Source organism: Methanohalophilus portucalensis (assembly GCF_002761295.1).
GTDB lineage: Archaea > Halobacteriota > Methanosarcinia > Methanosarcinales > Methanosarcinaceae > Methanohalophilus > Methanohalophilus portucalensis.
Map to the genome: position 1 here is coordinate 800780 of NZ_CP017881.1, position 115343 is coordinate 916122.

Annotated in this window: 110 protein-coding genes, 1 tRNA gene and 4 pseudogenes (1 of these 115 cut by a window edge); 59 read left to right on the forward strand and 56 right to left on the reverse strand. The window is 40.0% G+C overall.

All coding sequences use genetic code 11. The features are described from left to right. Positions 1-99: 99 nt before the first annotated feature. Genes BKM01_RS04270 through BKM01_RS04285 form a run of 4 tightly spaced genes read right to left on the reverse strand, consistent with a single transcriptional unit; the run spans position 100 to position 8064 of the window. Positions 100-930, reverse strand: coding sequence for a DUF262 domain-containing protein (locus BKM01_RS04270; protein ID WP_085503746.1), 831 nt, complete (start codon positions 928-930; stop codon positions 100-102). Positions 931-952: 22 nt separating this feature from the next. Beyond that, the gene (locus BKM01_RS04275) at positions 953-2488 is read right to left on the reverse strand and encodes a restriction endonuclease subunit S (RefSeq protein WP_085503745.1); all 1536 of its coding nucleotides are present in this window, start codon (positions 2486-2488) and stop codon (positions 953-955) included. After that, the gene (locus tag BKM01_RS04280) at positions 2488-5286 is read right to left on the reverse strand and encodes a TrlF family AAA-like ATPase (RefSeq protein ID WP_085503744.1); all 2799 of its coding nucleotides are present in this window, start codon (positions 5284-5286) and stop codon (positions 2488-2490) included. The genes BKM01_RS04275 and BKM01_RS04280 overlap by 1 nt, the downstream gene beginning before the upstream one ends. Before the next feature lie 21 nt (positions 5287-5307). After that, positions 5308-8064: a type I restriction endonuclease subunit R gene (locus BKM01_RS04285; RefSeq protein WP_085503743.1), complete on the reverse strand. Its 2757-nt coding sequence runs from the start codon at positions 8062-8064 to the stop codon at positions 5308-5310. Positions 8065-8314: 250 nt separating this feature from the next. Between BKM01_RS04285 and BKM01_RS04290 the strand changes: the two genes are divergently transcribed. Next, on the forward strand, positions 8315-9157 hold the full coding sequence (locus BKM01_RS04290) for a DUF5655 domain-containing protein (protein ID WP_200807991.1): 843 nt from the start codon (positions 8315-8317) through the stop codon (positions 9155-9157). Positions 9158-9220: 63 nt separating this feature from the next. Here BKM01_RS04290 and BKM01_RS04295 read toward each other — a convergent pair whose 3' ends face one another. From BKM01_RS04295 to BKM01_RS11205, 3 genes and pseudogenes are all read right to left on the reverse strand, one after another. After that, a complete protein-coding gene (locus BKM01_RS04295) occupies positions 9221-9727 on the reverse strand; it encodes a gamma carbonic anhydrase family protein (RefSeq protein ID WP_085503742.1) in 507 nt (168 codons plus the stop codon). Next, positions 9727-10080, reverse strand: a complete 354-nt coding sequence (locus BKM01_RS11135) for a sensor histidine kinase (protein ID WP_257790290.1) — start codon at positions 10078-10080, stop codon at positions 9727-9729. The genes BKM01_RS04295 and BKM01_RS11135 overlap by 1 nt, the downstream gene beginning before the upstream one ends. Before the next feature lie 147 nt (positions 10081-10227). Continuing rightward, a pseudogene (locus tag BKM01_RS11205) lies at positions 10228-11364 on the reverse strand (histidine kinase dimerization/phospho-acceptor domain-containing protein); the annotation flags it as partial. Between the two features lie 468 nt (positions 11365-11832). On the opposite strand from BKM01_RS11205, the gene BKM01_RS04315 reads away from it, so the two are divergent. After that, a complete protein-coding gene (locus BKM01_RS04315; RefSeq protein ID WP_394334659.1) occupies positions 11833-12396 on the forward strand; it encodes a c-type cytochrome in 564 nt (187 codons plus the stop codon). 38 nt (positions 12397-12434) lie between these two features. Here the strand turns inward: BKM01_RS04315 and BKM01_RS04320 are convergent, their stop codons facing one another. Together BKM01_RS04320 and BKM01_RS04325 are read right to left on the reverse strand one after the other, a co-directional pair. After that, positions 12435-12734, reverse strand: a complete 300-nt coding sequence (locus BKM01_RS04320) for a carboxymuconolactone decarboxylase family protein (RefSeq protein WP_085503738.1) — start codon at positions 12732-12734, stop codon at positions 12435-12437. Between the two features lie 67 nt (positions 12735-12801). Further along, positions 12802-13011 carry a DUF1059 domain-containing protein gene (locus BKM01_RS04325; protein ID WP_085503737.1) on the reverse strand — a complete coding sequence of 70 codons (210 nt, stop codon included), beginning with the start codon at positions 13009-13011 and terminating at the stop codon, positions 12802-12804. 247 nt (positions 13012-13258) lie between these two features. On the opposite strand from BKM01_RS04325, the gene BKM01_RS04330 reads away from it, so the two are divergent. The 11 genes and pseudogenes from BKM01_RS04330 (at position 13259) to BKM01_RS04380 (ending at position 28731) form a co-directional block, all read left to right on the forward strand. Further along, positions 13259-13810 (forward strand): hypothetical protein, encoded by a 552-nt coding sequence (locus tag BKM01_RS04330; RefSeq protein WP_085503736.1) that lies wholly within the window; start codon positions 13259-13261, stop codon positions 13808-13810. Between the two features lie 208 nt (positions 13811-14018). Beyond that, a complete protein-coding gene (locus BKM01_RS04335) occupies positions 14019-14459 on the forward strand; it encodes a pyridoxamine 5'-phosphate oxidase family protein (RefSeq protein ID WP_085503735.1) in 441 nt (146 codons plus the stop codon). Further along, positions 14456-16594 carry a PEP/pyruvate-binding domain-containing protein gene (locus tag BKM01_RS11035; RefSeq protein ID WP_085503734.1) on the forward strand — a complete coding sequence of 713 codons (2139 nt, stop codon included), beginning with the start codon at positions 14456-14458 and terminating at the stop codon, positions 16592-16594. Before BKM01_RS04335 ends, BKM01_RS11035 begins: the two co-directional genes overlap by 4 nt. 263 nt (positions 16595-16857) lie before the next feature. Next, entirely contained in the window at positions 16858-17310 is a 453-nt protein-coding gene (locus BKM01_RS04345) for a VTT domain-containing protein (RefSeq protein ID WP_234993683.1), read from the forward strand. Between the two features lie 470 nt (positions 17311-17780). Then, on the forward strand, positions 17781-18836 hold the full coding sequence (rtcA, locus tag BKM01_RS04350) for an RNA 3'-terminal phosphate cyclase (protein ID WP_085503732.1): 1056 nt from the start codon (positions 17781-17783) through the stop codon (positions 18834-18836). Between the two features lie 60 nt (positions 18837-18896). Next, the gene (cysS, locus tag BKM01_RS04355; protein ID WP_085503731.1) at positions 18897-20315 is read left to right on the forward strand and encodes a cysteine--tRNA ligase; all 1419 of its coding nucleotides are present in this window, start codon (positions 18897-18899) and stop codon (positions 20313-20315) included. A gap of 1049 nt (positions 20316-21364) precedes the next feature. After that, positions 21365-21550: pseudogene (locus tag BKM01_RS04360) on the forward strand (IS5 family transposase); the annotation flags it as partial. 91 nt (positions 21551-21641) lie between these two features. Continuing rightward, positions 21642-22877, forward strand: a complete 1236-nt coding sequence (locus tag BKM01_RS04365) for a PGF-pre-PGF domain-containing protein (RefSeq protein ID WP_157769609.1) — start codon at positions 21642-21644, stop codon at positions 22875-22877. 194 nt (positions 22878-23071) lie between these two features. Next, complete coding sequence (locus BKM01_RS04370) at positions 23072-27976, forward strand: TIGR04279 domain-containing protein (RefSeq protein ID WP_159446109.1); 4905 nt, start codon at positions 23072-23074, stop codon at positions 27974-27976. A 105-nt stretch (positions 27977-28081) separates the two neighbouring features. Further along, complete coding sequence (locus BKM01_RS04375) at positions 28082-28339, forward strand: hypothetical protein (RefSeq protein WP_013036596.1); 258 nt, start codon at positions 28082-28084, stop codon at positions 28337-28339. Positions 28340-28473: 134 nt separating this feature from the next. Then, complete coding sequence (locus BKM01_RS04380) at positions 28474-28731, forward strand: hypothetical protein (protein ID WP_013036595.1); 258 nt, start codon at positions 28474-28476, stop codon at positions 28729-28731. 120 nt (positions 28732-28851) lie between these two features. On the opposite strand, the gene BKM01_RS04385 is transcribed toward BKM01_RS04380, so the two are convergent. From BKM01_RS04385 to BKM01_RS04400, 4 genes are all read right to left on the reverse strand, one after another. Next, a complete protein-coding gene (locus BKM01_RS04385) occupies positions 28852-29688 on the reverse strand; it encodes a CPBP family intramembrane glutamic endopeptidase (protein ID WP_085503728.1) in 837 nt (278 codons plus the stop codon). Beyond that, positions 29681-30568 (reverse strand): DUF1616 domain-containing protein, encoded by an 888-nt coding sequence (locus BKM01_RS04390; protein ID WP_085503727.1) that lies wholly within the window; start codon positions 30566-30568, stop codon positions 29681-29683. Before BKM01_RS04390 ends, BKM01_RS04385 begins: the two co-directional genes overlap by 8 nt. 144 nt (positions 30569-30712) lie before the next feature. Next, a complete protein-coding gene (locus tag BKM01_RS04395; RefSeq protein WP_099816291.1) occupies positions 30713-33712 on the reverse strand; it encodes a lectin like domain-containing protein in 3000 nt (999 codons plus the stop codon). A gap of 290 nt (positions 33713-34002) precedes the next feature. Beyond that, the gene (locus tag BKM01_RS04400) at positions 34003-37716 is read right to left on the reverse strand and encodes a lectin like domain-containing protein (protein WP_085503726.1); all 3714 of its coding nucleotides are present in this window, start codon (positions 37714-37716) and stop codon (positions 34003-34005) included. A 187-nt stretch (positions 37717-37903) separates the two neighbouring features. On the opposite strand from BKM01_RS04400, the gene BKM01_RS04405 reads away from it, so the two are divergent. The 5 genes from BKM01_RS04405 to BKM01_RS04425 all read left to right on the forward strand — a co-directional run bounded on the left by BKM01_RS04405 (position 37904) and on the right by BKM01_RS04425 (position 40013). Next, positions 37904-38428: a metal-dependent hydrolase gene (locus BKM01_RS04405; protein ID WP_085503725.1), complete on the forward strand. Its 525-nt coding sequence runs from the start codon at positions 37904-37906 to the stop codon at positions 38426-38428. A gap of 93 nt (positions 38429-38521) precedes the next feature. Further along, positions 38522-38743, forward strand: a complete 222-nt coding sequence (locus BKM01_RS10755; protein WP_157769610.1) for a hypothetical protein — start codon at positions 38522-38524, stop codon at positions 38741-38743. Between the two features lie 135 nt (positions 38744-38878). Then, positions 38879-39154, forward strand: a complete 276-nt coding sequence (locus BKM01_RS04415; RefSeq protein WP_099816293.1) for a hypothetical protein — start codon at positions 38879-38881, stop codon at positions 39152-39154. A gap of 208 nt (positions 39155-39362) precedes the next feature. Continuing rightward, positions 39363-39665 carry a nucleotidyltransferase family protein gene (locus tag BKM01_RS04420; protein ID WP_085503724.1) on the forward strand — a complete coding sequence of 101 codons (303 nt, stop codon included), beginning with the start codon at positions 39363-39365 and terminating at the stop codon, positions 39663-39665. Positions 39666-39668: 3 nt separating this feature from the next. Beyond that, a complete protein-coding gene (locus BKM01_RS04425) occupies positions 39669-40013 on the forward strand; it encodes a HepT-like ribonuclease domain-containing protein (RefSeq protein ID WP_157769611.1) in 345 nt (114 codons plus the stop codon). Between the two features lie 97 nt (positions 40014-40110). Here BKM01_RS04425 and BKM01_RS04430 read toward each other — a convergent pair whose 3' ends face one another. Continuing rightward, positions 40111-41019 carry an NAD-dependent epimerase/dehydratase family protein gene (locus tag BKM01_RS04430; RefSeq protein ID WP_085503751.1) on the reverse strand — a complete coding sequence of 303 codons (909 nt, stop codon included), beginning with the start codon at positions 41017-41019 and terminating at the stop codon, positions 40111-40113. 315 nt (positions 41020-41334) lie between these two features. Between BKM01_RS04430 and BKM01_RS04435 the strand changes: the two genes are divergently transcribed. From BKM01_RS04435 to BKM01_RS04460, 7 genes and pseudogenes are all read left to right on the forward strand, one after another. After that, the gene (locus BKM01_RS04435; RefSeq protein WP_085503723.1) at positions 41335-42336 is read left to right on the forward strand and encodes a sulfotransferase; all 1002 of its coding nucleotides are present in this window, start codon (positions 41335-41337) and stop codon (positions 42334-42336) included. 224 nt (positions 42337-42560) lie between these two features. Next, complete coding sequence (locus BKM01_RS11145) at positions 42561-42695, forward strand: glycosyltransferase (protein ID WP_257790283.1); 135 nt, start codon at positions 42561-42563, stop codon at positions 42693-42695. A gap of 18 nt (positions 42696-42713) precedes the next feature. Continuing rightward, a pseudogene (locus BKM01_RS04440) lies at positions 42714-43430 on the forward strand (glycosyltransferase family 2 protein); the annotation flags it as partial. Between the two features lie 19 nt (positions 43431-43449). Beyond that, positions 43450-44556: a glycosyltransferase family 4 protein gene (locus BKM01_RS04445; protein ID WP_085503722.1), complete on the forward strand. Its 1107-nt coding sequence runs from the start codon at positions 43450-43452 to the stop codon at positions 44554-44556. Between the two features lie 4 nt (positions 44557-44560). Beyond that, positions 44561-45130, forward strand: a complete 570-nt coding sequence (locus tag BKM01_RS04450; RefSeq protein ID WP_085503721.1) for a class I SAM-dependent methyltransferase — start codon at positions 44561-44563, stop codon at positions 45128-45130. Between the two features lie 95 nt (positions 45131-45225). Next, entirely contained in the window at positions 45226-46179 is a 954-nt protein-coding gene (locus BKM01_RS04455; protein WP_085503720.1) for an SDR family oxidoreductase, read from the forward strand. A 4-nt stretch (positions 46180-46183) separates the two neighbouring features. Next, on the forward strand, positions 46184-47296 hold the full coding sequence (locus BKM01_RS04460; RefSeq protein WP_085503719.1) for a glycosyltransferase family 4 protein: 1113 nt from the start codon (positions 46184-46186) through the stop codon (positions 47294-47296). Positions 47297-47330: 34 nt separating this feature from the next. On the opposite strand, the gene BKM01_RS10900 is transcribed toward BKM01_RS04460, so the two are convergent. Then, positions 47331-49220, reverse strand: coding sequence for a hypothetical protein (locus BKM01_RS10900; protein ID WP_085503718.1), 1890 nt, complete (start codon positions 49218-49220; stop codon positions 47331-47333). 514 nt (positions 49221-49734) lie between these two features. Between BKM01_RS10900 and BKM01_RS04470 the strand changes: the two genes are divergently transcribed. The 4 genes from BKM01_RS04470 to BKM01_RS04485 all read left to right on the forward strand — a co-directional run bounded on the left by BKM01_RS04470 (position 49735) and on the right by BKM01_RS04485 (position 54616). Beyond that, positions 49735-50688, forward strand: coding sequence for a sulfotransferase (locus BKM01_RS04470; RefSeq protein WP_085503717.1), 954 nt, complete (start codon positions 49735-49737; stop codon positions 50686-50688). Between the two features lie 598 nt (positions 50689-51286). Continuing rightward, positions 51287-52438, forward strand: a complete 1152-nt coding sequence (locus BKM01_RS04475; protein ID WP_085503716.1) for a glycosyltransferase family 4 protein — start codon at positions 51287-51289, stop codon at positions 52436-52438. Positions 52439-52477: 39 nt separating this feature from the next. Next, complete coding sequence (locus BKM01_RS04480; RefSeq protein WP_257790284.1) at positions 52478-53050, forward strand: UDP-N-acetyl glucosamine 2-epimerase; 573 nt, start codon at positions 52478-52480, stop codon at positions 53048-53050. A gap of 81 nt (positions 53051-53131) precedes the next feature. After that, complete coding sequence (locus BKM01_RS04485) at positions 53132-54616, forward strand: oligosaccharide flippase family protein (protein WP_085503714.1); 1485 nt, start codon at positions 53132-53134, stop codon at positions 54614-54616. Positions 54617-54640: 24 nt separating this feature from the next. Here BKM01_RS04485 and BKM01_RS04490 read toward each other — a convergent pair whose 3' ends face one another. The 9 genes from BKM01_RS04490 to BKM01_RS10905 form a co-directional block, all read right to left on the reverse strand. Then, positions 54641-56368 carry an ATP-dependent nuclease gene (locus tag BKM01_RS04490; RefSeq protein ID WP_085503713.1) on the reverse strand — a complete coding sequence of 576 codons (1728 nt, stop codon included), beginning with the start codon at positions 56366-56368 and terminating at the stop codon, positions 54641-54643. A 204-nt stretch (positions 56369-56572) separates the two neighbouring features. Continuing rightward, positions 56573-56713, reverse strand: coding sequence for a hypothetical protein (locus tag BKM01_RS10940; protein ID WP_200807990.1), 141 nt, complete (start codon positions 56711-56713; stop codon positions 56573-56575). 299 nt (positions 56714-57012) lie between these two features. After that, positions 57013-58440 (reverse strand): nucleotide sugar dehydrogenase, encoded by a 1428-nt coding sequence (locus BKM01_RS04500; protein ID WP_085503712.1) that lies wholly within the window; start codon positions 58438-58440, stop codon positions 57013-57015. Between the two features lie 55 nt (positions 58441-58495). Beyond that, entirely contained in the window at positions 58496-58750 is a 255-nt protein-coding gene (locus tag BKM01_RS04505; protein ID WP_085503711.1) for a type II toxin-antitoxin system MqsA family antitoxin, read from the reverse strand. Then, complete coding sequence (locus BKM01_RS04510; RefSeq protein WP_085503710.1) at positions 58747-59061, reverse strand: DUF4258 domain-containing protein; 315 nt, start codon at positions 59059-59061, stop codon at positions 58747-58749. Before BKM01_RS04510 ends, BKM01_RS04505 begins: the two co-directional genes overlap by 4 nt. Before the next feature lie 27 nt (positions 59062-59088). Continuing rightward, positions 59089-60027, reverse strand: coding sequence for a UDP-N-acetylglucosamine 3-dehydrogenase (locus BKM01_RS04515; protein ID WP_085503709.1), 939 nt, complete (start codon positions 60025-60027; stop codon positions 59089-59091). 4 nt (positions 60028-60031) lie between these two features. Next, the gene (locus BKM01_RS04520) at positions 60032-61105 is read right to left on the reverse strand and encodes a DegT/DnrJ/EryC1/StrS family aminotransferase (protein ID WP_085503708.1); all 1074 of its coding nucleotides are present in this window, start codon (positions 61103-61105) and stop codon (positions 60032-60034) included. A 53-nt stretch (positions 61106-61158) separates the two neighbouring features. Further along, the gene (locus BKM01_RS04525) at positions 61159-61824 is read right to left on the reverse strand and encodes an acyltransferase (protein ID WP_085503750.1); all 666 of its coding nucleotides are present in this window, start codon (positions 61822-61824) and stop codon (positions 61159-61161) included. A gap of 119 nt (positions 61825-61943) precedes the next feature. Continuing rightward, the gene (locus BKM01_RS10905) at positions 61944-62090 is read right to left on the reverse strand and encodes a hypothetical protein (RefSeq protein WP_169922777.1); all 147 of its coding nucleotides are present in this window, start codon (positions 62088-62090) and stop codon (positions 61944-61946) included. Positions 62091-62684: 594 nt separating this feature from the next. Between BKM01_RS10905 and BKM01_RS04530 the strand changes: the two genes are divergently transcribed. Both BKM01_RS04530 and BKM01_RS11245 read left to right on the forward strand, forming a co-directional pair. Further along, entirely contained in the window at positions 62685-62867 is a 183-nt protein-coding gene (locus BKM01_RS04530; RefSeq protein ID WP_169922778.1) for a type II toxin-antitoxin system HicB family antitoxin, read from the forward strand. A gap of 46 nt (positions 62868-62913) precedes the next feature. Then, on the forward strand, positions 62914-63072 hold the full coding sequence (locus tag BKM01_RS11245; protein WP_394339269.1) for a type II toxin-antitoxin system HicA family toxin: 159 nt from the start codon (positions 62914-62916) through the stop codon (positions 63070-63072). 175 nt (positions 63073-63247) lie between these two features. Here the strand turns inward: BKM01_RS11245 and BKM01_RS04540 are convergent, their stop codons facing one another. From BKM01_RS04540 to BKM01_RS04555, 4 genes are all read right to left on the reverse strand, one after another. Further along, complete coding sequence (locus BKM01_RS04540; protein ID WP_085503707.1) at positions 63248-63631, reverse strand: hypothetical protein; 384 nt, start codon at positions 63629-63631, stop codon at positions 63248-63250. Between the two features lie 79 nt (positions 63632-63710). Beyond that, positions 63711-65081, reverse strand: coding sequence for an MBL fold metallo-hydrolase (locus tag BKM01_RS04545; RefSeq protein WP_085503706.1), 1371 nt, complete (start codon positions 65079-65081; stop codon positions 63711-63713). A 34-nt stretch (positions 65082-65115) separates the two neighbouring features. Further along, positions 65116-65718: a GTP-binding protein gene (locus tag BKM01_RS04550; protein ID WP_085503705.1), complete on the reverse strand. Its 603-nt coding sequence runs from the start codon at positions 65716-65718 to the stop codon at positions 65116-65118. 34 nt (positions 65719-65752) lie between these two features. Continuing rightward, positions 65753-66064: a cupin domain-containing protein gene (locus BKM01_RS04555; protein ID WP_085503704.1), complete on the reverse strand. Its 312-nt coding sequence runs from the start codon at positions 66062-66064 to the stop codon at positions 65753-65755. A gap of 305 nt (positions 66065-66369) precedes the next feature. Here BKM01_RS04555 and BKM01_RS10770 point away from each other — a divergent pair, with 305 nt between their 5' ends. Further along, a complete protein-coding gene (locus BKM01_RS10770; protein WP_157769614.1) occupies positions 66370-66510 on the forward strand; it encodes a hypothetical protein in 141 nt (46 codons plus the stop codon). A gap of 267 nt (positions 66511-66777) precedes the next feature. Further along, positions 66778-67119, forward strand: a complete 342-nt coding sequence (locus BKM01_RS04560) for a hypothetical protein (RefSeq protein WP_085503703.1) — start codon at positions 66778-66780, stop codon at positions 67117-67119. A 479-nt stretch (positions 67120-67598) separates the two neighbouring features. Here BKM01_RS04560 and BKM01_RS04565 read toward each other — a convergent pair whose 3' ends face one another. After that, positions 67599-68243: a hypothetical protein gene (locus tag BKM01_RS04565; RefSeq protein WP_085503702.1), complete on the reverse strand. Its 645-nt coding sequence runs from the start codon at positions 68241-68243 to the stop codon at positions 67599-67601. A gap of 252 nt (positions 68244-68495) precedes the next feature. Here BKM01_RS04565 and BKM01_RS04570 point away from each other — a divergent pair, with 252 nt between their 5' ends. Then, the gene (locus BKM01_RS04570; RefSeq protein WP_169922787.1) at positions 68496-69095 is read left to right on the forward strand and encodes a methyltransferase family protein; all 600 of its coding nucleotides are present in this window, start codon (positions 68496-68498) and stop codon (positions 69093-69095) included. A 73-nt stretch (positions 69096-69168) separates the two neighbouring features. On the opposite strand, the gene BKM01_RS04575 is transcribed toward BKM01_RS04570, so the two are convergent. From BKM01_RS04575 to BKM01_RS04590, 4 genes are all read right to left on the reverse strand, one after another. Continuing rightward, positions 69169-69579 (reverse strand): hypothetical protein, encoded by a 411-nt coding sequence (locus tag BKM01_RS04575; RefSeq protein WP_085503700.1) that lies wholly within the window; start codon positions 69577-69579, stop codon positions 69169-69171. A gap of 522 nt (positions 69580-70101) precedes the next feature. Next, positions 70102-70518, reverse strand: a complete 417-nt coding sequence (locus BKM01_RS04580; protein WP_085503699.1) for a nuclear transport factor 2 family protein — start codon at positions 70516-70518, stop codon at positions 70102-70104. 337 nt (positions 70519-70855) lie between these two features. After that, the gene (locus BKM01_RS04585; RefSeq protein ID WP_085503698.1) at positions 70856-71440 is read right to left on the reverse strand and encodes a ferric reductase-like transmembrane domain-containing protein; all 585 of its coding nucleotides are present in this window, start codon (positions 71438-71440) and stop codon (positions 70856-70858) included. 154 nt (positions 71441-71594) lie between these two features. Continuing rightward, complete coding sequence (locus tag BKM01_RS04590) at positions 71595-72515, reverse strand: mechanosensitive ion channel family protein (protein ID WP_085503697.1); 921 nt, start codon at positions 72513-72515, stop codon at positions 71595-71597. Between the two features lie 316 nt (positions 72516-72831). On the opposite strand from BKM01_RS04590, the gene BKM01_RS04595 reads away from it, so the two are divergent. From BKM01_RS04595 to BKM01_RS04605, 4 genes and pseudogenes are all read left to right on the forward strand, one after another. Next, on the forward strand, positions 72832-73560 hold the full coding sequence (locus BKM01_RS04595; RefSeq protein ID WP_085503749.1) for a redoxin domain-containing protein: 729 nt from the start codon (positions 72832-72834) through the stop codon (positions 73558-73560). A gap of 475 nt (positions 73561-74035) precedes the next feature. Then, positions 74036-74257 (forward strand): annotated as a pseudogene (locus tag BKM01_RS11250) (ArsR/SmtB family transcription factor); the annotation flags it as partial. A gap of 3 nt (positions 74258-74260) precedes the next feature. Continuing rightward, positions 74261-75082, forward strand: coding sequence for an arsenite methyltransferase (gene arsM / locus BKM01_RS04600; RefSeq protein WP_257790291.1), 822 nt, complete (start codon positions 74261-74263; stop codon positions 75080-75082). 289 nt (positions 75083-75371) lie between these two features. Beyond that, on the forward strand, positions 75372-75569 hold the full coding sequence (locus tag BKM01_RS04605; protein WP_085503696.1) for an MM0924 family protein: 198 nt from the start codon (positions 75372-75374) through the stop codon (positions 75567-75569). A gap of 371 nt (positions 75570-75940) precedes the next feature. Here BKM01_RS04605 and BKM01_RS04610 read toward each other — a convergent pair whose 3' ends face one another. Then, positions 75941-76648: a flavodoxin family protein gene (locus BKM01_RS04610; protein ID WP_085503695.1), complete on the reverse strand. Its 708-nt coding sequence runs from the start codon at positions 76646-76648 to the stop codon at positions 75941-75943. 227 nt (positions 76649-76875) lie between these two features. After that, a complete protein-coding gene (locus BKM01_RS04615) occupies positions 76876-77118 on the reverse strand; it encodes a hypothetical protein (RefSeq protein WP_085503694.1) in 243 nt (80 codons plus the stop codon). A 261-nt stretch (positions 77119-77379) separates the two neighbouring features. On the opposite strand from BKM01_RS04615, the gene BKM01_RS04620 reads away from it, so the two are divergent. Next, positions 77380-77601: a hypothetical protein gene (locus tag BKM01_RS04620; RefSeq protein WP_236953536.1), complete on the forward strand. Its 222-nt coding sequence runs from the start codon at positions 77380-77382 to the stop codon at positions 77599-77601. 147 nt (positions 77602-77748) lie between these two features. Next, a complete protein-coding gene (locus BKM01_RS04625; RefSeq protein ID WP_085503693.1) occupies positions 77749-78048 on the forward strand; it encodes a nucleotidyltransferase family protein in 300 nt (99 codons plus the stop codon). 90 nt (positions 78049-78138) lie between these two features. Here BKM01_RS04625 and BKM01_RS04630 read toward each other — a convergent pair whose 3' ends face one another. From BKM01_RS04630 to BKM01_RS04650, 5 genes are all read right to left on the reverse strand, one after another. After that, positions 78139-79824 carry a restriction endonuclease subunit S gene (locus tag BKM01_RS04630; RefSeq protein WP_085503692.1) on the reverse strand — a complete coding sequence of 562 codons (1686 nt, stop codon included), beginning with the start codon at positions 79822-79824 and terminating at the stop codon, positions 78139-78141. Next, complete coding sequence (locus BKM01_RS04635) at positions 79825-81270, reverse strand: type I restriction-modification system subunit M (protein WP_085503691.1); 1446 nt, start codon at positions 81268-81270, stop codon at positions 79825-79827. A 32-nt stretch (positions 81271-81302) separates the two neighbouring features. Continuing rightward, complete coding sequence (gene hsdR, locus BKM01_RS04640; RefSeq protein WP_085503690.1) at positions 81303-83609, reverse strand: EcoAI/FtnUII family type I restriction enzme subunit R; 2307 nt, start codon at positions 83607-83609, stop codon at positions 81303-81305. A gap of 233 nt (positions 83610-83842) precedes the next feature. Then, the gene (locus tag BKM01_RS04645) at positions 83843-84334 is read right to left on the reverse strand and encodes a Csac_0668 family 2Fe-2S cluster-binding (seleno)protein (RefSeq protein ID WP_085503689.1); all 492 of its coding nucleotides are present in this window, start codon (positions 84332-84334) and stop codon (positions 83843-83845) included. Between the two features lie 640 nt (positions 84335-84974). Further along, positions 84975-85059: transfer RNA gene (locus tag BKM01_RS04650), tRNA-Leu, on the reverse strand. Between the two features lie 110 nt (positions 85060-85169). On the opposite strand from BKM01_RS04650, the gene BKM01_RS04655 reads away from it, so the two are divergent. Next, positions 85170-85922, forward strand: coding sequence for an MBL fold metallo-hydrolase (locus BKM01_RS04655; RefSeq protein WP_072361317.1), 753 nt, complete (start codon positions 85170-85172; stop codon positions 85920-85922). Between the two features lie 2 nt (positions 85923-85924). On the opposite strand, the gene BKM01_RS04660 is transcribed toward BKM01_RS04655, so the two are convergent. Together BKM01_RS04660 and BKM01_RS04665 are read right to left on the reverse strand one after the other, a co-directional pair. After that, positions 85925-86575, reverse strand: a complete 651-nt coding sequence (locus BKM01_RS04660; RefSeq protein WP_233125715.1) for a metallophosphoesterase family protein — start codon at positions 86573-86575, stop codon at positions 85925-85927. 9 nt (positions 86576-86584) lie between these two features. Continuing rightward, positions 86585-87343: a TIGR00266 family protein gene (locus BKM01_RS04665; RefSeq protein ID WP_072361148.1), complete on the reverse strand. Its 759-nt coding sequence runs from the start codon at positions 87341-87343 to the stop codon at positions 86585-86587. Positions 87344-87480: 137 nt separating this feature from the next. Here BKM01_RS04665 and trmY point away from each other — a divergent pair, with 137 nt between their 5' ends. The 12 genes from trmY to BKM01_RS04725 all read left to right on the forward strand — a co-directional run bounded on the left by trmY (position 87481) and on the right by BKM01_RS04725 (position 96629). Next, positions 87481-88083 (forward strand): tRNA (pseudouridine(54)-N(1))-methyltransferase TrmY, encoded by a 603-nt coding sequence (gene trmY / locus BKM01_RS04670; protein WP_072361128.1) that lies wholly within the window; start codon positions 87481-87483, stop codon positions 88081-88083. A 25-nt stretch (positions 88084-88108) separates the two neighbouring features. After that, the gene (locus tag BKM01_RS04675) at positions 88109-89401 is read left to right on the forward strand and encodes a tRNA pseudouridine(54/55) synthase Pus10 (RefSeq protein ID WP_072361125.1); all 1293 of its coding nucleotides are present in this window, start codon (positions 88109-88111) and stop codon (positions 89399-89401) included. A gap of 42 nt (positions 89402-89443) precedes the next feature. Further along, positions 89444-89737, forward strand: coding sequence for a 50S ribosomal protein L21e (locus tag BKM01_RS04680; RefSeq protein WP_072361122.1), 294 nt, complete (start codon positions 89444-89446; stop codon positions 89735-89737). Between the two features lie 135 nt (positions 89738-89872). Continuing rightward, positions 89873-90226: an RNA polymerase Rpb4 family protein gene (locus BKM01_RS04685; protein WP_072361120.1), complete on the forward strand. Its 354-nt coding sequence runs from the start codon at positions 89873-89875 to the stop codon at positions 90224-90226. A 70-nt stretch (positions 90227-90296) separates the two neighbouring features. Then, positions 90297-90893, forward strand: coding sequence for a DUF655 domain-containing protein (locus BKM01_RS04690; RefSeq protein WP_072361117.1), 597 nt, complete (start codon positions 90297-90299; stop codon positions 90891-90893). A gap of 11 nt (positions 90894-90904) precedes the next feature. Further along, positions 90905-91708, forward strand: coding sequence for a 16S rRNA (adenine(1518)-N(6)/adenine(1519)-N(6))-dimethyltransferase RsmA (gene rsmA / locus BKM01_RS04695; protein ID WP_072361113.1), 804 nt, complete (start codon positions 90905-90907; stop codon positions 91706-91708). Beyond that, complete coding sequence (locus BKM01_RS04700) at positions 91708-92301, forward strand: HemK2/MTQ2 family protein methyltransferase (protein WP_072361110.1); 594 nt, start codon at positions 91708-91710, stop codon at positions 92299-92301. The genes rsmA and BKM01_RS04700 overlap by 1 nt, the downstream gene beginning before the upstream one ends. A gap of 185 nt (positions 92302-92486) precedes the next feature. Continuing rightward, positions 92487-94436 (forward strand): hydantoinase/oxoprolinase N-terminal domain-containing protein, encoded by a 1950-nt coding sequence (locus BKM01_RS04705; RefSeq protein WP_072361107.1) that lies wholly within the window; start codon positions 92487-92489, stop codon positions 94434-94436. 58 nt (positions 94437-94494) lie between these two features. After that, a complete protein-coding gene (locus BKM01_RS04710; RefSeq protein WP_072361104.1) occupies positions 94495-95040 on the forward strand; it encodes a hypothetical protein in 546 nt (181 codons plus the stop codon). Between the two features lie 18 nt (positions 95041-95058). Further along, the gene (locus tag BKM01_RS04715; protein WP_072361101.1) at positions 95059-95916 is read left to right on the forward strand and encodes a shikimate kinase; all 858 of its coding nucleotides are present in this window, start codon (positions 95059-95061) and stop codon (positions 95914-95916) included. A 21-nt stretch (positions 95917-95937) separates the two neighbouring features. Beyond that, complete coding sequence (locus tag BKM01_RS04720) at positions 95938-96222, forward strand: chorismate mutase (RefSeq protein WP_072361098.1); 285 nt, start codon at positions 95938-95940, stop codon at positions 96220-96222. A 14-nt stretch (positions 96223-96236) separates the two neighbouring features. Next, entirely contained in the window at positions 96237-96629 is a 393-nt protein-coding gene (locus BKM01_RS04725; protein WP_072361095.1) for a 5-(carboxyamino)imidazole ribonucleotide mutase, read from the forward strand. A gap of 4 nt (positions 96630-96633) precedes the next feature. On the opposite strand, the gene BKM01_RS04730 is transcribed toward BKM01_RS04725, so the two are convergent. Together BKM01_RS04730 and BKM01_RS04735 are read right to left on the reverse strand one after the other, a co-directional pair. Further along, complete coding sequence (locus BKM01_RS04730; RefSeq protein ID WP_072361092.1) at positions 96634-97491, reverse strand: methanogen output domain 1-containing protein; 858 nt, start codon at positions 97489-97491, stop codon at positions 96634-96636. Between the two features lie 58 nt (positions 97492-97549). After that, the gene (locus BKM01_RS04735) at positions 97550-98263 is read right to left on the reverse strand and encodes an RAD55 family ATPase (RefSeq protein ID WP_072361089.1); all 714 of its coding nucleotides are present in this window, start codon (positions 98261-98263) and stop codon (positions 97550-97552) included. A gap of 288 nt (positions 98264-98551) precedes the next feature. On the opposite strand from BKM01_RS04735, the gene lonB reads away from it, so the two are divergent. The 4 genes from lonB to BKM01_RS04755 all read left to right on the forward strand — a co-directional run bounded on the left by lonB (position 98552) and on the right by BKM01_RS04755 (position 104075). Beyond that, positions 98552-100444, forward strand: a complete 1893-nt coding sequence (gene lonB / locus BKM01_RS04740; protein WP_072361086.1) for an ATP-dependent protease LonB — start codon at positions 98552-98554, stop codon at positions 100442-100444. 25 nt (positions 100445-100469) lie between these two features. Next, a complete protein-coding gene (locus BKM01_RS04745; protein WP_072361083.1) occupies positions 100470-101804 on the forward strand; it encodes a TldD/PmbA family protein in 1335 nt (444 codons plus the stop codon). Further along, positions 101804-103120, forward strand: a complete 1317-nt coding sequence (locus tag BKM01_RS04750; RefSeq protein WP_072361079.1) for a TldD/PmbA family protein — start codon at positions 101804-101806, stop codon at positions 103118-103120. Before BKM01_RS04745 ends, BKM01_RS04750 begins: the two co-directional genes overlap by 1 nt. Before the next feature lie 130 nt (positions 103121-103250). Further along, entirely contained in the window at positions 103251-104075 is an 825-nt protein-coding gene (locus tag BKM01_RS04755) for an ATP-binding response regulator (RefSeq protein ID WP_072361077.1), read from the forward strand. Positions 104076-104235: 160 nt separating this feature from the next. On the opposite strand, the gene BKM01_RS04760 is transcribed toward BKM01_RS04755, so the two are convergent. The 3 genes from BKM01_RS04760 to BKM01_RS11055 form a co-directional block, all read right to left on the reverse strand. Next, a complete protein-coding gene (locus BKM01_RS04760) occupies positions 104236-104412 on the reverse strand; it encodes a GNAT family N-acetyltransferase (RefSeq protein WP_148039283.1) in 177 nt (58 codons plus the stop codon). Between the two features lie 12 nt (positions 104413-104424). Further along, the gene (locus BKM01_RS04765) at positions 104425-104667 is read right to left on the reverse strand and encodes a GNAT family N-acetyltransferase (protein ID WP_143744165.1); all 243 of its coding nucleotides are present in this window, start codon (positions 104665-104667) and stop codon (positions 104425-104427) included. Positions 104668-104874: 207 nt separating this feature from the next. Then, positions 104875-105264 carry a hypothetical protein gene (locus BKM01_RS11055; RefSeq protein WP_236953538.1) on the reverse strand — a complete coding sequence of 130 codons (390 nt, stop codon included), beginning with the start codon at positions 105262-105264 and terminating at the stop codon, positions 104875-104877. Positions 105265-105304: 40 nt separating this feature from the next. Between BKM01_RS11055 and BKM01_RS11060 the strand changes: the two genes are divergently transcribed. Then, the gene (locus BKM01_RS11060) at positions 105305-105583 is read left to right on the forward strand and encodes a hypothetical protein (RefSeq protein ID WP_236953540.1); all 279 of its coding nucleotides are present in this window, start codon (positions 105305-105307) and stop codon (positions 105581-105583) included. 112 nt (positions 105584-105695) lie between these two features. On the opposite strand, the gene BKM01_RS04780 is transcribed toward BKM01_RS11060, so the two are convergent. The 8 genes from BKM01_RS04780 to BKM01_RS04815 all read right to left on the reverse strand — a co-directional run bounded on the left by BKM01_RS04780 (position 105696) and on the right by BKM01_RS04815 (position 114067). Next, positions 105696-107120, reverse strand: coding sequence for a 2-oxoacid:acceptor oxidoreductase family protein (locus tag BKM01_RS04780; protein ID WP_072361068.1), 1425 nt, complete (start codon positions 107118-107120; stop codon positions 105696-105698). Between the two features lie 2 nt (positions 107121-107122). Beyond that, a complete protein-coding gene (locus BKM01_RS04785; protein WP_072361065.1) occupies positions 107123-108181 on the reverse strand; it encodes a 3-methyl-2-oxobutanoate dehydrogenase subunit VorB in 1059 nt (352 codons plus the stop codon). A 3-nt stretch (positions 108182-108184) separates the two neighbouring features. Then, complete coding sequence (locus BKM01_RS11065; RefSeq protein WP_072361062.1) at positions 108185-108424, reverse strand: 4Fe-4S dicluster domain-containing protein; 240 nt, start codon at positions 108422-108424, stop codon at positions 108185-108187. Between the two features lie 60 nt (positions 108425-108484). Next, the gene (locus BKM01_RS04795) at positions 108485-110164 is read right to left on the reverse strand and encodes an AMP-binding protein (RefSeq protein ID WP_072361059.1); all 1680 of its coding nucleotides are present in this window, start codon (positions 110162-110164) and stop codon (positions 108485-108487) included. A gap of 29 nt (positions 110165-110193) precedes the next feature. After that, positions 110194-110745 (reverse strand): helix-turn-helix domain-containing protein, encoded by a 552-nt coding sequence (locus BKM01_RS04800; RefSeq protein ID WP_072361056.1) that lies wholly within the window; start codon positions 110743-110745, stop codon positions 110194-110196. A 172-nt stretch (positions 110746-110917) separates the two neighbouring features. Next, complete coding sequence (locus tag BKM01_RS04805; RefSeq protein WP_072361053.1) at positions 110918-111127, reverse strand: hypothetical protein; 210 nt, start codon at positions 111125-111127, stop codon at positions 110918-110920. Positions 111128-111129: 2 nt separating this feature from the next. Next, on the reverse strand, positions 111130-113886 hold the full coding sequence (locus BKM01_RS04810) for a heavy metal translocating P-type ATPase (protein WP_233125712.1): 2757 nt from the start codon (positions 113884-113886) through the stop codon (positions 111130-111132). Next, positions 113867-114067: a heavy-metal-associated domain-containing protein gene (locus BKM01_RS04815; RefSeq protein WP_072361047.1), complete on the reverse strand. Its 201-nt coding sequence runs from the start codon at positions 114065-114067 to the stop codon at positions 113867-113869. Before BKM01_RS04815 ends, BKM01_RS04810 begins: the two co-directional genes overlap by 20 nt. A gap of 85 nt (positions 114068-114152) precedes the next feature. Between BKM01_RS04815 and nadA the strand changes: the two genes are divergently transcribed. Beyond that, entirely contained in the window at positions 114153-115061 is a 909-nt protein-coding gene (nadA, locus tag BKM01_RS04820) for a quinolinate synthase NadA (protein ID WP_072361044.1), read from the forward strand. Here the strand turns inward: nadA and BKM01_RS04825 are convergent. Further along, on the reverse strand, positions 115058-115343 hold the 3' portion of the coding sequence (locus BKM01_RS04825) for an ABC transporter permease (RefSeq protein WP_072361041.1). It continues 335 nt past the right edge of the window; 286 of the gene's 621 nt are visible here — the last part of the coding sequence; its start codon lies beyond the right edge, outside the window — the gene reads right to left on this strand; it ends in the stop codon at positions 115058-115060. The genes nadA and BKM01_RS04825 overlap by 4 nt on opposite strands.

Consider the following 115343-nt stretch of genomic DNA (forward strand, 5'->3'; position numbering starts at 1 on the left):
TACTCATTTGACAAAATACATTCATCCCCTTTGTGTTTTGTCTATCCAGAATCACATTGGGGACTTCTTCTTATAAAAATAATGATGTATTAGTGAAAGTTAGAGGAAAGGGTTTCTACAGAGCCCGATTTCATTTTCTTTAAATTCATTAATCGATTGAACTTGTTTTTCCCACTGTCCATTATAGTCCTTGCTGTCAAGTTCAATCTTATCTATCTGTCCTAATAGTTTCCCTTTTAGTATCTCATATGGTTTTAACCGAACCCCTCTGTCATTAATTACCTCAAAAATCATAGGAACATTAGTTTGTTCTACAGATAAATTGATTAGAACCAAACTATAGAGGAAATAAAAACTAAAAGTTTCAAATTTATGTTTCGTTGATAGTTGTTCATCTAAAAATTTACTTATTATTTGATAGTTAGCAACCATATTCGCAGCAGTAATCCCACTAGAAACATCTATTTCTTTAGGATCCTTTTTTCCATCAAAAAGGTCTTTTAATACTTGTTTATGTTTCTCATGATTCATCCAAAAATTCTTTTCCATCCCAGAGTAGCCTGCGATTTTACTTTCGAGCCACTTTTCTGCGTTCGAATCATACTTTTTAGATAAGTGGTATAATTTTAGTAAGATTAGCGTAAGAGTAGTAAGTCTTTGTTGCCCATCTACAATGTAGACTTTTCCATCTATTGTGTTGGTAACATATGTGTTCAGATAATACCAGCGATATCTAGAAGAAATATTTTCTTTAGTTGGGTCAAGTGATTTATTATTTTGATATTCCTGTGTAAACCTATAAAAAATGTCATCTAACAACCGTTCAACTGGTTCTTTTGTCCATTTGTAATCACGTTGATAGAAGTCAATGTAGTATGTAGTACCTGAAAATAATCTATCAATATTTTGTTTGTCTGGAGAAATGTCCATTTTACTACTTCCTTTTATTTATTCATAATGTTTTATCAAATTTAATTCTTTCAAGTAATGCATCTGCCGGCTCCCAGTCCGGTGCATTATGCACTTCTTCCAGTTCCTGCTGGTTGAGCAGTTTCCCCTCAAAGGCCTTTTTCAGGATGCTCTGGCGCAGTGCTTCTGCTTTTTCCAGATTCTCTTCGATGTCCTGCTCGACTTTATCGCAAACTGAAAGACGGGTTTCGATTTCCGTGACGATGGCTTGTTGTTCTAAAAAAGGACAAAGTGGATATTCAAAATTGCTTAATTGACTTTGATTTATTGATGCCATACCAACTGTTTGTTGAGCATTTCTATTGAAGTAATGATTTGCTGAAAGGAAAAACCAATAATTTACGAGTTTTGAATTGATTTTTGAATTTAATCTCAATCTAATATTTTTACTTTCATAGACTGAAAATTCCATATTTTCTGGAATTACTGCAGTCTTCCCAACTAACTCTCTACTATTTACTCGATTTACCAATAAATCGCCAGCATTTAAACCATACTCATTTTTTTCATTTTCTGTAAGTATAATTCTTTTAATATCAAACCATTCAATCATTCCATTTTCGATATTGTACATCCTAAGACATGCAGTTCCTTCTTCAGAATAAAACGACTTTGGTTTATAAATTCCATTTTTCATCGATTCAGTAATTTCACCCATTTTTATCCATTTCCATTCTTTAGGAATGATTGGCAATTTCTCTAATTCACCAACTGAAAGAAAGTTACCCCTTTTGACTTTTTTTGGTTTAGCAGGCTTCTTTCCCTTCTTTCCAGCATCTTCCCACTCTTTAACAGCCGCTTTCCATTCATCCAGTTTCCTGTTGTAGCTTTCTTCCCTTTCCTTCCGAATCTGCTCCAGCAATTCTTCCGCATCAGGCAGGTCGGTCTGCTGCTGTCGCCACTGGCTCGTAAGTTCTCCCTCAAATGCTTTCTTCAGCACCGCCTGCCGGTACACTTTGAGCTGCTCCTGTGCCTTTTTGAGGTCTGCGATGCCGTTATCCAGTTCACTGAAGAGTTGCTCTATTTTGGAAACGATGGCGCGCTGTTCGGGGGGGGAACAAATTGGGATTTCTAAGTTTTTAAGAATTGTTTGACTAATATTAGACTGTGCTCCACCAATACCTTTTTTAACTAATTCTTGTCTCTTGTGGAAAAGTAAATAGTACAAATATTTTGATTCAATAAATCTATTTTTTATTATTGCACATACAGCTTGATTGGTTGCAGCATCAATTCCTAAAAATGCAAGCTTTCCAATAGTAGCACCGTATAAAGCAATTAATAGCGTACCTTCAGGGAAGATTTTTGCGCTTGATTTTTCAATTGCTTCTTCTGAAATATATTCTTCAGTCTCCCAAATAGTATTATAGTTAAGTTCACCTGACTTTACCCATGGGATATTTCCCTTATAATAAGAAGAATTTTTTCTGCTTGGGGTGCCGCCGCTGGTAGTGAAACATATTTCCCCTAACTTTCTATTAATTCGGTATGTGTACACTTCTTCTTTACTTTGAGTCATTATATTTCCACGAATCCATATTTTTTCTCACGCATGCTAAAAGCAGGTTCGCCACCTTCAAGGATATTGCAAATCTGTTCTCTTATGGCTGGATTTTCAATTGCTCCAGATTCGTAACTTAAAACTTCGTCGTTATTTTTAGCTACGATTACCTGTTCTGCATCAGCATTTACAACTAAATTGGCGTTGTGTGTCACAATAATTACTTGCCTATATTTTTTAATTTTCTCAAAAATTGGTACCAATGACTCCACAATAAATTCATTATCCAAGTCATCTTCAGGTTGATCAAAAACAAAAGGTTTTATGAAGGGGCTTGTAGCAAGTTTAATACATACATAAAAAGTCCCTCTCATACCAACTGAAAGTTGTCTTATTTCTTTCCCCTTATAGGTGGATTTTGATTGGACTTTCCAATACTTTTTTCTAGTTCTTTCCAATAAAAGTATCGAAAGGAACTCTATTGCACCACCTTTATTGAATAAATCAGAATCTAATGTTTCTGCTAAGTTTAAATAATTACCATCCAAGTAGACGATTTTCTCTCCTCTTAATAACTTTAAATAGTCGTCTTTACTTTTTATTTGAAAAATCTCCTCTATTTTTTCATTTTTTGATTGTAATTGTGTTTCTCGAAACTTACGAAGATTCAGACAGCCCAATATTTGATTGTAAAATTCATTTGAGTTAAAGACTTCATGAGCTTTTATTTCGATATCATCTAATAGATCTGCAATTAATTTTTTTTGTTCCTCATTCCAATAATTTTTTCCACTTTTTAATTGAATCCATTTGCTATTGATATTTTCTATACATTTTTCGTGAGCTTGTTCGATTAAGTCGGCTAATTCCTTTAACCGTGTATACTTATATTCAATATCTTCATTTTTTAAATCTATTTCTTTAATTCTTCTATTATATGTATCAATTTCATCTTGGTAGATAGATATTTGTTCTAACAGTCCACTTATATCTGTTTTTATTCCAGCATCCTTAAATTTTGTATCGATTTCAAAATTATCATCCTGTAATGTTGCAATTTGTGTTTTTGCATTAGCTAAAAAATTATTAATAGACAGTCTTTGAGTTTGGATATTCAATTGTGGAATTTTATCCTCTACAATATCACTATATTCATTTAAAATTTGTATGTCGTTATTTATCTGATCTTGAAAATGTAGCAAATTATTAAGTACTTGTTGCGCTTTTGTGCTTTGTTCACTTATTTTGTTTATTTTATTAAGATTTCCTATATATTTGTCTATTAATTGACGATTTTCTTCAGTAGTGATTGTTTTTATTAAATCTTCTTTTTCCTTTTTCTTTTTTCGATTATAATCATAAGAATTCAAATAATTACCATTACTATCCTTATAGTTAAACCAATTTTTAATTTCAAAAATTTCATTGATTAAGCGTTCAATTTCAGATTCTGGAACATCTAATGAATCCGCTTCATTGGTTAAATTGAGAAGTTTTTTGATCTCGTCATCTAACTTATAAGAATTTTGTGGATCAACTATTTCTTTTACTTCTCCTTGATGAATGTGTAAATAATCTAAGTTGTTTTCATTCTGAATATGATATTCATTTGTAGTTCCATCTGTTTTTTGATAAGTAACTGTGAATTTGTCATTTGGAATTGAAATCTCACGTTCACGTCCATTTTCTTGAAATTTATTAAATGTTTTAGCAATTGAATCGAGAAGTAAACTTTTACCTTTGCCTCTTCCTCCAATTATAGTCACAAGGTTTTGACTCAATTCCAGTTTAGTTTCATCAAATTTCACCTCACTATGATTGAATATATTTGTATTCGTTATGTTGATTTCTGAAAAGAAAGACTTTTTGAAATCTTCTTGTGGATTACCTTCTTGAACTCTTACACGCTCTGAACCTTCAAATATAATTTGCCTTAACCCTTCAAATGTAGGGTTAGCTTTTATCCAATTAAAACAGTTTCCTATTCTATCTTTTGTTGTATCTTTATATGAATATGTATGAGCATCACTACAATCGAGAAGGAGATCATTTACTTCCTCCTTACTTAATTTTTCTCTAGCATTGACATATTTTTCTACGGATTTTGCAGATGTAAATACCAAGTGAGCGTTATTAATGATTGTTTTTTTATCAGTTACTGAACTATTTGACCATTGAAGCTCATCCCACTCAGTTTTGCCGACTGCTATTAAGTATTTGTCTTTAAAGTAGTGTCTATTTTTTAGTATTTCAAATATCTTTTTTTCGTCAAGGTTGAGATTGTTAAATCCCTCTATCAAATCAGATTGGTATTTAGGTAGTTCTTTATCGGGAACATTAGATTTGATTTTTTTTCCAAGATCTTTTAAGCTTTCTTTAGTAATACTTCCATTCCAATAATCTCGGTTTATATCGGAACTTAATTTGTATGATTGTTCCAAAGCATTTAAAAATTGACTTTCTATCGTATTAATATCAAGTTCATTTGAAAAAATCACATGTAAATTAATTCTTTTAGTGTTTCTAAACTCAACACCAGCAAATTTTTGTATTCTAAATTCAACAACTGGCAATATTAGTTTTATATTAGATAATCTTCCATTAATTTCTTTTTCGTATTTTATTTTCTTATATCCATCAAGAAATAGATAATCATTTATTCCAATGACTTTAAATTCTTCTGGCAGTGCTTCGAGATCTTTTAAGAATTTTTCCCATACATCCGCAGAATTACCATAATCGTTAATGATTGATTCAGGTGTATGAATATGTAAATCCCATTTCGTCCATTCAGATCCTTTTGGAAATTCTGACATAATAATACGTCTCCATATATTTTATTCTACGAGTGCCTCATTCAATTCATCAATCATAGTGTTCATCTCATTCCCGAAGAGCTGGTACATCCGGCCACGTCCTCCCAGTGCATCGAACGGGGCATAATCCAGGTCATCGATTTCCAGATGGAAACTGGTAGCCACGTAATCCCTGATCATTCGCAGCCAGCCCATCTGGTCCTCATTGAATTTCAGGGTACCGGCCTGCTTATCAAATACCCAGTTCTGGAAATTCCTGCTTACGGTTAGGTCATAGGAAGTCAGTACCGGGTCGATCTCGGTGACCCTGCGGATCAGGGAGATCAGGGCTGTGAGTTCATTCTTCGGGGAATTGCCGTTGACCTCTTCCAGCTGTTCGTAGGCCTGCCAGACTCTTAAAGGAGACAGGTAGGGCTTCTCAGCCTTTAGTTTTTCCAGCACTTCCTTGATCATCCTGAAAGTGACATCCCTGCGCTGATAGGGCTGGTTATAAAAAATCTTCAGGGCAGTGATCTCCTCCCGGTTTGCCTCCAGATAGGCCTTGAAATCACTGACCACCTCATCAGCCCTGATCACAGCATCCTCATCCCATTCCGCTCTCAGGACCGTATCCGTATTTACAGTATCGATGATCTGTTCATGTACCTTGCGCACATTTTCCAGATACTCATTCAATTGGCCGGTAAAGGTAGCCCTAGCAGTGCTGAATAAATTCTCCCGTGCCTTCCTTTTTGCCTCATCTTCAGAAATTTCCGGCTCTTCTCTCTGAATAGTTTGTATCTTTGCCTCGATTACATCCGGGTTGTGGGCATTGAGCAAATCCTTAATGGTCTCATTGATTTCTTTCCCGCCGGTCTTCTCGGCAAAGGTTTCCCGCTCCTGTGGTGTGATCTGTTTTTCCAATCTGGCCAGCCGGTTGGCCAGGGAAACATAAACGTCCTCGTCCTCTGCTCCGAAGGTGACTGCTCCAAGCAGATCCTTCATAGGAATGCCCTTCTTGCGCTCCAGAGGCCTGCTGTCGGTCTTCATGGATTTGGTAACACCCACATCATCCACGATCACAAAATGTGTCTTGGCCGAGATTGACGAGGGAGTCACCTTCTGCAAATCATCAAAATCCAGGGTGCGTGTACCGCGTCCCTTCATCTGCTCAAAATAATTACGGCTCTTCACATCCCTCATGAACATAAGGCATTCCAGCGGCTTGACATCCGTACCGGTAGCAATCATATCCACCGTAACCGCTATTCTGGGATTGTAATCATTCCTGAACTGGGACAGGACGGATTTCGGGTCTTCATCCACCTTGTACGTCACCTTCTTGCAGAAAGCATTCCCCTCCCCGAATTCTTCCCGGACAATCTGGATAATATCGTCCGCATGACTGTCCGTCTTGGCAAAAACCAGGGTTTTGGGTACCTCTTTTCTGCCCGGGAAAATCTCGGGAAGTTTATTCTTGAAAGTGCGAATTACATTTCGTATCTGGCTGGGATTAACCACATCCCGGTCCAGTTTATTTGAAGTATATGTGAAATCCTCATCAAGCTGCTCCCAGCGTTTTTTGCGGGACAGTTTCTCCCGTTTATCGACAAATTCCTCGGCCTTGATCTCTGCTCCGTTTTTGGTGATCTCGGTCTCAATCGTATAAACCTCATAACCCACATTCACCCCATCTGCCACGGCCTCCTCATGACTGTACTCGCTCACCACATTCTCATTGAAAAAAGCAAAGGTACGTTTATCCGGTGTAGCCGTCAGGCCGATCAGGAATGCATCAAAGTAATCAAGCACCTGCTGCCACAGATTGTAGATGGAGCGATGGCATTCATCGATAACCACGAAATCAAATTCTTCTATCGGGACATTCTCATTATAAACAACCGGCAGGGGCTCCTTTGGTTTCCACTCTTTTTCAGCCGGATTTTCCTCTTCTGATTCCTCGTCCAGTTCTTCATCCTTCAATATAGAATAAAGTCGCTGTATAGTGGAGATGCACACCTGGCTATCCGAGGAAATATAATTGGAAGTCAAACGCTGCACATTATAAAGTTCGGTAAATTTGCGGTTATCATCATTGGGTACATAGGCCATGAATTCCTGTTCAGCCTGCTCTCCCAGGTTACGTGTATCCACAAGGAAAAGTATTTTCTTAGCATCGGCAAACTTCAGCAATCTGTAAATGAACGTGATGGCAGTATAGGTTTTTCCCGATCCTGTAGCCATCTGCACCAGAGCACGGGGACGGTTTTCTTTAAAAGATTCTTCAAGATTGTAAATGGCCCTAATCTGGCAATCACGTAATCCATCTGTTTTAAAATCGGGCATTTCAAGAAGTCTTTCCCTTAAACTCTTCTCCTGTTTGAGATAATGTAGAAATGTTTCCGGGCGATGGAATGAGAAAGCAGGCCTGGACCTTGGCTTGGGGTCCCGGTAATCAGTATATCTTGTAACTTTCCCCGTACTTTCATACACAAAAGGGAGTGGTTCATTATTGAGGTACTTCAACTTGCTAGTAGCATATTCAGCTGACTGCTCTTCAACAACCGTGAGGTGGTGACCTTCCTCTTCCCTTTTGGCCTCGATAACCCCGACAGGCTTCTGATCCACAAAAAGTACATAGTCAGCAGGTCCTACCTCGGTCTGGTATTCCTTTATCGCAATACCTGTTGAAGCGTTCCAATCAAGCCTATTCTTATCCTGCACAGCCCAGCCAGAATCCTCTAGATTTTCATCGATAATATCTCTGGCTACTTGTTCGGGGTTTTGATTTTGGCTCATGCGTTTGATCTCGCTGAAGTGAACTTATTTCTTTAGGATATGGAAATTAATTGTGAATTGGTCTGGATCATTGTATTTATCTATAATATGTTTGTTAATTAAAAGTTTAATGATTTTATGCTGTTTTTGTTGGACTTGTTCAGAATTTTGACTAAAATTAATTTTTATATCTTGACTTCCACATATCTATACTATAGTAATTTGTTGGGGTGTGGTCGGTGTGCGGTTAATAAACCTTAAAAAAGTATCTTTGAAACGAAATCCTCGGATAAATGAAAAATGGATACAGGAGCAAATATCTTCCAATCCTTCAATACTGGGCCTTGGAGATTTGATTCTAAAAGATATAGAACGCAATCATCGGGGTGCTGGCAGGCTTGATCTATTGCTTCAGGACCCTGATTCTTTAAAAAGATATGAAGTTGAAATTCAATTAGGTAAAACAGATGAATCTCACATAATCAGGACTATCGAATACTGGGATAATGAAAGAAAGAAATATCCACAATATGACCATTGTGCTGTGATTATAGCCGAGGATATTACAAGTCGCTTCTTTAATGTAATCCAGCTCTTTAACGGCAACATACCTATTATTGCCATTCAGATGAATGCTTATGAAGTGGAAAATAATGACGGCCTTGCTCTGACTTTCACAAAGATACTGGATGAATTTGAGCTTGGTTTCATAGATGAAGATGAAGAAGTAACTGAAGTTGTAGATAGATATTATTGGGAAAAGAAAGGATCGAAAGAAACAGTGGAACTGACAGATAATTTACTTCAATTAATCAAAGAGATAGATCCCACCTTTGAACTCAAATATAACAAATATTATATTGGTTTGGCAAAAGACGGTTCAGCAGATAATTTTGTAAGTTTTAAAGCAAGAAAAAGTTACCTTATAATGCGATTAAAACTTGAAGACTCAGAAGATATCCAAAACGAGCTTCTTGAATCGGGCCTGGATCTTATGGATTACAACCGTAGAAGCGGGCTTCAGAGAATCCGGTTGGTAAAAAAGGATCTTGTAGATAATGAAGAAACAATCAGGAAATTAATGCAGATGTCCTACGACTATGTTCATTTATGATACAAAATTTCCCTTGCTGGCAAAATTGCACTTGGAGGTGTTGACACCTCTTCTGTGGAGGTATCATTGTTCTTTGTATTCTTTCATAAGTTCGATGTAAGATGCAGCATTTTCTTCAATCATCTTTATGTCTTTATCGTTTGCTTCCCTTCTAATTCTTCCCGGGATTCCTGTAATTACATTTGCAGGCCCATACCTTTTGCCGGGTGCTATCAGTGCATTGGCGCCAACAATCGAATTATCTCCTATTTCCGCACCTTCTAGTATAGTTGCATTCATACCTATAAGCACATTATTTCCGATTTTACAACTATGTAAAACCGCTCCGTGGCCAATACTGACATAATCCCCAATTTCGACCATTTTAGTAGTGTCATTATGGATTACCACATTATCCTGGATACTGGTCCCCTTTCCTATATTTATTTCATTCATATCCGCACGTATTGTGGCATTAAACCAGATACTTGAGTCCCTGTCAACCCTGGCATCTCCTATGACTTCCGCAGATTCTGCAACAAATACACTGCCATGCAGTGCAGGTTTCTTTCCCCTGAAATTTCTTAGCATTATCTCACACCATGTTCCTTTATAGGTATAGCCAGATGGAAAGTACTGCCCTTTTCAACTTCACTTTCCACATCGATTTGTCCGCCATGCATTTCTATATATCTTTTAACAAGGGCAAGCCCCAAACCGGTTCCACCATATGTTCTGGTTTCATATTGATCTAACTGATGGAATGGAAGGAATATGGCTTTTATTTTATCTTCAGGTATACCCCTTCCATTGTCCTTTATAGATATGTGCAGCCAGCCGTTGATTTCATTGATAATAACATCAATATTTCCACCCGGATTTGTGAACTTTATACTATTGTTAAGCAAATTATAGAGTATTTGTTTAAACTTTAGTTCATCCACAGTGAGAAGTTTAGTATCGCTTTGATTTTCGATGTGTATTGCTATTGATTTCTCATCTGCCAACGGATACAGTATTTCGAGCAGTTCATCAAAAACTGTGTTGATATCTACATTTGTATATTTTAGTTCTACAATTCCGGATTCTATTTTTGAAAGTTCGAGTATCGAATTTATTATTTGGAGAAGATGTTTGCTACTACTAAATATATTGTCAAGATAATGATCCTGTTTATCGTTAAGTTTTCCTGCCCTTTCAGTTTTCATAACTTGGGAAAAGCCTATGATTGAATTCAGAGGGGTTCTCAGCTCATGGCTCATTGTTGCAAGAAATTCGCTTTTAGCCCTGTTTGCCGATTCGGCTAAAAATTTTGCTTCAATGAGTTCTTCTTCTATTTTCTTCTTTTCAGTTATGTCAATAAATGAACCCATATAAGAAACAGGCTTGCCTTTTTCATTACTAATTACCGTTCTGGATACCTGTACGGGGAATGTGGTACCGTCCTTTCTAATTGCGCTTTTTTCCTATATGGAGCCCTTATTTTTCGGCATATTTTGCAGGCAGCTTAAAGTACCTTCTTCTGCCCATAACTTTTCAATATGATTGCCAATAATTTCTTGCTTATCGTTATATCCCCACATTTGCACGCATGCATTATTAACATAGGTAATATTTCCATCCAGATCTGCTATGGCAATTCCATTTATGCTGGATTCGATTGCCTGGTTTTTCACCAGAAGGGCCTTTCTTGATTCTTCAAAACAGCAAGTCATTTTGTTAAGTTCTTCTTTTTGCCAATTTTCAGTAATCAGGTCTCCAATATGGGTGGCAACAAAATCCATGAATTCTCTGGTTTGTTCTGTTATATGAGGAAACTTTTTTGAAACAACGATTAATGATGCGATTAGTTTATCGTCATTTAAAATTGGTAGGTTCCCAACAGCCTTCAATCCCTCGGATGTGAATTGTGGCTGCCATTTCGAATCCCTGTAGTTTAAATACGTATTCACTCCCCAATTCAATTTTTTCCGAAGAGGGAAGTCTTTTCCAATAGTCCTGACAAAGGAAACAAATTCACTGGAAACGCTTCCTGAATAAGTCACGAGTTCCAGGTTTTCGTTTTCATTATTTAATGTATATATTCCGGCTGCATCGATGTCATCAAAAATCAGAATATTTTCAAGAATGGATAATACTGCTCTTTCAAAATTATCATTGTATTTCCCCATATCATATACAATCTTTTTTAGCAATAACAAGTTGTTGATATTTCCCGCATCTGTCATTGTCCCCTTCCCTGAAAATAAGTATGATCACTATCTTCATTCTTATTTCTACTAATATATATTTTTCTACAAAGTATAAGTATTTACTGCTTGTAGATTTTATATTTCGTTTGCTTTTTTAGATCACAAGCTCCTTGTCCGTTTAATATTTAGTGTCCAGCGAAGTAAATATGATGGGAATTAGACGGGGGAATAATTATGCAGGAAATAAAACCACTTGCTTTTGGGCTTGCGCTTGCAGCCCTTGCTGCACTGTTAATGCTTTAACTTGGTATATCAGGAAATTTAGGTCTATACACCGGATCTGTTGAGATGATGTCACGGTGGCACATGTTTTTTTCACTTAATGTCACGGGTATCATTGCAGGCATGCTGGAAGCTGCGACTATCTCTTTCATTTCCGGTTATTTATTTGCAACAATATACAACAGGTTAATTTAAGGAATACCAGATAGAGGGGGATTAATTTTGTCAAGGAATATGTTGATATTGCTACTGTTTATTGGGGTTGTGTTAATTTTTGTTGGAATGATGAATCTCTTTTATACTCCACCCTCCTACCAGCAATACGGAGGGCAACAGCCGGGAAATATGTATCCGGATGATTTTGAAACGTCTCCGTCATCGCCATCGACTTCTGACATTATCAATGAATTTGATAGTAACGGTGAAATGATATATTATACGGGTTTTAATGAAGGTGGACAAAGAATATCATTTCAGGGTGGTCCTCGCTGGTTAAGCGTACATGGTGGCAGCTGTGTAAGTTGCCACGGTGTTGATGGAAAAGGTGGTGTGCCGATAATGATGGGTACTGCAGTGCCTCCTGATATTACCTATGAAGCATTGACTGCTGAAGCGCATGTTGAGGATGAACATGAAGCTCATCCCGTTTATACTGATGAAACCATCAAGACGGCTATTAAGCAAGGAATTGATCCGTCAGGGGATAGACTGGATTATACGATGCCGCGCTGGGACATGTCTGAAAAGGATCTCAACGACCTGATTGAATATTTAAAAACCCTGTAATTGACCAAAAAGTATATTGAAGGATGTTGCCTGCGGGTTCAGACAATATCCTTCAATGCATTTGCAGCAGTATATACGCTTCCTATTCCTGAAATATAATTGGCTATTCTTACTGCCTGCATCAATTCTTCCTTTGTAGCTCCGGCATTGATTGCCTGGGTTGCCAGGTTTCTGACTCCGTTCTCAGCTCCTTCCGATGCATCAAGTGCCATTGCAATCAGGAATTTGTACTGTAGGGGTATGCCTTCTTCGGAAAATGTCAATTCACCGCTTTGCCCGATTAAATCAAACAGGTCTGGATCTGCTTTTTTTATAGTATTGAGTGGATTATCTGTCATTTTGATTGCTCCAGCTATTTTGAATATAAGTATTGTAATACTGATTGATTAATTCAAAGAATATACTTTATAGTGCACCACATCCACACCCTCTTCCGGTGAGGGTTGATATCCGGTACTTTATCTCCTTCATCTCGTCTTCAGACATCTTATCCAGTTCTTCTCCGTGTACTTGCTCGATGTGATCAAGCATTTTTTTCTCTACTTCTTCCTGTTTGGTGCCTGTAGCCATAAAATTACATTTGAAACCCAGGTCCCTGCATTTTACTATTTTCATTCCTGTACCCTCCTCTATTTTAAAAAACACCAATTACCCTATAAATCATTTTCATACATTAGGCTAAAAACCTTCCCCCATATGAAACCTAAACCAAAAAATCAATTCATTCGATAATTCACAAAATTAATATTAATTTGTATAAAAGTTGTGTTTTTTACATATAATAAGAAAAAATTAAACTAATTTAGACTAATTAGATATTGTTATATTTAATAAATTCATGTGTGTTGGGGAGGTACTATTAATGCAGAAAAATTTTGTCTTAGTCATTTTTCTCCTTTTGTTCACTGTGACAAATGTCCAGGCTTCATGGGCACCAATAGCAGGTGAAATATCTTACCAGATTAATGAATCTGATCGAATAGCTGTTGGGAATGTAACTAATATCCAGGAATATCCTGAATACTCGATAGTAACTATAGAAGTGGATGAATGGCTGATGGGACAACTTCCATCTGATGAAATAGAAGTTATTACGCAGATCGGTTCTGCATATATCAACAGCAATGAACCTCGTTTTTACACTGGTGAATCTGTAATTCTGATGCTTCAGGATGTAAATGTAAATGAAAAAAGATTCAAAGTAACAATTGGTGAACCGGGCAAACATCCTGTTTCCGACAGAAACGAGATAATAAATGAACTTGGAGTTAACTCTGATTCCAGCAAAGATGAAATAATGAATGAAGTTGAATCAACAACAAAATCCGATAACAAAACTCCATTTATTGGAAAAAATGGATTAGTATTCATTCTTATATGTGTGGTTTTCGTGTTACGAAGATCTCGAAATTAAAGTTTCGGAAGCATACTTCCATTAAGAACTAAGATTAGTTGTTTGTATTTTTGTATCATTTTGTTCGCGAATTCTTGTTACCTTCCCATGAATTCCCTATTTGTCGGACAAAGTGTCCATATGATTGTAATTGACACCACCTTTCTTATCGATAACGCATAAATACTCACAGACTCATCTTATTTTAGGGTTTAATGAGGAGTTTCTAATGGAAGTATCAGATCCTGAGAAAATAATGTCTCGCCTGCTTACAGATCAATTACTTGGAGTCCTGGCCACACAGAATAATGGCCAGCCCTATACCAATCTTGTGGCCTTTGCTGCAAGTGAAAAATTCAAGTATCTCCTTTTTGTTACACCAAAGTTTACAAGGAAGTATTCAAATTTGAGTTTATCTCAAGAAGCATCCTTGATGGTCGACAATCGATCCAATACGGTATCTGATTTTAAGGAAGCCACTGTTTTGAACGCAATGGGAAAAGTGGAAGAAATAGATAAAGACCCTGAAATGATCACTCTTTATCTGGCCAAACATCCCTATCTTAGCAGTTTCCTTAAGAATCCTTCATCTGCACTTATGAAATTTCAGGTCGAAAAATATATTGTGGCGACAAGTTTCCAGAATGTTGTGGAGATCGATATGCTATGACAAATCTTGTAATTCCCATGGAAGGAATCCGGCAAGAGCATATGGATATTATCGGAGGCAAAGCTTACTCTTTACACAGGCTTTTTGAAAAGGGCTTTCGAGTTCCTGCCTATTTTTGCGTCACAACAGAAGCATATAACAAATTTTTGGATTGCAGTGGCCTGAAGGGTAGACTCATGATAGAATTTGCCAGAAAGGATTTCTCAAAAATGAGATGGGAGGAAATGTGGGATGCAGGTTTGCGTATCAGGAACATGTTTATGAATACCCCTATCCCACCGCATTTAGTCGATACAATCAAGTCACAGATACCAAGGAACTTCCTGAAAAAGGCAGTGGTTGTCCGATCCTCTGCACCAGGCGAAGATTCAAGCAAAACATCATTTGCAGGTCTACATGAATCATATGTAAATGTGACAGGTATAGAAGAAATACTGGAAAACACCAAACTTGTATGGGCTTCCCTCTGGTCGGATGCTGCGATTCTGTACAGGCAGGAACTGGGACTTGACATAGAGCACAGTTCAATGGCTGTCATGGTTCAGGAAATGATAGAAGGTGACGTTTCTGGAATTGTATTCAGCACCGATCCTAATAATGCTGACAAATTGACAATAGAAGCCATTCACGGGCTTAATAAGGGATTGGTAGAAGGAGATGTGGAGCCTGATCGCTGGCAATTAGATAAGTTTTCAGGTTCAATTGTGCAGCATCTTGTCCCTTCAAGCAGGGATCGCATTGTTTCATTGTCAAAAAAAGGCACATCGATGGGGTCAATTCCACAGTTATTATCCCACAAAACCCCTCTTACTAATGATGAGGTCAAACGGATATATGAAATTGCCATTTCTTCTGAAAAAATATTTGATTTACCACAGGATATGGAATGGACAATTATCAACAATGAATTGTATACTCTTCAGTCAAGACCGATAACAAATGCACAAAACACTGAAAAACAGTGGTACATGTCCCTGAAAAGGACTTTCGAGAACCTTAAGCAATTACACAATCGTATAGAACAAGAATTAATTCCTTCAATGATTTCCGAAGCTAATGCTCTATCTGGCTTGGATTTACATAAACTCAACAATGTTGAGCTTGCAGCTGAAATCTCTCGCAGACAGGAAATATACCAAAAATGGGATGAAACCTACACCAGGGAGTTCATACCTTTTGCCCATGGTATGAGATTATTCGGACAGGTTTACAATGACGTTATAAAACCACAGGATCCTTATGAATTTGTGGATTTACTCGCAGATTCTAAATTGCTGAGTGTCCAGCGAAATGAGCAACTTAGACAAATGGCAGAATTGATTAGAAATGATACAGCTCTGCGAAAAAAAGTAGAAAATGGTATTTTGGAAGGAAAATTCAAAGAGCTCTTTGATAATTTCATGGACAATTTCGCAAGGTCTGCTTATGTCACAGAAGAAAAAGATATAATACGGTTGATCCTTGAACTTGGGTTTGCACCTGTTTCAGCAGAAGAAAATTCAAAAGATGTAAAGAAAATGGAAATGGATTTTCTTTCTAACTTTACAGATGAAGAGAGGGAATGGGCCAGCCAAATCCTGGACCTGGGGCGGGCAAGTTACAGGCTAAGAGATGATGATAACATATATCTTGGCAGAATAGAAGGCCAATACCTATCTTCTTTGAAGGAAGGTAAACTCAGGCTGGAAGAAAGAGGTATAAGGTATGAAATTGAAAATTCCGATGTTATAGCTGGCCTATATAATGATTCTTACATTCCGCCCGTCAAGCCAATACAGGAAAATTCGCCATTAAAGCAGAAAGCCACGGATAGACAGATTCAGGGCCAACCTGCAGGTAAAGGCTCTGTTACAGGGATTGCACGAGTTATAAATGAAAATACAGACCTTTTTAATATTCATGCCGGTGAAATTTTGGTATGTGATTCCATCGATCCCAATATGACCTTTGTCATTCCTCTTGCAGGAGGGATTGTGGAGCGTAGGGGAGGGATGCTTATACATGGGGCTATAATAGCCAGAGAATACGGGATTCCCTGTGTGACCGGCATTCCGGACGCAATCAGTATAATTAAAACAGGCGATGAAGTAACAGTTGATGGCAATTTGGGTATTGTAGTCATACACAGGCATTAAGTAATTGAATATTCTATGTTGTCTTTTTGATTTCTGAAACCAAATTTTAGTTGTTATCTAATATTTCGCAGGGACCAATGTCGACAAAAAAGACAGGAAAAAGAGCAGATTATTCAGATTATCTGGTAGGTTTATGCAAAAAGCGGATGAATAATACATCCAGTCGACATAATAATATTATTATTTTTGTTTTAATAGCTCTTTTTATTATTACGTGGTCAATTTTTCTTCATTACTACCCTCCAAAATTGATAGTATCAACTTTGGGTATTAACAATACGTATCTGGCTATTTTCATGTTGTCTTTAATTGGCGGAGTTTCCACATTTACTTCTACTACATTTTATACTGTTCTTATAACAATAGCTTTGTCTGAAGTAAATCCGGTCTGGTTGGGGCTGATTGCAAGTCTGGGTCTCACTCTGGGTGACCTGCTATTCTATTACATGGGCAGGAAAGGGAAACAATGTGTACCGGGAAAATATGAGGCAAAAATAATTAAACTGACTGCAAAAATGGAACAAATAAATGATAAACTGATTGTTCTTATTATATTTTTATATTCATTGACCCCTCTGCCCAGTGATATTTTAGCGATAGGCCTTGCTTTTGGTGGATTCCCGGTGAAAAAATTGATTCCACCTCTTTTTGTGGGTAATTTCGTGCTTATATTGTTACTTGTAGAATTTTCCAGATTGGGTTATGGTATACTGTAACTTTTGGATTATATAGGGTTGAAATTTTTAATAGCACATGTTTTTTAATCCACTCCATCGTATTTTTACCCACTTATTATATATAGGAATCTATCTATCGTTTTTGGTAAGGGGGAGTTTAGCAGCATGACTCTCACCTTGTATTCAGCCTGAAACGGGGGTTTGGCTGATATGGAGTGGTGGTACGATGAGAGTAATGGATTGAAATCCTTGCTCTCATTTCTCCTGTGTATTTCTATATTTTTTGTATTAATTCTTGAAAGTTCTGGAAGAAAAAACCTCTCAATTTCTCCCCGTCACCACCAGATACTATGAATATATCAGATGTGAGTTGAGGACAAAGCAGGCAAAGGGAATAGAAGAAGTAGATTGTTTTTAACAGACTGTAGTGGATCTTTATAGGAAAATCCTGAAGATAATTATAGGAGCGTTCAGGTAAAATATTAAATAAGGAAGTATGATTAATTTCTATGTCTGATCGTATTTTAGTAGATGGTTCCACTGGAGAAGGAGGTGGACAGATAATAAGGACAACCGTAGCTCTTTCTGCGGTCACAGGGATACCTGTGAAAATTATCAATATCCGTACACACAGGAAAGTCCCGGGTTTGCGAGCCCAGCATGTGGCCGCAATTATGGCTGTTGCACAGTTGTGTAACGCAGAAGTGAGGGGAATATCGGTAAGTTCAAAGGAAATTGAGTTTGTGCCGGGTCCAATAATATCCGATCATATAAAAATAGAAATTCCTACAGCAGGTTCAATCGGCCTTGTCCTGCAGGCCCTTCTGATTCCGATGACTCTGGCAGACCAAGATATACAGGTCTCTATTCATGGAGGTGCTACCTATGGGAAATGGAGTCCTCCTCTTGCCTATATACAACATATTCTCTGTCCCTTTCTTTCAAGGATGGGTTTCAATGTGACTATCCGGATTCTCAGGGAGGGTTACTATCCTCGTGGAGGAGCTCAGGTCTTGGTCAAGGTAGCACCACCAAAAGATGGTATTAAAGCTATTGATCTTTATGAAAGAGAAAAACTGCTGGAGATAAAAGGAGTTACCCATTCTTCATCGGACCTCGAAAGGGCAGATGTATCGGCAAGGGAAGCCGATGTTATACAGGATTATCTTGCGCAGAGATATGATGTACCAATAAATATTGATACCCAATATTCTCCCTCTTATTCCACCGGGTCAGGAGTAACCCTCTGGGCTGTTTTTGAAAATTCTATTATCGGGACGGATGGTCTCGGGGAGCGTGGTGTCAGGGCTGAGGACGTAGGACTTGATGCTGCAGAAAATCTTTCAAGGTGCATTAAATCAGGTGCAACAGTTGATGAATTTATGTGCGATCAAGTGATCCCCTATATGGCACTTGCCAATGGTCAATCGCGCTTTAAGGCAACATCCGTAACCAGTCATGCTAGAACAAATATGGATATTGTGAAAAGATTCCTGAAGGTCAAATTTTCTGTTTTTAAAGAGCAAAATTTATGGGCAGTGCTGGTGCAGCCATCAACTAGTTGAAAGTAAAATGTATTGATTAAAATAGAAAGGCGTAAATTAGTGTAACAGGTGGTTGTTTGAATGTTACGATTGTATAATACTTTAACAAGGAAAAGGCAAGTTTTGAAGCCTTTAAAAGAAGATGAAGTTACAATATATGCATGTGGTCCTACGGTATACAATATTCCTCATATAGGCAATTACCGAACCTTTTTAATGACCGATAATCTGGTACGTATCCTGGAGTATTTGGGCCATTCTGTGAATCTTGTAATGAATATAACAGATATTGACGATAAGACTATCCGGGATTCAAAGAAAGCGGGCATGTCCCTGAAAGAATTTACAGAAAAATATACGGAAGAATTTTTCTGCGGACTTGATATGCTAAACATAAAACGTGCCTCTGCTTATCCACGGGCCACTGAAAATGTGGATGGGATGATAGAGCTGGCACAAATACTAATGAAAAAAGGGCTTGCCTATGAAAAAGAGGGCTCGGTGTATTACAGGATTTCGGCTTTTCCGGAGTATGGTAAGCTTTCAAAACTGGATTTCAATTCAATTAAGATGGGAGCATCGGTTGATGTCGATGAATACGACAAGGACAATCCCCGTGATTTTGTTTTGCTGAAAGCGTCCACACAGGAAGAGATTGAAAGGGGTATTTACTATGAAAGTCCCTGGGGTAAGATCAGGCCCGGATGGCATACGGAATGCTCGGTAATGTCAATGAATCATTTTGGACCTTCCCTTGATATTCATACAGGTGGAGTGGACCTGATATTTCCCCATCATGAAAATGAAATTGCCCAGTCCGAAGGGGCTACAGGTAAACCCTTTGTGAGGTACTGGATACACGGGGAACACCTGATAGTTGACGGCGAGAAAATGAGTAAGTCAAAGGGCAATGTTTTCACTCTCCCCGAACTGGTTGACAAATATGGGGGAGAAGTTGTGCGCTTCATGTTTATGTCCGTGCATTACAGGAAGAAACTGGATTTTTCCGACTCCTTTGCCCGGAATGCACAAAATAGCTATTTCAAGCTCAGGGAAACACTGGAAAATCTGGAATTCGCTATAAAGAGTGCAGATGATAATGAATATCCTACTGATCAGGAAACGTTAGGCCTGCATGGCAATCTTGAAGATGACTTCAGGAACGCTCTGGAAGATGATATGAACATTCCGAAAGCCATTGCAGTTTATCATGAATTATCCCGTATTTCCAACCAGTACCTTGAAACCGGCAGGAACAAGAATGTACTTGAAAACCTTCTTTCTCTCTACAGGAAGTTTGCAGATACCCTTGGCCTTTTTGCACAAGAAGGAGAGGAAGTTCCAGAAGAGATCATGGAGCTTGTAAAGATACGTGAGCAGGCCCGAAACGACAGGGATTGGGAAACAGCAGATGCTTTAAGGGATAAAATTGCTCAAGCAGGATTTGTTGTGCAGGATACCTGTGAGGGGCCTAATGTAAAGAGACAAAAGTGCTTATAAAAAGATTATTTGCACTTCTGTCTTGAGTTGGGAAGGTGGATTAGTATATTACTAAAGTTTAACTTTGTAGAATTAGTGTTAATACAAGACCATCAAATTAGCTTTTCGCTTTAAAAGTGTAACTCTTTTTTTTATTATCACTGAACGTTGCATGAGCGTAGCTCATGCATTACGTTTATATATTAGAAAATGTGCCAGTCCATGAAATTTTTGAGTTTTGCATTCTTTGGTTTTTCTAATATTTATACATGAATAAGAAACTTACAGTACTCATATTTTGCAGTCGCTTGTGGGTGTAATTACAAAATCGATAGGCAGAGAAAGTGCGAATGTCAAAATATTACACCCTTTAAGAGAGGGTGTAAGGTGCAAAATCGATATCAATAGACTTAATTATTACACCCCATAAACAATGAGTATTTTGCGTGTAAGGATAATGCCAGGCAAACAGGGTTCATTCTTGCATAATTAAACCGAATGTGAAAAACCTCTCCTGCACCTGTTTGCCTGACTTGTCCGACTTTTTCTCTATTAATGACCTATAAAATGAGTAATATTAGAATCCCGTATATACCAAAAGTTTCTACCAAAAAATCAGGAAAGTTAGGCAAGCACTCTATTAATTGCGTTTTTTGCATCCATGGCTGCTAGATTTGTCCGACTATGACAATTACGACAGTTTGTATGGGTTCATAAATATGTCATTCCCCAACCAAACAGTCCAAAAAATAAATTTTTTCGTATCTTTCTGTCGTTGAGGTACAACATCGTGTGGCTGTGCCACACTCAAACTGGCAAAACGAAGTGAAAAGCCGCAAGCGGAAAAGGAGAGTGGGCAAAATCTCAAACCGAAAAGGTAAAACGACTACTGTGATTGATATTATACACTTTTTAGAACCGATTTTGTGAGGTATATTTGGTTGGAATTATGAGATGAAGGGAAAGTAGAATGAAGATTTTCAGTAATTTGTTCGCACGCATACGTAAAAAAAATGTATATGCTCAAAAAATCAAACTAAAAATTCTTGCCAGAATATATCAGATTACAGAAAATGAAATATGGTGAAGAAACCAGGTCAACATTATACAGAAATCAGGTCAAAGAGGCCAAGTTTAAATTATTAATTCATAATATAGATATGTCCATCTCTGCTTCAGCAATTATTCAAATGGGGATTTCTACAGAGCCAAATTTCGATAGTTATTCGATAGTTTTTTGTACATCACAAATATAGACTGTTAGTAGAAAAAGAGAGTACAGCATATCAATAAAAGGTGTCACCATTGAAACGATTGTATAAGTGTATATTATTACTGTTTATAACTTTGATACTGGGAATTTCCACAGCCTCTGCTTTTGAAGTGTCCCCTGCAAATCCGACAGTTGGGGATGAGATTACTATTAGTGGGACCGGGGAGGAAGGTCCCGTCGATGTAAAAGTACAATTTACCAAAACCGTGAATGTCAATAATGGAGAATACAAATACAATATAAACGGCGTTGATATTCCTGCAAAAGCAAAGTTTGAAGCAAAAGCTGAAGGTGTAAAGGAATTATATGTGCAAACATCCATAAAAAAATTGAGCGATAAAACTTCAGATGGAAGTGCTAAGGTATCTCAAAGTAATCCTTTACCTTTACCTCTTAATAATATAGATGTAAAAATATATGGAACTGCTGAAAATGGAAAAACGACTGTGGATTTAACTATTACTGCATCACAGACAATAAACTTGGAAAATGATTATAAATATCCTACAAACAGCATTCCTCCCGGAGATTTCAAAATAACAGTTGGAGGAAATACTGAAAAAATTACACTGAACCCAGCAGGCTCCACAACCTCCAGCGGAAGTAGCGGAAGCAGCAGTAATACAGGAGGCGGAGGAGATACAACACCCGATGAGGCAAATGGAAATGTGGATTTTTCCGAATCCATTACAAAAAGGGTATTCAGTGAGATGCCAGTGAAATATCAGTTCTCTCATTCATCTATGCCGGTCAGGTCAATAAACATCACATCCCGAATAACTGCAATGGATATACCCGCCAATGTCGAAGTTCTGGATGATACTTCCGTAATGGTCAAGAATGAACCTACAGGAAAAATCTACAAACATCTCAATATCTGGGTAGGCAGTACCGGATTTGCAGTCCCGGAGAATATCAATTCTGCAATCATTCATTTCAGGGTAGACAATGACTGGATATATAACAATGATATTGATCCTGACACAATTGTCCTGATGCATTATGAAGAAGAGGCTGATGAATGGACAAAATTGCCTACAGAGCAAGTTTCAAAGAATGAAGAGTACACAAATTACAGGGCTTCTACACCTCATTTTTCCCCATTTGCTATTTCAGGAGATGTCTATCAAAAACAGACAGATAATACTACTGAAACACACAATAATTCAACAGTAGAAAACTCAGATTCAATAAATAGTACATCATCCGGTCAACCGGACAATGAGTCGGATTCAAAATACCTGTGGATTTTTGCTTTGATGTTTATTGGTTTATTGGGGGCGATAATCTTGAAAATGAAGAAATCCTGAATATAAGGCAGAATATGGATTAAAGGTATCCCTGCCAAATTCCAATTAAAGAATATTATATTTATATAATGGAGTCATGATAGGACATATCAATTGAAAATTTGTTGATATATGGCCAATTAATTGATAAGATTTCAATCATACGCTATATTACCCTACTACAAAGACAAACATGAATGGAGGATCAATTACTGATGAATAAAGTTAAGAACGGGCTAATGATATTGTTTTTACTAATAGCCTCAACTGCAATGCTGGGTACAGGTATTGCAGGCGCGGAATCGAATGACGAATATATTATGAATGTAACATTGGAAAATTTTTCTTTAAACTTTGCCGCTCATTCCCCTGAAACTGACGGCAACTGGATACAGTTTCATGGGGGAGGGGAATTTAAGTTACCCAGCCCCATGTCAGTTACATATAACGGAATCAATAATGATGAATTATCACTGGGGGGAAATAATGTATCTGTACAATTGAATATAGCAAATTACACCAATCACACCATAAGTTACCCTTATGAAACCCATCCCATGTACGTAAATACCAGTGAGAAGAATAATGTGTCTTTCTCCTTTGATGGTTCGCCTTATTTTGGTGATCAGGAAGTATTGGTCCTTTTAATCGATGATCTGAATGTTAAAAACCCTTATGAGCTTATTAACAATTCAAGAAATGAAAACAAATCTCTTGATAATGGCGACCTTACCTTCGATTATGAAGAACCTGTTAATGCAGGAGAATATCTGCTTCTAATGCTAACTCCAGATGAAAGTGGATTTACAGTACTCTCTGCCACTGCATTCACGGTTCTGGACTACGATTCAACTACTTCAGTATCTACAAGCACAGATAACGTGGCCGTTGATTTTAATCTCCTGAATGCACCTGCTTCCGAGTATACCTATGATGCAATCCTGGTCAAGGAAAGTGAATACAAAGCAGACGTATTTATGCAATACAACGGAACTTCAGACGGGCTCAATGCATCTTTAAACGGCAATCCTATTGTGGATGGATTATCCCTTGTGGATGGATTATCCCTTGTGGGGCTGGACATTTCAAACCCAACAACTTCTGACCTGAAGAATATGAGTGGTATTGAAAATATCGCAGCTGTAGAAAATACATCGGAATCCAATGCCACTACCCTGAATCTACCGACTACCGGTTTATCTGCAGGCAACTACCTTCTGTTTACAACTGCCAGATCAGGAAGCGATCTGCTTGCATTTAACCAGTCCGAGATAGAGCTTGTTAATGATTTTAAAATGGATATCAAGCAGCAATCCAAAACAGTAGAACAGAATGAGAATGCAAGTTATCTGGTTAATCTGACAAATACAGGAAATGTAGAGGATACAATAAATCTCAGCAGCTCCACCCCTAATGGAGTAAATACGGACTTTAACAGGACATCAGTAAGTCTAAATGCCGGAGAATCGGCTCAGATAATGTTTAATGTAAGCAGTGTAGCCATAAATGACGATGGATATTCAATTAATGTCATTGCAGAAGGTTCTGAATACAAGAAGAGTATCAACACCAAAACCACAGTAATCGATGCTCTGGACATCCGTGCAGATTCTACCACAAAAGCTGTTCTTAATGATACTGATGTAGAATACGTAATAACCATTGAGAACACCGGTAATAAAGAACACACATTTGACTTGAGTTCAACTTCAGATGTTGGTTCATTACCAGAAGAGAATGTAACAGTTGATGCAGGAAATTCAACTGATGTGACCTTCACTGCAAACAGCACGGATGTAGGCACCTACACTTCAACAATCACTGCAACAGATGATGCTGAACCATCAATCACACAAACTCTGAGTCTTGTAACCAAGGTGGATCAGAAAGACATTTACTTTGTATCAGCATCTTCCAGTCCTCTGGAGCAGGTTGTTAATACAACAAAAAATGCCACCTATGTGATAACCATTTCCAACGATGGTAACACAATTGATACCTATAACCTCAGTGTGGTGAATCCAAGGGCAGATTCTGCTATATTGAATGAGATATCTGAGATAACCCTTGGTGCAGGGGATAATGAAACAAGGATTCTGAATGTTTCATCCGAAAAGCCTGGTACATATGATGTCAAAGTGGTGGCAGTCTCGGATAATTCTTCCAAAATTGCCAGTGTTACGACCACGACCAAAGTGAAAGGTTACGGATTGACCCTTGCTGCTGATTCCTACAGTGCAACCACAAAACCCGATGAAACTGTCAATTTCGAATTGACCATTAAGAACACGGGTAATGTAGAGGATAATTTCACATTATCCAGCACATCTAATGCAAACGTGGAAATGCCTACTGTGATTCCCGACATTGGGCTCCTCGGGCCAGGTGAAACAGCAAGTTTTGATGTTGCGATTTCCAATTCAACCACAACAGAAGCGACAATTGAAGCTATCTCTAAAGGCAATACAGATAAAAATACATCGGTAACCCTCAATCTTGCTGTGAAAGAAGAACCGGTTTATGGGGTTTCATTGGCAACGGAGCCTGTATCAAGAACAGTTGAAACACATTCAGAGGCAGTTTACAATCTGAAGATCAAGAATACAGGTAATGTGGAAGATACTTACTCCATTAATATATCAGATACTGATTCCATCAATACATCAGATAATGTCAATGTATCACAGGATACTATTACAGTTGATGCAGGAAAGACCACTGATGTCCAAATGACTGTAAGTGATCTCAACCATTCGGGGACATATAGTATACCGATTAATGTGAGTTCAGAAGAAACATCTATTTCGAAAGATGTGTTTGTGAAAATTGTTGATGCTGCCTCCATCAAGGTTACTCCTGCCACTCAGACAGTAAATGGAACTGAATCTGCCGAATATGTGATCAAAGTTACCAATACAGGGACAGGGTCACACGCCTATGAACTGGATGTAGAAAACTCTACAGATACCAATGCTGTGCTTGATAACAACAAAACTTCCGTTCTAAAAGCCGGTGGATCCGAAGAAATAGGATTTACTCTTGAAAATACCGGAAATGAGAATAGGCTTATAGAAGCCATCCTTACTGCCAGTGTAAGTGACCAGCCTGAGAAGAATGTAAGCACCGGTGTAAGCGCTCTCTATGTTGAGGAAAATGTATATGGTGTGTCGATTGAAGCCGACGAACATCTTCAATCTATCAATAAGACCAGGAATGCGACCTATTTCCTCACTGTAACCAATATGGGAAATACTAATGTAACGTATGAAATGGAAGTTACAGGGGATTCGGCAGCTAATGCAAGTCTATCCACAGATAACTTTGAATTAAATTCAAGTGGAGAGGCAGGCAGTAAGAAAGTTGTGAAATTAGAGCATAATCCCTCTGAGACGGGAGATAACCCTATTGAAATTCAGGTTGAATCAGCATCAGCAAATGCAAGCGACATAGTAAAGGTAACCACCAGGGTTGTAGAAGTTCAAGAAGATGAGAATATCATCAACAGTGAAATTGATGATAGGTCCTCTGTAGTCAATTCAAGTGTTGAAAACTCACAAATCAGCAATTCTCTGATAAAGAATTCAACAGTTGATAATTCCCAGGTTACCAAATGTACCGTAATAAACAGTACTGTTATCGATTCAGACCTGGATGATTTGAAGATTACAGATGGATATGTAGACTCAAACCTGATCTACAACGGCACCATAACTGTCGACGAGACCGAATATGAAGTTGATGAGCCAGAGGGTATTACCTTTGATGACCTTGTAGAGGGTACGGACAATCTGGACAGCAGTATCTCAGGTGTTGAAGGCAATGATACATCAGTAAATGCCAGGAACTCCGGGGTCAATCTGACAATCAGAAACAATAAGAGTATGGTAGGAGGATCCATCACAGTCCAGAAGACCAAGATTCCTTCAAAAGGAGTGAAAGGTGAAGTCGACTTTGAGTCGTTAGGATCTTACTTCAAATTCGATGAAAGTGACAACGTCAATGATTCCATGAAATACGTCTTTATTAACTTGAGTTATGACGAAAACGAAATTGGGGATATCGATGAGCATGAACTCCAGGCCTATTGGTATGATGGAGATGAATGGGTAGTTTTAGAAGCCGGCAATCCTGCATTCTGCCAGGATACAGGTGTGAATACTGGTAAGAACTACGTCTGGGCCAAGGTTAAGCACTTCTCCAACTACTCAATTGGAACACCTACAGAGGACACTTCAACAAAAGAAGATGATTCCTCCAGTGGAAGCAGTTCAGGAGGAAGTGGAGCTGCTATAAGTGCAGAACCCTATGAAAATGTTGAATCCAAAGGCGTGGCCAGCAAGTACATCGGCAAGGACAGCAGGGCAGATTACAGTTTCGCTGAAGGCAGCGGACCGGTGGAAAATATCACCTTCACTCCGCTGATCAATGCAGGTTACACCAATGTAGTAGTCGAAGTACTGAAAGACACATCCACTCTGGTGGACAGCACACCTTCTGAACCTGTATACAAGCACGTAAATATCTGGACCGGCTCCAGGATCTACGAAGATGTGATCGAGGATGCAACGGTTTCATTCAATGTCGATAAAACATGGCTGGATGAAAATGATGTGGACGCCTCAAACATCAGGTTGTTGAGATACACCACAGAATGGACAGAACTGCCAACCACAATGACAGGAGAAGATGGAGACAAGGTGTGCTACACTGCAAATACTGAAGGATTCTCCAGTTTTGCAATCGTTGCAGATACCGATGCTGAACCTGTTACCGAACCAGCAGACACTGAAGCCGACTTCACGGCAACTCCTGTAGAAGGACAGAGTCCTCTGGAAGTCACCTTTACAGCAGAGACAGATAATGTCGACTCCTGGCAATGGGATTTCGGTGACGGCAGCACATCAACAGAACAGAACCCAACCCACACCTATGAAAAACCCGGCAACTACACTGTTGTACTGACAGTTGAAGGTGAAGGTGGAGTCGATGTTGTGGAGAAGACGGACCTGATCACAGTAGCTGCACAGGAAGAAGATAAAGGAATACCTGGATTTGAGGCAATCTTTGCCATTGCAGGATTGCTGGCAGTAGCAGGTCTTTTGAGAAGAAGGAAACAGTAAAGGAATTGATATGCAGGTTTTTACCTGCATATTCTTTCCGGAAAAAATCCAAAACCTTTTAGTAGTAACGTTCCAATTAAAGTATAGAAACATAAGAGGATAATAATGCTTACAAGTGTAATTTCAACAACCAGTGCAATATCTTCCGCGGCCGGTGCCATCTCAATGACAACAGGCATTGGACTGCCGGAATACGGAGTATTGGCTGTAATCGGTCTTATTCTATTATTATCGGCAAAAGAGATACTGTCTGCGTCCAGTAAGTGGAACAGGACACTCAATACATCCCTGAATATGGGAATTATGCCACTTCTTGTAGCTTTTGTCGCAATCGTGGTCTTTAAGGTCGCAGAGATTGTGTAATTCTTTTTCAATCTCTTTTATTATTATTTAAATTTTTGAAGTGATTTGCTTTTTTTGGTTGATATCGTGCGGACATAAAACTTTAATATGTATACATCCATTAACATAGAAGTAGAGATATAATAGGTGAATATATGCTTACAAGTGTAATTTCAACAACCAGTGCAATATCTTCCGCGGCCGGTGCCATCTCAATGACAACAGGCATTGGACTGCCGGAATACGGAGTATTGGCTGTAATCGGTCTTATTCTATTATTGTCAGCCAAAGAGATACTGTCTGCGTCCAGTAAGTGGAACAAGACACTCAATACATCCCTGAATATGGGAATTATGCCTCTGCTAGTGGCCTTTGTTGCAATAGTGGTCTTTAAGGTAGCAGAGATTGTATAATCCTTTTCAATCTTTTTTTTATTCCGGCAAATCCGGAAATTTACTGAAATTAACTGTTTTACTATCTATTGATTTTTCAGAGAAATAGCATTTTGCAAATGCATTCATTTATCGATTTAATCAGAACAGGCCCAACCCGGGACCCAGATGCGGGATTATGGCAAACAGGAATACGTTTACAAAACCGTGGGTTAAAGAAACAAAAGAGATACTGTGCGTCCTGAGGAACATATAACCCAGAATAAATCCTGCAAATGCGGTCATAAGCACTTCTAAAGGGGCACCATAGCCCGAGTGCATTACACCAAACAGCAAACTGGTTATTACTAACCCCGGCCAGATACCAAAAGTTTCCACAAGTCTGGTCTGCAGGATGTATCTGAAAATCAATTCCTCAACAAATCCTACAAAAAGCACCATAATTAGGGAAATCTTGAGGATGCTGATAAATGAGAGGTCCGGTACCAGATAATCACTTGCAATAATTGCATATTCACCCTGGGCGATTGCAACTGCAATCAGAATTGCCAGAGTAACATAGAGAAGCCACATCCTGTTTGCTTTGAGAAAACCGAAAGCTTTCAGATTAAAATCCTGTTCTCTGGCAACCAGATAGACAGGAATAATAAGAGGGGCGTAGATGAATACGAATACATATAGGGTTGTTTCGAAAAAGATAGGCATGGAAATATTTACCAATCTCAGCAGGGGCAATAATAACAAGGCCTGAAATGCCATTGTAACCTGCCTGTTATCAAAAAATATGGCTGCCAGAGGAAGTCCTAAAAGCAGGCCCACATGGATACAGATTGAGAGATAATCCATTTCAACAAAAAGTAACAGTTCTGCCAGCATTATGAGCAGTACAGGTACCAGTATTACAGCTGAATTCCGGTTAAACTGTACATCTGAAAGGTCCGGGAAAGCCAAATTTTTGAATGGATGAAGTTCAGTCATTTGTATTCTCCGATACATTGATCCAGAGATGCAGGTCCCTGTAGGATTCTGTGTAATTACCATTCTTGTAGAGCAGAAACTGCAGTTTCATGTCCGTGCCGTTAAACGGCGGGGTTACCGTAACAGGTTGCTCCCAGGTCTGGTTATGCTCAAGGTTTACCTCTTGTATGGTTTGCAGGGATTGATTTTCTAATTGTATGTCAATAGTATAATTGACATCCTCATATTCATGATTTACCACACCAAGAATTACCTTTCCACTGTCTCCGAGAGTATAATTGACCGGGTAATCATCCGCCATTCCTCCTGAGCCCAGGATATAGAATTCGGTGAACTGTTCACCCTGTTTGGGAGTCACTACCACGTAGATCAGAGTCACTACCGAGGCCAGGATCGAAATTACCAGAATTATTGTTAGTGCCTTATCCAGCCTGGATTGGGATTCGGAGTGAAATTCGTCCTGCAGGGATTCATAGGTTTGCCTGAAGGGGACATGAAATGCTTCTTCTTCTTCAGGAAGATTGGAGCGACGCATCACGGCTATGATACACATACCGATTGTGAAGATGGATAATGAGATCAGGATAGGCAGCAGACGGATACCCCAGGGTGTATAGTTCAATCCCAGGCCAATCAGAGGCACCACTGCAATACTCAGACCAAAGCTCAAAGCCACACGTTCGATGCCATCCAGATCATCGTTTTTGGGAAACAGGGCGGCAATCAGGGCATAACCCGGCAGGAACAATACCATGGGCAGGCCCAAAACAGTACGTATGGCTGAATCACTGAGCTGGGGAATAAGAATGAATACTGCCGTCAGGAGTACCAGGCCTACGACAACTTGTATGTCAACAGGGATTTTTTTTATATCCGCCAATATATACCCTCAAAATGATTGAAGAACCAATTGTTACAATGTTTAAATATTATTCGGTCAGCAAATATATAATTCACATTGTAGGTGAGAAACGAAATTTCAATACACCTATATTATTAATCAAAAAAGGATTGGCTGTAATTATTACAGCCGTCTTCGCATCACATACAGAATACAGAAAATCCCGAGAATTGGAAATACCCCGGGAGCAGGAATTGAATTGGTTTTGGTAGTATCTGTTGTGTTCTCTGAATTTGTTTCAGTAGCCGATTCTTCCGCAACATCTCCAGGTTGTGACTTGGAACTCTTTGCCAGACCTGTTTCCTGTTCCAAAGCCGAAATGGCAAATGGGGAAAAATGATCGGCCTGTGCCTCGAAGTAGAAATACTCTGCATCTTCCTCTGTCTGCACGGTTTCCAGAGCTTGCCATTTATCACCGTAATGGAAAAGTGTAATCATAGAGGGCATTATTCTGTTTTCAGACAACCAGTTTTTGCTCACCTTAAAGCCAATCACAGGATCTTTCATGTTTTCAGCATCAAAGGCAGCATTACCTACCCAGATATTGAAATTGCTGTAAACCTGTCCCGGTGCTCTTTCATCCACCAGGGATGAAGTATCTTTCAATTTCTCAATTGTTGCTTTAACCTGTCCGGAGTTGGTAGCACCTCTAAATCCGATAAAGGAAACTTCATTGTCCTTTTCATCAAACTCATACATGACATCAGTGCCTGCTGAAACTTTTTGAATCTGTACAGTTTTTGCCAGTATATTGGCATAAGACTCACCATTGTTACCACCACCTCCGACACCACCGGATGATCCAGAACTGGGAGGAGATGAAGGTTTGTCTGGCTTATCAGTTACATGCCACAACCAGCTCCTGTTTGCACTGAAACTTTCACTTTTCACAATAACAGTAACATTCCAACAACCCTTATCGGCAGTGGAATTGTAATATGATCGATTAACATTGGTTTTATTCTGAACCTCAGTTGAATTTACATACCACGTCATATTGCCAGGATGACTGACTTCTGCATAGAATGAAACATTTTTATTTATCTCACTGGTAATTTCAGGATCTTCAGGAGAAGATTGCATTCTGGTTGAAGCAGTATCATTTATCCAGGTATGGTTTATGTTACCACCCCTATCCACGGTTTTGAGACTCAAATTGTAGGAATATGCAGGTTTTAAATTAGTTGCAGTGTAACAAAAGTCTGACACATTGGTTTCAAACAAACCATCAAAATATACCTCAACATGATCAAAATCATGAATTGCCTGATTGGACCATTCCCATGTAATAGAATCAGATGTTGAAGATACGTCATGAAGGCCAGTTACACTTGCAGGAACCACATCGATTGTTTGTGAAGTATTGTTCACCCAGGTACTGTTTACATATCCATCAGTATCCACGGTTTTAAGCCCAATCGAATGATTTGTACCATCCAGCAGACCTGTGAGATTATAGTGTGTGTCAGAGGTGGTGGACATCAATGATCCATCAATATAGATTTCGGTGTGATTGAAATCCGTATCTTCCGGGTTGGACCAGGTCCAGTTTATCCATGAGGGACCAGTGGTTGCATGGAGATTGGATACTTTGGACGGCGGTGCAGAGGTAAAAGCCTTGATGCAAATATTCGTATCGTTAAGTTCACCCACATCCGTCCAGTTGGAGCCATCAGGACTTATAAAACTCTCATTGGGATTTGCAGAGGCCTTACTTGAATAATTGGCCAGGGGCTTTTCGATTGCCAGAGGATATTCATAATCGGGGTTGCAAAGTCTTGTGACTACCGAAAATATCAGTCCTTTTTCAAGATGTACAGGTGTGTCAAGAGTAACCGTATGATAGCCTGCATGTGCAAAGGTACCATTGGTTTGCGCCAGCAGATTTTCCCCTACAGGAGCCGAGGAGGAGAGGTTTGTATATATACTCACATTGTAAACCGCATTTGTATCTGTGGTATAGAAACTGACCGCTTCCAGATATTCCTCAGATACGGTCTGGAAAACATTGGCACCGTGGGCTGTTGTAGAATTAGAAAACCCGCGGGAGTCCGTATAACCCAGAGGATCATACTGATAGATGTTGTCATAATTGTCTGCATCTTCGGTGGCAATCAAAATGGCCGGATGGCCTGAATGATCATTGAATGATTTTTCATAGTAAGATATGTAGAAATATCCTTCTTCTCCGATTTCAAAATCTTCTGTGCCTGTGCCCCAGCTGTTCTTGAGAATGAAGGCTCCGTCACCAGGAGGTATAATATTGAATTTTTCTTTGGGGAAAGAGTCGTTCCAGCCTACTAGAGCCACTGCATGGCCTCCATCATATGCAGATTCGTTATAGTAGTAGGTCGTATAATTATCGGCAAAAGCACTCATTTTCACCATGAAATACGAATAAACCGCTCCATATTCCATTACCGCTTCTTTGAGATAATCATCATCAGAAATCTGGTACTCCTCGTCTGTAAAATTAGACCGCGTGGGCAGATAGATGATCTCCTGAATATGCCCGGCTACAGGTTTGTCGGGATTTGTGTAATCATTAAAACTGGAAGTGTCATTATATGAGTCATCGGTTTCATTGACAGGGCCGCTCCAGCGTGTAAGATAGGCCGTGGCCATCAACATATTACCTCCCTGTTCAGAATCAAACGAATCGTTGGGATTGTCGTTTGACAGTATATTTTTCATATGGTTCTCAGAAAAATTATAGGGGCCTTCTTCATAGGTACAGGATTCCAGGGATGCATAGGTTGCAAATGTCCAGCATGAACCCGTATTTCCCTGGTCCTTTACCGGTGTGAGACGATTTTCCTTACGCAGGTCGTAGGATACTTTAAAGGATTGTGCTGCAAAAAGGCGATTGCTATCTGGCTCTGGGTGTTGCAGATGACCCATATCAACAGGAGATGGTACTAGACCGAGGGGATACTCGTTCCTGTCGGCAGAAGTGGCCATTATTGTATTTTTGGAATCCGAATCCTGCAAACCGGATTGATAATCAACAAATTGCGGGTTTAAGGGTGCAGAGGTAATCTCAGGGTTGTTTTCTGAGGCCATTACTGCTGTATTGAAGAGGATAATGGTAATAACAGATAAGAAGATGAGTTTTTTAAACATAGTGTCTTTTAATTGCCTTACTTTAAATATAATTTCCTTTATAGACAGAGGAACATATTGATCCAAAAGAACATTGGAAATTTTTCAGGAAGGGTGATGAGATAGATATTCCTGGAATCAAGCAGGAAGAATTAAAATTCTGTAGTGGAGATTAATGACCTGAATGAATATGAATCCCGACATTCTCAGAGATATGTGTCAACGACCTACAACTAAACACAGACCCATTTAATGGACAGGGCAAACGGGACAATTGACCCGTGCCCAGTCGTTATATTATTCCTATACTTTCACTCTTTCTTTCGTATTGCAAACGCTGCAACCACGGCCAGTGCCCCTGCAAAAATAGCGGTGAATCCGGGTGCCTGAGCATTATCGTCTTCAGTATCAGGTTCATCTGCTGCCTTTTCAACTTCAGGCTCCTCCACAATAGTTTCTTCAATCACTTCTTTGTGTTCGTCTCCAACAATACTGAATACTGAAAACCCGGGAGTCTCGGCGTTAAAATAAAGATATTCATCATCTTCTGCAACCTGATTGCCTGGAAGATCCCGCCAATCTCCTTCATGGAATCGGGTCATGCGAATTGTGGACGGTTCGATATTGTTCTCCTCAACCCATTTCTTATTGACCTTGAATGCTATGGTTGCATTCTCTGCTGAAAGGACATCTTCACTGCCCATATTGATATCCATTAGCATATAGGAACTGCCTTCAGGCTCACTAATATCTGCAGGCACTTCATCCAGCAAGTTTACCGATGCCATTACATATCCTTCATTTTTCTCTGCACTAAAAAATATCTCAGTTATTGGTGTGCTGTCTTCAGTAAATGTATATCGCACCTCGGCATCCCTTCCCACAAAACGAGTGTCGATATCCTGTTCAACAATGTTGGAAGAATATGCTGTCCCTGCAACTTTTTGTACACGCACTCCGTCATTGTCGGAAGGTTGAACTTCTTGCTCTTTGGGTTCTGCAGGTTTTTCTGCATTTGCTGTCAGCGGCTGATAATCGGTATTATTGCCATTATCTGTGATATTATACGGTTGACAAAAGCCGTCTCCTACAGAATATTCAACCTGACTCCAGCCAGACCCATCCGGTTTTGCCCAGAAATTGCCTCCCAGATACGATCCATTTATGATATTCTTGCCAGTTATCTTTGTTATATTCCATTCATTCAAAGAATCTGCTGAAATGTGGATATTCTTGCTGTTATGAAAATAATTATTATATACCAGGTTATTGCTTGAATCGGTAAGATATATTCCAATTTTGCTACTGTCATTTACGGTGGAATTGGACAGGATGTTGTCCCGGGATCTGTCCAGATATATACCATAATGATTTTGGATAGAAGTATAATTTCTGATGTGGGTATCGGTGGTATTATACAGATAGATTCCATGTTTCTGATCCCTGCTTTCAAGATCTTCTATAGTAATATTGGTACAATCAAACAGATGTACAAGGGCCGCATCCGAGGTAGAATCTATTACAATATCGGATTTGCCAACAAGACTATAGATGGGTTTGCCATCCACAGTATTACTGGTATCAACAAAATTTGGGTTTGAATCCATTCCAAAAGTGTAGAATGAATTATCATTGATAGAATTATTTTCCAGATAATTATCAGCTGAATTTGATAACTGGAGACCTGCACGGTTCTTTGTGAAAGTACAATTGTTTATTTGATTATTATTGGATTGTTCAAGTACCATACCAAGACCGTTATCAGTAAAAGTGCAGTTGATTATATTGCAATTGTTTGAATAATAAGCAAGAAAACCATAAAAACCACCTGTAACCTTAATGTCCTGCAACGTAATGTTATCCGCCATTATGAAGACTGCATTATTGAACACATTTTGAATTATAGAATATGAAACTGGAGACGTTATCCTGACATCTTCGGAATTACCTGTGGAAGATTTGAGAGTGAGATAATCTTTCCTGAAACTGACCCTTTCCGTATAATTTCCCGGTTCAACAATAATGGTATCACCTGGCGAAGCCGCATCAACGGCATCCTGAATTAGTTTGAAATCCGCTCCCCCGCTGCTGTTGACAGTAATGGTAGTGTTAAGTACGTGGATGAAAGTATTCCTTACAGTAGTATGATTGCCAAATTCGTTTGATGTATTCAGAGAAACATTGTATATCCCGGTAGTTGCATAGGAGTGAATTGGGTTTTGCCGGGTTGATGAATTACCATCCCCGAAATCCCATTGCCAGATGTCCGGAGAATAGAGACTGGCGTCATGGAACTCGACCGACTGGTTTATATGTACGTATCTTTTGTCAGCAACAAAATTAGATTCGGGTTGTCTGGCTTCTGTGGTGAAAGCCTTGATGCATACATTCATATCAGAATCGGAGATGTCCGTCCAGTTGCTTCCATTGGAACTTAAGTAACTCTGGCCGGGCTCGGCATGGGCATTGCTGCTATATCTGTCTATGGCTTTTTCTATTGCAACAGGATAGGTGTATTCAGGCGTGGTGAAATTGATTACGATGGAAAAATTCTGACCGCCACACAGGGATACATTGTGGTCCAGATCTATGGTGTGATAACCCGGCAGGGCAATACTACCATTCTTTACGGATACAGCAGACGAAGTATTGACAGGACCGTTATCAGGATCCAGATATACTGAAATGTTGTAGTAAGAATTAGAATCCACGGTATAAAAACTCACAGCCTCAAGTGTCTGGTTTGTTGTGGCTGTAAAGACATTTGCCCCCACGGCCGTACTGTTATTGTATCCGGCGTTTGAACACCAGCCAAGGAAATCGTACTGGTAGATCTGATCATAATTGCTGACATTTTCTGCCGTTATAACAGAATTTGTGGTGTACGGGCTGTGTTCACTTCCATTAATTTCATCTCTAGTGCCTATCGACTTATCATAATAAGAGACGTAATAGTACCCATCATCTGCCCAGATATCGCCCCAAGAATTCTTGATGATGTAGGCACCGTCTGCCGGTGCTGCAGGGCTGAATTTTGTCCTGTTGAAATCGTCATCCCAGCCTGCCAGGGTTATCGCATGGGTCACCATTTTGTCTTCTTCATAGCAGTAATAGGCATTGTTCTCTGCATTGAAGTAGGATGATCGATCATCATGGATGGCTACTGAAATTGCACCATAATCCATTATCATCTGTTTGAACAGATTGTTTGTATGATGTATCTGCGGAAAAATAAATGCATCCTGTACATGTTTTGCCACAATTGTATCGGCAGAAGATACAGGGGACAGGGAATCGTAGGGGTCATCCGATTCAGTTACAGGGCCGCTCCATCCTGCAAGGTATGCCAGTGTCATCAGCATATATCCCCCATCAGCATGTCCGTTGCGATTAAAATCATGCTGTTGGGAGGATACAAGCGTGTTTTTCACATGTTGTTCGGAAAAATCCCAGTTTTCTGATTTATTATGAATTAAATAGGATTCCAGGGATCCATAAGATCCAAACACCCAGCAACTACCCGCGAGTGCCTGATCACGTACCGGGGTAACACCGCCTTCTTCCCTGAGATCATAGCGGGATGGATATGCACCGCTTATACCTGAAAACCGTATACCGTATTCATCATTTGTAATCAGGTCCTGCGTATTTACAGGAGAAAGATAAGAAAAATCTATGGGAGAGGGCACAAGACCGGGAGGATGAAGGGAAGAATCTATACCTTCATTTTCATCCAGTATATTGTCTATCTTTTCAGAAGAGACGTCCCCTGAGTATTTATTTGATGATACCTTGTTTGAGGTGAATACTGTATTTGTGGAAACTTTGTTTTGTTTCAGATCTTCTTGATATTGAACAAAAGCAGGATTTAGAGGTGCTATGGAGATTTGGGTTTGGCCGGAAGACAGGTTGGAAGCAAGTCCGGTTATTGAATCATTAGCCGTTGCATTAACCCCTGTTGCCGCCAGGAGCATAGTCAGGCCGAAGGCAAAAAGCAACGTACTCAATATCATTGATTTTTTCATTTTATAACACCTGTTTTTATAAAAAAGCAATTCTGATTATATATAATTATGTCACCATATTTTGTTTTTTGAAAGAAAAACAGAGATTTGCAAATTGTAGCACGGTCACTGATTTCGTTCTAGGTATGAAGATGCTGCAGTCTTTGACAGCAAGCTTTAAGCACATCTATTGATCATCCCACTACCAATGTTTGTGTTTGGCCATGTGGGATTAACTATACTTGCCTTTTATTTGGCAGAGCAATGGCTGCCCAGATTGCAGGGCAAAATCAATTATGGATTTGTGGCGATCGGAGCATTGTTGCCAGACCTGATCGACAAGCCGCTGGGCCGGTTTTTACTGGCAGATTCCCTGGCAAGCGGCAGGATCTTTGCCCATACCTTAATATTCTGGATTCTGGTTGGTCTCATTATTGTTTTGATATGGCAGAAGTGGCGAGCAGATTTCTTATTGATATTGCCCGGTGCAGCAGTTTTGCATTTACTGGAAGATTCGATGTGGCAGACTCCCGAAGTTTTGTTCTGGCCGTTTATGGGATGGGGTTTCCGGGCCGATGAGATTGGAGGTGGTTTTATGGATTACCTGCTGCATGTGTTCTCCAATTGCTATGACCCTGCCATGTCGATGGTTTTTGTATCGGAAGTTTTCGGGATAATGATATGTATGGTGGGTGCTGTGCGATGGTACAGGAGAAATCGGAATTGGCAGTGAATTTGTGATTATCCCATTCTATTTCATTGAATAATATGGGACCTGGTTGAGAAGCAAAAGTCATTGCTATGGCACATAGCCATTTTGATGTATATGTATGCTTGTCAATCACTACCCGGGGCAAAGAAGACTCCTTTTTTAGCCTCACTCCCCCGCAAACTTCGCCAGTCCGTCCTCCAGGCAGACCTGCGGGACAAATCCCAGTGTTTGCGCAGCGCTGATATCGGCCACGCTGTGGCGGATGTCGCCGGTGCGGGCATCCTGGTATTCCACGTAGAAATCTCCCCATTCCACCCCTTGGCAACCATACAATAGATGATCTCGGAGAAATTGCCGTTGCCTAAGCTTTAATCCCGTAGACTGGAGTCCACATCACTGCTACTTGAAAACGGTTTTCAGTATTACAAATCTGCCACAAAATCTTTAATTTGAGTACGTATATTTTCTATCATGGAAGTCTCAATCTCAGATGATGCATTACCTGTTGTGAAAGAGTCACTGGAAAAAGAGATTCTTCTGCTGCGGGCAAAAATACGCCTGGCAGAAAAAGAAATTGCTGTTTTTGAAGACAGGTATAATATGCCGTCGTCCCGATTTTATATAGAATTTGAAAACGGGGACCTCGGGGATTCACAGGATTTTTTTGAATGGTGGGGACTTTTGAGGGGTCTTGAGACTCTTAAAACACAGTTAGATCAGGCACAATCGGTGATTTCAAATTGGTGACTTCTGAGGTGGCTGTCAACTACCCCCAACTGAAAGGGGCTAAAATGTTAATTAAGCATTTGTCCGGGAGATGTAGTTAACTTTCTCGTGATGAGGTGCAGGTGGATTGACGAGGAAGGCGGAAAATAGAGGCCCTGGCTTTACAGCTGTACACAAAATAATTATACCCTGCAAACAACATTAATCTGGAGGAATTTTCTTAGAGGCTATGTCATACAACCCGGACCTTGAAATATACCGAAAAAAACTCCGAAAGATGTTGCCTCAGCTGGAAGATCGATATAACGTAAAGTATATTGGACTGTTTGGCTCCTATGTAAGAGGAGAGCAAACTGCGGAAAGTGATCTCGATATCTTGGTGGAATTCAGCAAGACTCCCACCCTTTTCCAATTCATTAACCTGGAGAATTATCTCTCTGATACCCTGGGAATCAAGGTGGATCTGGTCATGAAGGATTCACTGAAACCCAATATTGGAAAACACATACTTAACGAAGTCAGGGCAGTGTGATATATGACTCGAGACATCAGGGATTATGTCAATGACATCTATGCTGCCATGGAGGCGGCAGAAAACTTTGTCAGTGATTGTACATATGAAGATTTTCTCGAAGACAGAAAGACCCAATATGCCGTTATCAGAGCCCTGGAGATAATTGGTGAAGCAGCAAAGAATGTCCCTGATGATGTCAGACAAAAGTATCCTTCAATCCCCTGGAAAGACCTGACAGGAATCCGGGACAAATTGATACATGCTTATTTTGGAGTTAATCTGGAGGTTGTCTGGCTCAGTGTGAAAGAAGATATTCCACAAGCAAAGCCTGTGATCCGAAGTTTGCTGGAAGAACTGGATGCATAATAAGCATAAATTGGTATGGGATACGCTCGAAAACGAATTGCCCGCTCTTAAAGCCGGGCTTGACAGATTATACAAAGATATGACAAAATGAACCCTTTCACTCCCCCGCAAACTCCGCCAGCCCCTCCTCCAGGGATACTTGCGGGACAAATCCCAGTGTTTGCGCAGCGCTGATATCGGCCACGCTGTGGCGGATGTCGCCGGTTCGGGCCTCCCGGTATTCTACAGGCAGATCACTGTCAAAGACGTCCTGCACGATCTCGGCGAGCCGGTTGACGGTGGTCTGTGTGCCTGTGCCGGCATTGAAGACCCTGCCGATGGATTCGTCCTTTTCGATCAGCAGTTCTACCAGATCCACGATGTCGTGCACGGAGATGAAGTCGCGGGTCTGCTCGCCGTCGCCGAAGATTACCGGGGATTGGGAGGCTTTGGCACGTTCGATGAATTTGGTGATGACACCGGAGTAGGGATTTGAGGGGTCCTGACGGGGGCTGTAGATGTTGAAGGGGCGCAGCACTGCCACGGGCAGGTCGAAGGCGCGGTGGTACATCAGGGCGTACTGTTCGCCTGTGAGTTTGCTGACGCCGTAGGGGGAGAGGGGTTGTGTGGGATGGTTCTCATCGATGGGAGTGTGCAGGGTATCGCCGTAGATGGCGGCGGAGCTGAAGTAGACGAAGCGTTCCAGGTTGGTCTGGCGGGCAGCCTCGAGGAGGTTGAGGGTGCCGAGAACATTGTTTTCGCAGTCAAAGAGCGGCTGGTCCAGGGAGCGGTTGACATCGATCTGGGCGGCGGTGTGGATGACGACATCGGCCTGCCCGACCAGCCGCACCACTTCCGGGCCCTGGATGTCACCGATGGTCAACTGGACGCCTGCGGGCACGTCGTGTCGGCAGGGAGAGGAGGTGTTGTCCAGCACGATTACCTTGTTGTCAGTGCAGAAGCGGTCGGTCAGATACGAGCCGACCTGGCCGAGGCCGCCGGTGATGAGGATTGTTTGGGAGTGCATGGTTTGTTGGAGGGGTTTTTGAAATATAAATTTGGTGTAGACTTGTATTTCAACTCCGTTTGTTCTTTTAAAGTACAATTTCTTAATCCTTAGCGAGATGTTTATATGTGTATAATAATATTTATGTAGGATGTATCCATCCTCCTAAATAGTATTCCAAAAGGCGAAATATCCATTAAATTAACTGGTGGTATTAGTCCGAACAAAGTGATTTTGAAAAAGTTAGGGATGCAGACATAATAATAACGATGGATACTTGTAGCAAAACAATTTAAAAAATCTTATAACATTATACAGCAAGGTGGACAGTTGAGTATGAAATTTTTACATAAATACATTATTGATCCGATTAACGATTCTACATTGTTAAAATTTGTTTTTTTAGCAAACAGTATCTCATATGTGCCCCTGCAAAGTTTGTCTAACTTTTTTAATAAATTATATCCATTAAGAAATACAAACCCATGGATTATTAGTGGAAGTCCTCGTTCAGGAACAACATGGCTTGCTGAAATAATTGCAGCATCATATCAAAATAATCGTTTGATATGGGAACCTTTCAGTAATAGAAACCAAAAAGCAACAGAAGCAGGATTCAATAAAAGATATTTATTTTACTCCAAAGATGAGTACAATATAGAAAGAAATAAAGAAAAATTTATACATAAATTATTAAAAGGAGAAATGCTCAATTTTTTTACATTAGGATTATGGATGTATCCAACTAATATAGGTTCAGTACTTAAAAAAGGTAAACTAATTATAAAATGTGTAGAAGGCAATGGAATAGTAGGATACCTACATAATAAATATAACATCCCAAAACCAGTTATTATTATTCGCCATCCATGTGCGGTTATTGCATCACAAATGAGAATGGGGACCTGGGATGATCACCCCCACATAGATCCAAAGTTATTGCAAGTATACCCAAAAATTGGAGAACTGATGAATAATGCAAATTCGCTAAAAGAAAAATTGGCTATTACATGGGCCGGTGATGTATTGGCAGCAAAATTATTTCAAAATGACGTGCAGGTTGTATACTATGAAGACTTAGTACTCAATGGAAATATTGTATTAAAGGAAATATTTGCTGAATGGGGGGTAGAGGATGTTCCAGAACCTTGTATTAAAAAACTTGAAAGTATGAGTAAATCATCTAGGTATTGGTCTGAAAACAACTCTGGGATGGCTAAATTAAAAAGCTGGACAAACTATTTATCAGAAAATGATATAAAAAATATATTTAAAATTATTAAATTTTTAGATATTAAAGATTATGAAGAAAATAATTACTTACCAGTAAAAAGATAATCAGACAAAATAATCCTCTTTTTTGGATATAAATTGGTGTAGACTAGTATTTCAATATGATTAATATTTGCAATATTTAGATAACAATGTCTTTTTTATAATAAGGATTAGATGTATCTCAACATAGTTAAATAGGATGAATCCAATCCCATAATAATATTTCACAAGGTGATATAAATTAACAAAATTCCATTAAATTCACTGGCGGTGATTTTCTGACCAGCGTGGCTGCTATCCTGCCGGCACTTAATGAGGAGATTGCCATTGGAAGCATGGTGCTTCTTGTGAAAAAATATGTGGACAGGGTCATTGTTGTAGATGACGGCAGCCAAGACCGGACCACCTGTGTTGCCACCTAGGCAGGAGCAGAAGTTGTACAGCACCCGCAGAACATGGGCAAGGGTGCTGCCTTTAAGAGCGGTTTTAAAGAAGCCAGAGATGCAGATATAATTATTACGATGGATACCGACGGCCAGCACAACCCGGCAGACATTCCCACCTTGATAAAACCCATTGTGGAAGACAAGGCAGATCTGGTCAATGGCAGCCGTTATATGGATGGTAATGATGAAAACACGCCTGCCTATCGTCGTGTGGGCCAGTCGGTCCTGGATACCGCTACCAGCATGAATACCGGGATCAATTTGACCGATTCCCAGAGTGGTTTCCGGGCATTTAAGACCGATACTGCCGGTGTGTTCAGTTTCCATTGCAGCAATCTGGCCATCGAAAGCGAGATGCTGGCCGAGGCTGCCAGTGCGAACCTGCGGATCAGGGAAGTGCCTATCGGGGTGAGGTATGATGTGGACTGCTCAACAGAAAATCCGGTAAAACACGGTCTTGGGGTGCTGGTTAATGTAATTAAGGATATGGAATTCCACAGGCCTCTGTATTATTTCACAGTACCCGGCGTGGTCTTTGGAGTATTCGGACTGTATCTGGGTTTGAGATCTCTGCAGACCTTCTATCACGGAGGAGCCCTGCATTTTGGCCCGACCATACTGATGGTTGTTTTGATGCTTGTGGGTACTTTCATGGCTTTTACCGGGATTATGCTGGATTCGATGAAACGGATGATGCTGAGGATGAAATAAAGGATTGGAGGGGTTGAATTTGAAAATACTGCGTGTTGCTGCTGATATTTATCCGGATGTTGTTGGAGGTGTAGGTTTACATGTCCATGAGATGTCAAAAGAACAGGTTCAACTGGGAAACCATGTGGATATTTATACTGCAGGCAGCAATGACAAACCCGCTCATGAAAAAAGAGGTGGGTATGAAATAAAACGTTTCAAACCTCTGATTAAACTTCTCGGCAATTCTATTATGCCGAATATGTTATTTTCACTTTATAAAAACAGATATGATTATGATGTTATCCATGCCCATTCCCATCTTTATTTTTCCACAAACCTGTGTGCAATAATTAGAAAACTAGGTTCCTCTCCACTGGTAATTACAAACCATGGGCTCAATTCCCAGACAGCACCACCGTGGTTCCAGGATATTTATACAGCAACCGGTGCCAAATTCACCTTTAATGCTGCAGACAAGATCATCTGTTACACGGAATCTGAAAAGGCAGAACTGCTCAAATTAAAAGTACCGTCTGAAAAGATAGAAGTAATTCACAACGGAATCGATACCGAACATTTCATTCCTGCACAGGAGCCTGCTTTTGATAAGAAAAGCTTGCTCTGGATTGGCAGGTATGCAAAGGGTAAAGGGGTAGATTACCTTATCGATGCGTTCAATATCCTGAAATCAGAGCATCCTGATGCAACCCTCACAATGATCGGGAAAGGGCCAGATAAAAGCAAGATTGTGCAAAAAATTCAGGATCTCAATCTGGAGAAGGATATCAGGATGGAGGAGTTCATCCCGAATTCCGAGATTGTGCAGTTATACCAGCAGTCGAGTGTCTTTGTACTGCCAAGTCTGGAGGAAGGAGTCCCAAGAACAATTCTGGAGGCAATGGCATGCTGTGTCCCGGTTGTATGCACACGCCTCCCCCAGCTTGTAGACATAGTGGAAGGAAGCGGATTGCTTGTGCCGGTGAAGGATCCACGGACACTGGCAGATAGCATATCAAGATTATTAGCTAACAACAGCCTTGCAAAGGAATTGGGTGACAGTGGCAGGGAAAATGTGGTTGCAAACTATTCCTGGAAGGATACTGTGAAGAAAACGTTGCTGATATACGCTAATTTGGTGGAGTGATTATTTGAATTATACTAATTTCAGCAGAAAAGATCTGAAATTTTTAAAAAGGGAAATGTCTACAGTATCAGGTAAGGTATTAGATATAGGCGGAAGAGATTTCATTGATAGACTGGGTTTTAAACCTGGAGATGAATATTATTCTTATGACCTAACATATTCAAAAAATGTATCTGTAATAGGTGATGCACACAAACTCCCGTTTAAAAATGATAGTTTTGATTACATTATCTGCAACGCTGTGTTAGAACATGTAAGAGAACCTAGTATAATTCTTTCTGAAATATATAGATGTGTTAAATCAAATGGATTCGTGTTTATTAGTGTGCCTTTTTTACAACACATTCATTCAGATCCATATGATTTTAGACGTTTTACTAACTATGGATTAAAATATGAATTGGAAAAAACGGGTTTTAATACTATAAACATTTATGGTTCTTATGGCATATATGATGTAATAGAATATCTTTTATTTTCTGGTGTGGTGTGGAACATAAAAGACAAACATTACAAATCTATATTCGACATAATACACATATTTATAATGAGTGTGTTTTTTTTTCATGTTTAAAATAATTGGAGTTTTACTTAATCCTCTTCAACAAAAAGACACCCATCATGCAGTTTCTTTCACTGTTGTAGGTCAAAAGTGACAAAGGTGAGATAATGTCAAAAATCGTGATTACAGGCGGGGCCGGCTTCATTGGTTCCCATATTGCAGAAAAACTTGCTAAAGAGGGCCATGAGATTGTAATTGTGGATAATCTGGATGATTATTATTCCATTGAATTGAAAAAGAAAAACATAGACATTGTCCTAAACAGCGGAGATGCGACGTTTGTCAATTCTGATGTTACTGACCTGAATAAAATGCAAGAAATAATCGATGGTACGGTTGATTATGTGTATCATGAAGCAGCCCAGGCAGGCGTGAGGATCTCTGTAGAAAACCCTTTCAAACCAAATGACATTAATGTGCTGGGAACCTTAAATGTACTTCAGGCATCAATGGATGCAGATGTCAGGAAAGTGATCAATGCATCTTCCTCATCTGTGTACGGGAAAGTGCAATACCTGCCCTTTGATGAACAACATCCAACCCAACCGGTTTCACCCTATGGCGTGAGTAAACTTGCAGCCGAGCAGTACTGCAGGGTTTTCTATGAAGTATATGGATTGCCTACAACATCTCTGCGCTATTTCACGGTATACGGTCCACGAATGAGGCCTGACCTGGCTATTTCGATATTTACCCGGAAAATGCTTGCAAACGAGCCGATAACTGTATTTGGTGACGGTGAGCAGACAAGGGATTTCACCTATATTGATGATGTCGTGGAGGCAAACCAGCGATTACTGGGTAACTCCAGGACAGATGGCAGGGTATTGAATATTGGCAGCGGGAACAGGATTAGTGTTAATGACTTAATCGAGAATCTGCGATCAATTACGGATTCAGATTCAGAGGTTAATTATACAGGCAAACAGAAAGGAGATGCAGAGAATACACTTGCTGATATTAGTTTAAGTAAGAAATTATTGGGATATGAGCCGAGTGTGGATATCAGATGTGGTCTGATGAACTACATGAAACAAATCAAAAAAGATTTTCGTTGTTGATTCTATGAAATTGTTAGTTTGTGCTACCGAATATTATCCATATGGATCTGGAATTGCAAATGTGGCATACAATGTAGTTGAAAAACTAAAAGAAAAAGGAGTTAAGTGTACTGTTTGTTCTCCTACGGGCCCGGACATAAAACTTGGAAGCACAAAACTAATTGAAAAATATAGAATTTTTGGTTTAATTAATTATTGGAGAAAAGTATCCGATTATTTTATGAAAAATTCTGATGAATTTGAAGTCGTGTGGTGCCACAACCCATTTTTCCTAAATAATAATCCCTTTGAACATTGCCTGATAACAATGAATTCTACCTACTATGGAAATGCAATGAACAGTAATTATCCTATGAAGGTTAGAACATACAAAAAAGTTGTATCTTATATAGAAAAATATTCATTGACGCATTTGGACCCTACTGTCAGATATACAGGCGTTGGTACAAATGTTTGCAAAGAATTAGAGTGCATGGGGATAAATCAAAGCCGAATTTCTTTCATACCAAATGGAGTAGATACGAAGAAATTCAAAACTCAAAGTACAAAAGTAAAAATCAGAAAAAAATACAATATTCCAGAAAATCATTTGATACTATTAAGTGTAGGGAGGTTAACAGAACAAAAAGATCCGTTTAAATTGATAGATGTGTTTTTCCAGATTAATAAAAGCATACATAACTCTACCCTTGTTATTGCAGGGCGTGGAGTGTTAGCTGACAAAGTCAAAACATACATCGATGAAAAAGGAGTAAATAATGTAATCCTTTTGGGATATGTAGAAGAAGACAGTAAACCTGAACTATATGCTTGCGCTGATTATTTCATCATATCTTCCAGATATGAAGGCGGAGAACCTCCTTTGACACTTTCTGAAGCCATGGCTTCCGGTTTACCCTGTATAGTATCAAACATATCTAACTTTGATGTTGTTAATAAAGCAAATTGTGGAATTATGGTGGATTTTAAAGATTTACAGAGAGCTGGAAATGAAGTAGTTAGTTATCTGGAAAAAGACAATTCAGAACATTCAATTAATGCGAGAAAATATGCTGAAAACAATCTGGATTGGGAGATAATAGCTGAAGAATATATGAATATATTTAATGCGATATAAATGCTTCATATTTGCATTTAAGGGCAATTTATGTTCATTTCATATCATAAATAGATACTGAAGAAGTTGTGTATATTTTAGATTGCATATCCAGGCGTTCAAATAAATTCAGAGTGTTATTTTCATTTGGTAAATACCTATAATTACTAGATGCGACTTTTGGTGTATGATGTGACCTAAAGGGTAAACCGTATTCTAAAAACTTTCCAACCCGTATAATTGCATAGCCCCCTGTATTTCCAAAATTGTTTACATCGCGTATAATATCAGTATTTCTAATATTGTTGCTCGTCAAAAATCTATTTGTTTCATAATCGGTATAAATTGTTTTTTCTGATAAATAAATAGAAGTATGTTCATAACTTTCAATTTCTTGTGAATTGAAATAAAGCCTATTTCCATCCTGAAATGCATTTCCATCTGGCACACTATAGATAAGAGATGGACCAACAAACAAGATTAACAAAGATACTAATAATATTTTTTGTGCTGGGATACGTTTGTTATTTAATAAATATTTGGAAAATACATAGAAACCTAATCCCATTATAATTGCCATAAATGGGGCAACAATTAATTTTAGTCGATCAAATTGAAACAAGTCCAAAAATTGCCACAACAAATGAATTGGATTTTTTACATACAGTACCAATGCTAAAATCGAAAAAAGAGCTACAACATTAAGATATGTATTTGGTTTTTTTCTGATAATATAACCAATTCCTATTAAACTCATAAAAAGAAATATTATTATGTCTAAATTAGAAAATATATAAAAAGAAAGGCTCATAGTCTGTTCAGTACCAACAGAACCGGAGGCAGACGAAATCAATAGTGGTCTTAACAAAATATCTAAGTCAAGACGTTGTCCTATAGTTCTACTTGCGAACATATAAGCTACATAGAACCAATAAGACAAAAACAATATGTTGTACAAAAGATACAAATTGCCGGCTAAATGTTTTTTGGTATTAACTATATGTTCACATATAAAAAGAAGTAATAAAACAATCGATATTTGAGGTAATGAAACTTGATGAGAAAGGACCATAAAGATAATTATTCCTATAGATAATGATTTTAATGTGATATCATTCTTACTATAATTAGTGTATATAAAATACAAAAAAATAATAAAACCAAAAAAAGCAAGGTTCCTTGTAACTGAATTTGGACCCGAAAATAATACAACCGAACTCGAAGAATATAATAGACAGATGAAAGCTGACAATTGTGTATTATGGACTATTTTCTCAGATATATAGTATAAAAACAGAATTGTTATTGCAGAAAAAGTACCAGTAACCAAAAATAAAGAAGATTGTATATTTATATTGAACAATTGGGAAGACGAAGCTATCAATATATGATACAAGGGAAAATATTCATAACCAATGTTTCCCGTAAGTGTGTGTCCTTGCAAAAAAATCATTCTAGACATATTTATATGAGGTAAAATATCAGTTGTTCCAAAAAATAAAGGGTATATGAAAGTTACACCATAGGTGAAGTTTAGAAATACTACAAATAATTCTAATAACACTAAATTCTTATTGAAATTATTTGAAAATAGTTGAATATATATTACTCCGTACAGAATAATTAATATCATAAAATAATACCAAGGTCTTGCAAAATTAACCAGCAAGCACAATATAGAAAGACAATAAAAAATTACAAATGTTTTATTTAATGTTATTTTTTTGAAATAAAACATCGATATAGTTGTGCCTAAATTGATTTCATGTTTGTATATATATGGTAAAATAATGGCTACAGCAACCATAGGAATTATCAATACAAGTCCTTTTAATAAGATGCTGACGTTGTTTAATATATAACCAAATATTAATCCAAGTAAAACTAAAACAATAAGAATTAATGAAAAATTAGTACTAAATTTATCAAACAACTTATTTTTCATAGTGGATGAAGATTGATGACATCATTAATATTTGTTTTGCATGTATATCTATTCATAAATAATGCATTTAGATGATACAGAAATATAAATTGCATGTAAGTATTTTCTATATAATGACTATATCTTGTGCATCTTCAATTTATCATAATCAGGTGAAAATATTTATAAGTTACAGCAATACTAGTATTGTGGTTGCTGATGTCATTGGAAAAGAAGCCTAATTAAAACCTAGAGAAAATTACCTATTATACGAATCAAGAAATCCGTATGATTTGGCCGAAAAAATATCTATTCTCTTAAATGACAAAGAATTGTATGCAGACATGTGTAAAAATAGCAGAGAATTGGTAAGACATTTGAGTAGAACACGATTGTACAAAACTCAGGCATAGTGAAAAAAATTGTTTTCCTGAAAAAGAGGAAAATTGGAATTCAAAGAGGAAATGGTCTATTCATCAAAAAATGAATACTGTCACACTTGAGATACTAATAATAAAAATGGGAGAGTAATGTTATGGACTATCAATATTTAGCAAATACTTTTTCTGGAGGATTAATTAATCCTATATCAAAAATTATAAATAAAGTATATCATTCAAGAAATGAGAATCCATGGTTAATTAGTGGAAGTCCTCGATCAGGAACTACATGGCTTGCAGAAGTGATTGCATCGTCAGAGAAAAGTCGTTTAATCTGGGAACCTTTACAGGAAGGAAATCCTGTAAAACATAATTACGTTTTCTCTAAAAGGCCACTATATCTACCAGATGGCAATAATCAAGAAACCGATGATTCAAAACAATTTTTTAAACAATTATTGAAAGGTGAAAACCTCAATTTCCATACTTTGAGATTAGTCAAGTATCCAAGGAACATTCTTAAAACATTTAAGAATGAAAGGCTGATTATTAAATTTGTACGTGGTAACGGAGTTGTTGGATATCTATATGAACATTTCAACATCCCAAAACCAGTGGTTATAATCCGTCATCCTTGTGCTGTGATTGCATCGCAACTTAGAATGGGTCGATGGGATGACCATCCACATATTGATGAAAATCTAATCAAACAATATCCACATATTAAAAGTGTTATAGAAAATGCTAGTTCTCTGGAGGAACAGTTAGCAGTAACATGGGCTGGTGATGTATTAGCTGCTAAATTGTGGGAAAATAACATACAAATCGTCTATTATGAAGATTTGGTATTGAAGGGAAATGTAGTGCTAGAGAAAATATTTTCAGAATGGGGTTATAATGAAGTCCCTGAAAATTGTTTGAACAAACTTAATCAGCCCAGCAGTACATCAAAATATTGGTCTGAAGATAAATCGGGCATGGAAAAACTCAAAGGATGGAGTGAATATTTATCGGATGAACAAGTTTCAAAAATATCTAATACTATTAAAAAAATAGGCATAAATGACTATGATGATTTAACTTTTTTACCAAAATTGAATTGTAGGTGAACTTAATGCATTATAAAATAAAAGTTGCAAAAACCGCTTTTAAAAGAAGAATATATTGGAGAGTAATAAATGCTCTCAAATACCCTCAATTTCGAAAAAAAGATATAATCGTTCACCCAAAATCAAACATAGGAGAATGTCTCCATAGGAGAACATACTAATATAAATGGTCCAGCTTTCATTGACGGTCATTGTATTATAGGTAAATGGTGTGCTATTGCAAGTAATTTAAGGGTTCGAACTAATAATCATCATTATAATTATCCTAATATGCAAGTCAAATTACAGTCAAAATATGGTTTTATGGAAATCATGACCACAAAAGGCAAATCAGAAATAGGAAATGCTTGCTGGATAGGGGATAATGTTATAATTTTACCAAATGTTAATCAAGTATAGATTTAATGCAAATATTATTAACCAACTCCTTGATATTAAATGGTGGGATTGACCTGAAGATAAAATATCCAATAACAAATCTTTTTTTGAAACAGATTTACATATAAATTCAAACACCAATATTTATGATTTAATTAAAGAATGAAACAAATATTGAGTTAGCAACTATAATTTGACTTTTTAACAATGAGGAATTCTGATGCATCCAGAAAAAGGTTTAATTGTTTTGATGGGGTACAATCCGGGTTATAGTATTGTCCAATCTTCAAGAGCATTACATATATTTGAAGAGATAACAAAATATTATCCTGAAACATATTTATTGATGCAGAAAAGTAAAAATAGTAGTATATGCTTAGATAATTTAATATGCATTAAACCTAAACTTAACTTAGAAGGTAAAGAAAGCAAATATAGGCTATTGAAACGTGTTTTGTTCAGGTTCCAAATAGCATTATACATATTTTATTTTATTACTATAAACAAAATAGACTATGTCTTTTTAAGGGGATATGACACCATCCTATTATATCCTTTCCTAAAACTATTAAAAATAAAGATATATTATGACTTCCATGGCAAATTTGATGTTGAATTACAACAACTAAACCGAAACCTACGAGCATTTTTTGTTAAATGGATTGACAAATTCATCTTGAGATATGCAGATGGCATTATTGTAGTAAGTAATGGCATCAAAGCTCAGATTGAAGAATACAGTGATAAATGCATTTTACTTCCAAATGGTGTGGATGTAAAAAGAATCGAATCTACAGAAGCAGAGTGTCCTGTAGATATCCCCGAAGATAAGAAAGTAATAGGGTTTATTGGAAACTGGGAAGAATTCATGAATATAGAAGATATTTGTGAATCTGTATCTTTATTGTCAAATTGCATGATTGTGATTGTTGGTTACGGGTATAAGGCTGCCCAGAAAATTGATAAGTATAAAGATCAACCAAATATTTTATTCACAGGAAAATTACCACAAATAGAAACTTATTCTATATTGAACCGTTTTGATATTTGTGTTCTGCCTTATGATAAAGAGGACCTCCATTCACAATATCCTGATTTTTTTTCATCAAGAAAAACTAAAGAATATATTGCTGCAGGTAAACCCATTGTGGTTGCTGATGTTATTGGAAAAGAAGCCTGGTTAAAGCCTGAAGAACACTGCCTATTATATGAATCAAGAAATCCGGAAGATCTCGCCGAGAAAATTTCCATTCTCTTAAATGATAAAGAACTGTATGCAAACATGTCTAAAAATAACAGAGAATTAGCAAAACAGTTCGAGTGGAACGTGATTGTCCAAAACTCAGGTATATTGGAAGATATTCAGAACTAAATCAATTATTATAAGGAGATCGCCTTCGTTATCCACAATGTGGGTGATGTGATGATGGATGCTGTGCTCTACAACAGCAAAATCGCAGAGGAAAAGTCCACAATTCTTGGAGATCTGGACCTCAGTGCAGGGCAGTACCTGCTTGCCACCGTGCACAGGGCTTCAAACACCGATTCCAAGCAAAACCTCACCTCCATTATCAATGCCTTTGTGGACTGCGGAGAAACAATCGTATTTCCGGTACATCCCAGGACTGCCAAATACATGAAGCAGTACGGCCCGTGGGAAAAAGCCAGGGCAAATCTGGTGCTTACAGAACCCGTGGGCTATCTGGACATACTCAAACTCACAGGTAGTGCAAAGAAGGTGTTGACCGACTCTGGAGGGTTGCAGAAGGAAGCCTACATGCTGGGTGTGCCCTGCGTCACTCTGTGGGAGAATACTGAGTGGGTGGAGACCGTGGAGGCTGGCTGGAATGTGCTGGTAGGAGCGGAGTATGGGGAGATTTTGGAGAGTATTGCAAGTTTTCAAGACAACTCCACACAGGCAGATGTTTTCGGAGATGGCAATGCCAGTGGAAGGATCTGTGAGATATTGAATCCCAAGTCCTAATCCATCGGCATCAATATCTTTATTAAGACTCTCTTCTTTTAAAGGACAATCTGAAGGTTGTTTGCGATAATTGGAGATATAATGCCTTCCAAAAGTACCAGTGAAAAAAGATTTGCATCAGATGTCCTGACCCTTGTGGGTGGTACGGGTATTGCCCAGATAGTGTCTATTGCAGTTGCACCTATATTAAGTCGTATTTATTCTCCTTCTGATTTCGGGATTCTTGCACTGTTTGTTTCTTTGAGCGGGATACTGGGAGGAATTGCATGTTTCAGATATGAAATGAGTATTATGCTGCCTGATTCCAAGGAAGAGGCAGATACTCAGTTGATATTAAGTATTGTGGTGGCATTTCTTTTTTCGGCCATAACGGCAATTCTGTTCCTTCTATTCAAAAACCCTATTATGCAAATATTCAATGCACAGGAACTGGGAAACTATGTATATCTCATCCCATTATTCATTTTTCTGCAGGGTATGTTTCTGTCTTTGAATTTCTGGAATTCCCGCAATAAGAAATTTAAGAATATGTCCCATGCAAGGATATCTGCGTCCCTTTCACAGGCAGGCACACAGGTGGGGGCAGGAGGGCTCGGGTATGTAAGTGGTATATCCCTGATTCTCGGGTCCCTGGTAGGCAAAGTTATTTCCGTTATGACCCTTATCCATTCGGCTTTCAAAAAAGGAGTATATGTCAGGCAGGTTAATTTTAAAAGTCTTGGTGCCGGAATCCGGCGATATAAAAAATTCCCACTCATAGACACCTGGTCAACCCTGCTTAATTCCCTGTCATGGCAACTACCCGTTCTGTTGCTTTCAGCCTTTTTCAATTCTGCTATTGTAGGTTTTTATTCACTTGGATTTCGCCTGTTGCAGATGCCCATGAGTTTTATTGGCCGTTCCATCTCCCAGGTATTTTACCAGAGAGCCACTGAATCCAAAAAGGAAGGTACTCTGAATGTACTTGTGGAAAATGTATTCAGAATATTGGTACTGATCGGACTGTTTCCAATTCTCATTCTTACTCTTTCAGGAGATGCAATATTCGGTGTAATTCTGGGGATGGAATGGGTGGAAGCAGGAGTCTATGTTCAGATTCTGAGTATCTGGGGATTCATATGGTTTATCTCATCTCCCTTAAGTACCCTTTATGTGGTATTTGAAAAACAAGAATTCGGACTAAAATATAATATCTTCAATCTGATCACAAGAGCACTCTCCCTTCTGATAGGTGGATACTTGGGCGATGTATATGTGGCTTTAGGATTATTTGCAATATCCGGGATTTTTGTTTACGGCTACCTTTGTCTGAAGATGCTGCATTATGCAGGTGTCAAAAACTCCACTGCCGGCAAGATAGTATTCTCCAGTTTTAAGTTGTTCGTCCCGGCTGCACTTGTACTTGTTGTACTAAGGTTATTTAGTGATAATCTCTATTTGATTACAGGAGTGGCTGTTTCTCTGTGTATTACCTATTACCTGTACATTTTGAAAACAGATTCACAACTGCAATCCTTACTGGAAATATTACCAATAGTGCCGGATTCGATGAAAAAGAGAAAGTGAATCATGAACATATAAGAAATTATGTTAAATCTTGCTAAATAACAGATTAATTTCACATGGAATATTTGATTCATCGCAATAATCGGCTAGTATTTTACCAAAAATTATTTTAGTAAACTTTTTGCCACTTCCTTTATTTAGAGTCTTAAGTTCTGAACTGAATTTTATCTCAGAATTCGTAGAACATTTATCTCTTATAGAAGCTATATTATCCAAATTCCATTGTGACCTGGCAATATCTTTACCATGTGTTTCCAAATATTTTTCCCAAGATTTATATAATGTCTCGTCTGAAAATGCATCTTCAAACTCTTTTTCCCCAATTGTAAATTGATGAGCATCTGGAATCTTCAATTTGTCAATCAGTTTTGCGGTATCTTCACTTGCATCATTGTCTTTGATAATAAAAATACTGTTTTGATCAAACAACTCCAACAAGGCTTTCGCAAATCCATGAATATTCTTAATACCCCCAGTATTGATTACTTTAATCAAATCGCGGTTCATAGTTCGATTATTTATCTTTTGATATATGAGGGGCAAAAATTCTTTTTCTGTATCTCCTTCTACAATAATGATTTTTTTAGCAAAATACAAATAAATATTTTCAATTCCTAAATCACTTAATATTTTGTCAGACTCATCGGGTTTATCTTCAAGACATTTTAATTTGGTAAAATTGGAAGTTGGTTGGGAAAGTAATTTTATTTGTTTGGGTTTAACTGCATTGATCAAAAACGGAGAATGAGTTGTGAATATCACCTGACATCCCCTGTCTGCAAGAGTTTCAAGAACGTTCAGCAATTCTATCTGTGCTTTGACATGCAAGTGCGTATCAGGTTCATCTAAAATATATAATTTTGAATCTGAACTGGCACCTTCACTACTGGCCTTATATTCCAATAAAGCCAAAGAAATTCTACGTTTGGTACCATCTCCTTTCTTATCAACCAGAATTTCCTGATTATTTTCCATGAAGAGAACTTTTGGAGAAAGACTCAAATTTCGAGGTTCAAAAGAAGGTTCAACTTTAATATCAGTTAGATTTTTTAAGTATTGCTGTATATTTGTTAATATTCCTTTCGATTCTAGTTCTTCAGAGATAGTAGTTGCATAACTATCCAGTTCATCCTGAATAATTTCCTCAATTGTTTTATCACCAACTTTTGTATTCCATAGTTCCTTCTTTTTATCTTTAAGAAAAACTTCACTAAAAAAAGATTCTATATCCTCAAAATGTTTTCCATCGATTTGTACTTCATTCATTTCGGGTAAATTGACACCTTCAATAACAGGATTTTCATCACTTAATTTCTCAAAAATATTGGAAACCAAGGTATCCGCTCTACTATTCGAACGGACCGTGATACCAAGCATCTTTGCTAATTCCCTTATTTTTTCATCATCAGCATTAGCAATTGATTCACTCAATGATCCAAGATAATCTTTGACATAAGAAACAAAATTTACAGTGGGAATTGCAGAAAACTCAACATGAAGATTGCTTTTATCTGTACATATCATGTTATATTCAAAACTATCTGTTTCCAGAACCATTTTCATTTCTTCTTTACCATTAGTAAAATCATCGGTATCAGGAGAATATTTGCCTGTAAAAATATCGATGCATTTTATCAAAGATGTTTTACCACTATCATTTTCTCCTACAAGCAATGTAATTTCATCATCAAAATTTAATTTGAAATCACATAAGCAACGAAAGCCATCAACATAAATGCTGTGAATTCTAATATGTCACCCTCCCTTTGCAAAAAAAATAAAATTAAGAATACTTACCCCAGTCTCTTTCAATAAACCAATTTGGAGTCCACTTCACATAGTTTGCTGGGTCAAAAGATTCGTCGAGTATATCAATATTGATTATTTGCCCGGGAAGTGGGGACAAATTATGCTTTCCATCAGGACTATTTAAATCATAGAAATGATAACGATCACTCATATCACTATATCTTCTACTTGGCCCATAGTCAAAAGGAATACAGATTCGTCTGATTTTCCTTTATCCTGAGAATCAAAGAATACTTCTACTTTTTTCTTTTCATGTATTGCTTTTAAAAATATTTCTTTGTTGTTCATACAAATCGCCCTCTTTTATTTTTCTCTGCTAATTTCCCACCCTCATCAATAAAAATTAGACATAAAATCTCTAATTTAGATTGATTGAATATTTTATACTATTTGGAAATCAACATATTAATTGTTGAACTTTTATGAGGTGAATCAACAAATAAAGAGAATTGTCTGAACATATTTAAATATTTTGAATTGATTCCCTCACATAATACACTACCCACTACACGTTAGCTAATAGCCAAACAAAAATCAACCTTTATCTGAAAAAATTAGAGAAGGGATATATCAAGTGGGCAATCATCTCACTTCACTTCATGTCCGTTCTTATCCCCTCTGCCAATCCCCTTATACACAAACCCCGCATCAATGAAAGCATCCGGCTCCACCACATTCCTGCCATCCACGATAACAGGATGTGTCTGTCCGGACAACTCCTGCAACTGCCGGGGCTCCAAGGAATAATACTGCCTGTGCCCTGCAAAGACCACCACTGCATCCACCCCGTCCAGTACTTCCTCCATATCCTGCGAGATCTCCACATCCGGATACAGCAGGACATGCGGATCGTGTACTTTGACTTCTGCACCAGCATCGATCAATAGATCCCTATAGGGCTCGGCCGGTGTATTCCGGGCATCATCCGAATCATTGAGAAAGGCCCAGCCCAGAATTGCCACTTTTGAATTGGCGATATTCTTATTGATACGCGCCAGGGCCTCCACTGTCAGATTGTACATATGCTCTGGCATGAAATCATTGATATGGCGGGCCGTGACGTAGAGCGAAGGTTCCTGAGGGAAATCCAGGTCTGCCTGTTTGGCGATCTGCAGACCGCGCTCCAGATGATAGGTGTCCTTGGTCAGACAATGTCCGCCCACCCCGGCACCGGGGTACAGTATCGCACGGGTGATGCCTTCGCCTTTCAGACTTGCCACACCTTCCCGTACATCATAGACATTGATTCCCATGGCCTCACAGTACAGGGCCAATTGGTTGACAGCGGCAATCTGCAGGTCCCTGAATGTATTCTCGGACGTCTTGGTGACCTCGGCTGCAGTGGCGGACATGGGGATTACACGACCCTTTGTGAGCACCGGCTCGTACAGGTCCACGGCTCTTTGAGTACTGACATCATCGATCCCACCCACGATACGGTCATGCTCCTGGATATTCTGCAACAGACGGCCCACCATGACGCGTTCCGGTGCATGGGCCAGGGCGAAATCCTCGCCTGCTTTCAAACCGGATTCCTCTTCCAGGATCTCTCTGGCCATACCTGTAGTGGTTCCGGGAGTGATGGTGGATTCCAGCACCACCAGCATACCGGGCTGCAGATACTGGCCTACATGGCGAATCCCGGCCTCCAGTGCCGAAAAATCCGGCAGCAGATCCTTCGGGTCCTTGAACGGGGTCTGTATGGCCAGTGTAACCGCATCCATCTCACCGAGCCGGGAAAAATCGGGAGTGCACTCGAACTTATCTTTTTCAACTACCTTCTGCAATAAATCTTCCAGACCGGGCTCCTCGCCCTTCAGCGGACTTTCCCCACTATTTAGCAAATCGATCTTGTAGCCGGAAGTTGGAGAATTGCGCTGGAAACCCAGCACCTTGTCAAACTCCGCAGAATCGGCAAACAGGGCTGCTGCGGGAATGCCCACATAACCCATACCGATAACTCCTATTTTTTTGATCGGCCCACGTTCTTCAAGTAATGATTGTAATTTATCCATATTATAACCTGTTTTTAATCAGTAAGTAGATTTAGTAAAACGAGACCCGGGCATCTCAGGCGCAGACCTCATTCAGGCTGACCTCTCCGGCTGCCACGGGATGCATTAATAATTTGGATTCATGGAATTTTTTCATGACTTTATCTATCTTCCTTGAAACCTCAGGAGTATAATAGGCCTCTCCACACTCTTCACATACATAGGCAGAAACGTCTTTGATGGTAAGTACCGTGTCTCCCACTTTCACCACAAACTCGGTCTTGCCTTTAACAAGTCTGCCATGGCAGAAACTGCATTTATCAGGTATCATTGGTTCTCCTTCCTTACTTTGTAGTCTATCCATTTATCCTTTGCCGGCGGGTAAACAGTAATAATTCTGATATGGTCCTTACACTGTCCTGCAACCACATGAAGCGCCATTTTTGCCACAAACCCCAGTAAAAGAGCTGATGGACAGGGTTCATCATCACTATAATCTTCAATAATCTCACCATGGGATATTGCCTGGATTATATCATCAGTCGAAATATTCCTCTGGAACATTCTTATACGTGCATGATCTGAAATTATAAAATCGCCATTCATCAAATATTCTTCAAGGAACTTTTTGTCAACCGCCATATATTCCACCGGTAATCCAGCCTCGTTTCAATATTCGATCTGCACCAGTTTTTCCTCAGTATAGGAACGAATGGCACCCAGACACACTTCCAGCGCATGCCTGCCTTCCTCTCCGCAGGGATGGGCAGATTGTCCGTTTATCAGGCAATGAATGAAATGACTCAATTCGTTTTTCAGGGGCTCGGCCTTTTCCACCTTGGCATAGCGAACCCAGCCTTCATCATGGATCTCCACGGTCTGGTCTATATAATCCAGATAGGCCACACCTTCCAGTCCCACCACGGTCAGTTTACGCACCTTGTGAGGAGTCAGCCAGTTGACCTCCACCAGCCCTGTCAGATCATGGTCCAGGCGCAAATGTACACTGGCATGGTCCTCGAAGGGATGGATATCTGCCCCTGCCACTGCATGTACTTGGTTGACATTCCTATCATAAAGATGGGATACAATATCGATATCATGTACCCCGATATCCAAGATCACGCCCACATCCCTTATCCTGGGATTATAAGGGCCAACACGGCGTGTGGATATGGATACGATCTTACCCAGGATACCCGATTCAATAATTTCCTTCAGCCGCATTACTGCCGGATTGAAACGCTCAATATGTCCCACCATGAGATTCCTGTTTACTTCCTGGGCCTTTGCGATCATGGCATTGGCATTCTCAATGGTATCCGCAATGGGTTTTTCCACAAGTACGTCCAGCCCCGCATCCAGTGCCTCGAATACCACCTGACGGTGTAACTTGGTGGGTACCACAATGCTCACGGCATCCAGATCCTGAGCAAATAACTCCTTATAATCGGTAAAACCTGCAGTATTATACTGTTTTGCAAGGGAATTGACCCTTTGCTCATCCACATCCGCGATCCCGGCAAGTTCCACACCCTCCATCTCGTGATAGATTCGCACATGGTTCTGCCCCATGGCACCTGTACCCACAACACCTACTCGTAACATCGAATCATTCCCGGTTTCTAATAGTTGTAATAATGTGTTCAATATCCTTTTCTTCCACTGCCGGATGCACCGGCAGGGACAGTACCTCATCTGCAGCCTTTTCAGTTTCCGGCAGATTATCCGTATAACCCAGTTCCTTGTACAGGGGTTGCTGGTGGATGGGAATCGGATAATAGATACCACAACCCACGCCATTATCTTTCAGGTAGTCTGCCAGAGTGTCCCGATTCTCCGTCCTGACAGTATACTGATGATAGACGTGCTCACATCCCTCCCTTACAACAGGGGTGGTGATATAGTCAAGATCTCTCAAACCATCTGTAAGCACAGAAGCATTCTTTTGACGGGCGGAATTGAATTCATCAATTCTATCAAGTTGAACCAGACCGATAGCTGCGGCAATATCGGTCATCCTGTAATTGCAACCGGGAATTTCATGCATGTATCGCTGTTTTGAACCATGGGCCCTGATCATCCGGGCTTTTTCCGCCACCTGCGCATCATCCGTGGTGATCATCCCGCCTTCACTGGTGGTCATGTTCTTGGTGGGATAGAAACTGAAAGAGCCTGTACCAAAGGAACCTACCCTTTTCCCATTAAAACTAGCCCCATGTGCCTGGCATGCGTCCTCGATAACTGCAAGGTTATGATCTTCTGCAATCTCCCCGATTGCCTGCATGTCGGCAGGTTGGCCGTACAGGTGGACCGGCATGATGGCACGTGTTTTAGGAGTGATCTTTTCCAGAATAGAATCCGGGTCTATATTGAACGTATCGGGCCGGATATCGGCAAATACGGGTCTTGCTCCTGTGGCAAGGATGGAGTTGCCGGTTGCAATAAAAGAAAAAGAAGATGTTATCACTTCATCCCCCTGACCAATACCATTAGCCAATAAGGATACATGCAGGGCGGCAGTCCCTGAATTGACAGCAATTGCATGCTCAACTCCTGTATATTTAGCAAAAGCCTCTTCAAATTCCGCTACTTTGGGGCCTTGCGCGATCATTCCGGACCGTAATACAGAGGAGACGGCTTCAACTTCTGCCTCTCCAATCAGGGGTTTTGCTATGGGGATCATTAGAATATCATGCCTTCATGAGTGAGTTTACAGGTATTGTTGTATTAGACAATTCAAATATTATTTAAAGTTTTCAAATCCGCTGCTAAATCTGTAATTGTAGCCGGTGCACCCATGGCAAGTTTCCAGGGAGGAACGTCCTTTGTGACAACCGCACCCCCTGCGACCATTGCCCCTTCTCCAACTTCCACTGCCGGCATCAGAGTGGCATTGGCACCGATAGATGCACCTTTTCGCAGCACAGGCCCTTTATTCTCAAATTGTTTACGTATGGGATACTTATCATTGGCAAGCACTGCACACGGACCGATGAAAACGTTATCCTCGATCACGACATCGGTTGGAATGTAAACATTGCCCTGAATACTTACATTATTACCTATCGTTACATTACCATCGATAATGACATTGGTACCAATCAGTACATTATCCCCGATAGTGGTATTCTCCCGAATTATCACGTTATGACCCGTCTTGAATTTACTACCCGTGGAAACATTGCTGAAAATGGTACAACCCGGCCTGACAATGGAATCCGGGCCAATACTGCAGCCGGGAAAATCAGCATCCTCAAGCTGGCGGTCATTGTCCAGGATTTCCATCAGGATGCTGTGTTCGGGGTAGCCCAGAATTGTGTTTTCCAAGACTTTTGAATCTCTGCCCACTGTGGAAGAGCCGTATATTCTGGAAGTTGGATGAATTATTGTGTTTATATTCATGGTTTGATCAGGCCTGATTGGACTAAATCCATATATGATATAATTATTTGGATTCAAATATTCAGAAAAAGAATCAGACAAGACCCACCAAAATAATACTACAACTCCCCAGAATTAAATTAAGCCTGCACACCAACCTTCTCCGGCCGTTCCCCACCTGCCTGCAAACAACATTTCAGAGTACAGTACAATTTCCTGTCAGCCAATTTTTCGTCCACTTCAAATGTATTCCCGCATACCGGGCAGATTTTCTCGATCAAACGCATTTTAGACCCTCTCCACCAATTAATTGTACGGATAGATCCGACAATCAAATAGAAAAGAAGGAATACAATTACTTAAAATTAACCGCATATTATAATATTGTGTGTATATACAGAATAGAACTCTTGTTTGAAGAATAATCCTGAGCCAAAAGTACCGGCAAAAGTTGATGCAGCCCGTTTAACAGATTCCGTCCCGGATATGAGATGTGCGACATTGCAGGTTTTGCAGATATTTTCATGTCGGGCAGAATACAGAAAACAGTACCTGTATGCAGACGTGAAAAGTTGTTGGATTTAGCCGGATAATGGCAGCAAAAAAGAAAAGATGGGAGATACATGCAGCCCCGAACCTACCGGAAAGTGCCGACAATTTATCCTGAATTTCTTTCTGTTTTTTAGTGTTAGCCGTTCCAATTATTTTAAGGATATTGCCGGAATCCGTTCTGACATACTCCCATGGTTCAAGACCGCAGGCTTTCTCTACCTCTGCACCCTCATCACTCGCAAGATAGCATATGTACCTTCAACGAAATGAAGCTTAATATACAAGCACAACAAAATTAACAGATATGCAATACACAATCGTACTTACAGATGCACAAGAAGGTGGATACACAGCCACATTGCCTGGAACTTCCTGCTGCTATCAGTGAAGGCGATACTCGCCAAGCAGCCCTCGAGAATATAAAGGAGGCAATCCAGCTTGTGCTTGAGGTCACCGAGGAGCAGGCCAGGGTACTTGGCGAAATCACAAAGGTTGATGTTGCAAGTGTCTGAATTACCGGTTATTTCCGGCCAGAAGGTAATCAAAACTTTGGTTAAGATGGGATTTGTGGTTGTCAGGCAAAGGAGTAGTCATGTATTTTTACAACGCGGAGAGAATACTGTAACAGTACCTTTGCACAATCCACTTAAAAAAAACTCTGAAAAGCATCCTCAAACAATCGGATGTTTCTCTCGAATTATTTGTTATGAACCTTAAGTAACAAATCATCTCACATAGATACAATACTTGTTTTTTCCTAAAAACATAATAGAGGATTCAGATTAACGTAACTCCTCCGAACTTCATAAACTCAAATTTTTAGTCACCACAGGATTAGAATTCCCAATTTTCCTCCGCTAACATCATGGTTGCTTCTAAAAGGCAGTGATATTTAGTAATATACTACTCCCACATCATTGCCCTCCTTTTGTATAGTGGGATACTGGGCCTTTGGTATCATAACGGTTATGCGTGACCCACTCAGATAAATTTCCTCAATACTTGATCCATCTTTGAATAGAACTTCTATATTGTTGCCGGTAATAGTGGCATTATCAACCCGGGTACCCCATTCCACCACAACGTTGATGGAGTCACCATTTATGTACAGATCGATGTTTTCCTCGTCATACTGGACGGTTTCCTTGATATTGTCCCCTTCTATTTCTACAACACCGGATTGGACTATAGATCGATTTGTGTTATCTGTACATCCACTGGTAAGTAGTATTGCAGAAAGGAAAAAAATAGCAACAATTGATTTTATGAATTTCATTGTTACCTGTTAACCAATTCAATTATTTAACCATTTTCAGATACCGGTGCTAATCCACTCCCCTGTAATCATAATAAATTCATTTCACGATTTCATATCCCGCATTCTTCCATGCCGCCATGCTACCAAGGACATTATATATCTTTTTATATCCATTTCTTTTCAAAATTGAAGCCGCTATATTGGAACGTCTTGCAGAACCACAATAGACAACTACCTGACATTTATCGGGCAGTTTGTCCAGGTTATTTTCCAGATTGCCCACGTATACATGTGTGGATCTTTTTATGTGTCCTGCTTCCCATTCATCCTGGCCGCGCACATCCAGGATAACCATCCTTTCATTTTCATCCAGTTTCTTTTTCAGGTCATGCACGGATATAAGATGGAACCCGTCGACAGGTAAAGCTTCCATATACCAGGCGGAAATTCCCCCTTCCAGGAAACCTTTGATATTATCATAACCCAAACGTACCAGATATTGTACAGCTCTATCCAGCTGCTCTCTTTCTTCCATGACCAGAAGTATCGGTTTATCATAGGGCAGAACCCAGCCTGCAAAAGAAGGCAGACCTTCCAGCCATATGCTGTATGTATCCTTGATGTGGGCTCCGCCGAAGGAATGAGGCATACGTGTATCCACAACTACAGCTCCTTTTTCCATTTCTTCCCTGACTTCTTGTGGGGAAAGCATTTGGGGAATAGGCAGGCATTCCAGGATTGGTGGCCCCCTGAGATTGTATTCTTCCATTTTCCTGAAGTAAGGGGGATACTCATGATGTTCTGCAAGTTTATGTTTTACAAACTCGTCCCTGTCAGTTTTCTGTAATACGGGGTTATGAATACGTTCCAGTCCCAGAGTGCTATGCTCTCTTTGCGAGATGGCACCACCGCAAACAGAACCGGCACCATGGGCGGGACAGAGTATTACTTCATCTCCTAGGGGTAATATTCTGTTAAAAATGCTGTCATATAGTTTTGATGCCATATGTGAAGTTTTGTCGGGCCCGTAAAGGTCTGTTCTTCCCACATCTCCCACAAACAATGTATCACCTGTAAATACCATTACAGGAGCGTCATTTGAATCAAGGTCTGATAATACATATGAAATACTTTCATCTGTGTGGCCCGGTGTGTGCAGTGCTGTTAGTTGAAATGAACCGAATGTGAAAGTTTGTTTATCCTTTAAGGTATTGCCATATTCAAAATCCAGATTCATACCATGGTATATATCCGCATCTGTAAGGTATTTCAACTGTCGTGAACCGACCACGTAATCTTCATTGCGATGTGTTTCAAAAATATATTTTATATTCATTCCATTATTACGTGCCAGGTCCACATAAATCTGGCAATCCCTGCGCGGATCGATCACAACAGCCTCATTCCCGGAACCCAGGAAATATGACAGATGTGCAATTCCTTCTGATTTTATACGCTCGAAAATCATGTTCTCCCCACCTTTTATAATGACTTTTTTGTGATTATGATATATCGTTATTTACCAATCGATCCATGAAATATTTAAATCCTTCATCAGGTTTATGTGCAGAAATTCCCAGTATATTTGAATCAGGGTTGGCATTACGGAGAAAATCTTTTACATCTCTGATATTTTCATCTTTTGCAGATTCTGTTTTGTTCAAACAGATGATATCGGCCTCTTTGATCCTGTCAATGGCAAATTTTGGTAATTTACTAATATCAGTGATGAAAGTTTTCGGATCTACAAGATTTACAACAGGAGCAAAAGACATATCCGGAATATTCATCGGTTCCAGACTTGCTTTTATCTGGGACGAGGATGCACTTGATAGAAGTTCGATTATCACAAAATCAGGATTTGATTCACTGGTTGCATTTTTTAAAGTGCTTTCCAGATTGAACCTGAGACTGCAGGGAACACAGGCGTTAATCACTTCTTTTGTGATTATATTTGTATTTTCGATACCACTATAAATGATTTTTCCTTCCTCGGTAAATATTATTACAACTTTTTTCCCCTCCTCTGAAAGACTTTTTGCAATTTCCTTTATTGTGGTCGTTTTCCCGCTTCCTGGAAACCCATTTATGATCATTATCTTCATACAACCCCGACTCCCTTTAACTAATACAATTGGTTTACTTAGTCAGGCACAGAAGTACCGCGAGGTCTTCTTGGGCTTGAAGGGAGTGAGGTGCATTTGCAGGCATGAAAATGAATGTACCTTCTTTCATTTCGATTTCATTTCCATATAAATGGAAGACACCCTTTCCTTTCAGGACTTGAACCACACCTGTTTTTGTGGATGTATGTTCATCAATATCCGTCCCACCTGCAAGACACATCAGTGTGTAATTATAGGTGTCTGATTTTGCCAGTACTGTACTGAATATCCCCTCTGTAGGGAATTGCATCAATTCATTCAAATCTTTTGAAAATCCTTTGTCCATTGTTCCACCTCTTATTGTCACAATTTATATTTTAGGTAATTGCAAACTTTTTTTTGTAGTTTTATTTATTTTTCCCGAGGTGCCATTTGATCAATAAACCGATACCTATTATAATCAGGACAAATACAAACATACCCACCACAGTATGGTAACCATAACCATAGTACCCAAATTCGTTCATTTAGTTCCCCCTGCAATAATATATTAAATATACTCTGACAACATGTATTAATTTTGCCTTAATGTCTATGATAGCTATGCGGGTTTTGTGGATATTATCTAAAAATGAGTAAAAGGTCAAAACAATGACAGACGATATAATGAAGTCTATGTTGGATAAAATGGCAAAGGATGGTTTGTTAAAATACAATCCTGAAACGGATACCTACGAAGTAACTGAACTTGGCAATCAGGTCTTTAACAATAAGGAAGAATCTTCTCCCTGAAATAAATAGAAAGTATATTTATAAAATTAAACTGTAGCCTCTTCTTTAAGACCCAACAAATATATATTTAGTTGTACCTATTATTATCTGGAAGGGAATCACAAATCGGGGAGTTGTGAATTTCTGCATCGGCATTCAGTCATCCATTGTTATTATAAAGACAGGTGTTGGGTTTATCCCTGATTTCAAATATAGTAGATTGATTTACTGGTTGACTTAACTCATGCCGATTGTGAATCCTATCTGATCAGTAATGGGGTATTATACATGGAAAAGATAAAGAAGATGGGTCTTTTAGGCGCAACTGCATTGATTGGTGCAGGATTGGCAGCTATGTCCGAAGAGCGAATAAGGGAATTTGTAAAGACAAGGGTCAAGGAAGGTGCCATCAGCAAGGACGAAGGGAAGGTACTTGTTGAGGACCTTGTTAGCGAGACCAGGAAACAGAGGTGGAACTTGGAAAAGAATGTAGTAGAAAGGCTCCACAACACGCTTCAGACAGCCGATAAGGAACTTGCGGATTATGCGGATTCTATCGATGAAATGAAAATTCGGGAACTTGAGGGGGAACTTGAAAAAATGAAAAGCCTGAGAAAAGGCGATAAATAACAGATATATTGAATGATTTGATTATTCACCATTTTACTGGTGAATAAATTATTTTCTTTTCTTTTAATGCGACTGTTTCTCTTGCGTTCTATATTTTATATATTCCTTCTGCAATCATTTTTAACTTATAATCTGATGTTTGAATCCAGGATTGGAATTTTGATATGCAATTCTGTACCTTTTCCTTCACACTTACTTGCAGTCATATGTACCCGGGGTGCTTATGCTACTGTCTTGAAATATAAAGGCCAACTCCGGTTCCCCTGATTTTCGTTTGTGAAGCGTCAAACTGGTAAATGCGCTGTAAACGTTTATCGATCATTCTTCAGGGATACCGATTCCTGAATCGTGGATACCGGTGTTTCTTCATAAAATAAGATATCAGGTAACTTTGGTTGTTTGATATAAAGAAGTCTGGCAATAATAATTTCTGTTGATAATGTCTTTTGAAGCGGTCAATTACTGTTTAAACATCTTATTCAGTCGGGTTCTTCATTTAGACAATCCTGTATCCAGTATCCAATTTCCCTTTTTTGCAAAAACGTGGTCATTTGTTCTGTTCCCAGGCCATTTGGAATAATTTGTCTGATAAATCCTTCCTGTTCTGTATGAATCAGAAATCTTCGATAGGCTCCTATTGGTTCATCCCTGGCACCAAAAAAAGCTACAACCCGTATTTCCAGTTTATGGATTTGATCACTTTCTGAATTCTCTAATTTTTGCAACAATGAGTCAAATCTACCCAGGCAGATCAAATCCCCCGGATACAGGGGTCTTTCCTGAATACTCTTTATGTGTGTGATCTGGCCGGTTTGGGTCTCTGTAGTGAATTGTTCGTAATCAGTAATTTTCTTTTTGTAGGTACTCCCTTTTTCTCCGTACCCAACCACGAATACACATGTCACATTCAGTATCTTCTCACTCATATTGGTAAGCAAGCAAAGTGAATTTGCCCGGCTTCCAGGAGATTGCTGTATAAGTATCCTGGGATGATTGCGGTTACTGTAATCCCTGTACAAAAGATGTGCATAGAAGCCCCATATTCCTACTGTGATAATACTGACAATAGAGGTGATTGTAGCAGTATTTTCACTAATCCAATAGAAAAGTTGTTCGCCAACCATACTTATTTAATGTGGTATGTGCTGACTGATAAATTGATTTGTTATGAACTAAGGCTAAATTAATATATTTTTGTCATGTATAAGTACATGTGGAAATGAATAGTAGTGGTGTCTCGCTGTCACTGCATTCAGAACAAAATAACAACATTTTAAGTAACATTTAGCTAGTTGGTTTGCCCAAAGATACTACTGTTACCTGTCAGATTAAAAATAATAAATACGTTTCATTCAACAAAAAGGAGAGTGCTGGAATTGGTTTCATCTACTATTATCCTTATATTTTGTCTTGTGGCATTTGCAGCCATTCACAGTTTTTTGGCCAGCCTGCCATTCAAACGCCGACTCATGCGGGTTCTGGGTTCCCGGGCAGAAACGCTGTATATGCCGGTGTATAGTCTTATTGCAATTATTACGATTTTGCCGCTTGTCTACCTGCTCTACACAAATCCGGGTCCCTTTTTATACATCGTACCTTCTCCATGGAGGTGGCTGATGGTAGGGGTACAGCTGGCTGCCGCCCTGGTTGCACCGAGGGCCTTGAGAGATGCTCCTCACAGGTTTAAGATTGGTGCCCAATTGGCCGGTCCCAATTCCAATAATTCTGAATCCCTGAATATCCAGGGTATTTACCGCTGGGTGAGGGATCCTTTCCTGCTGACGGGATTGATTATCATCTGGTTTACTCCATTCATGACGGTAAACCTGCTTGTGATATACCTGCTGGCGAGCATATACCTTTACCTGGGGTCGCTGCACTGGGAAACCAGGCTGGTGGCACAGTTTGGTGAGGAATACAGGAAGTATCAACAACGGGTCCACAGGATAATTCCGGACAAAAGTGAATATTACTGAATATCTATTTTAGCATAAATGCAGAGGAAGGGCAGGCACCTTTCCTCTCTTCTTTACATGTCTGAAATGGTCATTATTTTCCCGGTTTCTGAGGCAGGTCTAAATAGTTTTCAACTGCCCGGGAACCAAAGTAGAATACAACAACAATTCCTACAAGGTAGGTGAAATGAGAGATAATGGTTTTGGCTAACTCTGTATCCGATACACCAATATCTGTTAATGTAAGCAGTGATACAAGTGAAAAATAGACCACAATGAAAGAGCCTGTCATTGCTTTTCTGACCTCTCCTTTATCGAAGTCTGTGGATTTGGAAAGATGGTTAATCAACATCAGTGTTCCCAGGAAAGTTATTATTCCTGTACTGGCTACCGCCCAGCCGATATGGGCCGGCCTGATCGTCCCTAGATAAAGTACAAGGATATCAAGAAACCCTACGATTATAGCCATTATGAATGCTGTCTTGCGCTTGTTTTCTTCAGACATTTCTATGTTCCTTTAAATTTTCAGAAATGCGATCATGAATAACAATGTTGTGTTTATTCAAAATAATAGTTTAATGTCCCTGTAATTATGAATTCGTTCAGGTGTGTATGCAATATTATTACTGATTTTATGATGTATTTGTATGCATTTATGTACAATGCTTTAGCTAGATGCTTTTAATCATTATTAAGGTTAGAAATTCAAGCAAAACATGTATATACGGCGAAAACCCATTCTTTATTGATGAGCGGGTAATTACCTTTTTTAGTACCCCCACTCCCCAGCCCGCTCATACCACCCCATTATTAAGCAGGCTGATTAATACTGATGTAGTTGAGTATTACATTTATACTCTTTGTTTCGAAATGTTAAACCGGCTTTAAAATTTCATGCTTTGTATTATAAATATCGCTTAGATTATTGTGTAAAATAAATCCTCTATTTACAGAATTCAATTGTAAAATTCTGAAAAGAAGAAAAAGGAGGGTTGATCCCTTTCCTGTGATCAATCACTAAAAAACTTCAGGCCCATCCTATTTGCTGAAGAGTGATTGTATCGTTCCAGATCTTTGTCATGTGTTTGATTAAATCTCCTTCGAATTGCATCAGATAGGCGTAGTCAGCTGCAGCATTCTTGCCGGTTGGTGGCACAGGACCTCCGGGGCCTGTCTGTGTACCATGAAATACTGCACATGCTGCAACGCTGTTCCTTTCCTCATCCTCTGCAAAGAAAAGCAGTTCATAGTGACCATCCGGTATTGGAGTCAGTAAGTCTCTCATCCAGTTGGTGTATCCTTCCACAGTGGTTATTCCGTCCAGTGCTGCTGCCTGGGCAGAAAATGTTGCCTCAGGATGACAATACTGTTTGCATTTTTCCCATCCCTTCCCCGTTTCACATGCTTCGTAAAACTTTCTTGCAGTTTCTAACATTTCACTCATGTTTCAACCTCCCTTTACTCATCACATTTATTGTAACGAGTTTGACACATTTAGACACAGTAACTTATGGGGTTATTTTATATATGTATTTTCAACAGTTAACCCCTCTATTAAATTATACAAATAATGAGTTTTATGCAATGGTTTTTTAAAACAAAGTTAAAAAAGAATATTTACTACTATTGATAAAAATAAAGGATTAATTCTTATTTTACTGGCAAGAAAGTAATATTGATTTGTTCTTTTTGGTACAGGTGTAAATCGATTCCCCTTTCCTTTGACAAAAACCAGTATTTTTATTCAATTTACTATGGGTTTTATTGTACTATGTTACAATTCACATGCTCTTTCGAAGAGGTATGATGTGCTTGTGTACAAATATTGCTGCGATTACCAGAGCCATGCAAACCCAGAGTAACTGCATAATACCGGAATTCAGGTCTGTTCCAATTAACCATGAATGAATAAAGATCAGCAAAAAGGTCGGATAGTTCAGATAGTGGATTTTTTTCCATTTACGGATAAAATGTTTCCTGTAAACCCCTACTGCCACTGCTATTATAACTAGATACAAAGCCGGCCGGCCTGCAAGTTCCAGAAATTCCATGAACGGATAGAAAACAGGAATAAAGACTGATATGCTTTGTTTTTCAAATGCAAAGGCAATGGGATGAAGCAGCATAAGTGAAATCCCAATACGTGCAAGATGATGATGTACTCTGATAAATCCCTGTCCAAAAACCTTTTTCATTTGTTTCATGTATTCAGAGGACAGGATTGCTAGAAAGATGAAATAATAGGCAAAAAGCCCTGCTGCTCTGTCAATCATTTCGAGAGGTGTATCAATTGCCTGTAACAGAACGAATGCAATTATTGCCGCAATGAAGGTTACTAGGAATATTAAATGCCAGCGTTTTTCCATTCAGGATTCCTCATGTAGTTCTACACCTTATTTTTTATAAAGTTAATGTTATTTTCAATTATGGTATTTTTTACCTGAGGTGGAATAACTGAGAGGCATAAATACTGATGGTGCTGATGGTCATCAGTTGAATTGAAAAAAAGAAAGAGGGGGTTTATTTCTTTTGCTTTGCGTATTCCACAAGAGCGTCCTTTATACCCCACTTAAAGGCTACTACTACAGCAATACCCCATCCCAGTGGTTCCAGGAATGTATATAGAATACCTGTGTCCACAAGCATGGTATCAAGTGCAATGAGGATTACTACCAGGAACAAAAATCCTCTGAGCAATGGAGTAAAAATTTCAGCTCCTTCTACATCCATCTCCTGAATAGTGGACCTTACGTAATCCATAAGGAAATCCACAGATAGCAATCCGAGAGCGAGAATTACAACGCCCAGTAGCAATCTTGGAATATATGCTGTCACAGCAACCAGGAAGTCAGTGATCAATTCCAGCTGCAGTATGTTGGCTGCGGCTGCAATGAAAAACAGGTAACCAAACAATTTTATAACTCCGGCGATTATTGCCGAGGGTTTCATATTTGATGCTTTTATAGGTCCGCCTGCGGGTCCCTTTTCCAGTTTTTCGTCTACGCCTGTTGCTGAAAGTATTGTTGCGGTTGTGCGAGCAACAAAATCAACGATTATGAGGCCGATTACAAGTACTATGCCTGCTGCTATGACCAGTGGTACATAAGCAAGTAACAAGGTTATGAAATCTGCTACTACACCTATCTCCAAATAATCAATAATTATTGCGGCAAATATAATGTATACGAACCATTTAATTACAGCGCCGAAAAAATCTTTTGTTGTAATTTCAGCCCTTTGCAGGATATTGCCTATAAATGTGTTATCGACCGTCGTATCCAAACCGCTTTTCTCAATCAACTTCGCACCAATTTTTCCAAGTGTTCTGCCTATTATCCAGCCAATTAGTGCAAAGATAATTACGGCAATTATTTCAGGAATGTAAGAAAAGGCATCCCCTATAGCCGTGTATAAACTATCCGTTAAACTCGTTTCCACCATTTATACCACTCCCAATCTGTCAGAGACTTTATGATATCTGCCAGATTTGTTTAGTTAGTTAAGAATAGACATTTGATGTATATCAATATAACTACATTTTTAAAAAATTTTAAATATACTTATTTACGAATTGCAAGATGGTTAAATCAAAATGGCACGTTCACTTTTTTGAAGTACGGGGCTGTCGGTAGGATAAAAATTACAACCCTTGTTATAAAAGGGCGAAGTAAAATTGTAAAAACCTAAATATACAGCTACAAACTGAATATAAGAATGATCAGACAAATGGGGGATTATTGTGGAACAAAATGAATATATGAATACCAGAATTCCAATGATGGGGGAAATTGCTCCTTCTTTCAGGGCCCGTACCACACATGGGGAAGTGAATTTTCCAAAAGATTATGAAGGTAAATGGGTAATTTTTTTCAGTCATCCTGGGGACTTTACACCTGTATGTACCACCGAGTTCATGGTGTTTGCAAAGATGCAGGAAGAATTCAGGCAGCTTGATACTGAACTTCTTGGTCTGTCAGTTGACAGTATCCTATCACACATTACCTGGTTGCGGTCTATAAAGGAAAAGGTGGAATTTAACGGAATGTCGGGTATAGATGTGGAATTTCCTATAGTAGAAGACAATGGTTTTTCAATAGTTAAGAAATATGGTTTGCTCCAGCCTTTTGAGAACAAAAGATATTTGCGCTATATCCAGGACCTTCATGCAAATAAGGCAACTCATGATAATGAAATCATGAATGCTCAACCGGTGAGGGGAATATTTATAATAGACCCGGAGTCACGCATTCGTTATATGGCCTTTTATCCACTTTCCAATGGCAGAAACCTTGATGAAATAAAACGTATTCTGCAGGCGATCCAGAAAACAGATTCAGAAAAAATAGACACTCCTGTAAACTGGAATCCCGGTGATGATGTCATAGTACCTCCTCCTCTTTCCTATGAGGATGCAGGGAAGCGTATGGAAGATGAGGAATTGAAATGTTCCGAATGGTACATTTGCCTTAAGGAGGATAAAAGCTGATTTTTGAGCATTATTATCTGAAGTTCAGTGCGGAATTTATACGTAGATTGTAAAAACGCAACCTTTAATGATGAAGCTGGCAACGATCAGGCATGAACTCGACCCACTTGCAGGCAGGATAAGTGAACTCAAAAAATAAGTTCTGCTGATTGTTAAGACTGAAGATTTGGATAACAAAATTCAGAACCATTCGTTCTTTTCATTATATCCCGTATTAAAACATCTATTATAGTATAGTGATGGGTAAGGTATCTATATATAGATAGAAAAGACATGTGTCGCCCACTTACCACCCAAATTGGTTTACCATGCCAAAATTGTTTTTTGGACTTACCCATCACAGTCAATTAAATAATAACTATAAGTTCATAAAAAATTGTAAAGTACTGATTGTATTTGCTTTCCTCTTTGTGCTTCGTTTTCCAAGAACTGCTTGCAAAAAGCATATATGCATAAATGCACATATATACAAATAATGCTTCATGAAAAGGCTAAATTCTTCAAAGCATTGGGTGACCAAACGCGTCTTGCAATAATAGGATGCCTGTTAAAGCATGATCATTGTGCATGTGATTTTGCAGCAATTACGGGCAAGGATCAAACCACTGTATCCCGCCATCTCAAGATACTTTGTGAAGCGGGTATCCTGAAGTATGAAAAAGAGGGTAGATACGTTATTTACAGCATAATGGATGATAATATGAAAGACAAACTTGAAAATTGCGGAATTGAAAAATTTGATTCATGTTGCTCTGACAATACAGCAGATCCAGATTCCACGAAAAAAATTGTAAAGGATACATACGGAAAAATTGCATTGGATGTTGTACAGGGATGTGGATGTTGCGGGGATCTCACAAAGGAAGAGATATCAACATCCATTGGCTATTCATCTGAAGATATACAATCATTATCTGCAGCCAATCTGGGACTTGGATGTGGAAATCCCACGGCAATCGGTGAGATAAAAGAAGGTGATATCGTTCTTGATCTTGGTTCAGGAGGAGGATTTGATACTTTTATCGCTGCAAGGAAAGTGGGCAAGACCGGGAAAGTCATTGGCGTGGATATGACAGAAGATATGATTGCAAAAGCAAGAAAGAATGCTGAAAAGTATGAATTCGATAATGTCGAGTTCAGGCAGGGCGACATCGAGTCTTTACCTGTTGAAACGGGGTCTATTGATGTCATTATAAGCAACTGTGTGATCAATCTTGCACCTGACAAATCCAGGGTGTTCAGGGAAGCATACCGTGTTCTCAAAAATGATGGGAGGATGTATGTTTCAGATATTGTTCTCCTGAATGACCTGACCCCCGAGCAGAAGAATGATGAAGATCTTATATGTGCCTGTATAGGGGGTGCATTGCTCAAAGATGATTATCTGGGAATGATAAAAGATGCTGGATTCAAAGTCCGGATAATGGATCAAGACACAGGGATCGGTGAGAATCAGTACTCAGGCTACCCTGTTATGAGTCTTAAAATAAAGGCTTTCAAACCAGATGCAGGCCTGGATTGATTGCGATATTCTGATGTGAGTTGTTTTAAGAAATTGAATGCCTCAATTGAATGCACTCTTTGCATGTTGCATTTTGAGGCAAATATTACTTCTTTTATATTCTGATTGAATGGAATGATTCAGAGGTATTGAGACAAAAAACCATTGATATCTTATTCTGAAAGGGCAGAAGATGGATTTCTCTAAGGGGACTTTGCCGTTGACTTTTTGACGAAAAATACTTATCTTTCAAACTCATGCTTTATTCTAGGTGAAGTAATCACCTTTTGTATAAAGTGGGGTTATAAGAATGAAACAGGAATTTATAGAAAAGTACTATATGGACAAAGAAGTTACGATTGATATCGGGGGAAAAGATCTGTATAAAGGAATCGCTGCTGAATGTGCCGATGGTATACTTAGCCTTAAGTGGACAAAAGGCGGCGATGAATACACGCACATAGATATCGCTGAAATCAAAGCAATCTGGAAAACAAAGAATGATTAATTTTGCTTTGTGAAAGCATAAGAACCAGACTCTGCATTCCCATGGAATAACAGAGTCTTATAATATCTACTTTTACTTTTTTTACTCATATAAATTTTATTTTTGGTTTTCACTAATGATCAAGCCTGGAGGGGCCCAGGAAGGTTACTGAGGAAGTTAATCATTGGTTGAATCAACGTGCTCAATACAGGAATAAACAGCATACATGAAATGCTATATTGCTCCTTTGAAGCGTAGAGCCAAAGTTGATAAACCGTTTAGTTTGAATAAACATGTGCAGAAGAGGCTCAGTCAATGGGAGCAATTGGTGGGGAAAGTTGAGAATCAATTGTATAAATCGACTTCTTTCTTTGGCATTTCTTCCTATTTGTTTATGATTCTCCTTTTGCTATTTCTTCATCCCAGTACTGATTAGCACCTGCCATAAACTCGTCATCACTGATTAGTTCGGCATGAATACTTTTAATGATCTCTTCTGAAACCTTCCCCTTGATGACCATTTCTTTGCCCGCCTCTCGCAGCGCATCATAAAATTCATTGATTCTTTTTTTGACACTCTCGTCAGGACAGTCTTCTAATATTCCTCCACTATTTCGGTAGACTTCCAGTACGGGATTCTGGAGAGCCATATATGCCTTGAATAAGTCAAAATTATGTTCTCCGGGAAATCCTGAATTGGCAATCATAAAAAAACGGGGATAGTGCATTCTTTCCTCATGATAACAGCTTCCATCTTCATTTTTGTGAATATGTGGAGTTGCAGTAGGCAGCAGTCTTTCGTTGAATTTCTTTAGTATTGAGGTCATAAACAATCCATAAACAGGAGTTGCCATTCCTACATAATCCGATTCAAAAAAAAGATCTATGAGCTCGGACATGTCGTCATTGATCACGCATTTTCCGGGAGTTTTAGTCCAGCAACTAAAACAACCACAACAATGATTGATATTGTACTCTGCAAGGAATATCTCTTCTGTCTGAGCACCCGCTTGTCTGGCCCCCTCCAGTAGAGGATCAACGATTCGATGGGTGTTGCTTTTTCTTTCTCTGGGACTACCATTGAAAACAGTTATTTTCATATCAATTCTCCGATTTTGGATCTTGTAGAGTCACGATCTTCTATTTTTAATTGAAGCATAATCTTATAAAAGGGGATGTATTCCATGCGTTTGTTTGACACAAGAACTGCTGGAATCAATAATTACGGGAGAAGGACTTGTTGAATTACTCCATTTACTGAGGCCAGGAGTTCCTGAGATCACCGCACAGATACTGCTTTTTTTCTAGACCAATATTAAAAAAGTCCTCAGTTTCCGGAATTTTCATCAGGGAACTTCTTAAAACCTATTTTCCATCCCAGATAAGCGATGAACAGTGCAAGTATAATCGGGAGCCATGAAATGCCTGCTTCGAATTTAAAATCACCAGAAGCAGTATCCAAATTATAGAACACTAGCCATTCAATGCCAAAATAGCTTCCAATCAAATAAGAGAACACCAGGGTGAGGAAAAACCCAAGAATGGACATATAATATGGTATATATTTCATAACTAATCCTATCTCATTATTTCTTTAAGTAAGGTGACAATTGATTTATCATATATATTGTTTACTATTTATAGACAAACAAATTGTTAAAAAATAAAGTATGCATATTAATATACAGGTGTACTACTATTCAGACGATAAACTCACATTAATACCATTGAATATCCTGATAAACTCAAAAGGGTAAAATCTGTCCGGCAAATTCCTGGTATTGAGCATGGAAATACTGGAATTAATTTGCAAAAGCCATATCTGCAGATCATGATTTTTGTGCCAGATCGGATCAATACAGAAGGCCTCTTGCTCCTGGAGACAAGAGAACTGGCTCAATACCTTGTTGGTAAACGCAAAACTGTTGATTTCGTGTATCCTGTATATGAAATTGAAAGACAGGACAAAATGGATATCAGGCAGTTGATTCTTGATATTTCCTATGTTGAGTGGAAGAAGATGGGGTTCTCTAAGGGTACTCTAAACTATTAATATCTGTTAAGATTTATTAAACTAATAATTGAAATACCGACAACTCCAATTAATGAATTCAGGGGAATGGTCAGCCAACGCCAACCAAAGCAATAATATAAAAAGACCCTCCAAAATGTGTATCAGATATCTCATAAGGGAATTAATATGATCAAAAAGGATATTATTCTGGGAAGACTGGATGAGTTGCTTCCGGAATTGAAAAAGAACTATAAAGTAAAGGAAATAGGCCTTTTTGGGTCGGTGGTTAGGAATGAATACAAAACCGGCAGCGATATTGATTTCCTTGTTGAGTTTGAGAAAGGTGCGGATCTTTTTGATCTCGCAGCTCTTGGAATTTTTCTTGAAGACGAGTTCGGGACAAAGGTAGATATCATCTCGAAACGTGCCGTAAGGGATGAATTGAAGAGCAGGATTTTTTCAGAAGTGGTTTATGCGCATGCATGAGGTGGTTTTGAAAACCCAGAAGGTAGATGTATTTGTTATTGATGTCAGGAGAGCAAAATCCAGACATCATAAGGATTGACAGTAGCCCTTTTATTCTCCGGCCTTCCCAACAACCTCTGCAAAACTCCAGGCCACTTCTTCAGAGTGCTTGATATTTGCTTCCAACCTATCGCATAATTCCATTAGTATGTCGACTTTCTCTACGATGCGTTGTTGTTCATTTAGTGGTGGGAGAGGTACTAAAAATAACCTCATATTTTTTAGAGATACATTTTTTATAGTGCTACCAGTAGCTTTTTCATAACAATAGTCAAGAAAATACCGTGTGTTTATGACTTTTTTTATATATTCTTTATTTATGTCCTTTAATAAATTAAAATAACAGGCACTTTTTCCTAATATCACTCTTTCCCCATTATAAAAGGCAACATTTCCTAATGTACCATTTATTGAAACAAAAACCGTTCTGTCATTTAATGGTTTTTTATATTTGATGTACTCATCATATGAAACTTTTTTATTATTATTTTTAATTATAATTTCGCCATCATATAAATTATTTCCGTTTATAAAATAATAATTTCCGTCATCTGTATACTCGGGAGTTCCGTGTAGCCCGTCACCTAATAAAGAAACCAAAGTCCCCAAACGCACCCACTCCCAACCACTGGGCATTTCATAAGGCACTTCATCCTCTTCAATTGGTGGCAACTCCTTCTGCCTTTTGAGTTTACCTTCCTTTTGGAGTCTCTTTTTCTCCTCGGCAATCCTATCCAGCAATACAGCAGCCGGCTCATCATTCGGGTCCTGCTCCACAAGCCTGCCCTGAACCGCTAGTTGCAGTACTGCCTCCCGAAGTTTCTTTACAGTTTCCTGTTTTGTGTATAGAAGGTCGAAGTTATCCCTGATGTGGGCCCAGATACGGTTGAAATCAGCCTCATTGTCTGGTTGTTGCAGTTTGGACAGAGACCCGTTATTCATGCGGATATGAACTTCACTGCGCTTCTGTTGCTTCCTCTCCAGTTCATCGCACAGGTTCATGAGCTGGTCAACTTTGGCAACGATTCGGTGTTGTTCGGCGAGGGGTGGAATTGGAATAATTAAAGACTCAAGTTTTTTTTTACTAAGATTATTTATGCCAATTCCTTTCCCGAAATTCTGTACTGTATTACGATAATTAGGACTGTGGAAATAATAGTTTATGTACTTTCTATAAATGATTGGAGAGGGACGAACAACTCCACAAAATGCACCAAAAGTACAATCTAAATCTTTCTTAGCTTGTGCTGCCTTTCCTACAAGGTTTATGCTTCCACTTGACATTGCTATAACTATATCCCAAGCTTTTACAAATTGAGGTGGTTTGATTTTTTCTTTTGGGATATAGACTAGTTTATCAAAATTTATCGTTCCATTTATGTTATTTGCTCTTAACAGAGGAAGATATCCTGGTAAAGTCTGTTCAGAAGATTCACTTTTTTTATATGTTATACCCCTTATTATTTCACAAACATCTTTAAGCTTTAAGAATTTCCAACTTTTTGGAATTTTAAATGGTATTTCTTCTTCGGCAATAATTTCTAAAGGCTTTTTACTTCTTTTCTCCTTTTCAACCTCAATCTTCGTCAATAATATTTCAGCAGGTTCTTCATCGGGGTTCTGAGGTACAATTTTACCCTGTATTGCCATTTGCAGTATCATTTCACGTAACTTTTGAACTCCATTAGGAGATTCTGAGAGATGAGGCAAAATCTCAAAAAAAGTTTCAGTTTTCATTCAGTTTTCCTCAAAGGCTGCTTTAAGTTCTAATTTTAACATATTACGTGTTTCCTCAATTTCCGAGGTGAGGGAATTATATTTTTCCAATAATTCCTCCGGGTCGCCGTGGTTCTCTTCAACCGTGTGGGGATTCTTGATATCGAGATTGTAATTATTCTTGCGTATGTCCTCCACAGGGACCTTCCAGGCATGCTCGTTTTCCTCACGATTCTCCCACCATTCCTTTTCAGGTTTAAACTCCTCTATGCGTATGGGTTTGGTTTTGGAATATGATTTATAGCCTTCAGGGTAGGGATGCTCATAATACCATACTTCTTCTGTAGGTTTTCCTTTCGTGAAAAAGAGCAGATTGGTACGGATGCCTGTATAAGGGTTGAAAACACCGTTTGGCAACCTGACAATTGTATGCAGGTTGCATTCATCGACTAATTTCTCTTTGATACGGGTCTTCACACCCTCTCCAAATAGAGTACCGTCAGGCAGCACTATTGCACATTTACCACCAGCGTTGAGGATTTTCATTATCAGAACCAAGAAAAGGTCTGCCGTCTCTCGTGTCTGGAACTTGGTAGGGAAATTCTGCTCGACACCATCTTCTTCCTGACCACCGAATGGCGGATTGGTAACCACCACATCCACCTTGTCCTTTGGCGTGTAATCCCTCAGAGGACGTGCAAGGGAATTATCCCTGCGGATATTGGAAGGCACACCAATACCATGCAATAGCATATTTGTGGTGCATAAAAGGTGTGGCATTGGTTTTTTCTCCACACCGAACAGACAATTATGCAGAAGTTGTTCATCTTCAATGGAATTGACATAATTATTTCTTACATGCTCGATGACATTTGTCAGGAAACCACCTGTACCACATGCAGGGTCCATAACTCTATCTCCAAGTTGTGGATTGGTCATCTGCACCATGAACTGTGTAACGGCTCTGGGTGTATAGTATTCTCCCGCATTGCCAGCGCTCTGCAAATCCTTCAGAATCTTCTCATAGATATCATTGAAGGTATGCCGGTCTTTGGACCGGTTAAAATCAATCTCATTAATCTTATTGATAACCTGACGCATCAGGGTTCCGGACTTCATGTAATTATAGGAATCCTCAAAAACAGACCTTATGACAATACTCAGGTCATCATCTTCTGTCCTGGGTTGCAGTTCTTTAAGTTTCCTGAAAACCTCATCATTCACAAAATCCAGAAGTTCATCGCCAGTGATTCCCTCATCATTACTGGCCCAGTTTCTCCAGCGAAGTTTTTCGGGCATAGGGGATACATAATCATCCCGTATCAACTCGGTCTCTTTTTCCCGGTCATCGAGTATCTTTAAAAAAAGCATCCATCCGAGCTGGCTTATCCGCTGTGCATCTCCATCCACACCAGCGTCTTTACGCATAATATCCTGTACGCCCTTAATAACTGTGCCAATTGACATAACAAAACCTTCACATTACAGAGATATGAGAATTAAACTTCTGCTTCATAAATCTGTGCTTCCAAATCTTTCAGGGCATCCTTGTATCCCTGTTTACCACCGAAATAATCCAGTATCTCAAAAGGAGTGCCCATATTGTCAAAAGGTCTCAGCCTCAGGACCTCCATGTTTTCAATATTTTCAATTCCCTCATCTGCATACTTATCAAGCAGGGCAGTGAGTACCTTGCGTGCATCATCTCCGTATTTGGCAAAGTAATCACTTTTACGCACCTTGTCAGCCCTCTCTCTGCGGCTTAATGGTGGTTTATCAAAGGCTACGTGACAGATAAGGTCAAAAGCATCCATTTCCTTGCCAATCTGTTTTTCAAGTTCATCGAAAAACACACCTTCCCCTTCCAGCTCCTCGATAATCTGCTGTTTTTTCTCCGCCTCACTCCATTCATTAAGGAACTCGTCTATTGTGCCATATTGCTGGGCTACAGTCTTTCGTGTATAATCCTTCAGGGATTCAGTAACCAGCTTCCCGCCCTGGTCATAGTATTGAATTCTTTCTGCAAGGACCTCGACAGACACATCCCCAACAACATATTTGTGGCTTTTCTGTTTCTCCTGTGATTGGCCACTTTTACTTCCATGTCCACTTGGCATCTCAAAGGTAGATTCCTGAATGGGTTCACCATCAAATTCGGGGTCTGCAAATAATTCTGTAGCCTTGCGGAAGTCCATTATAGTGAAGAAATATTTATTGAAGTCCTCATTGATTCTGGTCCCTCTGCCTATTATCTGCTTGAACTCTGTCATGGACTGGATACGTTTGTCGAGAACAATTAACTTACAAGTCTGCACATCGACACCAGTATTCAGCAACCTTGAAGTAGTCGCAATCACCGGATACTTATTTTCCGGGATAATAAAGTCATCCAGATTCGCTGCAGCATAAGGTTCATCGCCTGTGATTCTTACTACATACTTGCTATTCTCGGCAATGAGGTCAGCATTTTCATTCACAAGTGCCTGACGCATCCTTTCTGCGTGGTCTACATCTTCACAGAATACGATGGTCTTGCTGAATCGGTCAGTCTTTTTAAGGAAACTGGAAACGTTTTTCGCAACCTGTTTAACCCTCTCTTCCAGTACCAAACTGCGGTCAAAATCCTTCTGATTATATATTCGGTCCTCAATCTCATAACCATACTTATCAATCTGGCCCCTTTCAGGTCGCCACCCTTCCAGATCTCTATCAAAATCAATCCTTCTCACCCTGTAAGGGGCAAGAAAACCATCCTCTATACCCTGTTTCAGTGAATAGGTATAGATTGGCTCGCCAAAATAATCAATATTAGAAATCTCCCTGCTTTCTTTGGGAGTTGCAGTGAGACCTATCTGAGTAGCAGATGAAAAATATTCCAGAATCTCACGCCATGCTGAATTCTCAGCAGCAATACCTCTGTGACACTCATCCACAACAACAAGGTCAAAGAAATCCGGAGAAAACTGTTTATAGATATTTTTATCTTCCTCATTACCCGTTACAGCCTGATAAAGGGAAAGATAAATTTCATAGGACTTATCCACCTCTCGGTTTTTTATTTTGGTCATGGCTGACTCGAAAGGTTTGAAATCATTGGTTTTGGCCTGGTCCACAAGGATGTTGCGGTCAGCAAGGAATAGAATACGCTTCATGGTCTTGGATTTCCATAACCTCCATATAATCTGGAAAGCCGTATAGGTCTTCCCGGTTCCTGTGGCCATCACCAGTAAAAGACGGTCCTGCCCCTTAGCAACAGCTTCAACGACCCGATTAATCGCATTTATCTGGTAGTAACGAGGGGTTTTACCTGCAAAAGACGGGTAGTAATCCTGATTGACAATTTGTTTTTGATGTTCTTCCTCGATTCCCTTCCATTCGCAATATTTTTCCCAGATATCATGAGGAGTTGGGAAGGAATCAATAGGAATTTCCCTTTCAATCTGCCCTGAGTTAAGGGACCTGTCATGTTCAAGGAAAGCATCACCATTGCTGCTATAAACAAACGGCACATCAAGCATCTCTGCATATTCAAGTGCTTGCTGCATGCCGTCTCCTACACCATGTTTATTATTTTTTGCCTCGACAACAGCTATAGGGATATTAGGTTTGTAATAAAGAATATAGTCAGCCCACTTAGGATTGGCACGACGGATTCCCTCTCTACTGACAAGAACCCGACCCTTTGTGATGTACACTTCTTCCCTTATTTGAGAAGTCCTGTTCCATCCGGCCCTTTCAATTGCTGGAGATATAAAGATGCGACATATATCCCTCTCACTTAATTGCTGCTTCTCAGCGAAGTCCATCCATATACTCCTGTAGGTTATACTATAAGTAAAAGCACAATCAAATTATAATTCAATGATATAAATATTTTCATGTGGTGTTGTTTTATACAGGAAATCATTTGGTAAAAAATTAGATTGTGAAAAAGGATTATCCGATAAAACAGGTGCGTGGATATAGTTAATACAAAAAAGAATTTGATACTATAATTCATAAAAAAGTTTAGTGTTTTTCAGACAGTGATTGCCACAATTTATTTGGTAATGTTTAATGCTTTATCTATAATTCCCTGTATTGTGTGATGGCAACATTTACCTGACGGATTATTTATTTGACAATTTGGGTTAGTCATTGCTCCTGTGATTTCTAAAACTTCTTTCATATTAGTTGCCTTACCACTAATCACAGCGTTTATAACTTGTTCTTCTGTTACTTTACTACAATAACAGGCATATTTCGGGTTTGCACCTTTTTTAAACCATATTGGTACTTTTACATCACTTTTTTCGAATTTAACTCTGAAATCATTGTTATAATAAGAAATCTTGCAATCTTCATTCATACATAAATAATAGTCAAAATCACCTATATTTTCTAACAGATCATCGCATATCATATGTCTTACAGTAATATTTTTCACAAAACTACCTGGAACGTTACAAACAGGACAGGGACTACCATTGTCCTTAATATCGGTTTTTAAATTTGTTTCACATGGTATGACATTAAGGTTTATTCCGTTCATCCTGTATGTCTCCTTTTGTATCTGTCATTATCATTCTTCCCACATCTCCAACCTTTCCTTAACATGAGTATTAAAACCTTAGATAAAAGGTATCAATCCAAATACAATATGATATAATTGAGAATCTCGAACACATCAAAAAATTTGGTTTGAAAGATTTCGTGGTAAATGAAAAGATGAGGTGGAAATGTCCTGAATGTTGGGGCACTATTTGTGTGCATAAAGGATATTGCTATAGCTGTGGCAAGAAGAAAGAGTGAAATGGCGGAATAATTATTCAAAAAAGCAGTAATATAATGGCAATGATCAGGGATCTAATTGTTGGCAGCATTTATCCCATTGGATGACATCCTATTGGACGATCCTATCCCGATGCCTTCCTTAATTTCTGGCCAACTTTAAGGATTTACAAATGCCAAATAAACCTTGAATGATCATGGGCTTCTATACCCAATTGGCGTTCTACCTTCTGATTCATTGCCACACCGCATCATTCACGACACGGTAATAGAGTATATGTTTTAAAGCTATTAATTGATTTTGATATACAATATGATAACAAAAAAGAAATTGGAAAAATTTAAATTTTCCTCATTTTGAGCGTACACTTTTTCACCTTGTATATATCCCAAAAAAGCGATGCGAGGGGAGGGATTCGAACCCTCGAATTCCTTCGAAACCGGATCTTAAGTCCGGCGCCTTTGACCGGGCTGGGCAACCCTCGCAGGAAGATGTGTAGAATTAGCCTTTGCCGGTTGGTTGGATGAATGAGCTTTATAAAGCCATTCGGAATCCATAATTAGAGTTAAGTTACTTAAACCTTATTATGGTAAGCATGAAAATACAATTCCTTGGTAGCGGTGTGGCAATCCCCCGGCCCGGCAGGGTGCAGTCCGGGATTGCAGTTGAGATTGAGAACGGCGGTTTATTACTTTTTGACTGCGGGGCCGGGGTGCTGCAGCGCCTCTTTGAGAGCGGGCGTGATCCCCGGGATGTTGATGCAATTATCCTGACCCACCTCCATCTGGATCATGTGGCTGATGTCCTGCCCCTGCTCAAGAGCCGCTGGTTGTGCGAGAAAAGCGATTGTGTCATCTACGGGCCACAGGGTACCCGGGACTGGCTGGACGGCCTGATCGGGCTGTATCCCTATCTACAGGGCAGGTTTGACCTCTCCGTCACCGAACTCAAACCCGGCCGGCAAATCGCACTTGACGGTAGTGATTGCCGGCTCAGCTGTGCTGCAGGAGTGCACAGCGTACCCTCCCTGGGTTACAGACTCGAGGATGGAGGGAAAATAATGGTATATGCCGGGGACACCGAACCCTGTGACTCCCTCATGGAACTGGCACAGGGGGCCGATGTTCTCATTCACGAATGTTCGTTTCCCCCGGGCTTTGACGTCGACTGCCACACCACACCGGATATGCTGGGCCCCTACCTCGAAAAACTTGATGCGGGCAAACTCTACCTGACCCATCTCTACCCGCAAATGCAGGGCCATGAACAGGAATCACTGGAATACCTGCGCAGCCGATTTAAAGGTGAAGTACACATCGCCTCGGACCTGCTGGAAATCGATCCCTGAGCTCAGACCTGCAGCATCTCGATATCCAGTTTGCCCGACTTTTCATCCAGTTCGATAAGGGCAGCCGAGCCTTCCGAAGCCATACCGGTGTTCACGACAGTTGTACCTGCCACTTCCATGACTCCCTTATCCTCATGGATATGGCCACAGACTATCAGGTCCACCTTGCCCAGCATATCGGCTACAGCCTTACAGCCCACATTACCGGCTTCGATGCGATCCAGCGTGCAGTAAGGGGGTGAATGGGACAGCAGTATCAGGTAATCGCCCTTCTGTCTTCCTTCAGCAGTCAGTTTTTCCAGGGTTGCTGCAATTTCCTCCTCCTCTATTTCATAGGGAGTATTGAAGGGTGTGGGGTTGGACCCGCCCATGCCTATGAAAGCCACATTTTCCATGGTCCACAAACGCTCGTGGAGATTTATGGCCTTTGACTCATCCAGAAGATTACAGATACTTTGCAGGTCACAGTTGCCCGGAATGGCCAGGGTTGGCTTGTCAAACATTCCCATCATCTCCAGGGCCTTCTCATCCGGCCCGAAATTGGTAATATCTCCTGCAACCAGTATCAAATCCACATCCCCTGCCCTCTCAAGTATGGCAGGGATGCGTGTAAAATTCCCGTGTGCATCGGACATTGCAAGTATACGCATCATTTATGCTCCTTAGAAGTTCTTATCGCCGCCGAGGATGCCGCTCAGGCCGCCGCCTTCGCCCCTGTTACTCTGGGAACCAAGGCCTGTGGCAGCCGATATCCTGTCAGCCAGTCTGGAGAATGGCAGGCTCTGCAGGTACACCGTACCGGGACCTGATACCGTAGCAAGGACCACTCCCTCTCCGCCAAACAGTGCATTCTTAAACCCGCCTATCAATTTTATGTCATAGTTCACAGATTCAGAAAAAGCCACAAGACAGCCGGTATCCACACGCATGGTTTCTCCTGCATCCAGTTCTTTTTTGATTATCGTTCCACCGGCATGCACAAAAGCCAGCCCGTCTCCTTCAAGTCTTTGGAGAATGAAACCTTCTCCTCCGAAAAGACCGGCACCGATCCTCTTGGAAAATGCAATACCCACCTCTATACCTTTGGCCGCACACAGGAAAGCATCTTTCTGGCACAGGAAACTTCCACCTACTTCTGACAGGTCTATAGGAATGATCTTGCCAGGGTATGGTGCACCAAATGCCACCCTTTCCTTACCGTCTCCGTCATTGGTAAAGGAAGTGATGAAGAAACTCTCACCGGTAACCATTCTCTTGAGTCCCTTGAAAAGTCCGCCGCCTGTTGATGTTTGCATTTTGATGTCCTGGCCCATATACATCATGGCTCCGGCCTCTGCCCTCACACTTTCGGAAGGATCAAGTTCGATCTCCACAAGCTGCATGTCATTCCCAATAATATCGTAATCAATTTCGTCTGCCATTTGTGTGACTCCTGTTGAATTTACAATAATTTAATATTCTTTCAATTTATAAACTTGCTGAATTAGCAAAATACATAATCAAATTTAAATAGTACTGCACATTTTATCGGCATCAGAAATTGAAAGGATAATATAACATGAAACACTTTCTCATTATTGCCCATAAGGCGCATACCGCCGATGATTTTTCCCTGAATGACCTGCCTGGTTCTGCCGGCAGGATGGATATACTGTGCAGGTGCGTAAATTCAGCCCTTTTTCTTTCCCATGACCTGCGCCGGGACGTACAGATCCACCTGCTGCTTCTCGGAGAACCTGATCCTGGCAGGGTTATCAAATTTGACGGTGAGACCGTACGTTACCTGAATCCGGATGAAAGAAGCAGCGGCTCCCTTATCAAAAAAGCACTTGATAAGGATTCTTCTGACTTTGAGATCCGCTCTACTCCCGGTGTCACTGTGCGTGACGCAAACCTATCCACACTCCTTTCGGAATTCAAGCAGCAGGGTTGTTCTCTTTATTATCTACTTGAAGACGGAAAGGAAATCCGTGAAGAAACCCTTCCCAGAGGGGATATGGTATTTATTCTGGGTGATCACAACGGTGTTACTGAAGAAGAAGAGGCAGAGATAGAAAAAGCCGGTGCAATAAAACTTAATATAGGCCCGATATCGCTCCACTCAGATCATTGCATTACAATTTTGCACAACGAACTTGACCGCAGGGAAAAAGAATATTAACCTTTTTGCTATTGGAAGTGAATACATGACCATAATGCAAACAGCAGCACGAATCATTGAGGAAGGCCCAATATGCGACAATTGTATGGGCAGGCAATTTGCCCGCTTGCTTACTGGCCTGACAAATGCTGAAAGAGGAGAGGCTATCAAACTCTCCCTCTCTTTAGAAGCTGCACGCCTGATGAAAGAAGAAGGCTATAAGGATTTACTTGAAAAACTCGCCCCTTCCAACTCCTACGCATGTAAGACACTGAATGCCTCCTGCGAAGAAGAGGAATGCTGGGTATGCATTGGGATATTTGATAATCTGGATGAATGGGTGGACAGAGCTATGCAGGCTCTTGAAGGAATCGAGTATTCCACTTTTGTCGTGGGCACAAAAGTAAGTGGACTGCTGGCTGAGAATGAAGAAATCCTCTGGGCCGAATGCGGGGCTGATTATGCCGAGCAGCTGAAAACCGAACTAAACAGGGAGATCGGAAAACGTCTGGCAGCCCGCAGCGGCAAAGAAGTAAACATCAAAATGCCCGATGTTGTTGTTATGCTTGACATAGCAGAAGAAAATATTATACTGGAAATCCGCTCGGTTTATGTTGAAGGTCGCTATCGCAAACTTGTGCGCGGCATACCCCAGACCCGATGGCCCTGCCGTAAATGCAAGGGCAAGGGATGTCAGAGCTGTGATAATACAGGAAAACAATATCCCGAATCCGTGGATGAATTGGTTAGTGAACCTGTAATTGAAGCATTTGGCAGTGATGATACTAAATTCCACGGTGCCGGAAGGGAAGACATAGACGCCTTAATGCTTGGTGCAGGTCGTCCCTTTGTAATCGAAGCTCTTAATCCGGGCAGGCGTGACTACAATCTTTCAGACCTGGAGGAACAGATAAACAGTAAAGCTGACGGGAAAATTGAAGTTGAAGGTCTCAAATTTGCGGACAAGGCCAGAGTTCAGACCCTGAAGAACTCTACGGCGGATAAAGTTTATAAGCTTAAAGTTACATTCAGTGCCCCTGTTACGGAAGACGCCATCAGGTCTGCTCTTGAGGACCTCAAGGGTAATCTAATCGAACAGCGCACACCCCAAAGGGTGTCGCATCGAAGGGCTGATCTTGTAAGGAAACGTCAGGTGCATTCGATAGAACTCCTCGAATATCATCAGGATCATGCAATAATCAGGGTTGATTGTGAAGGCGGGCTTTATGTGAAAGAGCTTATATCCAGTGACGAGGGACGCACGACCCCGAGCCTTGCCGGTCTGCTTGGAATTGATGCAATGGTTGAAGAACTCGATGTGGTCGATGTGAAGATCTAATTAACCGAATTATAATTTATATATCATCAACGGAGGAACATTATGCCAAAATCAAATGGTGAAAGATACTGTACAAGATACAAGCTTAAAAAGTCAATCAGGGAAAGAGGTCTCTCTCCTGTGAGCAAAGCCATCCAGAGTTTCAGTGAAGGACAGAGAGTCCATATTGATATTGATCCCAGTGTCCAGAAAGGAATGCCAAATCCCAGATATCAGGGTAAAACCGGTAAGGTACTCTCTCAGCGCGGGCGTGCCTACATCCTTGAGGTACGTGAAGGAAATGCAAATAAGCAGGTAATCGTCCTGCCACAGCACCTTAAACCCCAGAAATACTGATTTCTGGTTAGAAATGTAAATATCAAAGGCTTGCAGAAATAGCTATATCTGCTTTGCCTCTGATAGTTTAGTCTGTTGCATTATTCCTGCCTTAAAGGCAGGTCAACTTAAGGCAGAACGGATGAGTGCTTTCCAATGATAGTTAAAAAAGTTCTTGATGAAGAATTACTTACGTTACCCGAGGTCAGGGGAATTCTCCACCAGATTCTGGAAGAACGTGTCAATAACGAAGAAGAGCTTGGATATGAGCTGCGTAAAGCCATAAACCATGCAGACATGTTCTCAAGGACAAGTGCTGAAAAAGCACGTGAGTTTGTCAACAAATTGCTTGAAGTGGAGAAAATGAAACCGGAGATTGCAATTCGGATAGTGGACACAATGCCACTTTCCAGGGATGAACTCCGTACACTTTATGCCAAAGAGAGGTACACTCTCTCAGATGAAGAGCTTGACACCATCCTTGAACTCGTAATGGATTATATGGAATAAATTTATATTCCATATACGACTTTTTCTGTTAGATAATATCAATAGTCTTACTTGCACCGTGGAGGATATAATGAATACAAAGGGGAAAAAAACTGAAAGAGAAGAGTACGCATGGGTTCTGGATTATCTTCCTTATGGAAATCCTAATGATCCACGTCCCACATACCAGAAAATACCCTTAGTCCAGGCAGTGGGTGATTCAAAATTCGTACTCATGGAACTTGTCCCCAAGGATAAAGTCACTCCTCAGATACAGTCCAGAGTTTATATTGGAGAAGGTGACAGGGAAGTAATTGATCATGTCAAGCATCGGATTCATTACAATGATCTTACAAGTGGTGCACAACTTGAGCTTCCATATGTACTGGAGCAATCTGTAAAACATCATGAGGAACGTTTTGTAAAGTTTTTCAATGAAGCTCATCCCATAACTACTCGCCAGCACATGCTAGAGCTTTTACCTGGTATTGGCAAAAAACTCATGTGGGCAATAATCGATGAACGTAAGAAGGGCGAGTTCAAAAGTCTTGAAGAACTCCATGAACGTGTGGGTGGAGTACATACGCCCCAAAAGGCCATTGTCAATCGTATCATGGAAGAACTTAAAGACGATAATATCAAGTACAGACTCTTCACAAGACCACATCGCCGCCCCCACAATGAATAAAGGGTGTAGGTGTGGTATACTCTATTCTTAAAAAATATGGGATCAGGGGTGGCTCCCTTGACCAACATTTTTTGGTAAATGAACCGATACTGGACTCAATAGCAGAAGCTGCAGACCTGCAAATTGATGATATTGTTCTTGAGATAGGCGGCGGTATCGGAAATCTGACAGAGCGTCTGGTCGCCAGGGCAGGCAGGGTTATTGTTATAGAACGGGATCCCCGGTTGGTGGCAGTGCTGCAGGACAGGTTCCACGAAATATCCAATATTGAGATAATTGAAGGGGATGCAACGAAAGTTGAACTCCCTGCCTTCAATAAAGTTGTAGCAAATTTACCTTATTCAATCTCTTCTCCCATAACTTTCCGTCTTCTTAACCACGGTTTTGAAAAAGGGATTTTAATGTATCAGTACGAGTTTGCCAGAAGAATGGTAGAAGTACCTGGCTCTAAGAATTATGGTCGCCTTTCAGTGGATACACAGTATTTTGCTGATGTCAGACTCCTTCGCAAAATTTCTCCCTCTGCTTTCACTCCTGCTCCAAAAGTCTGGTCCGCAGTAGTCGAAGTGGTACCCCGGCCATCGGTTTTTGAGGTGAAGGATGAACAACTATTTTTTAGGGTTGTTGAAGCTGCATTTGGCCAGAGGCGCAAGAAAATGAAAAATGCTCTTACGAAATTCAATCCGCCTCTGGCAGACCGGGAAGCCATTCTTCGTTTAATTCCTGAAGATTTCCTGGGAAAACGGGCCGAACAGCTTTTCCCTGAAGATTTTGCAACTATATCCAATATTATCTATGAAGTAAGGGATAACTAATGGCTCTCATCTCATATCGCAATGCTTATGTTAACATTGGAAAAGATGTGTACGAACCTGCGGAAGATTCTTTCCTGCTTGCAGATGTTGCGGTAGACCGTATTAGTGATGGTATGAATGTGCTGGAAATGGGTGTGGGGAGTGGCTTTGTTTCTGCAGTGGTTGCCGCTAATAAGAATGTAGAACCCGTAGGTTGTGACATAAACCCTGATGCTCTTGAATGCGCATATGAGAACGGAATTCAGGTTTTCCGCAGTAATCTTTTCGCAGGGCTCAGGAAAAAAGCATATTTTGATGTTATACTGTTCAATCCTCCCTATCTACCAACCTCCGAAGACGAAAAGTTAGAGGGTTGGCTCAATTATGCTTTTGATGGAGGAGTTGAGGGAAGGGATACTATAGCAACCTTTTTTGCTGAAGTATCTGGCTATCTCAAACCCGGTGGAAGTGTTCTGTTATTCATTTCTTCCCTTACAGGTAAAGGGGAAGTATTTGATATTATGGAGCAAGAGATGTTTACTGGCTATGTGGTAGCTGAGACCCGGTCTTTTTTTGAAAAATTGATGGTTATTGAATGTACACACAACCGCTGAAATACAGGTGTATTTTCAGTAGTTCATTATGCTTAAAAGGAAAAACCACCTTTTATTACTTCAAAGCAAAACGAAAGGTTTATCGTTGTGCAGGTTGACGGTATTGTTGCGTAAGAGAAATTAAAAAAGTTAATCTTAAATTGAATATAATAGTTTTATATTTAAAAATTGCCAGAGGGTTACAAATGAAATACAGTCTTGGTATAGATGCCGGTGGAACATATACAGATGCCGTAATCCTGCGGGATTCGGATGGGAAGATTATTGATCATGGAAAGGCCCGCACGACCTATCCTGATTTGCTGGATGGAATTCAGGAAGTACTTGACGGCCTGGATCAGTCATTTCTGGAAAAAGTATCTCTGGTATCGGTCTCTACTACTCTTGCAACCAACACTATTCTGGAAGGTACAGGTTATCCGGTAGCTCTTATCATGATAGGGGAAGAGGTTCCAAACGATTCATCAATAAAGTATTCAATATCTGTACAGGGCGGCCATTCTTCCGGAGGGAACGAAAAGTATCCCCTTGACCTGGATTCTATAAAAGAATTTGTAGGAGAAGTTCAGGATAAGGTCTCGGCATTTGCAGTTTCATCCTATTTTAGTGTAAGAAACCCGGATCATGAATTGAAGGCAAGGGAAGTTATAGATGAAATGACCGGTTTGCCTGTGATCTGTGGCCATGAACTTTCCCAGTCCCTGGGAGCATATGAAAGAGGTGTTACAGCCTATCTAAACGCCCAGCTTTTGCCCATATCGACCCGGTTTATGGAAACAGTTGCATCTGAGATAGATCGAAGAGGAATAGATGCAAAACTTATGATGCTCAAATGTGATGGTTCTATAGTGGGTATGAAAGAAGCTCTCAAACACCCGATCGAATCAATATTTACCGGTCCTGCAGCAAGCCTTGTTGGTGCTTCATATCTTGCCAAAAGCAAAGATTGCCTGGTCATTGATGTCGGTGGTACAAGTACCGATGTAGCGATGGTTATTGATAATCTCCCTGAAATAACAGATGAAGGGGCAACTGTTGGGGGTTGGCCAACCAAGGTGGAAGCCATTAGAATGGAAACCTCTGCAATGGGTGGGGACAGTCATGTGTGGGTAAAGAATCATAATGTTTTCATAGGTCCACGCCGGGTCGTTCCTCTCTGTGTGGCTGCCAGTAAATATCCGGAAATCACTACAAAACTCAAGAAAGGGCAGAGTATACTGAAAAGCCAGCTAGGGGAAAACATCCAGCCCACAAAATTCTTCATCAGAACCAAACAGGAACCCATTGAACTTACAGAGCGCGAAGAAGATCTTCTTTCCCGCATAAAGGATGAACCCCTGACAGTTAGTGACATCTACTGGGACAGTAAAGCATTGCCATCGCCTATGATCATGGCAAGCCTGATCCAGAAACGTCTGGTGCAGGCCATAGGTTTCACTCCTACGGATGCTCTTCATGTTCTTGGAGAATATGATGAGTGGGATAGTGAAGCTTCCAGAGTCGGCGCAGAAATACTTGGGTACTTCGCAGATCTGGATGCTGATGAAATTGCCGGTAAAGTTAAAGATGAAGTTGCAAAGAATATGGCACAGAACCTTCTTTCATATGTCTTTAATGATCTCGAGGATTCACAGATCAATAAAGTTGTCCGTGGCAATCATTATGGTGGATTTCATGTAGATGTTCCCGTGGTACTGCTTGGGGGTCCTGTACAGGCCTATGTAAATGATATGCAAAAATTAGTAGATGCGGAAATTATCCTGCCTGAATATGCCGAGGTGGGTAATGCGGTAGGAGCCCTTGCAGGTAAGGGAATAAAACGCATTGAAGTGCTGATTCGTCCGAATTTCGGTGAATCAAAATATAACCTGCGCCCGTCTTCAGTATCATTGTTCTATCCCGGCGGGAATGAAACTTTCAAATCCCATGAAGAAGCTGTGCAGGCTGCCCGTGAGATCGGCCATAGGTTGATAATGGAGTACATGCATGAAGCCGAACTGGACGAAGGTGAAATAACTATAGATGTTGACCGCAAGGATGTTCAGGTGCATGGGGTCGGTATTCCAATGGAAACAAGGTTTACTTTCCTGGGTGTCGGGGACATCAAAATGGAGAAGAAGGATATAAGGATATAATTTTCTTTTTTTTCTTCCCTTGATCAATTTTAAATAAAAGGTAGCTTTATTTCCATCTATGCTGGAATTTAGAAAACAAGAGCCTTACAGTCTGCGTACCCGGCCCGATATTGTAGAATCTGAATATGATTTTCGACAAAATCTGGACATTTCGGATGTAAATGGTGTATTGTTCAATGTTCTGGCTTCCCGCAATTCATCCACTCTTGCAGAATATGATGCAGTCTGGTGGAGGGAAAACAGGGTCTGTTTTCTGGAATATAAAGATTCAACTGCTGCCTATCGGCGTATGAATGCAAAAAGGGCACAACAGGTTCAGGATACATCCAGGAACCTGGCTCGTACATATGGTTTCCTGGAATTCAATTATTCACTTGTAGTTAAAGGACTGGAGGCAAAGACTACAAAGGGAAGTGTTGCAGTAATCCCTCTTGAAGATTTGTCTTCATACAGCCCGGAATTTACTTCTTCTCATGTTGAACTCGATTTTATTGACAAGTTGACGGATAAATACAGCAGGGAGCAAAATCCCGTAGAATTAGAGCGGGATACAATTATTGCTGATATTAGTAAACTTAAAGAAATGTTTGAACAGCAACTCTGATAAAAGGAGATATTTTTCATGACTGTAACAGGATATGGGCAAGCTTTGGGTGCAGGTACCATCCTCAATGCAATTTCTACCTGGAAAGGTGCAGCTTTTGGATTGGACCTCAAGACATTTGCCAGGGTTGAATTATCACAGGGCGATGGTCCTATAGAAGGCATCATTGAAGAAAATGGGGATATGGATACCACTCTGATCGAGAATGCAGTTGGTATAACTCTTGACCTGTTTAATTTGAAAATGCAGGGCACGGTACAAACAAGAAGTGAAATTCCCCATGCTAGCGGACTAAAAAGTAGTAGTGCTGCGGCTAACGCTGTTATTATTGCTACTCTGGATGCCATAAAAGAATCAATGGAACCTCTGGAGATGGTAAAATTAGGGGTCCAAGCAGCTAAAAAATCCGGAGTGACAATCACAGGGGCTTTCGATGATGCCTGTGCATCTTTCTTTGGTGGTGTGGTAGTAACTGATAACAAAGAAGATATTCTTTTCAACCGCATCAAGAAAAACAGTGAAGTACTTGTTTTTGTTCCTCCTCAAAAGGCATATAGTTCGGAGACTGACGTGGCAGGATCAAAATTAATTGGACCCTGGATAGACATGGCTTATGACCTTGTAATCCATCGGGAATTTGAGAAAGCAATGACATTAAATGGTTTTCTTTATTGTGGTGCTTTGGGTTTTGATACAAAACCAATGATGGTAGCCCTTGAAAGTGGTATTGAAGGCGTCACCCTTTCTGGTACCGGACCTGCATATGTGGCAATGGGGGATAGCTCCGATCTGGACAAACTTGCAAAGGCCTGGGAGAAGCGTATTACAGGCGGAAATGTGATAAGGACGAAGATCAATAATGAAGGAGCAATTTAAACCAGGTAATTGTTGGTTTTTATGACAATCGAAAATGTAAGACAGGAGATCGAGAATATTGATAGGGAACTGGTGGAACTCATTGCAAAAAGAGTTGAATTTGCAGATGATATCTTAAAATACAAACACCAGGCCAATCTTCCTATCAATGACGACACGCAAAATAATGTGGTAATAGATAGAGCTGTTTCTATTGCTACTGAAAGAGGTCTAGACTCCACTGTGGTAAAACAGATTTTCAATCTCCTTATACAGATGAATATAGAAAGGCAACATGAATTAAGCGGTGAAGGTAATCTTCCTTAAAAAGAGGTACAAAAATGGTAGATATTGCAATAGTAATGGGATCTGAATCGGACCGGGCAATTTCGAATCGTGTAACCAATGTATTGGACAACACAGATTACAGTTATGATGTACAGGTAATTTCCGCCCACCGAAATCCCGATGAACTGGATGAATATATAAGTACTGACGAGGCTTTCGTTTACATTGCGATAGCCGGACTTTCTGCCGCACTTCCCGGCGTGATAGCATCAAAGACTGGCAAGCCTGTTATCGGGGTGCCTGTGGGTGCCAAGCTTGGGGGACTGGATGCATTATTGTCCACAGCACAGATGCCACCGGGTGTACCGGTTGCGACTGTTGGTATTGATAATGGTGCAAATGCTGCTCATATGGCAATCCGTATCCTGAAACTCAAAGGAGAATGAATTTTCATTCTTCTTCTATACAGATATCAAAACAACAGTGTTCGTCCCCATTACCCATTGTTTTATTTACGATAACTTCGCCGTCGGTGACTCCGTTAACCATCTTTGAGAAAACTCCGGTGGTGAGGTTGCACATTATGGGATTTATTTTACTTTCTTCTCCCCATGGGCACTTGTGTGCTTTTATGATTGCACACCCATTTTTGTCACTGTCACCGTCCACAAAATAACTGGCTCCCAGTTGATTCATGGCCTCACAGCAAATTCGGGCTACATCTTGTGGATCTGTAGTTTCCCTCTCACAACCAGTGCATGAACTACGTACAATATCTTCCACCATGTCAACCATTTGACGAATGATTATTTTCTTCTGTTCGGGTGGGGCACCACTTAGTAGTGAGGGAATAATTGATGTCAAAACCTTTCGAATGCGGTTTTGCATTTTAAGATGCTCTTTTTCAGCCACCAGCTCATCATGGAGGCTTTTGATACGCAACAGTGACTTTACACGGGTTAGAAGCTCCACCCGATTTACAGGTTTTGTAAGAAAATCATCTGCACCAACTTCAATACCTTTAATACGGTCTTCTTTTTCAGATAGTGCAGTTACCATAATGATCGGGATATGACGTGTACTCTCTGACTCTTTTAAACTTTTAGCAACATCATAGCCACTCATACCCGGCATCATAATGTCCAGAAGAATAAGGTCAATGTCTTTTTCTTTCACTTTTTGGAGACATTCTTCTCCACTTTCAGCCAGAGTAAGTTCGTATAAGTGGGAAAGGTATGCTTCCATTAAATCAAGATTTTGTGGTTCGTCATCCACTATGAGTATTTTAGGTGTGATTTCGCTTTCCATATTTCCTGTGTTATGGTTGGGATACTTGATTAATAAGTCTTTTTAACAAAAAGTGCTATCAATTGTCTTTCTTGCCTTTTATGTCTATGCCTTTTGATGTAATATCAAACGGAACAGGGTCAAGAGAAATGGCTGTATTTCTCATTTTTGGTATGAAAATAAAACGTTCCATTTTCCCTGTATAGGGATTTTCCTTAACCAATAACTTGATGTTTCCAAAAGTCGAGTAATCTGCAACTTCATGGGTCATTTGGTGCGCAGCTTCATCCATCACAAAAAGTGTTGTAACATCCTTTTGTGAAAGTAAAAGATTCAATGTATCAAACTGATCACGAAATTCACGTGGTGTTAAACCAATTGCGAAAACTCCGATATTGTCCATTACTATTACTTCGGCATCATAAGGTATCAGTTCAGGCATGTTTATGAGGTCAACCTGTTTAAAACTCAACCCATCTATCATTTCAGCAGCCTTAGTTACGCTCCGACTTCTCATTTCCAGTATTTTTACAACTTCAAGTAAACCATTTTTTATATATTCCTCAAAAGGAAATCCAAACATCTTTGCCTGTTCAGTAATATCTTCTTCGGTCTCTTCTGTTGCCATTATTACAGATTTTTTTCCATCTGTACATGCCTGGTTTATTGCGTGCATTGCAAAAATAGTTTTACCTGATCCCGGGGCACCGGTGATGAGAATTCCTTTTTTCCCTGGATATCCATCACCAACTTTTTTGTCCAGACCCTGAATTCCTGTAGATAGCCTTTCCATTGGTACACCGTTGATTACTATGCAAGTCTTTATATATAGAATGTTTCTTCCCTTTAACAAATTTATTGCATGTTATGTTTATTGTAATTATGTTATGAGCCTGGAAATTAACAAATATAATTGTCACAATATGCCATGCACTTTTTCCCGAAAAGGACAGGTTGAACGGTTAAATATATTTATCAGGAATGAGTTTATTTCATGCATTATACCAATCTACTGATTATATACTTTTGATAGACTCTAGAGATTGTGAACTTTTAATATTGATTTAAACGTGAGTAAACTATGGCGGAAGAAATGGCTTCTAAAGATGAGGAATTGGAAGAATCATTTGACACCACCAGTTCCATCGAAGTGCCTAAACTATTGATCGACCAGATCATTGGTCAGGATCATGCGGTGGAGGTTGTCAAGAAAGCTGCAAGTCAGAGGAGACATGTTATGATGATCGGTACTCCTGGTACCGGTAAATCCATGCTTGCAAAGGCAATGGCTGAATTGCTTCCAAAGGAGGAACTGCAGGATATCCTTGCATATCCCAATGTTGAAGACAACAACAATCCACGTATCCGTACCGTTCCTGCCGGAAAGGGCAGGGAGATTGTTATGGCTCATAAAATGGAGGCCAGAAAGAAATCCCAATCAAGGAACATGTTGATGATGTTCCTTATTTTTGGTATTGTGATGTATTCTTTCTATGTGGGTCAACTTCTCTGGGGTATCATTGCAGCTATAATGATGCTGATTCTTAGCAGGCAATTTATGCCAAAAGAAGAAATGATGATCCCAAAGATGCTGGTTTCAAATTATGAACAGGACAATGCTCCATATATCGATGCCACCGGTACCCATGCAGGCGCCCTCCTTGGGGATGTCAGGCATGACCCATTCCAGTCAGGAGGACTGGAAACCCCGTCTCATGACAGGGTAGAGAGTGGAGATATTCACAAGTCCCACAAGGGTGTACTCTTCATTGATGAGATCAACACCCTCAGGATTGAATCCCAGCAGAGCCTGCTTACGGCAATCCAGGAGAAAGAATATCCGATTACAGGTCAGTCAGAGCGCAGTTCAGGTGCCCTTGTGAAAACAGAACCGGTTCCATGTGACTTTATAATGGTAGCTGCAGGTAATCTGGATGCTGTGGAAAAAATGCATCCTGCACTCAGGTCACGTATAAAGGGTTATGGATATGAGCTCTACATGCGTGAATCCATGGAAGACAATGCTGGTAACCGCAAGTATCTTGTTCGGTTTGTGGCACAGGAAGTTAAGCGGGACGGACATATACCCGATTTTGATCAGTCCGCAGTTGATGAAGTCATTCAGGAAGCACGCAGGCGGGCCGGAAGAAAAGGCCATCTAACTTTGAAATTGCGTGATCTTGGAGGACTTGTGAGAGTAGCAGGAGATATTGCACATGCTGAGGGTACAAAGATAACCTCTGCAAAACATGTACTTGCTGCCAAGAAAATGGCACGCTCCATAGAACAACAGCTTGCTGACAGTTATCTGGAAAGGAGAAAGGATTACCAGTTGTTTTCCAAGAAGGGTTCTGCTGTAGGTAAGGTCAATGGCCTTGCTGTGATGGGAGGAGATTCTGGAATAGTCTTGCCTATAATGGCAGAAGTAACTCCTCCGCAATCACATGCTGAAGGCAAAGTAATTGCCACCGGTATGCTCAAGGATATTGCCAAGGAAGCCGTTCTTAATGTGTCAGCTGTGATCAAAAAGGTGACAGGCGAGAATATAATGAATAGGGATATTCATATCCAGTTTGTCGGTACCTATGAAGGAGTTGAGGGAGACAGTGCTTCTGTGTCCATTGCAACGGCCGTAATTTCGGCACTTGAAGGTATACCTATTGATCAGAGTGTTGCGATGACAGGTTCCCTTTCTGTAAGGGGCGATGTATTGCCGGTGGGCGGTGTAACCTACAAGATCGAAGCCGCAGCCCAGGGTGGAATTAAAAAAGTTATTATACCCTGGACTAATAAGGATGATGTGTTGATTGAAGAAGCTTACAAGGATCAGGTTGAAATAATTCCTGTCAAAACAATATCCGAAGTTATAGAGCACAGTCTTGTGGGCACCAATAAGGAAGGAATTCGGGAAAAACTCAAGGAGCTGACAGATATGAAAGTTGATCTGGAAATTCCCGAATCCGTGCCCGGTTAAACAATACTTACAGGGAATCCAGTAAATGAGAGAATCAGAATTTCATGATGTGAGGTGGATAGAGGGTGAATCAACTTCTATCCTTCTCGACAACGGGAAAATAGAGGACATAAACACAAACTATGGAAATGGTTGTGGTGTACGTGCTCTTTGTGGCGGTTCATGGGGTTATACTTCATCTGAAGGGGTCGATGGTATTGATGCTGCAATAAATGCAGCTATAGAGTTGGCTTCTGATGTGAATAAACACAGTCCAAGAGAAAAAGTAACTCTTGCATCTTACTGTGAACCCAATGTCGACAATTTACCGTATATAAAGGAAGATCCCCGGGATGTCCCGGTTGAAGAAAAGGTTGAGTTGTTGAAAGACCTTTCCAATAATGCTTCATGCAAGGGAACTAGCAGTACATCCGCATCATACTCCGAATCCACCTTAAAGGTTCATTATACAAATTCTGAAGGTGCGGATTGCGAATATGAACTTACTAGAGTGGGATTTGCAATTTCAGCTATTGCTTCAGATGGTGCATCTTATCAGGTAGGAAGAGAAAGCAACTTTGACGTATGCGGTTATGAAATGTTCCGTGACCCTGGAATTCTGGAAAAGGCACAATCTGCCGGAAAGACAGCTGTGGATTTGCTGGGTGCCCGTCAGGCAAAAGGTGGCAAAGGTCCTGTAATTCTTGATCCTGAGCTTGCCGGAGTATTTGCCCATGAAGCAGTTGGGCATGCTTCAGAAGCCGATCTTGTGCTGGAAGGAAGTTCAATTCTGGCAGATAGAATAGGTGAAGAAATAGCTTCACCATTTGTCAATATCATAGATGACCCTACTCTTCATAAATTCGGTTACTATCCCTTTGATGCAGAAGGAATGCAATCTCATAAAACAGATATTATTAAGGATGGAGTATTGAACTCCTATCTGCATTCCAGAGAAACTGCAGGTAAACTTGGTGGTACATCAGGTAACAGTCGCAGTCAGGGATATTCTGCACCTGTTGTCAGAATGAGTAATACATATGTTGACAACGGAAATTCAAATCTTGATGAAATGCTGGAAGAACTGGGTGACGGAATATACCTTGCGGGTACCCGTGGAGGACAGGTTAATACAGGTGAAGGAATCTTCCAGTTCAATGCAGAAAAAGGTTATATTGTGGAAAATGGGGAAATCGGAGACCTTGTGCGTGATGTCTCCCTGTCTGGTAATACTCTGGAAATCCTGAAAAATGTTTTACTGGTAGGAAATGATCTTAAAATGCATTCGGGTAGATGTGGTAAAAGCGGTCAGGCAGTTCCGGTATCAGATGGCTCTCCCCATCTTCTTATTTCAGATGCCCTTGTGGGAGGTGTCCAGTAATGCAGAATTATGATATTGGCAACAAAGTCCTTGAATTTGCCAATAAATATGGAGCAGATGAGGCTGAGGTCTTCATCTCAGCAAATCAAGTGACTTCTGCAAGTGTCCGTCGCAACCTTATTGAAAGTGCCAGGAATCAACAAAGTCGGGGATTGGGGGTAAGGGTTGTTAAAGATGGTGCAGTGGGATTTGCAAGTACTAACATTTTCAATCGGCTTGAAGAAACTGTGAAAAGTGCGATTGCAATGGCCAAGGTACGCGATTCAGATGAAGATTGGAAAAACCTGCCTTCAAATGGTAAATATCCTTCCGTAAATGGCATTTTCAGTAAAAAAGTCAATGAACTTGAGCTTGAGGATTGCATCTCCCTGACAAAGGAAATGATTGATGGTGTTTGTTCTTTTAGCGACATAATAGCTCCCTCAGGCTCTTTTTCTCGTATGATTTCCAACCAGCTTATCATGAACACTAACGGTGTTGAAGTTGAGGAAAAGGGCACTGCAGTATCAGGTTTTATTGATGTGATCACAACTTCCGACCTTCCATCTACAGCATACGATTTTCGTATATCCCGGGATATGGATATTGATTTTTATGGAATCGGGAAAGAAGCCGCAAACCTGGCCAATTCCTGCAAAAATGGTGTTTCTGTGGAAAGTGGACAGAAGGATGTTGTATTTCATCCCTTTGCCTTTTCGGACATAATGGAATCTTCATTCTTATCTTCAATAGAAGCGGATAATATACAGAAAGGCAGATCCAGCCTAACGGGAAAATTGAACACCGATATTGCATCCCGAGGTCTTACAGTAACTGATGACGGTATCCTGAATGGAGGTATTGCATCTTCGGTTTCTGATGATGAGGGTACTCCTTCACAATCCACCGGCATAATCAAAGATGGTTTACTCAAGTCTTACATCTATGATTCCTATACTGCTGGTAAGGAAGGAAGATCCAGTACCGGCAATGCTGTCAGAGGTTCATATACCTCCACGCCAGGGGTTGGCACACGCAATGTTGTCTTTGATCATCCAGCATCTGATATAATTTCTGAGATAAAAGATGGAGTATTTGTTACAAATGTAATAGGTGCACATACTGCAAATCCAATATCCGGGGATTTTTCAGTGGAAGCTCGTAATGCATTTGCGATTAAGGATGGCCAGATAGAAAAACCTATCAAGTCCCTTATGGTGTCAGGCAATATTTTTGAATTGCTCAGAAACGTGAAAGGTGCCGGAGATGATGTCCGGATGGTTGGTAGTATTATTACCCCTTCAATATGGGTATCTAATATGAATGTGATAGGCTGACTGCTGATTTTAATCAGTAATCATTATATATAACCCTCTCTAACTATGTATATACAAAATCAAATACCAAAAGTTTTCAAATTTACTTGATAAATACTGTTTAGATGTAACTATAATAACAGGTGTCAATATGACAGATGAGGGGATAAGGACAAAAATTCTTGTAGTCGACGATGAGCCCGATAATGTCGAATTACTTACGGCTTATCTATTGAATGATTATGACATTATTCCTGCTTACAGTGGTAGTGAAGCACTGGACATACTGAAATCCTGTGAGGATGACCTGCCGGATCTTATTCTCATGGATATAATGCTAAAAGATGGTATGGATGGTGTAGAAGCTGCTCATTTCATAAAACTCAATTATGATATTCCTTTAGTCTATATTACGGCTTATGCCGATGATAATATAATGCGAAGGGCCAAACTCACGGAGCCCTTTGGTTATATCCTCAAGCCATTTGAAGAGTCCGAATTGCGTACCAACATAGAAATTGCGTTATACAAATATGAAATGGAACGCAGGCTCAAAGAGAGCAAGAAATGGCTTACTGCTGTGCTCAATAGTATCGGGGATGCAGTAATTGCAACAGATGAAGAGGGCCTGGTCAAATTCATTAATCCATTTGCAGAAGCTCTAACCGGTTGGGATCAGGATGAAGCAATTGGTTTGCCTTTGTCAGAAGTTTTTGTGGTTGAGAATGAAGTTCCTGGTGAAAAGGCAGATGACCCGATCCAGAAAGTCATGAAGGAGGGCATGTTTTACGGCCTTGGAAGTCATACAGTGCTTGTTACTAAAAGCAAAACCCAGATTCCTGTAGATGTAATTGGTTCTCCCATTCGTAATGAAGCAGGTAAACTACTGGGTACTTTGGTCTTGTTCTATGATATATCTGAACGCAAACGTGTCGAGAATATGATATATGACCAGAATAGTCGCAAAGATATATGATCTTATATAAATGAAGGAGTTCTATCCTTTATACCAATTTTCTTCTTACAATAAACGCTATTATCAAAATCCATGCAGGAAGCATTTTGTCCATTATTTTTTGTGGACCCAATGCATTCTTCTCTGTTTTTCTGATATATCTATTAGTTTGTTATCTTGATTATTTTCCCATATACCTCCGCATCCACATATGGGCAATTCCTGCATCATAATGAACTTTCCCGTATTCGCAGAAGCCAAATTTACTGTAAAAACCCATGGCCTGAATCTGGGAACTTAAGTGAATCTCAATTGCCCCTTCATGTTTTCCTCTCTTGATCAATTCTTTCATTACCAATTTTCCAAACCCCTAGCCTCTGGAATTGGAAAGCACACATACCCTGCCTATGTAATACGTATCATTCTTTTTAAACAACCTGCCGGTTGCAATTGGTCTATTTTTATCAAACAGGGTTATATGCGTAGCTATCGAATCAATTTCATCAATTTCGAGTTCTTCAGGAACATCCTGTTCACCTATGAATACTTCTTTGCGTACCTGGTAGACTTCATCAAAACTATCGAGTCCTTCTGTCCAGAGTATTTCGACCAATTCCATTCTCCTTATGTATGCTTTATTTGCAGGTAAACCAGAACTATGATTGCTGCAACCAAACCTGCAGGTATTCCCAAAAAAACAGAAAAATAAATCGTATCTGCAAAAACTTCAGTTACTATGACCCCAATTGCCAAAAATACCAGAATGGATGCGAGGATATTTCTGATTATTTTAATTGGATATTTGATAAAATAATCCTCCTCATTTAATTTTCTGTATGATATAATATGTAGTTGATCCACCAATTGCTGTCCAGAGTGGCAAAATTGAACTAAGCGAATTCAGTCCTGCAAATAGTGTCAACAAGCCAGCTAAAAATGCAATTATGCGGGTGGCAATCATTCTTTCTTTTGACAATGGTCTTGATTTTACATCAGATAAAGTGCGTGGAACTTCAGCGTTTATAATCTTTACAATGGAAAACACAATTAATAACAGTAAAATAAAAATCTGGTATTGTGCTACAAAAAGGATTTTGATATTACTTGTGTAAAGAACAAAAAGGCTGATAATAAGACAAATAAAAGCAAAAATGAAATGTCTTTTGATTGGTTCATTTAATCTGGCATCCATAAAAAAAGCAAAACCCATTAGCAAGCCTTGTATCCAGTTTCCTGTATATATCAGGTATGTGCCTGTAAGTAGGATCAGTATACTGTCAAACAGCGTAGGTATTATTCCGGATATTCGGTTTGTAATTCTAAAAAGAAATAAGAGCAATACAAGGGGCAATATAAATGGAATTTCCAGGAATAACAGGCAACAAACGCCCAGGCCAGCAGCAATTAATGCTGCATGTGGATTATCAGGATCAATCTCTTTTGTAAGTGCCCAGGCAAAAAAGATAGAAAGAGAGGATCTACCAGCACGTATAATCGCCTCACTCAGATGTTGTCCTGAAATAATTTGATATGAGATCGATACAATAAATATCACAGTAGAAAGATAAATGATTATCCGGTTGTCCGGATAATCCAAATCAATGGGTCGTAAAAGGGCTGATCTAATTTCCATGTGTGATATCAGAGGTTCTCAGAAGCCCATTTTGCTCCTTCTTTCAATATTTGCTGGTTGAGAGGTATGAGTTTCTGCTTTGCTGCAAAAGTCTCCTCAATGGCTTCCATATAGTCCTCAACATCAAGACCTGTTACCCCAAGCTGCATCAACACACCTATTATTGCAGTATTGGCAGCCCTTTCAGAGCCTCCTTCCTTTGCAATCTGGGTGGCAGGCACCTTGATTGCCCTCACACCTTCTGGTGCCTCGAAATCACCTACAGTGGCATCATAAAGGATAATTCCGCCCTGTTTGACATCAGAGGCAAATTTTTCCAGTGACGGCAGGTTCATGGCCACCAGGATATCCGATTCATACACTACAGGGGAGCCGATTTCTTCTCCTGAAATAACCACTGAACAGTTAGATGTACCTCCTCTCTGCTCAGGACCGTAGGACGGATACCAGGAAGTGAATCGTTTGGCACGACATCCTGCACGGGCCAGGATCAGGCCCATACTGAGTACTCCCTGCCCTCCAAACCCTGCAATCTTGGCAAGTACACGTGTAAATTCAGGATCTTCCACAGCATCAGGGGATGCGGAATCGTCGATCTTGTAAATATGATCGATACTTTCCTTTGAGAAGTCACTTTCCGGGCAGGGAAGAGGCTCCCTATCTTCAGCCAGGTCTCTGAGGTTACCCAGAGGGAATTCCTTCTCCATTTCCTCATTAATGAATTTAGTACTCTGCTCTGCATTTTGTTTAAGGTTTGTCGGACAGGCAGCAAGTACTTCCACAAATGCATAACCTATGCCTTCTTTCTGGATCTCAAGAGCCCTTTTGACTGCTTTTTTGGCCTTGCGGATATGGGAGATGTCTGACACCGATACCCTTTCAATAAAGACGGGCCCATCCAGGTTATTGAGCAGTTCACACATATGCAAAGGGTATCCTGCAAACCTGGGGTCCCTGCCTGTGGGACATGTCACTGTTTTTTCGCCGATAAGTGTGGTAGGTGCCATCTGGCCCCCGGTCATCCCGAAAACGGTATTGTTAACGAAGAAGACCGCCATCTTTTCTCCACGGTTGGCAGCCTGTATTGTTTCATTCATGCCAATAGAGGCCAGATCACCGTCACCCTGGTATGCAATGACAACTGCATCTCCTTCTGATCTGGACAAGCCTGTTCCTACTGCAGGTGCCCTGCCATGGGCTACCTGAAGATTGCCACAATTGAAATAATAATAGGCAAAAACAGCACATCCCACAGGGCTGATCATAACTGAACGGTCCTGTATCTCAAGATCGTCCATGGCTTCAGCAATAAGTTTGTGGAGGATGCCATGCCCACAACCCGGGCAATAGTGGGTAGCAGTCGGAGCGGCTCCACCCTTGCGTGTGAATTCATCGTAGAGGGAATCCGGTTTCTTTATAACTTTTTCTTCCATTTTTATTCCTCCTTGCCTGCGACTTCCCTTATTTTACCCAGTACCTGGTCCATTGTAATGAGATTGCCACCCATGCGATTAACCAATTCCACAGGTTTTTTGCAACATGTTGCCAGTTTTATGTCATCCCTCAATTGTCCGTTGCTCATTTCCACTGAAATGAAATTGACACCCTTTCCGGCAAGTTCGGCCAGTTCTTTTTCAGGGAACGGGAATAGTGTAATAGGTCTGAAAAGTCCTGCCTTGATATCTTCCTTGCGGGCAAGTTCAACAGCAGAACGACAGATCCGGCTGCTAATTCCATAGGATACAAGGACGATCTCTGCATCATCCATCATGTATTCATCGACATCGACTTCCCTTTCCTTTATCGTCTCATATTTTTCCTGCAGCTCATAATTGAATTCTTCCAGTTCACCAAAGTCAAGGAAAATGGAAGTTACAAGGTTCTGGTAGGTCTCCTTATTTCCTCGTACAGCCCACGAATTATCGATTGCCGGTTTGACTGCTTTTTCAGGGAATTTCAGTGGTTCGACCATCTGTCCGAGTACACCATCGGCCAATACCACTACAGGATTTCTGTATTTTGTGGACAGCTCAAATGCCTTGATTGTCAAATCACACATTTCCTGGACTGAATTTGGTGCAACCACGATGTTTCTATAATTCCCATGTCCGCCACCTTTAACGACCTGATTATAATCACCCTGTTCCGGCCCGATATTTCCCAGACCGGGTCCGGCCCTCATAATGTCAACGATTACACAGGGAAGCTGTGCACCTGCAAGATAGGATACACCTTCCTGTTTTAGGCTGATTCCCGGCCCTGAGGATGCGGTCATAACCCTGTGTCCAGCAGAAGCTGCTCCGAATACCATGCTTATTGCGGCTTCTTCGGATTCTGCCTGTACGAATTTACGCCCGACCTGGGGGAAAGTTCGGGATGCTTCATGAAGAATCTCGCTTGCAGGGGTAATTGGATAACCAAAATAGCAGTCACATCCTCCGTAGAGTGCCCCAATTATCACTGCATCATTACCTTTTGTAAGTTGTGTGGCCATATCTTAACACCTCTTTTTAGCAGGGATATGTATTTCTATTGCAAGAGGCTCCGGGCATGTGTAATAACAATTAGCACAACCGGTACACCCTTGACCTTTATACTGGGCATAATGGTAACCTCTTCTGTTGAGTTCATCACTCATTTCCAGCACGTTTTTTGGACAGGCAGTAATGCATCTGGCACAGCCTTTGCATTCTATAACATTGATTAGAGGATATGGTTCTGCTTTTTCTTCCTTCATAAAATCAACTCTTGATGCCTTCTTATAACCTGAAAGTAGAAAAGGAAAAAGAAATATAAATCAATTGTCTCCCTTTTCGTCGTCGTGTTGTCTGATTTCCACCCGGCGAATCTTTCCACTTATTGTCTTGGGAAGTTCGGGTACAAATTCCACGATTCTCGGATACTTGTAGGGTGCGGTAACCTTCTTTACATGGTCCTGCAACTCTTTCTTGAGCTGCTCACTTGCTTCATAGTCTTTAGTAAGTACAATGGTGGCTTTTACAACCTGCCCACGTACAGGATGTGGGGATGCAGTGATTGCACATTCCAGGACTGCAGGATGTTGCATAAGTGCACTTTCAACTTCAAATGGCCCTATCTTGTAACCCGAGCTCTTGATGATGTCATCTGCTCGTCCTACAAACCACATATATCCGTCTTCATCTTTCCATGCCATGTCACCGGTGTGGTAATACCCGTCATGCCATGCTGCCTCTGTCTTTTCAGGATCTGCACGATAACCTGCAAACAAACCTGCGGGCTTTTCCTTTGATGTATCGATTACAATTTCTCCTTCTTCTCCAACATCGGCAAGTTTTCCGTCAGGACGCATCAACTGGATATTATAGATGGGTGAGGGCTTCCCCATAGAGCCGGGTTTTGGTTCCAGCCATGGATAGGTTGCAATGGCTACAACAGTTTCTGTCTGGCCGAATCCTTCCATTAGTTTGAGATCGGTATATTCCAGGAATTTTTCATAAACCTCGGGATTGAGCGGCTCTCCTGCAACCACACAGTAATTGAGACTGCTAAAATCATACTGGCTCATATCTTCCTTTATCAGGAAGCGATATACTGTAGGTGGTGCACAGAATGTTGTAACACCATAATGGCTGGCTTTTTCCAGCATATTCCGGGCATCGAATCTTTCATAATCATAAGCAAAGACAGCTGAGCCGCAAATCCATTGACCGTAGAGTTTACCCCAGGCACACTTTGCCCAGCCGGAATCTGCTACTGTAAGATGCAGACCATTGTCCATTACATTCTGCCAGTAGCCGGCTGTGAGTATGTGGGCAAGAGGATATTTAAAATCATGTTGTACCATTTTCGGGAAACCGGTTGTGCCGGATGAGAAATACATCAGGGATATGTCATTGTTCTGTGTTGCTTCCTCTCCTTTTGGACGTACAAATTCGGCGGGTGATTTTTCCAGTTCTTCTGTAAAGTTAATCCAGCCGGGACGATTGTGATTAATTACAAATTTGTACTTGAGCACATCTTTGAAATCCTTGTGTGCCTCATCTATATGATCCAAAAGCCCTTCATCAGCATCACTGACGATCATTTGTATATCTGCTCTTTCAATGCGGTATTTGAGATCCCTGGTTGTTAACATGTGGGTTCCGGGAAGAGCGATGGCACCGATTCTGTGCAATCCCAATATACATATCCAGAATTCATATCTTCCCTTTAAGGTAAGTTTTACCACATCACCCTTTTTTATCCCATATTCATTGAAAAGGTTGGCAGCTTTTTCACTATAATATTTCAGATCAGCAAAAGTGAATATCTTTTCTTCGCCATCATCGTTACACCAGACAAGAGCCTTTTTTTCAGGCTGTTCCTTGGCGTACCGGTCAACAACATCATATACGAAATTAAAATTATCAGGGATGTTGATCTTGAAATTAGTGTAAAAGTCATCGTATGATTCAAAATCTGTTTTTGCCAGAAAATTATTTATAAGTGAGGTCATTCTTGCACCCGTTTTATTTATTTTGGAATTTAGAAAATTATTGCAAGGAATTTTGCAGATTTGTCTCCGACTGCCTGCATTGAATGGTTATAATTTGAATCGAAGTATATTGAGTCACCTTCGTTGAGAATTATTTCATTATCATGGATGATAACTTTCAGGGATCCTTCAAGTACATAATCAAATTCCTGTCCGGGATGGGAATTGGGGGTGGAATCCTGATTGGATTGGGGTTTAACGGTAACTACAAATGGTTCTGCCTTTTTGTGAATGAAATTTGGAGCCAGTCCTTCGTATTGGTACTGTTTTCTTCTTTCTACACTTACTCCTTCATCTTTACGGGTAATGGTGAAAATATGCATCCTTGGATCTTCACCGGTAAGTAGCACCGTCATATCAACTCCGAGCAATTGTGCAATTTCAAAGAGGATACTAGCAGGGATGTCAAGTTCCCCTGATTCGTATTTATTATATTCTTCTAATGCGATATCAAGGGAGGAGGCTATTTCCTCTGCACTTATACCGGATAACCCACGCAATTCTTTGACACGTGATGAAATTTCTTTTATTTTTTCCTGCATTTTGATCCTACCTTTTAAACTGTCATGTTTATCCATGATTTAAGTTTTAATCATTTTAACAACAATATTTTAAATATATTTGTGAATTGTGGAAGCGTGATTCATGCTAACAAGTAACAGTAATAGCACTTTTTGCATGTCCAAAATGTAACAAATAAAAACTAAATCTGGATTATTCCTCAACCAGCATCGGCCAGATGAGCAGGAAGAGAATAAAACTTAATAGAAATACAAAAATCGACCCTGCAACAATATCAACATCTGCAAATGTGTCCGGATTTCCATTATTGATTGAGATGGCAACTCCCGAAAAAAGTGTTGTTGTAATTATGGAGCTCGCAAGAGCCAGGATTCTGTTTTTATTCTGCTTTTTCTTATCCATAATCACTCAATCCTCTTCCTTTTCATTAACAGGGAATTTGTCATCACAGAGACCGAACTCAGGGCCATGAATGCTGCCGCCATTGCCGGTGTTATTAGAGTTTGTCCAAATACAGGGAATAACACACCTGCAGCGATTGGTATACCAAGTGTATTGTAACCAAATGCCCAGAAAAGGTTTTGTTTGATCTTTTTCATTGTCAGTTTACTCAAATTCAGAGCCTTTAAAATATCCTTCACATCATTTTTAATAAGGACGATATCCGCAGACTCAATGGCGACATCAACTCCTGCACCCATAGCAATTCCAACATCAGCCTGAGTAAGGGCCGGTGCATCATTGATGCCATCTCCAACCATTCCTACTCTTTTACCCTGGCTTTGAAGTTTTTCAACTTCTGCAGCCTTATCTGCAGGTAGCACTTCTGCAAGGACCGTATCAATTCCTGCCTGTCTTGCAATTGCGTGTGCAGTTTTGCTGTTATCACCTGTTATCATGGCAACTTCAAGCCCATCTTTCTGCAGTCGGGATATTACTGATGGTGCCTCCTCTTTCAATACATCGGCAACAGCCAGGACACCGGCAATTGTACCATCGAGGGCAACCATTATTGCTGTTTTTCCTTCATCTTCAAACTGATTCGAATAGCGGGATACATCTTCCACATCGATTCCTTTTTCTTCCATGAGACGTTTGGTGCCGATAATTACAGTATGGTCTTCCCATTCTCCTGCAACTCCTTTTCCAGAGAATGATTCAAAACCGGATATATTTTTTAACTGGATTTTTCTGGATTTTGCTCCCTCTACCATCGCTTCAGCCAATGGATGCTCGGAAAGTTTTTCAACCGAAGCTGCTGCCTCAAGCAGGTAGTTTTCTTCATAATTACCTGTTGTTGCAACATCTGTAAGGGAAGGTTTACCGATTGTCAGGGTACCGGTTTTATCAAACACGATTGTGTCTATTTTTGGAGCAGTCTCCAGACTTTCCCCATCGCGGATGAGGATTCCATTTTCAGCACCCATTCCGGTACCTACAATTATGGCAACCGGTGTGGCAAGCCCCAATGCACAGGGACACGAAATTACAAGCACTGTGATGGCAGCCAGAAGTGCAAAGAGGAAAGGACTGGCAACACCGGTAAGTTCAGCAACATTAAATGTTCCGTAGCCTATGAAGAACCAGAATACAAATGCCATCAGGGCAATGGACATCACAATTACAATAAAGTATCCTGCTACAATATCAGCAAGGCGCTGAATGGGTGCCTTTGATGTCTGGGCCCTCTCCACCATTTTTATGATCTGTGAAAGGGCGGTATCAGCACCTACCTTTGTAGCTTTGAACCTGAATGAGCCGGTCTTATTTATCGTTGCACCGATTACTGTGTCTCCTGTGCTTTTTTCAACAGAGATGCTTTCTCCCGTGATCATGGATTCATCAACAGCAGAATCTCCTTCTATTACTTCACCGTCAACCGGTATCTTTTCCCCGGGTTTTATTACGATGACGTCCCCAGGTTTTACTTCTTCGACAGGAATATCTTTTTCTTCCCCATCCACGATTATCCGGGCAGTCTTTGCTCGCAGCCCCATAAGTTTACGTATTGCTTCTGAGGTCTTACCCCGGCTTTTAGCTTCTAAGTAACGTCCGAAAAGGATGAATGTAATAAGCATGGCAGCCGAATCGAAGTAGGTATGTTCATATCCCGCACCCAGATTCAGGAAGGCAGCTGCAGTGCTTGCAATAAAAGCGGCTCCGGTACCCGAGGCCACCAGTAAGTTCATGTCGGCAGAGCCGTGCTGCAATCCCCTGAAGGCTCCGGTGAAAAACTGTCTGCCGGGAAAAATCAAAGTGAGGGTTGCCAGGGTGAATTGAACAATATTGTTGGCGAGTATGTCAGGCACATAAGGGTCAATCCTCAGCATTCCCTGCATGGCACCGAGGGTCAGGGGTAATGTCAGAGCAAAGGCTATCAAAACGTTTTTTTGTTGTTCAATCCTTTCCTGTTCTTGTTTGTCTTTTAAATTATTTTGTGTATTTTCCGGTATTGAAGCGCCGTAACCTGCGTTTTCTATGACTTTGATAAGATCTTCCTGATTGATTATGGAACGATCGAAAATTATATCCGTTTTTTCCAGGGATAAGTTTACATTTGCTTCAAATACGCCGGGTTGGTTTTTAAGCGCCTTTTCGACATTGGATACACAGGAGGTGCAGCTCATCCCGGTAATATCCAGAGTCAGACGATCACTGCGAATTCCGTACCCCAGGGACTCGATCTGCTCACGAATGTCATTTAATTCCAGCTTATTAACATCATATGTTATAGAGGCTTTTTCCGATGCAAAATTAACAGAGACTTCTCCAACTCCATCTACTTTTGCAAGGCCTGTTTCGATACGTTTGGCACAGGCAGTGCAGGACATACCTGAAATATTCAATGTCAGGGTCCTTTCAGTATCCCGGGTTGATATTTCTTCAATGTTTACAGGACAGGTTCCTTCACATGCATTCTCTTCCTGGCCTTCTACAGAATATCCGGCCTGGCTAATAGTCTCCTTCATGGTTTCAACACTGGTAGATGAAGGATCATATTTCACCGTAGCAATACCACTTTCAAGGTCCACCTCTGCAGATTTCACTCCTTCAAGGTTTTCAAGAGCATCGTGGACACTTTTTGTGCAGTGTCCGCAACTCATACCGCTTACATGTAAAAGAATCTCAGCCATGGTTGTATTATGCCTCGTAACCTGCATCTCTGACAGCTTTTTTAAGTTCTTCTATATTTATGTCAGGTTCATATTCCACATGGACTTCGCCTTTTTCAAGGTCTACTTCAGCTCTGGATACAGAGGTAATATTTTGTAAAGCCTTCTCAACTGCCATCTTGCAATGCCCACATGCCATTCCTTTGACTTTAATATCTATCTTTTCCATAAAATATCACCTGTTTAGGTTATCGTCCAACAATTTAATATATTTGCCTCTCAAATATAGTTAACGCCGTGAAGTAGAGATTAAGATGATTTATATGGATCAAATAATTGCTAAAATTAAAGAACTGAAGACAAAAATGAATGCTGTTATTCTGGCCCATAATTACCAGCGATGTGAAATACAGCAACTGGCAGATTATACGGGTGATTCACTTGGACTGAGCCGTCAGGCAGTGGAACATGACTGTGATGTCATTGTCTTTTGCGGAGTGGATTTCATGGCGGAAAGTGCAGCCATTCTTTCTCCGAATAAGCAGGTACTACTGCCTGCAAAGGATGCTCATTGTCCCATGGCAGCAATGGTTGATGTGCCAACCCTCAGAAGAGCAAAAACAAAAAACCCCGATGCTGCAGTTGTATGTTATGTTAATTCCTCAGCGGCTGTAAAGGCAGAAAGCGATATATGTTGTACTTCTTCAAATGCTGTCAATGTGGTAAATTCCCTTGAAGAAGATAAAGTGATATTTGTGCCGGATAAGAACCTGGCACATTATGTGTCTCTTCACACAGAAAAACAAATAATACCCTGGGAAGGTTATTGTCCGGTTCATCATCAGATAATGCCAGAAGAAATCAGAATGGCAAAACAGGAGCATCCTGATGCTGAATTCCTGGCTCATCCGGAATGCAGGCCTGAAGTTATTGAAATGGCAGATGCAGTACTCAGTACGTCGGGAATTATTGAAAGAGCGGGCAAACCAGATGTAAATGAATTTATAATCGGAACGGAAAATGGTATTCTTTGCAGGCTCAAGGAGCAGCATCCTGATAAAACGTTCTATTTTGCTTCTCCTTTTGCATCATGTGCCAACATGAAAATGATTACACCTTCCATTTTGCTGGATTCAATGGAAAAGATGCAATATGAAGTGACTGTAGAAGAAAGTATAAGGGAAAAAGCAAAAAAATCCCTTGATCGGATGCTTGAAATTTAATCTGTATTTTTATACTTAAAAGGCATCAGGCGCTTTTCAAGGGCTGTGAATCCCACATCTATTATGAGGGCAATCAAAATTGCCGGGATTGCTCCTGCAAATATCTTCTCATTATTGAAACTGATTAGCCCTTCAAATATCAGCTCTCCAAGCCCGCCACTTCCTATATAAGCTGTCAATATTGCAACACTGTTGACCAGTATAGCAGCAAACTTGATACCGGCAAAAATGGCAGGATAGGCATTTGGAAGGCGTATATAGCGGTGTATTTGCCATTCGCTC

Bases quoted from the DNA above. Each gene is read 5' to 3' on its own strand.
- BKM01_RS04780 (WP_072361068.1), bottom strand. From the start codon at position 107,120: ATGGAAGAAAAAGTTATAAAGAAACCGGATTCCCTCTACGATGAATTC.
- BKM01_RS04325 (WP_085503737.1), bottom strand. From the start codon at position 13,011: ATGAAAATAGTAAAATGCAGGGACCTGGGTTTCAAATGTAATTTTATG.
- rtcA (WP_085503732.1), top strand. From the start codon at position 17,781: ATGTCTGATCGTATTTTAGTAGATGGTTCCACTGGAGAAGGAGGTGGA.
- BKM01_RS04280 (WP_085503744.1), bottom strand. From the start codon at position 5,286: ATGTCAGAATTTCCAAAAGGATCTGAATGGACGAAATGGGATTTACAT.
- BKM01_RS04560 (WP_085503703.1), top strand. From the start codon at position 66,778: ATGGAAAAGATAAAGAAGATGGGTCTTTTAGGCGCAACTGCATTGATT.
- BKM01_RS04550 (WP_085503705.1), bottom strand. From the start codon at position 65,718: ATGAAGATAATGATCATAAATGGGTTTCCAGGAAGCGGGAAAACGACC.
- BKM01_RS04645 (WP_085503689.1), bottom strand. From the start codon at position 84,334: ATGAACGGAATAAACCTTAATGTCATACCATGTGAAACAAATTTAAAA.
- BKM01_RS04395 (WP_099816291.1), bottom strand. From the start codon at position 33,712: ATGTTTAAAAAACTCATCTTCTTATCTGTTATTACCATTATCCTCTTC.
- BKM01_RS04320 (WP_085503738.1), bottom strand. From the start codon at position 12,734: ATGACAGATAATCCACTCAATACTATAAAAAAAGCAGATCCAGACCTG.
- BKM01_RS04525 (WP_085503750.1), bottom strand. From the start codon at position 61,824: ATGAATATAAACACAATAATTCATCCAACTTCCAGAATATACGGCTCT.
- BKM01_RS04610 (WP_085503695.1), bottom strand. From the start codon at position 76,648: ATGAAAATAACTGTTTTCAATGGTAGTCCCAGAGAAAGAAAAAGCAAC.
- BKM01_RS10905 (WP_169922777.1), bottom strand. From the start codon at position 62,090: ATGCGTTTGATCGAGAAAATCTGCCCGGTATGCGGGAATACATTTGAA.
- BKM01_RS04485 (WP_085503714.1), top strand. From the start codon at position 53,132: ATGCCTTCCAAAAGTACCAGTGAAAAAAGATTTGCATCAGATGTCCTG.
- BKM01_RS04385 (WP_085503728.1), bottom strand. From the start codon at position 29,688: ATGACTGAACTTCATCCATTCAAAAATTTGGCTTTCCCGGACCTTTCA.
- BKM01_RS04580 (WP_085503699.1), bottom strand. From the start codon at position 70,518: ATGAGTGAAATGTTAGAAACTGCAAGAAAGTTTTACGAAGCATGTGAA.
- BKM01_RS04730 (WP_072361092.1), bottom strand. From the start codon at position 97,491: ATGGAAAGCGAAATCACACCTAAAATACTCATAGTGGATGACGAACCA.
- BKM01_RS04370 (WP_159446109.1), top strand. From the start codon at position 23,072: ATGAATAAAGTTAAGAACGGGCTAATGATATTGTTTTTACTAATAGCC.
- BKM01_RS04660 (WP_233125715.1), bottom strand. From the start codon at position 86,575: ATGATGCGTATACTTGCAATGTCCGATGCACACGGGAATTTTACACGC.
- BKM01_RS04590 (WP_085503697.1), bottom strand. From the start codon at position 72,515: ATGGTGGAAACGAGTTTAACGGATAGTTTATACACGGCTATAGGGGAT.
- BKM01_RS04745 (WP_072361083.1), top strand. From the start codon at position 100,470: ATGAGAGAATCAGAATTTCATGATGTGAGGTGGATAGAGGGTGAATCA.
- BKM01_RS10770 (WP_157769614.1), top strand. From the start codon at position 66,370: ATGACAGACGATATAATGAAGTCTATGTTGGATAAAATGGCAAAGGAT.
- BKM01_RS04295 (WP_085503742.1), bottom strand. From the start codon at position 9,727: ATGCTAAGAAATTTCAGGGGAAAGAAACCTGCACTGCATGGCAGTGTA.
- BKM01_RS04585 (WP_085503698.1), bottom strand. From the start codon at position 71,440: ATGGAAAAACGCTGGCATTTAATATTCCTAGTAACCTTCATTGCGGCA.
- BKM01_RS04805 (WP_072361053.1), bottom strand. From the start codon at position 111,127: ATGGATAAGAAAAAGCAGAATAAAAACAGAATCCTGGCTCTTGCGAGC.
- BKM01_RS04725 (WP_072361095.1), top strand. From the start codon at position 96,237: ATGGTAGATATTGCAATAGTAATGGGATCTGAATCGGACCGGGCAATT.
- BKM01_RS04655 (WP_072361317.1), top strand. From the start codon at position 85,170: ATGAAAATACAATTCCTTGGTAGCGGTGTGGCAATCCCCCGGCCCGGC.
- BKM01_RS04515 (WP_085503709.1), bottom strand. From the start codon at position 60,027: ATGTTACGAGTAGGTGTTGTGGGTACAGGTGCCATGGGGCAGAACCAT.
- nadA (WP_072361044.1), top strand. From the start codon at position 114,153: ATGATTTATATGGATCAAATAATTGCTAAAATTAAAGAACTGAAGACA.
- BKM01_RS04715 (WP_072361101.1), top strand. From the start codon at position 95,059: ATGACTGTAACAGGATATGGGCAAGCTTTGGGTGCAGGTACCATCCTC.
- BKM01_RS04795 (WP_072361059.1), bottom strand. From the start codon at position 110,164: ATGACCTCACTTATAAATAATTTTCTGGCAAAAACAGATTTTGAATCA.
- BKM01_RS10755 (WP_157769610.1), top strand. From the start codon at position 38,522: ATGTATGCTTGTCAATCACTACCCGGGGCAAAGAAGACTCCTTTTTTA.
- BKM01_RS04375 (WP_013036596.1), top strand. From the start codon at position 28,082: ATGCTTACAAGTGTAATTTCAACAACCAGTGCAATATCTTCCGCGGCC.
- BKM01_RS04675 (WP_072361125.1), top strand. From the start codon at position 88,109: ATGACCATAATGCAAACAGCAGCACGAATCATTGAGGAAGGCCCAATA.
- BKM01_RS04330 (WP_085503736.1), top strand. From the start codon at position 13,259: ATGCAGAAAAATTTTGTCTTAGTCATTTTTCTCCTTTTGTTCACTGTG.
- BKM01_RS04405 (WP_085503725.1), top strand. From the start codon at position 37,904: ATGTTTGTGTTTGGCCATGTGGGATTAACTATACTTGCCTTTTATTTG.
- BKM01_RS04685 (WP_072361120.1), top strand. From the start codon at position 89,873: ATGATAGTTAAAAAAGTTCTTGATGAAGAATTACTTACGTTACCCGAG.
- BKM01_RS04575 (WP_085503700.1), bottom strand. From the start codon at position 69,579: ATGTCTGAAGAAAACAAGCGCAAGACAGCATTCATAATGGCTATAATC.
- BKM01_RS04785 (WP_072361065.1), bottom strand. From the start codon at position 108,181: ATGGCCACACAACTTACAAAAGGTAATGATGCAGTGATAATTGGGGCA.
- BKM01_RS04750 (WP_072361079.1), top strand. From the start codon at position 101,804: ATGCAGAATTATGATATTGGCAACAAAGTCCTTGAATTTGCCAATAAA.
- BKM01_RS04710 (WP_072361104.1), top strand. From the start codon at position 94,495: ATGCTGGAATTTAGAAAACAAGAGCCTTACAGTCTGCGTACCCGGCCC.
- BKM01_RS04460 (WP_085503719.1), top strand. From the start codon at position 46,184: ATGAAATTGTTAGTTTGTGCTACCGAATATTATCCATATGGATCTGGA.
- BKM01_RS04665 (WP_072361148.1), bottom strand. From the start codon at position 87,343: ATGGCAGACGAAATTGATTACGATATTATTGGGAATGACATGCAGCTT.
- BKM01_RS04505 (WP_085503711.1), bottom strand. From the start codon at position 58,750: ATGATACCTGATAAATGCAGTTTCTGCCATGGCAGACTTGTTAAAGGC.
- BKM01_RS04335 (WP_085503735.1), top strand. From the start codon at position 14,019: ATGGAAGTATCAGATCCTGAGAAAATAATGTCTCGCCTGCTTACAGAT.
- BKM01_RS04475 (WP_085503716.1), top strand. From the start codon at position 51,287: ATGCATCCAGAAAAAGGTTTAATTGTTTTGATGGGGTACAATCCGGGT.
- BKM01_RS04625 (WP_085503693.1), top strand. From the start codon at position 77,749: ATGATCAAAAAGGATATTATTCTGGGAAGACTGGATGAGTTGCTTCCG.
- BKM01_RS04510 (WP_085503710.1), bottom strand. From the start codon at position 59,061: ATGGCGGTTGACAAAAAGTTCCTTGAAGAATATTTGATGAATGGCGAT.
- hsdR (WP_085503690.1), bottom strand. From the start codon at position 83,609: ATGGACTTCGCTGAGAAGCAGCAATTAAGTGAGAGGGATATATGTCGC.
- BKM01_RS04815 (WP_072361047.1), bottom strand. From the start codon at position 114,067: ATGGAAAAGATAGATATTAAAGTCAAAGGAATGGCATGTGGGCATTGC.
- BKM01_RS04420 (WP_085503724.1), top strand. From the start codon at position 39,363: ATGTCATACAACCCGGACCTTGAAATATACCGAAAAAAACTCCGAAAG.
- BKM01_RS04605 (WP_085503696.1), top strand. From the start codon at position 75,372: ATGAAACAGGAATTTATAGAAAAGTACTATATGGACAAAGAAGTTACG.
- BKM01_RS04810 (WP_233125712.1), bottom strand. From the start codon at position 113,886: ATGCAGGTTACGAGGCATAATACAACCATGGCTGAGATTCTTTTACAT.
- BKM01_RS04595 (WP_085503749.1), top strand. From the start codon at position 72,832: ATGAATACCAGAATTCCAATGATGGGGGAAATTGCTCCTTCTTTCAGG.
- BKM01_RS04470 (WP_085503717.1), top strand. From the start codon at position 49,735: ATGGACTATCAATATTTAGCAAATACTTTTTCTGGAGGATTAATTAAT.
- BKM01_RS04415 (WP_099816293.1), top strand. From the start codon at position 38,879: ATGGAAGTCTCAATCTCAGATGATGCATTACCTGTTGTGAAAGAGTCA.
- BKM01_RS04755 (WP_072361077.1), top strand. From the start codon at position 103,251: ATGACAGATGAGGGGATAAGGACAAAAATTCTTGTAGTCGACGATGAG.
- BKM01_RS04380 (WP_013036595.1), top strand. From the start codon at position 28,474: ATGCTTACAAGTGTAATTTCAACAACCAGTGCAATATCTTCCGCGGCC.
- BKM01_RS10900 (WP_085503718.1), bottom strand. From the start codon at position 49,220: ATGAAAAATAAGTTGTTTGATAAATTTAGTACTAATTTTTCATTAATT.
- BKM01_RS04545 (WP_085503706.1), bottom strand. From the start codon at position 65,081: ATGATTTTCGAGCGTATAAAATCAGAAGGAATTGCACATCTGTCATAT.
- BKM01_RS04705 (WP_072361107.1), top strand. From the start codon at position 92,487: ATGAAATACAGTCTTGGTATAGATGCCGGTGGAACATATACAGATGCC.
- lonB (WP_072361086.1), top strand. From the start codon at position 98,552: ATGGCGGAAGAAATGGCTTCTAAAGATGAGGAATTGGAAGAATCATTT.
- BKM01_RS04615 (WP_085503694.1), bottom strand. From the start codon at position 77,118: ATGAAATATATACCATATTATATGTCCATTCTTGGGTTTTTCCTCACC.
- BKM01_RS04430 (WP_085503751.1), bottom strand. From the start codon at position 41,019: ATGCACTCCCAAACAATCCTCATCACCGGCGGCCTCGGCCAGGTCGGC.
- BKM01_RS04555 (WP_085503704.1), bottom strand. From the start codon at position 66,064: ATGGACAAAGGATTTTCAAAAGATTTGAATGAATTGATGCAATTCCCT.
- trmY (WP_072361128.1), top strand. From the start codon at position 87,481: ATGAAACACTTTCTCATTATTGCCCATAAGGCGCATACCGCCGATGAT.
- BKM01_RS04630 (WP_085503692.1), bottom strand. From the start codon at position 79,824: ATGAAAACTGAAACTTTTTTTGAGATTTTGCCTCATCTCTCAGAATCT.
- BKM01_RS04500 (WP_085503712.1), bottom strand. From the start codon at position 58,440: ATGGATAAATTACAATCATTACTTGAAGAACGTGGGCCGATCAAAAAA.
- BKM01_RS11055 (WP_236953538.1), bottom strand. From the start codon at position 105,264: ATGGGTTTTGCTTTTTTTATGGATGCCAGATTAAATGAACCAATCAAA.
- BKM01_RS04635 (WP_085503691.1), bottom strand. From the start codon at position 81,270: ATGTCAATTGGCACAGTTATTAAGGGCGTACAGGATATTATGCGTAAA.
- BKM01_RS04620 (WP_236953536.1), top strand. From the start codon at position 77,380: ATGATTTTTGTGCCAGATCGGATCAATACAGAAGGCCTCTTGCTCCTG.
- BKM01_RS04720 (WP_072361098.1), top strand. From the start codon at position 95,938: ATGACAATCGAAAATGTAAGACAGGAGATCGAGAATATTGATAGGGAA.
- BKM01_RS04520 (WP_085503708.1), bottom strand. From the start codon at position 61,105: ATGATCCCCATAGCAAAACCCCTGATTGGAGAGGCAGAAGTTGAAGCC.
- BKM01_RS04285 (WP_085503743.1), bottom strand. From the start codon at position 8,064: ATGAGCCAAAATCAAAACCCCGAACAAGTAGCCAGAGATATTATCGAT.
- BKM01_RS10940 (WP_200807990.1), bottom strand. From the start codon at position 56,713: ATGAACAACAAAGAAATATTTTTAAAAGCAATACATGAAAAGAAAAAA.
- BKM01_RS04565 (WP_085503702.1), bottom strand. From the start codon at position 68,243: ATGGTTGGCGAACAACTTTTCTATTGGATTAGTGAAAATACTGCTACA.
- BKM01_RS04530 (WP_169922778.1), top strand. From the start codon at position 62,685: ATGCACAAGAAGGTGGATACACAGCCACATTGCCTGGAACTTCCTGCT.
- BKM01_RS04270 (WP_085503746.1), bottom strand. From the start codon at position 930: ATGGACATTTCTCCAGACAAACAAAATATTGATAGATTATTTTCAGGT.
- BKM01_RS04455 (WP_085503720.1), top strand. From the start codon at position 45,226: ATGTCAAAAATCGTGATTACAGGCGGGGCCGGCTTCATTGGTTCCCAT.
- BKM01_RS04680 (WP_072361122.1), top strand. From the start codon at position 89,444: ATGCCAAAATCAAATGGTGAAAGATACTGTACAAGATACAAGCTTAAA.
- BKM01_RS04435 (WP_085503723.1), top strand. From the start codon at position 41,335: ATGAAATTTTTACATAAATACATTATTGATCCGATTAACGATTCTACA.
- BKM01_RS04540 (WP_085503707.1), bottom strand. From the start codon at position 63,631: ATGAAATTCATAAAATCAATTGTTGCTATTTTTTTCCTTTCTGCAATA.
- BKM01_RS04800 (WP_072361056.1), bottom strand. From the start codon at position 110,745: ATGCAGGAAAAAATAAAAGAAATTTCATCACGTGTCAAAGAATTGCGT.
- cysS (WP_085503731.1), top strand. From the start codon at position 18,897: ATGTTACGATTGTATAATACTTTAACAAGGAAAAGGCAAGTTTTGAAG.
- arsM (WP_257790291.1), top strand. From the start codon at position 74,261: ATGAAAGACAAACTTGAAAATTGCGGAATTGAAAAATTTGATTCATGT.
- BKM01_RS04700 (WP_072361110.1), top strand. From the start codon at position 91,708: ATGGCTCTCATCTCATATCGCAATGCTTATGTTAACATTGGAAAAGAT.
- BKM01_RS04400 (WP_085503726.1), bottom strand. From the start codon at position 37,716: ATGAAAAAATCAATGATATTGAGTACGTTGCTTTTTGCCTTCGGCCTG.
- BKM01_RS11065 (WP_072361062.1), bottom strand. From the start codon at position 108,424: ATGAAGGAAGAAAAAGCAGAACCATATCCTCTAATCAATGTTATAGAA.
- BKM01_RS04425 (WP_157769611.1), top strand. From the start codon at position 39,669: ATGACTCGAGACATCAGGGATTATGTCAATGACATCTATGCTGCCATG.
- BKM01_RS04735 (WP_072361089.1), bottom strand. From the start codon at position 98,263: ATGGAAAGGCTATCTACAGGAATTCAGGGTCTGGACAAAAAAGTTGGT.
- BKM01_RS04690 (WP_072361117.1), top strand. From the start codon at position 90,297: ATGAATACAAAGGGGAAAAAAACTGAAAGAGAAGAGTACGCATGGGTT.
- BKM01_RS04275 (WP_085503745.1), bottom strand. From the start codon at position 2,488: ATGACTCAAAGTAAAGAAGAAGTGTACACATACCGAATTAATAGAAAG.
- BKM01_RS11245 (WP_394339269.1), top strand. From the start codon at position 62,914: ATGGGATTTGTGGTTGTCAGGCAAAGGAGTAGTCATGTATTTTTACAA.
- BKM01_RS11035 (WP_085503734.1), top strand. From the start codon at position 14,456: ATGACAAATCTTGTAATTCCCATGGAAGGAATCCGGCAAGAGCATATG.